The organism is Tsukamurella sp. II2bb (assembly GCF_057815145.1).
In genome coordinates, this window is record NZ_JBYPZI010000010.1 from 1 (window position 1) to 113,047 (window position 113,047).

The following is a 113,047-nucleotide window of genomic DNA, read 5'->3' on the forward strand; positions in this document are numbered from 1 at the left end:
AGGCATTCGTAGCCGACGACGCCGAGGGAGTAGACGTCGGAGGCGGCGGTGGCGTCTTCGCCGGAGGCTTGTTCGGGGGAGATGTATTGGGCGGTGCCCATGACCATGCCGGTTTTGGTGACGGGTGCGGCGTCGACGGCTTTGGCGATGCCGAAGTCGGTGATTTTCACTTGGCCGGTGGGGGTGATGAGGATGTTGCCGGGTTTGACGTCGCGGTGGACGAGGCCGGCGGTGTGGGCGACTTGGAGGGCGCGGCCGGTTTGTTCGAGGAGGTCGAGTGCTTGGGCCTGGCTGAGGTGGCCGAGGCGGCTGAGGACGGCGTTGAGGGGTTCGCCGTTGACCAGTTCCATGACGAGGTAGGCCAGGGGTGCGCCGCCGGCTTGGTCGGCGGTTTCGCCGTAGTCGTAGACGCCGGCGATGCCGGGGTGGTTGAGGGCGGCGGTGGTGCGGGCTTCGTTGCGGAAGCGGGCGAGGAATTCTTGGTCTTCGGAGAATTCGGCTTTGAGGACTTTGACTGCGACGCGGCGGTCGAGGCGGGTGTCCATGGCTTCCCAGACTTGGCCCATGCCGCCGGTGGCGATGAGCCGGAGGAGTTCGTAGCGGTCGGCGATCACGGTTCCGCGGCGCAAGGTCTGTACCTCCTGATCACGATCGTCGCTGTAGGCCCGCCCTCGCGACGGGCCGGGGTAGCGTCGCCGGGATGTTTCCGCCCACGGCGCACCCGGGCGTGCCTGGTCGAGGGGATATCGCCCCGAACGCCCGAATCGTTACGTCGTCGGATCGACGGTCGGCTCAGCTTGAGCGCAGCTTACGAAGCGGGGTGCCGTCGGAGTGTTCGGCGAGCGCGGCCCGCATCACTTCGTTGGTGTTCTGTCGGGATGACCTTCGCCTGAGTCAGTGGGACCCGACCACCCACATGAGCCCCTTCGAGCCCCGATCCCTGCAGGTAAGGACGGCGTCAGTCCGCTCCACGCGAAGCTTGGCGCCGACTTTCGTGCATTCCTTGCCTTCTGTATCCCACGTCGTGGTCGCCAGGGGCGGTGCGTCCTTGAGGACCCAGAGCCCATTCATTCCACCGCAGATCCACTTGCCGTCTGGAGAAACAGAGCCCGGGTTGCTACACGGGGTGTCCTCGTCAATCGTCTCCGTTGCGACAGTCGTCGTCGCGGTAGTGGTCCTCGTCGTGACTGGCGCCGTCGTGGTCGTCACCGCAGCCGTGGACGTTGTGGTCGTGGGTGTCACGCTGACGGTCACAGTCGGCGCCGTGGGTACCACCGTCGTAGAGCTCGCCATCGCAGCGGCTATCTCGTCCCCACCCGACCGGCTCACGTACACACCGAGTACCGTCGCCGCGACCGCCAGTACAGCCACGACCGCGGCGAGGATAGGTACCGTCCGCGACTTCCTCACAGGCGTGGCGGGTTCCACCTCTCCACGTAGCTGCGTATCCTCCGCGTTGGAATCCGACTGCGCGGGCCGAAGCTCCGTGACCGCGTCTGGTGCGATCTCTCGCTTCGGCACCGCTGGCACCACGATCGCACGGGTGTCACCGAGGTGTGCCTCGATCGCGGTCCGCAGCGCGTCACCGAACTCAGTGCAGGTCGGGTACCGATCGTCCGGGTTCTTCGCCAGGACCTTCGCGAAGACCTCGTCCAGCTGCTCGGGCAGCTGCGGTGCCACCTCGGTCACGGACGGCGGATCCTGCGTCAGGTGCGCGTTCATCAGCGAGGTGATCGACTTGCCGGTGTACGGCGGCCGCCCCGTGAGGAGGTGGAACGCGGTGCAGCCTAGGGAGTAGATGTCCGCTCGGTTGTCGACAAAGTCACCCTCGATCGCCTCTGGGCTGATGTACTGCATCGTCCCGACCGTGATCCCCGTGGAGGTCAGCGACGTCGCCTCACCCGCGGCCTTGGCGATGCCGAAGTCGGCGAGCTTCACCGCCTCCAACTCGGTCCCGTCCACGCCGAGCAGGATATTGGCGGGTTTGACGTCCCGGTGGGTGATGCGCTGCTTGCGCCACGCGTAGTCCAGCGCGGCACCGGCTCCGGTGATCAGCTCGAGGGCGACGGTGGGGTCCAGGGCGCCCTGTGCCTTGGCGAGTTCGCCTGCGTCGATGCCGTCGATGTACTCCATCGTGATCCAGAGCCGGTCCTCGAACTGGCCGCGGTCGTACAGCGTGACGATGTTCGGGTGGCTCAGCTGAGCGAGGAGATCGGCTTCCCGCAGGAACCGCGCCTTGAAGTCGTTGTTGCGCGACACGCCGGCATCGAGGAGCTTGAGCGCGTCTCGGCGCGGCAGCCGCGGGTGCTCGACCAGGAACACCTGCCCCATGCCGCCGGCACCGAGCTGGCGGACGATGCGGTAACCGGCGATCTCGGTGATGGACATGTCGGAATTGTGGCAGGTCGCCGACGCGGCTGGTCGGGGAGGGGATCACAGGTCAGAAGGTGTTTCGGCTAGGGAACGAAAGCGAACAGGTCGTGTCTGTCATCTTGCTCGAAGCCGCACCCAGCGCAGTTCCACTGCGCCAACCTCCGACTCACGCAATACGGACAACGGGGGCGGATGTGCAGCGAAGTAGGAGAGAGAACCTGGCACTCCGACGTTTCGACGAGGTTTGCCAACTCATTTTGTGCCTGCGCGGTGTCAGTCTCCAGCGTCCGTTGACCCCGTTTGAGCAGGGGCACCTCAAGTCATAGGATGCATAGAAGGAACAGCTTCGGGCAGATTGGCCTGACCTCGCATTTGGCCGAGAACATGCGCCGAACCCGACCGCATCCTCCGTGAGGCCCTCGAAGCAGTCAAGTTCAACACCAGAGCCTTCGAAGCCGAAATCGACATCGAAGAGGTCGAAGCCGAAGCAGCGCTTCCAGATCGACCCGATCGGATACCGCCGCAGAGGTCCGGCGGCTCTTGCGCGAGGGTTCGCTGGACGCGAGATCTACGTGACGCGAAGCATCCACGTTGTCGGTGGCGGATGGCCGGAGAGCGGACGGAGGCGGTACTGAAGAAGGCCTCGGCGCGGGGATCTGCGACTACATCTCATTCATTGCACCGTAGTCGCCGGAGTTCCAGGCCCGCGTGACATCCCGAAGCCGAGCTCGGTCGGCGGCGCGGCGGTGCTCGGGGCGGTGGTGCCAGTGGCACATCCAGCACGAGCACCAGTTCTGGTCTTCCTGGAACGGTTCCCAGCGGCACGCATCACCGCCGCGATCAGCCCAGCCGGGCACCAGGTCGGGCAGGTCGCACTCGCGGCCGGCGCAGCGGTGGACGGGGTGCGCGGAGACCTCACCACGCGCGATCCGGACGTGGAACGGGGCGTGGACATCGGTTCGAGACATGACGGTCCTTCGGAGTCGGGCAGCCCCGCTCGCGTCCGCGCCTGTCGCGGTGAGCGGGGCTACAGCGGCTCTCGAAGACCGCCGGCCGATGTCGATGTCATGGTGGGGACGCTACTCGTCTGCCTGGCGAGACTCGTCGTACATTTGCATAAAGTATCCGGTGCCACAGTAGGACTCCGGACCACGCCTCTCCCCATGCCCGAGGTCCCCCGCGAGCTCGAGGTGCAACAGGTCAGCTGCGCAGACGAGCGCAGCGATCGGCTTTCCTTCACGGAGGATCAGGATCCGATCGTAGGTCTCGGCAACGCGATCGACGAGGGCGCCGAGGCCACCGGCCACCTCGGCTTCGTCGACGTGGATCGTTCTGGCGATGGTCATGGCTGGGACGCTATCGCCAGGGTGCGACACGTTCTGGCCCTCACGCCGACCAGTGCGCGCGATCGCACCTGGCGTCAGGCAAACGTGGCGGCGCGGTCGATTCTGCTCGCCCGAACAGCCATCGCGAGCTCGACCGCGAGGACCAGCGCCGGAACGAGGTATGCCCAGGTGGGGACACTCGTCATCAGAAAGACGAGGAGAAGCGCGGGTACCGTGGTGGCGGTAGCGATAGTGCGGCTGATGGTCAGGCGGCAAGTATGCGGTGTCGGCGTGGGGTTAGTCCAGGTCACGGCCGAGGTCGTGGTCAAGGCTCAGCTCGTCGACCTGGGTGCCGGACTGCAGAACCAGGGCCTCGGCGCTGGTGCGAACGACGGTCCAGGTGGCGTCGGGCGGGTCGCAGAGCTCGTCGACGACGAGCTTCACTCTCGTCCTCATCCCGCATGTGTTTTGCGCGCGGTACGAAGGATCCTGATCTCGCGTAGCGGCTCCGGGATCGACTCGGCGCCGTCGGATCCGGATCTCACCTGCCGCCTCCCGTGCCCGGAGCTGCTCCTGCTCGTCGGCCGGCAGCGTCGCGACGTACTCGGCTGCGAAGGTCACGCTGCCGGGAACCCGGTCGAAGAAGCCCGGCGTCTCGGTCGGGTGCACGTCCGGGCAGTCCGCCATGCAGCAGCCGCAGCGGGTCCATTGGGCGAGCGTCGGGTCTCTTCGGGCTCCTCGCTGGCGGTGGATAGGTTCACGCAGTGCCCGTCGGGGGGAGTCGATGTGGTCGCGGCGGTCGCAGTCGCAGAGGTCAGGCATCTCGTGATCGTGGCACGAGAAACCGACAAGCGGCTACGGGATTTCGAGCGGCCGCGATCGTGACGCTGGCGATGCAGGCACGATCAACATGTGCGCCGCTGGAGTCACTCGATCTGCGCAGCGATGAAGGCGCGAGTGAACGGGTCAAACGTGAACGGCTGACCGGTGACATTGCCTCCGCTGGAGCTGGTATCGGTCAGCAGTGCCGGCCCGGGGGACAGCGCGTCCTCCCGGAGCTCCGCGGGCACCTCCCCGTTAACGTGCTTGATGAGTCCTTCACGGGTCGCGGGCTGTAGCGCGTTCCACCAAGCAGTCCGTCGTCGGGTTTCCGCCTCGATCCCGGCGACCACGGCAGGTGCCAATCGGAATCCTTCCGCGCCGCCACCGTGCGAGACGAAGTATGCATCACCAACGACCCCGCTTCGCTGGCTGAGGAGCTGCACCTGGTCGGCATCCAGGACACGGTGCGGCGCTCGGATCAGCGCGGTCTGCAGGTCGGGCGACAGTTGGTGAAACCACCCGGGAACGGATTCAGCCACAGAGTCGACGGTACCCGGCCTGCGGACGCTACCGCCACCGCAACTGTCACCTATCGGTGCAGCAGTCCCCCGCGTCAAGCTCTGCACAGGCTTGTCTCCGAGCGCCGTGATCGCCGGCCGGAGCGCGACGGCGTACGCGCTCATGGTGTTGGGGCGGACCGTGAGGGAGTCGAGGTAGGCGTCGACGGCTGACGCAGTGTCAGGCCGCTCGGCGCGGTGAACGTTCCCGCCGCTCGCTCGCCACGAACGGTTGCGTAGAAGTCGGTGGCCTCCTTGAGCGTCCGGAAGCGCTTGCGGGACTGCTGCCTTCTACCGGACGCACCCGCGGTCTCAACACGGACCTCGTAGCGGCGTCCGGACGGCAGCTCCACCACGCGGACGTAGTCGAGGATCTTGGCCGTGCACGGAAGGTAGAGCACTGCGTACGAGGTGCCACCCGAGGTCGCACGACGCGCCGATTTGGCGGGCCATCTGACACCCGATTCCCGGGCTGACGTGCCATGTCGTGTCATATCGTTGCGCTGGGAGGCTTGTACTTTCCGGGTACCGGCCTGCTTATCTCTGTCGGGATGACAGGATTTGAACCTGCGACCCTCCGCTCCCAAAGCGGATGCGCTACCAAGCTGCGCCACATCCCGTGATCGCGTGCGCGACCAGCTAGAGCGTACCCGCCGCGAGGACCCCGACTGCGCCCGCGTCGCTGTGAGCCCTCCGGCTCCGGCCCGGCTCGAACGGGCGGCCACCCTCACCGTCGCGGGAAGGTCGCGTCCTTACCGGGTAGACGCGACTTGGGCGGAGTCGACGTCGACGGTACGGAGATCCGTCGTCGCCGGCAATCGGTTTTCAGCGGTGCCGTGCAGTTCGACGAGGAGTGGTCCTGCCACGAGTCGCGGATGCTCAGACCTGACGTTCGCTAACGAATCCGTGCGCTTTGGCAAACTGATCTGATGACGAGAACACGCGGCGCGCTGTTGCTGGCCTCCCTGCTCGCCACGACGGCGCTGACCGTGGCGCTCGGCACCACGGACCCGTCGGCCCCACTCACCTACCCGAGTCGCTTCCTCATCTGGAACCTCTTCCTCGCGTGGATCCCGATGCTGTGCGCCATGGGCTTCTCAACGGTGCGCCGCCGTTGGGCGCTCGTGCCCCTCGGGTTCGCCTGGCTCGCCTTCCTGCCGAACTCGCCGTACCTCGTGACCGACCTCGTGCACCTCGGTGACGGTGAGAACATGTGGCGACACATCCTCCAGTACGGCTTCGCAGCGTGGACGGGCATCTTGCTGGGTGTGGTCTCGATGCTGCTGGTGCACCGCCGGTTACAGCGCGAGTTCGGCGCACGGTGGGGGTGGCTCACGGTCGTGCTGTCGGTGGGGCTGTGCGCGATCGGCGTGGTGATCGGTCGCTTCCAGCGCTGGAACTCCTGGGACCTCGTGACGAGGCCCGATGCCGTCGTCATCGCGACGCTCGACTGGGTGACCTCGCCGTTCTCCTACGTGCAGTCCACGGGCGTCGCAGCCGCGGTCGCGGCGTTCTTCGGACTCGCCTACCTGACCGTCTGGTCACTCACGCCGCCGGTCGCGGTCGCGACGGAGAGGACTCCGCAGCGCGCGTGAGCGGCGTACCGTCTACCTGGAGCGGCGCCAGGAGAACTCGGATGCCTCACGGTATGAGCGGGTCGCGCCCGGTCAGGAGCGCCGCGAGGACGTGCGCGTGGCTGATGTTTTCCGCTTTGGAGGCTGTTAGCAGGGTTACCGGCCCAGCATCGACACGGGCTTGCAGGCCCGCCAAGGCTGTGGCCGCGTCGGGTTCGGCGAGTTCTGCCCGGTATCGCTCGACGAACTCGGGGTACTTCGCGGGGTCGTGCTCGTACCATTTCCGCAGTTCCGTCGACGGCGAGACCGCCTTGCACCATTGCGCCAGGTCGGCGCGGTCCTTGCTGATCCCGCGCGGCCACAGCCGGTCTACGAGGATCCGCGCCCCGTCGCCCGCGGTCTCCGGCTCGTACACGCGCTTGACTATGACCGTCACCGTCGTCCTTTCCGCCGCACCGTAGCGCGCGAGCATCCGCGCGTCGCGCAGAACGCCCTCCAGCATGGCCGGCGTCAGCCGCCCGGTGAAGGTGTTGTGCTGGCTCACGTGGAAGCAGCCGAGAACGGTGAGTGCTCGGCCGTCGGGGTGGGTGACGTCGACCCGAGCGCCGTGCCCGAAGGCGGGCCGCGGTCTCGGTACCCGCCACCCGCCGTCGGCGAGGACCGCGAACAGCGACTGCCAGCCGAAGGCGCCGAGCACCACGGCCACCCGGAGGTCGGGGAGCAGCTCGAGCTCGCGGTCGAGGAAGGGGGCGCACGTCCGGCGTTCCGCCGGGGTGGGCTTGTTCGCGGGCGGTGCGCAACGCACGGGCGAGCTCATCCGGGTGCCGTGGAGTTCCATGCCGTCGTCGGCCGAGACGGCGTGTGACTGATTCGCCAGGCCGACGGCGTGGAGAGCGGCGAAGAGGACGTCGCCGCTCCGGTCGCCGGTGAACATCCGGCCGGTGCGGTTGGCGCCGTGCGCCGCGGGCGCGAGCCCGACGATGAGGATCCGCGCGTCCACCGGCCCGAACCCGGGCACCGGCCGACCCCAGTAGGTCTCGCCGGCGAAGGCCGCGCGCTTGACGCGTGCCACCTCCTCGCGCCACGCCACCAGGCGGGGACAGGCCCGGCACGAACAGATCAGGGCGTCGAGCTCGGGGACGGTCCGCGCCGTCCTCGCGGCCGACGGTGCCTCCTCCGGCACGGTCGCGCGGGGTCGCCTGGACATGGTCCGAGACTAGGCGGGAGGTGGGGATCCGTGCGCCGGATATGGACGAGGCCGGCGGCACCTGTAACGCGCCCCGGCCTCTGTTTCACTGAGCGGTTTACAGTCACGCTCACGAACTTGTTCGAAAGACTACCAGACGGCGCTCCTGTGTTCCAATCGGTTACTCCGGGGTCGGAAGGGCGTCAGAGCCGTGCGTACGTCTCGATGTCCTCCGAGAACTCGGCCGCCACGGCGGGCGATACGGTGGCTCGGGTGGCGGAGACGGCCGTCAGGTAGTCGGCGGTGCTCAGCTCCTCGGCGGGCGCGCCCGCTGAGTCGAGCGCCCGCGCCAGGGCGTCCTGCGAGGCGCGGCGGGCCGCGTACTCGATGTCGGCCGGCGTCATTCCGTCGCTCGCGGCGGTGAGTGCGGCGAGGTCGATCGCGCCGACCACGTGGTCCGGGATGTACCGGTTCCAGATCGCCGAGCGGGCGTCCGCATCCGGCAGGCCGATCGGCATGACGTAGTCGAAGCGGCCGTGCCGCAGGAAGGCGTCGTCGAGTGCGCGCACGAAGTTGGTGGCGCACACCAGGAGTCGGCCCTCCTGGTCGCGGAACTCCGCGACCTGCTTGAGCAGTTCGTTGGTCACGCCCTGGGTGGGTGACGGCGGATCGCCGCGCCGCCGCGACGCGATCTCCTCGACCTCGTCGATGAAGACCACCGCGTGCTCCAACGAGGCGATGGCCTCGAACGCCGAGCGCAGCGCGCCGGCGAGGCCGCCGGGCGAATCGGCGAGGCGCGAGGGGAAGAGCTCCACGAAGGGCCAGTCCAGGCGGGAGGCCACCGCCTTCGCGAAGGTGGTCTTCCCGGTCCCCGGCGGGCCGAAGAGCATCACCGCATGCGGCGGCATGACCCCGAAGCGTTCGGCCATGTCGGGGCGGGCGAGCGGGGTGACCAGTCGCTGCTCGAGCATCTCCTTCTCGCGCCGCATACCGCTCACGCGGTCCCACAGCTGTCGGGGGAGCAGCCGACCGCCCACCTCCTTGAGCAGGTCCAGCTCGCGCCGTTGCACGGGCATCGGCCGCTCCAGGTAGCGGACCGGATCCCGCACGACGAAGCCGTTCTTCGACAGGGCGGCCGACGCGTCGTCGTCCCCTGCCGTGAGTACGGACAACTTGCCCAGCCCGAGCGGCGCCATCCGCCGTTCGAGCGCGTCGAGGACGAGGCCCGCGACCGTCGGGTCGGTATCGGGGGCGACCTCGAAGAAGACGATCCAGCCCTGCGCGTGCGCGGCCCGGCCGACGGCCACCGCCACCACGCGATCGCCCTCCGTGGCGACCATGGCGTGGTCCTGCTGACACGAGGCGATGACCTCCGCCATCGAGTACACCGGCGGCGTTCCGCGGTGATAGGCGGCTTCCCAGAGCCGGACGATGGTGTCGAGATCGTCGTCGTGGAACTCGCGGATGTGGGCCGTCATGCAGGCAGTGTGGCACGCATCACAGATCCGCGCTCGCCGGTTCCGTGAGTGCGACCTTCCGGATCCACGCGGTCGCTGCGAGGGAGATGAGCGCAGTCGCGACCAGGTAGCCCGCCGCGGTCCAGGGCGCACCGTCGGCCCCGTGGATGAGGGCGGTCAGGATCAGGGGCGTCAGGCCCGAGGCGTAGATCCCGGAGAACTGGTACACGACGGACAGTCCGGTGTAGCGGACCTCGGTGGGGAACATGCTCGCGAAGAGGGTGCCCTGCGCGGCGTAGAACACTCCGTGGATCAGGCCGAAGACGACGACGAGCCCGACGGTGAACCACAGGATCGACGCGGTGCCGAACAGGGCGAACACCGGGAAGACGGCCAGGCCGTACAGCAGCACGCCCGTCCCGTACACCCGCGCCGGGCCGAACCGGTCCACGAGGATGCCCGCGAACGGGATCACGGCCGCCATGACCAGTGCGGCGGCGGTGACCGCGAGCAGCACGTCCACCTTCTTCATCGCGAGTGTCGCTGTGGCATAGGTGATGGCGAAGACGCCCCAGGTGTTGAACGCGCTGCCTTCGGCCCAGCGCGCCAGGCATCCCGCGACCGTCTTGCGGCGCAGACCGGGATCGGCGAGCAGTTGCCGGAGCGGTGTGCGCGTGGTGTCGAGCGTGGCGCGCGCCGTCAGGAAGGCCGGCGTCTCGTCCACCGCGAGACGCACGACGACACCTATGACCACCAGCACGATCGAGATCGCGAAGGCGATGCGCCAGCCGAACCGGAGGAACTGCTCGTCGTCGAAAACGGTTTGCAGCAGCGCGAAGACGGCCGTGCCCAGACCCAGTCCCAGTGCGAGACCGACCTGCGGGACGGCCCCGAACCGGCCCTTGCGCCCCTCGGGGGCGTGCTCGACCGCTAGGAGCACGGCCCCCGCCCACTCGCCGCCGAGGGCGAAGCCCTGAACGATGCGCAGGAGCAGCAACAGGATCGGCGCGAGAACCCCCACCTGCGCGGCAGTCGGTAGGGCGCCCATCAGCGCCGTCGCCACGCCCATGAGCAGCATCGTCAGCGCGAGCGTCTGTCGCCGCCCGATCCGATCGCCGATGTGCCCGAAGACGAGCCCGCCGATGGGCCGCATCACGAAGCCGACCGCGAAGGTCACGAAGCTGAGCATCGTGCCCACGAACGAACTCGTGTCCGGGAAGAAGAGCTTGGTGAAGACCAGCGACGCGGCGGTCGAGTAGAGGAAGAAGTCGTACCACTCCACGGTGGTGCCCAGCAGCGACGCCGCGATCACGCGCCGCAACTGGGAGCGGCTGGGGGCGGACGGTGCGGGCGCGGCGTCGACGGTGGCGGTACTCACCGACCGGAAACTATCGGCGCGGCCGGACCCTGTCACGGGTTGTACTCGCGGTGACCGCAACCGGCGTAGGGGGCGGTGGCTGCGCCGTCCAGGCGGTCAGCCCAGCAGCTTCCGGCGATCCGAGTGGAAGAAGGTGACCAGGGTGGTGATACCGCACAGGATTCCGGCCACGAGGATGACCTGCGGCCCGGTGCCGAAGGAGCCGATGACGCCGCCGACAGCGGCGCCGAGCACGAAGCCCGCGTAGACCAGCGCGTAGCCGAGCCAGTCGTAGACGGTGCCGTTGCCCGTGGCGTGACGCTCGATGCCCTGGCCGAGTTTGACGAGTGTGCCCGTGACGTACGACAGCGGTACCGAGACCTCGCCGTTCTTCGTGAACGAGGTGTTCAGCGCGCCCAGGGAGAACGTGATGATCAGGATGGGGATGAACCGCACCTCCGGCTCGGCGAACCCGTCCAGGACGAAGTCCGTCGCGGAGGCGACGAGCAGGCCCGCGGTGGTGAGCACAGTCGGCCCATGGGGATGTCCGTGCCAGAAGTACCGGCGGCAGATCGAGGCGACCACCACGCCGACCACGAAGGCCACGATCAGGGCGGTCGCGGCGAACGCGCTCGCGCCGGCGATCTGCTGCGCGTCCGAGGCCTTGAACCAGGTCAGGACCGCGCGTTCGGTGTTGCCGGTCATGAAGGTCACGAAGTAGCCGGCGGAGTGGAGGAAGGCGACGGCGCCGACCATGCCCGCGAGCCCGGCGAGAAGCCAGGACAGGCGTGCGTCGGTGCCGATGGCGGTCTCGCGGGAGACGACCGGGCGGGGCTCGTGCTGGGTGGGCTGGGGCTCCGTCGTAGGGGTCATTACCCATGGTTACCGGTTCTCCGGTTACTTTGCAGGGCTCGCGACTCGACTCACATCCCGTGCGACATGGGGGTCCGCTCACGCCGTCCGTCGCGGGAGACCGCCGTCACTCGGGTGCTGGGTCGGAGGCGAGGAAGTCCCGCTGGAAGACACCCATCAGGCGTGCATCACGGTACGAGCCGTTCGAGAAGAACTCCTCGCGGAGGAGGCCCTCCTGGACGAAGCCGATCTTCTCGTAGATGTGCGCGGCCTTCTCGTTCGCGATGTCGACGTAGAGATAGACCTTGTGGAGGTTCAGGATCCGGAAGGCGTAGTCCAGCGCTTTGCGCGTGGCGGTACCGGCGTAGCCGCGCCCCTGTGCCGCCGGGGCGACGATGATCTGGAACTCGCAGTTGCGGTGGATGAAATTGATCTCGACCAGCTCGACGAGGCCCACCGGGATGCCGTCGGTCTCGATGATGAAGCGGCGCTCCCGCTCGTCGTGGACGTGCCGTTCGTAGATGTCCTCGAGTTCGGCCAGTGCGTCGAAGGGCTCCTCGAACCAGTAGGACATCACCGCCCGGTCGTTGAACAGGCCGTGCACGAACCGCAGGTCCGTCCGCTCCATCGCGCGCAACGTCAGTTCCACCGTTCCAGGGTAGGACGATCGCGTCCCGGGGGTGCCGTGATCGCCGGCGATCCGGCGTCCGGTGGGGGAACCGGTGCCGCGTAGGGGGTAGCCGAGCGCGGTCGGCGTGCCGTGGGGGAATCGGCTTGCGGCGGGGGAGAGCTGGCGCCTGGTGGGGGATTGGGCGCCGCGTGGGGGACGGCCGAGCCCCCACGCGGCGACCGGCTTCCGGTGGGGGAGCGAACGTCAGTGCCGCGGATCGGCGCCGCGAGGGGGACGACTTCCGCGGGTGGCGGCGCTGGCTGGTTCCTCGTGCGCGACGGGGCCGGCCGGCTCCCCGGGTGCGCGACGGGGCCTCCGACTCCCGGCGCGCACGCCGCGGCGAGACCCGAACCGGCGCAGCTACGCAGCGAGCCCGATGCCCAGGAGGACCACCGCGAGCAGCGGCGCGGCCCCTTGGATCGTTGCGGCGCGCAGCTTGGTCCGATCCGAGAGGGCGAGGACGAGGGCCGCCGCGAGCATCGATCCGACGCCCACGAGCACCAGCGTCGCGCCGACCGCGCGCTGCGGACCGAAGAGCACCAGTCCCACGAACACCGCGATCGCGAGGAAGAGGTTGTAGAAGCCCTGGTTGAAGGCGAGCGGCCTGGTGATCTCCGCCGTCTCCTCGGTGGTGCCGAAGGCGGCGCGGGCGCGCGGCGAGGTCCACGCGATCGACTCCAGGTAGAAGATGAAGCAGTGCAGCAGCGCCGCCGCGACGGCGAGAACGAGTCCGGCGAGGATCATGCGCTCATCATGGCCGATCGTCGCCGGTCCGGCAGCCGCCCGGCCTGAGGTCGCCCGACACCGTCGCGTAGGATCGTCCGAGTGCCGTGGGCCCGACGTCGGTCCCGTGCTGCCCGCAGGAAGCCACACATGACGAGGTTCTCCTGCTGATACCAACCCGAGGAGAACGAGTGAAGAGCACCGTCGAGCAGCTGAGCCCGACTCGCGTCCGCCTGAGCGTCGAGGTTCCCTTCGACGAGCTCGCGCCCGATTTCGAGCGCGCCTACCAGACGCTCGCGCAGCAGGTCAACATCCCCGGCTTCCGCAAGGGCAAGGCCCCCGCGAAGCTGATCGAGGCGCGTGTCGGCCGCGACGCGGTGCTCTCGCAGGTCATCAACGACGCGCTGCCCGGCAAGTACAGCCAGGCCGTCCTGGATTCCGAGGTCAAGGCCCTGGGCCAGCCCGAGATCGACATCGAGAAGCTCGAGTACGGCGAGACCTTCTCGTTCACCGCCGAGGTCGACGTGCGCCCCGAGATCACGCTGCCCGAGTACTCGGCCATCGAGGTCGAGGTCCCGTCGCTCGAGGTCACCGACGCCGACGTCGACGAGCAGATCGAGGGGCTGCGCGCCCGCTTCGGCACGCTCAAGGGTGTCGACCGCGCCGTCGAGACCGGCGACTTCATCACCATCGACCTGTCGGCCACCGTCGACGGCAAGGACGTCGAGGACGCCAAGACCACCGGCCTCTCGCACGAGGTCGGCTCCGGCACGCTGATCGACGGTCTCGACGAGGCCGTCGTGGGCCTGAAGTCCGGCGAGTCGAAGCAGTTCACCACCACGCTGGTGGCCGGCGAGTTCGCGGGCCAGGAGGCCGAGGTCACCGTCGTCGTGGATTCCGTCAAGGAGCGCGAGCTACCCGAGCTGGACGACGAGTTCGCCCAGCTGGCGAGCGAGTTCGACACCGTCGAGGAGCTGCGCGCCGACCTGCGTGAGCGGGTCGAGCAGAACAAGAAGCTCGGCCAGGCCGCGGACATCCGCGACGCCGTCCTCGAGAAGCTGCTCGAGGCCGTCGAGGTCCCGCTGCCCGAGGCCGTCGTCAAGGAGCAGGCCGACGCCAACGTGCACGACGTCCTGCACCAGGTGGGCCACAACGAGGAGCTGCTCGAGACCGCGCTCAAGGCGCAGGGCACCACGCGCGAGGAGTTCGAGTCCCAGGCGCGCGAGTCCGCCGAGAAGCAGGTCAAGGTGCAGCTGCTGCTCGATGCGATCGCCGACGCGCAGGACGTGCAGGTCGACCAGCAGGAGCTGCAGGAGCACATCCTGTTCCAGTCGCAGCGCTACGGCGTGCAGCCGGCCGAGTTCATCCAGCAGATCCAGCAGGCCGGCCAGCTGCCCGCCCTGTTCCAGGAGGTCCGCCGCGGCAAGGGCCTGGCGGACGTGGTGCTCGAGGTGACGGTCAAGGACGCGGACGGCAACGCCGTCGACACCAAGGCGCTGTTCGACCGTGAGAACGCGGGCGAGGAGCTCGCCGAGGAGGCCGCAGCCGAGCAGGACGTGGTCGCCGAGGCCGAGGAGATCGCCGCCGAGGCCGACGAGAAGTAGGACCCCGCGGAGCGCCCCGCAGCCGGATCGGCTGCGGGGCGTTTCTGCCCTCAGCGGAGCCGGGCGTGCCGGGGGACGGTTCGGTCGGCACCGTTCGTTACTGTCGATGTCAGCAAAGAAAGGCAGGGAGCAGCGGATGAACTCCAACCCCACCATGCGGGCCGGAATTGCCGGCCTGAACCTCAATGATTCGGTGTACAGCCGTCTCCTGGAGTCGCGGATCATCTTCCTCGGCAGCGAGGTGAACGACGACATCGCGAATCAGCTCTGCGCGCAGATGCTGCTGCTGTCCGCGGAGGATCCGACCAAGGACATCAACCTCTACATCAACTCGCCCGGCGGCAGCATCTCCGCGGGCATGGCGATCTTCGACACCATGGAGTTCGTCGAGTGCGACGTCGCGACCTACGCGATGGGCATGGCGGCCTCGATGGGCGAGTTCCTTCTCGCCGCGGGCACGAAGGGCAAGCGCTACGCGCTGCCGCACGCGCGCATCATGATGCACCAGCCGTCGGCCGGCATCGGTGGCACGGCCGCCGACATCGCCATCCAGGCCGAGCTCTTCCGGAACACCAAGGTCGAGATGAATCGCCTCAATGCGCAGTTCACCGGTCAGCCGATCGAGAAGATCGAGGCCGACGCGGATCGCGACAAGTGGTTCACCGCCGAGCAGGCCCGGGACTACGGCTTCGTCGACCACGTGGTCAGCCGCGCGAGCTCCGTCAAGTAGCGAGAGGACATTTTCCATGACTGAGGGTTACCCCACCACGATGTCGGCTCAGGGCCTGCACGTCCCCGCCACCGGCCGCTACGACGTCCCGTCGTTCATCGAGCGCGCGGCGAACGGCAACGAGCGCGTCACGAACCCGTACTCCAAGCTCTTCGACGAGCGCATCATCTTCCTCAAGAACCAGATCGACGAGGTCTCGGCCAACGATGTGATGGCGCAGATCCTCGTGCTCGAGTCGCAGGACCCGGACCGGGACATCACGATCTACATCAACTCGCCCGGTGGCAGCCTCTACGACGCGCTCGGCATCTACGACACGATGCAGTACGTCCACTGTGACGTCGCGACCGTGGTGCTCGGTACCGCCGCCTCGGCCGCGGCGATCCTGCTGGCCGGCGGCACCCCGGGCAAGCGCGCCGCGCTGCCCAACTCGACGGTGCTGATCCACCAGCCGCGCACGGGCGGTTCGATGCGCGGCCAGGTCTCCGACCTCGAGATCCAGGCCGCCGAGATGGAGCGTGCGCGCAACCGCCTCGACGAGATCCTGGCGAGCCACACCGGCCAGACCGTGGAGAAGATCCGCAAGGACACCGATCGCGACAACATTCTCACGGCCGACCAGGCCAAGGAGTACGGCATCGTCGACACGGTGTTCCCGTACCGCAAGGCCTCGGCCAAGTAGGAACGACAGCAGTGCGCCGGGGGTCGCGACACGCCGCGTGAGCGGGTTCCGTGGCCCTCGGTGGCGGCTGCAGCAAGCTATTCATATCGGTCGCCGGGACAGAAGTTCGCGGGTACCGTCGTACACAGACGCCACCCGCTGAGCAACCGGGCGGGCCAGTCATCGGCAAGGGAAGTGGGCACAGGGCATGGCACGGATCGGGGACGGCGCAGACCTGTTGAAGTGCTCTTTCTGCGGGAAGAGTCAGAAGCAGGTCAAGAAGCTGATCGCGGGCCCCGGCGTGTACATCTGCGACGAGTGCATCGACCTCTGCAACGAGATCATCGAAGAGGAACTGGCCGAGACCAGTGACGTGAAGCTGGACGAGCTGCCCAAGCCCGTCGAGATCCGGGACTTCCTGGACAACTACGTCATCGGGCAGGACTCCGCCAAGCGCAACCTCGCGGTGGCCGTCTACAACCACTACAAGCGCATCCAGGCAGGCGAACGCAAGGACGCCCGCGGGGACAGCGTCGAGCTGGCGAAGTCGAACATCCTCATGCTCGGCCCCACCGGTTGCGGCAAGACCTACCTCGCGCAGACCCTGGCGAAGATGCTCAACGTCCCCTTCGCCATCGCCGACGCCACGGCCCTCACCGAGGCCGGCTACGTGGGTGAGGACGTCGAGAACATCTTGCTCAAGCTGATCCAGGCCGCGGACTACGACGTCAAGCGCGCCGAGACCGGCATCATCTACATCGACGAGGTCGACAAGATCGCCCGCAAGAGCGAGAACCCGTCGATCACCCGCGACGTCTCGGGCGAGGGCGTGCAGCAGGCCCTGCTGAAGATCCTCGAGGGGACGCAGGCCAGCGTGCCGCCGCAGGGCGGCCGCAAGCACCCGCATCAGGAGTTCATCCAGATCGACACGACGAACGTGCTGTTCATCGTGGCCGGCGCGTTCGCCGGGCTGGAGAAGGTCGTGGGGGACCGGATCGGCAAGCGCGGGCTGGGCTTCGGCAACGAGGTGCGCTCCAAGGCGGAGGTCGACACCGTCGATCACTTCGCCGACGTGCTGCCCGAGGATCTGATCAAGTTCGGCCTCATCCCCGAGTTCATCGGCCGCCTGCCCGTGATCGCCTCCGTCTCGAACCTCGACAAGGAGTCGCTGGTCTCGATCCTCTCGGAGCCGAAGAACGCGCTCGTCAAGCAGTATCAGCGCCTGTTCGAGATGGACGGCGTGGAGCTGGAGTTCGACGACGATGCGCTCGGCGCGATCGCCGACCAGGCCATCCACCGCGGCACCGGTGCCCGCGGCCTGCGCGCCATCATGGAGGAAGTGCTCAACCCCGTCATGTTCGACATCCCGTCGCGGGACGACGTGGCGAAGGTCGTCGTCACGGGGGAGACGGTGCGCGACAACGTGCTTCCGACCATCGTGCCCCGCAAGCACTCCCGCGGCGAGCGTCGCGAGAAGAGCGCGTAGGAGAGATCCTTCCGCGAAGCCCGGGCCGTCTGGTCCGGGCTTCGTCGTTCCGGCGGGCGGCGGGGCCGGGTGCCACGACTTCTCGGGTCCGATGGTGCCTCAGTCCCGCTGAGCGGCCTGGGCCTGGGCGACTGCGCCGTCGAGCACCGCGGCGAGCGTGGCGAGGCCGGTGACCGACCCCTGGGGCGCTCGGTACCAGTCCAGCGGGGCGGTCACGCCGCCGCCCCAGGTGGCGAGCCAGGTCCGGAGATCGCCGAAGGCGTGGGTGTAGGGGATGGCCCGCTCGAACAGCACCTCCCGCTCCGCGTCCGGCAGCCCGCTGACGTTCGTCGCGATCAGGTACTGGCGCATCCCGCCCAGCCCCGCCGCGAGCCGGCTTCCCGCCGCGGTGCGCTGCGGCCGCAGGAGCACCGCCGCCACCAGCCCCGTACCGAGGACGAGCGCCGCGGCGGCGTACAGCACCCCGGCGTCGAGGAACGCGCAGACCACCGTCGCGAGCGCGGCTCCCGCCGTCACGGCGATCGCGGGGACGAGCAGCGGGCCGCGGCCCGCGCGGAGCCAACCGCGTTCGACGGTGCCGGCCCGCACGTCCGCACGGACCTGCGCGAGATCGAGCGGCTGTGCGCCGCCAGTCAGCTCGGAGACCGTGGTGGTCTCGGCACCGCCCGGTAGCAGGGCCTCGACCACCGCGCGCTCTGCGGGCGTGACCGCACCGTCGAGCGGAGCGCGGCGCGAGATCTGGAAGTCGCCGCCGGACAGGGCGGCGAGCCAGAGGTATCCGCGCACCGCGAGGTCGAGCACCGTCGCGCCGACGTCGGTGGGGCGCAGCCGCCCCTCCAGAAGCGTGCCGACCTGTCCGGGGAGGACACCGTCGGGCGAGGCGAAGGCGAGTTCGCCGTCGGCGTCCGGGACCAGCAGGTCGGCCGTCGCGCCCGCGGACGCGGCCGCGGCGGCGTCCGAGCGGCGACGGACGTATCCGGAGCCGGCGAGCGCGACGGCCAGCACGACTGCCACGGACATCGCGATCAGGCCGGCCGTATCCCGTTCCGGTGCGGCGGCGGGTGTCGCGGTGAACCGAGCATCGGCGGCGACGGTGCCCGCGGGCAGCAGTGTGGTGAACACCGCGACCTTGCCCCGCGGCAGTCCGTTCTGCTGCGCGGTGACGGTGCCGGAGGCGTCCGTCTGGGTGAGCGTGCACATCCGCCGCTCGCCCACCTGCCCCAATCCGCAGAGCGGCGAATCCGGCGTGGCGGTGGGGGAGCTGAAGCGCATCGTGACCGTATCCAGGTCGACGGTGTAGCCGGCAGCGATCGGCCAGGTGAACTGTTGCAGATCAGGGCCGTTCGCGACGGTCCCGCGCACGGTGAACGTGACCCGGGTGACCCCGCCGGGGGAGGTCGCCTGCAGCGCGCCGTCGGCGACCGCGACGGTGCCGTTCTCCGCCTTCGCGTCCCCGACCGTGTAGTGCTGGGTGCGGTTGCCCTCGACCGGCACGTCGAGGGGCAGCCGCTGGGATACCGGCTTGCCCTGCGGTGCGGTGATCGTCGTGGCCACCGCGAGCGACCCGTCCGGCTTCAGGTCGAGAGTGGTCTCCACGCTGACCCCGCTCGGAGTGGCGGCGGCGGGTCCGGAGCCGGCGAACAGGACGGCGAGGGCGATCGCCGCGAGTAGTGCCGACCAGCGTGCGCATCGCCGCCGTGATTCCCCCGGGTCCCGCCTGCCCTCCCACATGCCTGGGTACAGTAATCGACATCGGGGACTGCAGGGGGAGCACAGTGGGGTATCCGCGCAATCCGGGCACGGGCAAGGGGGTGTCGGGGGTACCGCGACAGCACGTCGCGGTACCGGCGCCGCGCGCGCCCCGTCCGGCACCGATTCGCGGCGCGACGGGGCCGTACCGGGTCGCGCCGCGCCCGGCACCCGTCCCGCGCCCCGTGCAGGCCGCCCGCCCGCTCGTACCCGCCCCGCACCCGCAGTACCGGGCGGTTCCCGCTCCGCGTAGGGCCGTGCCCGCCGCACCGCCGCGGCCGGTTCCGCACCAGCAGTGGTCGATGCCCGCCGCGGCGCCCTACCCGAGACCCACGACGCCCGCCTACCCGAGGCCGGGCACGGCCGGCGCACCCGGGAACCCGCAGCCCGCGGCACCGGCCTACCCGAGGCCCGGTGCCGCCGCATCCGGGTATCCGAGGCCCGGCTCGCCGGGGCCGGCGTACCCGTCGAGCCCGGCAGCGCCTGGACCGTTCGGGTCGCAGCCCGCCTGGGCGCCCGCGCCGCCGGTCCGCAGCGGCGGCGGTGGCGCCTGGATCGGGATCGTCCTCGTGGTGGTCGTGGTGCTCGTCGCGTTGATCCTCGGCATCGCCGTGGTCACGCTGAGCCGCCCCAGCGCCGACACGGGTGCGTACGGCACGACCACGACGACGGCGGCCGCCACGGTCACCACCGGAGAGACCACGACCACGACCACGGCCACCACGACCGGCATCACCACGACCAGTGCGACCGCGGGTCCGCGCGGCTCCGGGACCCCCACGGGAACCGCCGCCCTGCAGGGCAACCCGCTCTTCGCGAACGCGACCACCGCGCTGCCCCTGCAGGCCTGCACGGCGGCGGGCTGGCCGTCGAGCACCGCGGCGGCGCAGCGCTTCTTCGCCAGCGTGACCCCGTGCCTGGAGCAGGCGTGGCGCCCCGTCGTCCAAGGCGCCGGGCTGCAGTTCCGGGCACCGTCGGTGCTGGTGCCGTCCGGGAGCCGGATCTCCTCTCCGTGCGGAGTCACCGATCTCGACACCGAGGACGTGGCGGCCTTCTACTGCTCGTCGAACGAGACCCTGTACATGCCCCCGCAGGGGCTCGACGCCGACCGCTACGGCGACCAGCCCGTGATCTACCTCGCCGTCTTCGCGCACGAGTACGGGCACCACGTCCAGATGATCAGCGGCATCCTCAGCGCCGGCAAACGACTGGAGCGGCAGTACGGCCGCAGCACCGAGAGCGGCCTCGAGGCGTCGCGACGCGTCGAGCTCGAAGCGCAGTGCTTCAGTGGCCTGTTCATCCGCTCGGTCACCGACACCGGGGGCCAGTTCACCTCCGGTGACTACCGCACCGTCTACGCGAACCAGAAGCGGGGCGACAAGCCGGGCAATCCGCGCGATCACGGCACCGACGCGCACTACCAGAACTGGTGGAACACGGGGTACCAGACCAATCGCGTCGCGCGGTGCAACACCTGGACCGCGGCCTCCGGCGACGTCTCGTGATCGCCTCCCCGCCCCGCGGAAGCGGCTCGCATGCGCTGACTAGAATCGTGGGGTGACTACAGAGCCGCTGAACGCCGCCCCGGCCGAGCCGGGAAACCGACCGGTCGACCGTCTCCCCGCCGCCTGGGAGCCCGGCGCGGTAGAGGCGGACATCTACGCGGGGTGGGTGAACGCCGGGTACTTCACCGCGGACAACACCTCGCCCAAACCCGCCTTCTCGGTGGTCCTCCCGCCCCCCAACGTGACCGGCAGCCTCCATCTCGGCCACGCCCTCGACCAGACGATCACCGATGCGCTGTGCCGCCGCAAGCGCATGCAGGGCTTCGAGGTGCTGTGGCTTCCGGGTACCGACCACGCCGGCATCGCCACCCAGTCGCTCGTCGAGAAGCAGCTGGCCGCCGAGGGCACAGACCGGCGCGAACTCGGCCGCGAGGCGTTCCTCGAGCGAGCGTGGGCCTTCAAGGAGGCCAGCCACGGCAACATCACCGGCCAGATGCGCCGCATCGGCGTGGGCGTCGACTGGTCGCGCGAGCGCTTCACCATGGACGAGGGGCTCTCGCGCGCCGTCCAGACGATCTTCAAGCAGCTCTACGACGCGGGCCTGATCTACCGGGCCGAGCGCCTCGTCAACTGGTCGCCCGTCCTGCAGACCGGCATCTCCGACCTCGAGGTCGACCACAAGGAGGTCGACGGTGAGCTCGTCTCCTTCCGGTACGGGTCCTTGAGTGACGACGAGCCGCACATCGTCTGCGCCACCACCCGGCTGGAGACGATGCTCGGCGACACCGCGATCGCCGTCCACCCCGACGACGAGCGGTACCGCCACCTGGTGGGCACCACCCTGGAGCACCCCTTCCTCGACCGTCGCATCCCCGTCGTGGCCGACGACTACGTCGACCCCGAGTTCGGCTCCGGCGCCGTGAAGATCACCCCTGCGCACGACCCCAACGACTTCGCGCTCGGCCAGCGGCACGAGCTGCCGATGCCCACGATCATGGACGAGACCGCCCACATCGTCGGCACCGGAACGCAGTTCGACGGCCTCGACCGGTTCGCCGCGCGGAAGGCGATCCGTGACGCCCTCGCCGAGCAGGGCCGCATCGTCAAGGAGGTCCGGCCGTACCGGCACAGCGTCGGCCACAGCGAGCGCTCCGGCGAGCCGATCGAGCCGCGCCTGTCGATGCAGTGGTGGGTCAAGGTCGAGCAGCTGTCCAAGGCCGCGGGCGATGCCGTGCGGGACGGCGACACCGCCATCGTCCCCGAGTCGCTGGCGCCGCGGTTCTTCGACTGGGTCGACGAGATGCACGACTGGAACATCTCCCGCCAGCTGTGGTGGGGCCACCGCATCCCCGTCTGGTACGGCCCGGCCGATGCCGACGGCAATCGCGACGTGGTCTGCTGCGGCCCGGACGACGTGCCGCCCGCCGGCTACGAGCAGGATCCGGACGTTCTCGACACCTGGTTCAGCTCGGGCCTGTTCCCGTTCTCGACGATGGGCTGGCCCGATTCCACCGCCGACCTGGCGAAGTTCTACCCGACGTCCACGCTGGTCACGGGCTACGACATCATCTTCTTCTGGGTCGCCCGGATGATGATGTTCGGCACCTTCATCGGCGAGCAGCCGGGAGCCCCCGGCAAGGTGCCCTTCCACGAGGTGCTGCTGCACGGCCTGGTCCGCGACGAGTTCGGCAAGAAGATGTCGAAGTCGAAGGGCAACGGCATCGACCCGCTGGACTGGGTCGAGGAGTACGGTGCCGACGCGCTGCGCTTCACCCTCGCCCGCGGCACCATTCCCGGCGCCGACCTCAACGTGGGTGCGGATGCGGCGGCGAGCAGCCGCAAGTTCGCCACCAAGCTGTTCAACGCCACGAAGCTGGCGCTGATGAACGACGCGCACGTCGGCGACCTGCCGGACCGCGCCGAGCTCACCGACGCCGACCGCTGGATCCTCGACCGGCTCGCCGCCGTCCAGGCCGAGGCCGACGCGGCGTTCGACGCCAACGAGCTCGGCAAGGCCTGCGAGGCGCTGTACCACTTCGCCTGGGACGAGCTGTGCGACTGGTACCTCGAGGTCGCCAAGCTGCAGCTGCAGGGCGAGGACGCCGCGGTCGCGGAGAACACCCGCCTCGTGCTGGGCCACGCCCTCGACATCGTCCTGCGGATGCTGCACCCGACGATGCCCTTCGTGACCGAGGTGCTGTGGAAGGCCCTGACCGGCGGCACTTCGCTGGTGATCGCGGACTGGCCGGCGCGCGACTGGGCGCCCGCCGAGATCCCCGCCGACGGTGTCGAATCCGCGCGCCGGTTCGCCGACCTGCAGCGCCTGGTCACCGAGATCCGCCGCTTCCGCAGCGACCAGCTGCTCAAGCCGGGCCAGCGGGTCGCCGCGCGGCTCACCGGACTCGACGAGGCCGGCCTGACGGCGCTCGCCGCCGCCGCGGCGAGCCTGTGCCGGCTCACCCCGCCGGAGGACGGCTTCGCCGCCACCGCCTCGCTCGAGGTCCGGCTGGTGGGGGGCACGGTCACCGTCGAGCTGGACACGTCCGGCACCGTCGACCTGGGGGCTGAGCGGGCGCGCCTGGAGAAGGACCTCAAGGCGGCGCAGAAGGAGCTCGACGGGACCACCGCCAAGCTCGGCAACGAGGCCTTCCTCGCCAAGGCGCCCGACGCCGTCGTCGACAAGATCCGCACGCGGCAGACCGTCGCGCAGGAGGAGGTCGAACGGTTGACGGCCCGGATCGTGCAGCTCGGCGGGGGCGCCGCGTGACGGTGCCCGCGTACGCCGCCGACCCGGACGACCTGGCCGAACTCGCCCAGGTCGAGGCGGAACTGGATCAGCGCTGGCCCGAGACGAAGATCGAGCCCTCGCTCACGCGGATCGCCGCGCTGATGCAGCTGCTCGGCTCCCCGCAGGACGCGTACCCGTCGATCCAGATCGCCGGCACCAACGGCAAGTCGTCGACGGCGCGGATGATCGACTCGCTGCTGCTGGCCTTCTCCCGCCGCACGGGCCGGATCACCAGCCCGCACCTGCAGCTCGCCACCGAGCGCATCGCGATCGACGGTGCCCCGATCACCGCGAGGCAGTACGTCGAGACCTATCGTGAGCTCGAGCCCTTCATCGAGCTGGTCGATCAGCAGTCCGAGGCCGCCGACGGCCCGCGGATGAGCAAGTTCGAGGTGCTCACCGCGATGGCCTTCGCCGCCTTCGCCGAGGCGCCCGTCGACGTGGCCGTCGTCGAGGTCGGGCTCGGGGGCACCTGGGACGCGACCAACGTGGTCACGGCGGAGGTCGCCGTCATCACCCCGATCGGCCTGGACCACGTCGAGATCCTCGGCCCCGACCTGGCGTCGATCGCGGGGGAGAAGGCGGGCATCGTCAAGCGCGCGCCCGAGCGGCTGATCCCCAAGGACACCGTGATGATCGTGGGCAAGCAGGAGCCCGCGGCGATGGACGTCCTGCTGCGCCGGGCCGTGGAGACCGACGCGGCCGTCGCGCGGGAGGGGTCCGAGTTCGCCGTGATCGAGCGCCGGGTGGCGGTGGGCGGCCAGCAGCTCACCCTGCAGGGCCTCGGCGGCGTCTACGACGACGTCTTCCTGCCGCTGCACGGCGAGCACCAGGCCAACAACGCCGCGGTGGCCCTGGCCGCCGTCGAGGCCTTCTTCGGCGCGGGCGCCGACCAGCAGCTCGACATCGATACCGTGCGCGAGGGTTTCGCGAAATCCGCCTCGCCCGGCCGGCTCGAGCGGGTCCGCAGCGCGCCGACGGTGCTCCTCGACGCCGCGCACAATCCGCACGGCGCACAGGCGCTCGCGCGGACCATCGAGACCGAGTTCGGTTTCCGCACCCTGATCGGCGTCGTGTCGGTGCTCGCGGACAAGGACGCTGTCGGCGTCCTCACCGCGCTCGAGCCCGTGCTCGACACCGTCGTCGTCACGCACAACGGCTCGCCGCGCGCGCTCGAGGTCGAGCGGCTCGCGGCGATCGCCGAGGAGATCTTCGGCGAGGACCGCGTGGTCACCTCGCCCACCATGGTCGACGCGGTGGAGACCGCCGTCGCGCTCGCCGACCAGGAATCCGACGACGAGGACGGCCCCGCGTCCGGGGTGGGCGTCCTCATCACCGGCTCGGTGGTCACCGCCGGCGTCGCGCGCTCGCTGTTCGGAAAGGAACCCCAGTGACGGGCACCCCCCCATCCACCCCCAGGTTCACTCCACCGCCCAAGGATCCGTGGAAGAGCTTCCGCGGCATCCTCTCCGGCACCCTGATCCTCGAGATGATCGTGATCCTGCTGGCGCTGCCCGTGGTGGTCCGGTTGTCGCCGGGGCTGTCCGGCCTCAAGATCGCGTACGTGCTGCTCGTCGCCGCCGCCTGCTTCGCGGGCTGCATGGTCGTGAAGAAGCCCTGGGCCATCCCCGCGTTCTGCGTCCTGCAGGTCGCCGTCATCGCGGGCTGGGTCGTGCACTGGGGGATCGGCGCGGTGGGCGTCGTCTTCGCCCTCGTGTGGGCGTACATCGTCTACATCGAGCGCGACGTGCGCAAGCGCATGGCCGAGGGGCGGCTGCCGGGGCAGGAGCCGATCACGGAGTGAGGCCGGTTACGCTGATGCCCGTGACTGAGCGGACTCTGATCCTCATCAAGCCCGACGGCGTGCGGCGCGGCCTCTCCGGGGAGATCCTGGCGCGCATCGAGCGGAAGGGCCTGACCATCGCGGCCCTCGAACTCAAGCACGTCTCGACCGAGGTGGCCGAGGGCCACTACGCCGAGCACAAGGAGAAGCCCTTCTTCGGCTCTCTGCTCGAGTTCATCACCTCCGGGCCCGTGGTGGCCGCGGTGCTGGAGGGGCCGCGCGCGATCGCGGCGTTCCGTCAGCTCGCCGGCGGGACCGACCCCGTCGAGAAGGCCGTGCCCGGCACCATCCGCGGCGACTTCGGCCTGGAGACCCAGGAGAACCTGGTGCACGGCTCCGACTCGCCCGAGTCGGCGGCGCGGGAGATCGCGCTCTGGTTTCCCGGTCTCTCCTGACCTGGCGGAACCTGTTCCAACCCCCTGATCCCACGGGCCCGCCCGCGCGAAATCGCGCGGCGCGGGCCCGATACTTTTCCGCACTGCGTGGGGCGTGTGGGATACTGGGCTCGGACGCACGTCGGCGCGCGCAACCGCGCAGCACCGACCGGCCCGGCTGGTTCCCAGAACGTCGAACCAGCGTGCGCCACGCACGAGACACGTGCAGACCTTGACAAACGTGGGGCGGTAGGAGAACTCCTTCGCCCGCACCACATGACACGCCCCCGCGTGGCCGCGACAGCATGTGATCGCGCCCGGGGGTCGGTAGGAGATATCGAGTGGCCGACAGCACGTCGCCGGAAGAACAGAACAACGAAGATCGGGAGGAGTTCCCGCAGAAGCTGCGCGTCCACGCGTTGGCGCGTCTGCTGGGGCTCACCAGCAAGGAGGTGCTCGCGCACCTCGGCGAGCTGGGCTTCGTCGCGCGCAGCGCGCATTCGAGCATCGATCGCACCGCCGCCGAGCGGGTGCGTGATCGCATCGCCGGGCCCGCGGCGGAACCGGAGGCAGAGGCCGCCGAGGCAGCGCCCGTGGAACCCGCCGAGTCGGCCCCGCCCGCGGACGCCGCTGTCGCGGATACCGCCACCGACGCCGCCGAGGCGACGGGCGAGCAGGCCGCCACCGAGGCCCCCCAGCCCGAGCAGGTGGCACCGGTCGCCGAGACGACCCCCTCGTTGTTCTCGGCCGCTGAGGTCGCCGAGCCGGTCGTCGTCGAGCAGGCGGCGCCGGCGTTCGACGCGACCGTGCCGCTGTTCCTGCAGCCCGAGCAGGTCGAGAAGCCGGCGCGCAGGGCCCGCGCACCCAAGACGCAGGACGCCGCGCCGGAGCCCGAGGTCGACGAGGCCCCCGAGGTCGCGCCGGCCGGCACCGACACCGAGGACCGGACCGGGGCCGGGAGCGACGCCGCCGAGCCGGCACCGTCGTCCGACCAGAACGGTGACGACGAGAACGGCGGCAACCGCCGCCGTCGTCGCGGCCGCCGGGGCCGGGGCCGCGGTCGCGGCGAGAACGCCGATGAGCAGGACGGTCAGGAGCAGGCGGAGGGCGACAAGGCCGACGAGGCCGCTCCGGCCGGGCAGGACGCGCCGACCGCCGCCGAGGACGAGACCACGGACGAGCAGAAGCCCGAGGAGGGCAAGGCCGACGAGGCATCGTCGGACGACGCGGACTCCGACGACGTCGAGGACGTCACCGACGGCGGTTCGCGCCGCCGGCGTCGCCGCCGCCGCCGGCGTGCCGGCGCGGGGGAGGACGGGGCGGAGGCCGAGTCCTCCGACGACCCGCCCAACACCGTCGTGCACGAGCGTGAGCCGCGGCAGCGGACGCGTCGCGACGAGGTGCGCGGCATCAGCGGCTCGACCCGCCTGGAGGCCAAGCGCCAGCGTCGCCGCGACGGCCGCGACACCGTGCGCCGCCGCCCGCCGATCCTCACCGAGTCCGAGTTCCTCGCCCGCCGCGAGGCCGTCGACCGCGTGATGGTCGTGCGCGAGCGCACCGGCGTCGGCCCGTCCGAGGGGCAGGACGGCCACACCGTGCCGCACCCGCAGGACTACACCCAGGTCGCCGTCCTCGAGGACGGCGTGCTCGTGGAGCACTTCGTCACGTCGTCGAGCTCTGCGTCGATGGTCGGCAACATCTACCTGGGCCGCGTGCAGAACGTGCTGCCCTCGATGGAGGCCGCCTTCGTCGACATCGGCCGCGGCCGCAACGGCGTGCTCTACGCAGGCGAGGTCAACTGGGACGCCGCCGGACTGGACGGCAACGCCCGCAAGATCGAGCAGGCCCTCAAGCCTGGCGACCAGGTGCTGGTGCAGGTCAGCAAGGACCCGGTGGGCCACAAGGGCGCCCGCCTCACCACGCAGATCTCGCTGGCCGGTCGCTTCCTGGTCTACGTGCCCGGCGGCGGCTCCGCCGGCATCTCGCGCAAGCTGCCCGACACGGAGCGCAAGCGACTCAAGGAGATCCTCAAGGAGATCGTCCCGGCGGACGCCGGCGTGATCATCCGTACCGCGTCCGAGGGCGTGAGCGCCGAGGAGCTCGCGGGCGACGTCGCGCGGCTGCAGGCGCAGTGGGCCGAGATCGAGGAGGCGTCCTCGCAGACGGGTGTCAAGGCGCTCTACGAGGAGCCGGACCTCCTGGTCAAGGTCGTGCGCGATCTGTTCAACGAGGACTTCAGCAAGCTCGTCATCGAGGGCGGCCGCGCCTGGGACACGGTCGAGAAGTACGTCTCCACCGTCGCGCCCGACCTGATGCCCCGCGTCGAGAAGTTCGAGAAGGCCCACGCCGACGCGCCGGACGTCTTCGCGACCTACCGCATCGACGAGCAGCTCGCCAAGGCGATGGACCGCAAGGTCTGGCTGCCCTCGGGCGGCACGCTGGTCATCGACCGGACCGAGGCCATGACGGTCGTCGACGTCAACACCGGCAAGTTCACCGGCGCCGGCGGCAACCTCGAGGAGACGGTCACCCGGAACAACCTCGAGGCGGCCGAGGAGATCGTGCGGCAGATGCGCCTGCGCGACATCGGCGGCATGATCGTCGTCGACTTCATCGACATGGTCCTCGAGTCCAACCGCGATCTGGTGCTGCGCCGCCTCACCGAGGCGCTCGGCCGCGATCGCACGCGGCACCAGGTCTCCGAGGTCACCTCGCTGGGGCTGGTTCAGATGACCCGCAAGCGGATCGGTACCGGTCTCGTCGAGGCCTTCTCCACGCCCTGCCAGGCGTGCGGGGGCCGCGGCATCATCGTCCACGACGCCCCCGTCGAGTCCTCGGGCGGCGGCGAGGACGGCGGCCGGTCCGGCGAGAAGTCGGAGGTCGCGGGGCGCAAGAAGCGCAAGCGCACCAAGTCCGACGGTGCCGCCCCGGCCCCGTCGGCCCCGCCCGTGGCCGTGAAGGAGCCCGTCGCGCACAAGGGCGAGCACCCGATGTTCCGGGCCATGGCCGCGCATCACGACGGCGACGCGCCCGTGCAGGAGACCGCGACCGAGGCCCCGGCCGAGGTGTCCGTCGTGGAGATCCCCGCCGCGGAGTCCCCGGTCGAGAACGCTCCCGTCGTGGAGGCTTCCGCCCCGACGGCCGAGGATCAGGCCGCGCCGGAGCCGGCCCCCGCGCCCGAGCCGGCGCCGGCGGTGGAGCCGGCCCCCGCGCCCGAGCCGGCGGCACCGTCGACGACGCGCCGCCGCCGGGTGGCGCGCAAGGCGCCCACGACCACGTCCGCGGCGCCGCAGACGATCGTCGTGGACCTCGCCGCTCCCGCGCCCGCCGCGCCGGTGCTCACCACCGTGGCGGTCGACGGTGCCGGCGCGTCCGTGGCGGAGCCGGCCCGCAAGCGCGCCCGTCGACGGGCCGCGGCTCGTCCTGCGGGGCCCGCTGCGGGCGGGCCCGAGAGTGGCGGTGCTGACAGGGCGGACCAGCCGGTTTGACCCTGCCGTCGGCATTCCCGTAACCTGGGAAGGTCGCTTTTCCGGCGGCGCGCTCGTGCGTGCGTGTTCCGGAGTACCCGCGTGATACGAGCCGCGCACCTGGCGCGCGCTGAACTACGAGATGTGTAAGAAGAGGTAAGCCCGAAGATGGCCACGTATGCGATCGTCAAGACCGGCGGCAAGCAGTACAAGGTCGCCGTCGGCGACCTGGTGAAGGTCGAGAAGATCGACGGTGAGGTCGGCAGCAGCGTTTCGCTGCCCGTCGCTCTGGTCGTCGACGGCGCGAATCTGACCACCGACGCCGCAGCCCTGGAGAAGATCTCCGTGACCGGTGAGGTCGTGGATCAGGTCAAGGGCCCGAAGATCCGGATCCACAAGTTCAAGAACAAGACCGGCTACCACAAGCGTCAGGGTCACCGGCAGAAGCTGACGGTCGTCAAGGTGACCGCGATCGCCTGACCGGCGAACCAGACAACGAACACCGTTTAGTACAGGAGTAGCCAGATGGCACACAAGAAGGGCGCGTCCAGCTCGCGCAACGGTCGTGATTCCAACGCCCAGCGACTGGGCGTCAAGCGGTTCGGTGGCCAGAAGGTCAGCGCCGGTGAGATCCTGGTCCGCCAGCGCGGCACCCACTTCCACCCCGGCGTCGGCGTCGGCCGCGGCGGCGACGACACCCTGTTCGCCCTCGCGGCGGGTGCGGTGGAGTTCGGCACCAAGCGTGGCCGCAAGACGGTCAACATCGTGCCGGTCGCTGCGGAGGCCTAGTCCCGCAGCACGTAGTACGAGTCTTTTCGAAGGCGGGCGAGGTCTCCACGTCGTGGGGCCCGCCCGCCTTCGGCTTTTCCGCCCGTGAGGGCACGTCGCCCGTGAGGGCCACATCGGTAGAAAGAGGTACATATGTCCAGGTTCGTCGACCGGGTGACGGTGCACGTCACGGCCGGTAACGGGGGCCACGGCTGCGCCTCGATCCACCGGGAGAAGTTCAAGCCGCTCGGCGGTCCCGACGGTGGCAACGGCGGCCGCGGCGGCTCCGTGATCCTCGAGGTCGACCCGCAGGTGCACACGCTGCTCGACTTCCACTTCCGGCCGCACCTCAAGGCCACCAACGGCAAGCCCGGCGAGGGCGGCAACCGCGAGGGCAAGTCCGGCCAGGACCTGATCCTCAAGGTGCCGGACGGCACCGTCGTCCTGGACACCGACGGCCGGATGCTGGCCGACCTCGTGGGCGCCGGGACCCGGTTCGACGCCGCCCAGGGCGGTCGCGGCGGACGCGGTAACGCGGCGCTCGTCTCGAAGGCGCGCAAGGCGCCCGGCTTCGCGCTGCTCGGCGAGGAGGGGCAGGTCCGTGACCTGGTCCTCGAGCTCAAGTCCGTCGCGGACGTCGGTCTGGTCGGCTTCCCGTCGGCGGGCAAGTCCTCGCTGGTCTCGGTGCTGTCCGCGGCGAAGCCGAAGATCGCCGACTACCCCTTCACGACGCTGGCGCCGAACCTCGGCGTGGTCTCGGCAGGGGAGACCACCTTCACCGTCGCCGACGTCCCGGGCCTGATCCCCGGCGCCTCGACGGGCCGCGGCCTCGGCCTGGACTTCCTGCGCCACCTCGAGCGCTGCGCCGTGCTCGCGCACGTCGTCGACTGCGCGACGCTCGAGCCCGGCCGCGATCCGGTGAGCGACGTCGACGCACTCGAGGCCGAGCTCGCTGCCTACCAGCCCGCTCTGGCGGCGGACACCGGCCTGGGCGAGCTGTCCGAGCGGCCCCGCATCGTCGTGCTCAACAAGGCCGACGTCCCGGACGCCGAGGAGCTCGCCGAGATGGTGCGCCCCGAGTTCGAGTCGCGCGGCTGGCCCGTCTTCGTGATCTCGGCGGTCGCGCACACCGGCCTGCGCGAGCTGACCTTCGCGCTGGCCGACCTGGTGCAGAAGTACCGCGCCGAGCGCGGCGCGCCCGTCACCCGGCGCCCCGTCATCCGGCCCATCGCGATCGACGAGTCCGGCTTCGAGGTCATCTCCGATCCCGAGCAGCCGGGCGGGTTCATCGTGCGCGGCCCGCGGCCGGAGCGGTGGATCAAGCAGACGCCGTTCGACAACGACGAGGCCGTCGGCTACCTGGCCGACCGCCTCAACCGCCTCGGCGTCGAGAAGGAACTGCTCAAGCTCGGTGCGGAGCCCGGCGCGCCGGTCACCATCGGCAACGTCTGCTTCAACTGGGAGCCCTCGCTCGGCACCATCGACGACGTGCCGGTCACCGGCCGCGGCACCGACATCCGGCTCGAGCAGAACGACCGGGTGGGCGCCGCCGAGCGGCGCCGCCAGCACGACATCCGTCGCGGTCTGGCGAGCGACGACGACGAGGACGACGAATGACGACGGTGCCCGTGCGCGGCGACCTGCTCGCGGGCGACATCCGCGGCGTCGTCGCGGGTGCCCGCAAGCTGGTCGTGAAGATCGGCAGCTCGGCGCTCACCGATCTCGAACACGGCCTCGCCTCCGACCGGCTCGACGCACTCACCGACGCGATCGTCGCGCGGCTCGACCGAGGGACCGAGGTCATCGTGGTCTCCTCCGGCGCGATCGGCGCCGGGATGGCGCCGCTCGGTCTCAAGCGCCGGCCGACGGACCTGGCCACCAAGCAGGCCGTCGCCTCCGTGGGGCAACTGCAGCTCGCGAACGCGTGGGGCGCCTCGTTCCGGCGCTACGACCGCATCGTCTCGCTCGTCCTGCTCACGGCCCACGACATCGGCCTGCGGGTGCACGCGGCGAACGCCCAGCGCACGCTGGACCGGCTCCGCACCCTCGGGGCCGTGCCGATCATCAACGAGAACGACGTGGTGGCCTCGAACGAGGTGCGCTTCGGTGACAACGACCGGCTCGCCGCGCTGGTGGCGCACCTGACCGGCGCCGATGCGCTGGTCCTGCTGTCGGACGTCGACGGGCTCTACGACGGTGACCCGCGCAAGGGCGACGCCGCGCTGATCGCCGCGGTCGACGGCCCGGAGGATCTCGACGGTGTCGTCGCCGGCTCGGGCGGGGCGCTCGGCACCGGCGGCATGGCGTCGAAGCTCTCCGCCGCGCGGCTCGCCGCGGACGCCGGCGTGCCCGTGCTCCTGACCGCTGCGGCGCTCGCCGACCGGGCGCTCGACGGTGCCGACGTGGGCACCGTCTTCCGGCCCCGGGCCGTGCGCCTCTCGGCGCGGCGGTTCTGGGTACGGCACGCGGCCGACGTGCACGGTGACGTGACGCTGGACGACGGTGCCGTCGCCGCGGTCGTGGACCGCCGCCGCTCCCTGCTCCCCGCCGGAGTGACGGCGGTGGCCGGGAGCTTCTCCGGGGGCGACGTGGTGAACCTGCGCGACCTGCGCGGCACCGTCCGGGCCCGCGGTGTGGTGGCCTACGACCACGTCGAACTCGAGATGATGCTCGGCCGCGACACCACGGACCTGCCGGAGGGCCTGCGCCGCCCCGTCGTCCACGCGGACGACCTGGTGCCCGTCCGCTAGACCTGGGCAGCGCCCTCGAGGTCGCGCCGGAGTGCCGCTTCGGAGGCCTTCACCGCCTGTACGGCGAAGGGCTCGATGAGCATCCCGAGCGCCTTCCCGGCGAGGCCGCCGGGGAGGTCGTAGGTGAACTCGACGGCGAGCTCGGTGTGATCGTCGTCGAGCGCGCGGAAGCGCCACCGGGACGTGGTGCGGAACCCGGCGATGGAGGTCAGCGTGATGAGCCGGTCCTCCTCGAACTCGGTCACCCGGACCACGGAGCCGATCTCCTTAGGGCCGATCTTCACCGCGGAGTCGTACGTCGCGCCGAGGCCGTAGTCCTTGTCGCCCTGCGGGATGAACCTGCTGATCCCGAAGAACCACTGCGGCACCGTCCGGTAGTCGGCGACGTGCGCGAAGGCGGTGCTCAGCGGCACGGCGGCGGTCGCGGTGTGGTTGATGGTGGTCATGATGCCTCCGGCCTCGACGATCGGGAACGACGAACTACTGGGCCCGGTGTCCCGGGTGATCATCGGCGACCCTACAGGCCGGACCTGGCCATTCATACAGACAGGTAGGAATTGTCCACCGCGTGGTACATTTCCAGTAGAACTGTGTCAGTCGAACAACCAGGAGGTCGTCATGGCGCTGCACATCACGCACATGGGTCGTACCCGCGGTCGCCCGTTCGAGGGCCAGGCGGAGTACGAGCAGACCCTGCGGGACCTGTCCGAGGCCTCGGTCCAGCGGAACTTCGATCCCTACGTGGACATCGACTGGGACGCCCCCGAGCTCGCCGTGCTCCCGGACGATCCGCGGTGGATCCTCGATTCCCGGTTCGATCCGATCGGTCGCACCGAGTGGTACCGGTCGCAGCCGCGCTCGAAGCAGATCGAGATGGGCATGTGGCGGCAGGCCAACGTGGCGAAGGTGGGCCTGCAGTTCGAGTCCGTCCTGATCCGCGGCATCATGCAGTACACCGCTGTGCAGCCGAACAACTCGCCGGAGTTCCGCTACGCCACGCACGAGGCGAAGGAGGAGTGTCAGCACACGCTGATGTTCCAGGAGTTCGTCAACCGCATCGGCATGGACGTGCCCGGCGGTCCGCTGTGGTTCCGGCGGCTCTCGCCCCTGATCCCGCTGGCGGCCACCACCTTCCCGATGATCTTCTACATGGGCGTCCTCGGCGGCGAGGAGCCCATCGACCACGTGCAGAAGCAGTTCCTGCGCTCCGGCATCGAGCAGCATCCGACGATGACCGCGGTGATGCAGATCCACGTGGCCGAGGAGGCGCGGCACATCTCGTTCGCGCATCAGCTGCTCGAGCACCGCATTCCCACGCGGGGCGCCTTCCCGCGTTTCCTCCTCTCGCTCGCCCTGCCGCTCGTGATGCGCTCGCTGCTCACCGCGATCGCGGTGCCGCCGCGCGAGTTCCGCAAGCGCTTCGACATCCCCCGCGAGGTCTGGAAGGAGATGTACTGGCGCTCGCCCGAGTCGCAGGCGATGAAGCGCGAGGTCTTCGGCGACGTCCGTCTCCTGGCGGAGAAGACGAAGCTGATGAACCCGGTCTCGCGCCTGCTGTGGCGCGCGCTCGGCATCGATGGTCGCGTCTCGCGCTTCCGGAGCGAGCCGGCGTACGCCGCCGGCTGATCCACGTCTCCGTCGAATCCGCCCGGAGCGGAGCTGCCGTGAGCGGTTCCGCCCCGGGCGGATTCGTCTGTTCCGGGCCGGCTGAGCGCCCCACCATGGGTGCATGAGTGATAACCCGACCTTCCCCCGGTTCACCGAGAGCGTGCGCCGCGAGCTCTACGATCGCCGCGTCGTCGTCCTCGACGGTCCGCTCGACGACGACAACGGCTCCCTCCTCGCCACCCAGATCCTCTCGCTGGCATCGGCCGGTACGGAGGACGTCGCCCTCTGGATCCACTCGCCCGGCGGCTCCGTCCCGTCGATGCTCGCGATCCGCGATGTGATGCGCCTCGTCCCGTGCGACGTCTCCACCCTGGTCCTGGGCATCGCGTACAGCGCCGGGCAGTTCCTGCTCTCCGCGGGCACGCCGGGCAAACGCCGTGCGCTGCCGCACGCCCGGGTGCTCATGCATCAGGGCTCCGCCGGGATCGGCGGCACGGCGGTCGACATCGAGCTGCAGGCGGGCGATCTGCGGCACACCCGCGACACCGTGCTCGGCCTGATCGCGGACGACACCGGCCGCCCCGTCGAGCAGATCTTCGAGGACTCCCTGCATGACCGCTGGTACACGGCCGAGCAGGCGCGGGAGTACGGCTTCATCGACGAGATCGTGGACTCCTTCGACACCGTCGTACCCGCACGCCGCCGTGCGGGATTCGACCTGGCGGGAGCGAGCCGATGAGCACCTACACGATTCCGAACGTCATCGACCGCCGCCCCAACGGTGAGCGGATCACCGATGTCTACTCGCACCTGCTCTCCGAGCGGGTGGTCTATCTGGGCACCGCAATCGACGCCGGCGTCGCGAACGCGATCGTCGCGCAGCTGCTCTTCCTCGCCTCCGACGGCGATGGAGAGATCCAGCTGTACATCAACTGCGAGGGCGGCGATCCCAGTGCCGCACTGGCGATCTACGACACGATGCGGTACGTCCGCCCGGCGATCGCCACTACCTGCGTGGGGCAGGCGGTCGCGGTGGGAGCCCTGCTCCTCGCGGGCGGCACCCCCGGCCGGCGGATGGGACTGCCGCACTCGCGGGTGGTGCTGCATCAGCCCTCGGCGCAGGGCCGCGGCACGATCCCCGATCTGATCCTGCAGGCCGACGAGGTGATCCGCGTCCGCGCGCAGATGGAGCGGGTCCTGGCCCGGCACACCGGCCGGACCCCCGAGGAACTCCGGGCCGACACCGATCACGATCGGGTCTTCACCGCCGAGGCGGCAGTCGCCTACGGCCTGATCGACGAGGTGATCGAGGAGGCGTGACGGGTCAGGCCGCCAGCGCCAGGAGCCGGGGGCCGGGGGAGACGGCGTCGGCCGGTCGCGCCGCCCCCGCCCGCGGCGCGACCACCCGCCCCGCGCTCGGCGCGACCGCCCGGGCCGCCGGCACACGGGTCGCCGTGAGATCGAGCCGCAGGACGGGCCGGGCGGTCTGCAGCCGGCGCCCCACCTCGACGGCGATCTCACCGACTCCGGTGTCCAGCGCCCCGGCGATGGCGGCCAGCATCTCGCTGGACGGGTCCTTGAGACCCCGCTCGACCTCGGAGAGGTACTGCGGCGAGATCCCGGCGCGATCGGCGGTATCGCTGAGCCGCTCGCCGCGGGCGTGCCGCAGTCGGCGCAGGTGGGCGCCCAATTCGTGCCGGAACAGTGCCTCGTCACGGATCGTCATACGGTCACGCTACGACGCCCGGGCGTCCGGCACCGTCGGATCCGCTCTGAGCAGCGCGGGCGGCGAGTGGGTACCCTCGGCGGGCATGGTGGACTTCGACCGTAGGGCGTTCCTCGTCGCGGGCACGGGTGCCGTGTTCTCGACTCTCACAGCGCTATCCGTGGGGCGGGCAGAGGCGGCACCCCACGCGGGGCGGAAGGTGGTGTACTCCTACCGCGGCCTCACGCCGCCCGCAGAACTGTTGACCAAGGTCTCGCAGGGGCGGGTGGGCGGCGTCATCTTCTTCTCGGAGAACATCTCCTCCGCGGGCCGGCTCGCCGAGGTCACGGCCGAGTTCCGTACGGCGGCGAAGGGCCCGCTGATCCTCCTCGCCGACCAGGAGGGCGGTCAGGTCAACCGCGTGCCCGGCGGTCCCGCGGCGTCCGCGAAGCAGGTGGGTGCGTCGGCCGACCCGGCGGTCGCGGCGCGGGCACAGGGAGCGGAGGCGGCCGCGGTCCTGGGCCGGGCCGGGATCAACGGCGACCTCGCGCCCGTCCTGGGCGTCCACCGGTCCGCCGGTGACTTCCTGGACAGCACGCAGCGGAGCTTCTCGTCCGACCCGAAGGTCGTCGGAGACTGCGCCGCGGCCTTCATCCGGGCCGCGCAGGGCGCCGGGGTCTCCGCGTGCGCCAAGCACTTCCCGGGGCTGGGCGCGGCCCCGGCGGGGGCGAACACGGACCTGACCCCGGTCACCGTCGACCTGCCCGCCGCGACCCTGGAGTCGGTCGACATGGCGCCGTACGCCGCCGCGATCGCGGCGGGAGTGCGGATGGTGATGCCGTCGTGGGCTGTCTATCCCGCCCTGGACGCGGCGAACCCGGCCGGCATGTCCCGGACGATCCTGCAGACCCACCTGCGCGGCCGACTCGGCTTCCGGGGCACGATCATCACCGACGCGCTGGAGGCGGGCTCCCTCGCGGCGTACGGATCCACGGGCGAGCGGGCGGTCGCGGCCGTCCGGGCCGGCGCCGACCTGCTGTGTTGCTCCGCCCGGGACGTCGCCCAGGGCGACGAGGCCGCGGAGGCGCTCGCACGCGCCGGCCTCTGATCGCGCCGGGTCCGAGTGGAGGTCGTCCGCGCACTCACTGCGCGGCGATCGCGGCCTCCAGCCGGCTGCGGGCCTCGTCCCCGGCGGGACCGGGCAGCATGTCCAGGGCCTTGCCGAGGGGCATCGACCCGGCGAGTTCGAGGAGCTGGTCCAGGGGCATGCCGCCGGCCGAATCGCCGAGCGCCGCCCGGAAGCCCGCGCCGGCCGTGGGATGGGCGGCCCACTCGGCGATCGTGGACTCCAGGTCGAGGCGGTGCACGATCACGTCACCGTCGAGCGTGACATCGGCGCTCTCGTCGATGCTGACGCTGCTCCCGCCGACCTCGATGCGGTAGGCGCCCGGCAGTACCGTCCAGGCGTCGCTCTGCACGTCCCAGTACGCGAAAGCACGGCGCGGCAGGTCGAGGGTCACCGTCGTCGCTGCGCCGGGATCGAGTGCGACCTTGCGGAAGGCGACGAGGGACCGCCGCGGGCGGAGGACCGCGCCCGGCCCACCGGCGAGGTACACCTGCACCACGTGGCTCCCGGCGCGATCGCCCGTGTTCGTGACCCGGACGGTCGCGGTCGCGGTGTCCGGACCGGTGGCTCGCAGGGCGAGGTCGTCGATGCCGAACGTGGTGTAGCCGAGGCCGTGCCCGAACGGGTACCGCGGCGCGATGTCGCGCGTGGTGTACCAGCGGTAGCCCACGAGCAGGCCCTCGCCGTAGCGCACGGTGCCGAGCTCGCCGGGGAAGTGCCCGAAGGCGGGGGTCTCCTCCAGTCGGTGCGGGATCGTCTCCGCCAGGCGGCCCGACGGTTCCGCGTCGCCGAACAGCAGGGCGGCGATCGCGGCGCCGCCGCCCTGGCCGAGCAGGAAGGTCTCGAGGATCGCGTCGACCTCGTCGTGCCAGGCCTCCAGTTCGATCACCCCGCCGCCGACCAGCACGACGACGGTGCGCGGCGCGGCGGCGGCCACGGCCCGGATCAGTTCCACCTGCCGTGGCGCGATCGCGAGGTCCGGCCGGTCGAAGCCCTCGGACTCCTCCGCCTCGGTGAGCCCGGCGAAGACCACGGCCACCCCGGATCTCACAGCGGTCGCCACGGCGTCGGCGCGCAGTGCGTCGTCATCGCCGGTCCCGTCGAGGGCGTAGCCCGCCGAGAACTCCACGGCGATGCCGAGATCGTCACCGCGCGCGGCGATCTCGTCGAGGGGTACGTCGACGCGGGTCGCGTTGATGTGGCTGGAACCACCGCCCTGGTACCGCGGCGTCCGGGCGAGCTCGCCGATCACTGCCACCGGACCCGATCCGGAATCCAGTGGGAGCACGGCGTTCTCGTTGCGCAGGAGTACGGCGGACTGCGCCGCCGCCTCCCGCGCGAGAGCGTGGTGCGCGTCGAGGTCGGGCACGGGCTCCTCGTCCGACGGTGCCCACCGCGTCAGCTCGATCACCCGCTGCGCGGCGCGGGTGACGACGGCCTCGTCGAGCCGACCCGAGCGCACCGCGTCGACGATGCGTCCGGTGCTGTTGGGGCCGTGCGGCATCTCCAGATCCAGCCCCGCACGTACCGCGGCGACCGGATCGTGCACCGCGCCCCAGTCGGAGACCACCAGACCCTCGTACCCCCACTCGTCGCGGAGCACGGTGGTGAGCAGCCAGGAGTTCTCGGAGGCGTGGACGCCGTCGATGCGGTTGTACGAGCACATGACGGTGGCGGGGGAGGCTTCCCGGACGATCCGCTCGAACGCGGGCAGGTAGATCTCGCGGACGGTGCGCGGGTCGGCGTCCACACTGATCCGCATCCGCTCGGTCTCCTGGTTGTTCAGGGCGAAGTGCTTGACCGAGGCGCCCGCGCCGCCGGCCTGCAGCCCCTGCACCTGCGCCGCGCCGAGCGCACCGGCGAGCAGCGGGTCCTCCGAGTAGTACTCGAAGTGCCTGCCGCACAGCGGATGCCGCTTGATGTTCACGCCGGGGCCGAGGACCACGGCGACGCCGAGCGCCCGGGCCTCCGCGGCGACCGCCTCGCCGATGCGCCGCGCGAGGTCGGGGTTCCAGCTCGATCCGATCGCGACGGCGGGCGGGAAGCACGTCGCGGGGGCGGAGGCGTGGAGACCGAGGTGATCGGACGCGCCCACCTGGCGGCGCACGCCGTGCGGGCCGTCGGTCAGGACGATCGACGGCACCCCCGGCGCCGTCGCCGTGGTCCAGAAGTCGGCGCCCGTGAGGAGCCGGGCCCGGTCCTCCAGCGGCAGGTCTGCGGCGGCGGGAGTCATGTCGTTCCTCTCGGTCGGGATGCGGGCCGGTGCTCGGTCAGGGCGTGCAGCGCCGTCGCGACATCGACGTCGACGGTGACATCCGCCAGGCCGTCCCCGCGGGTGCGGCCGCGGTTGACGATCACGATCGGCGTGCCGCGCTTGTGGGCGTGCCGGACGAACCGCAGGCCCGACATCACGGTGAGCGAGGTACCGAGCACGAGCAGGGCCTCGGCATCGTCGACCATGGCGAAGGCGCGGGCCACGCGCGGCTTGGGCACGGACTCGCCGAAGTAGACGATGTCGGGTTTGAGGATGCCGCCGCATGCGGGACAGTCGACCATGGTGAAGTCCGTCGTGTCCTCGACCACCACGTCGGCGTCCGGCGCCACCTCGAGCGCGCCGCGGCCGGCGATCCGCGCGACGAAGCCGGCGTTGAGCGGCTCGAGCTGCGCATGCAGACGATGCCGGCTGATGCGGTAGTCGCAGTTCAGGCAGCGCACCTGGGCGTAGTTGCCGTGCAGGTCCACCACGCCGCGCGACCCGGCCTTGAGGTGCAGCAGGTCGACGTTCTGGGTGATCACCCCGGTGACGCCCGGCAGTGCCGCAAGGGCTCGGTGGGCGGCGTTGGGCAGGGCGGCGTCCATGTGCCGCCAGCCGAGGTGATTGCGCGCCCAGTACCGTCGCCGGAACTCGGCGGAGGCGAGGAACTGCTGGAGCGTCATCGGTGTCCGACGGGGCGCTCCCGGGCTCCGGTAGTCGGGAATGCCGGACGCGGTGGAGATTCCGGCGCCGGTGAGCGCGACGATGCGCCGGCCGCGGAGCAGGGCACGGGCCCGCTCGAGCCGGTCGGCGTAGTCCGGGTCCGGCGAGGTGGCCTCCGCGGGCTCCCAGGCGGGTATCGCAGTGCGCACGCCGTCCAGGCTACCGCCGATCCGCGGCGCAGCACCGTCGGTCGGCGCCGCCGGTCAGCGTGGTCGTCCCGCCCGGGCGGGTCACAATCGCCGGCTGTGGGGCGTCCGGTCGTGCGGGCTCGCGAACGGGTCCAGCTCCGGCACCTTGTTGCGCCGCAGCCACAGCCCGAGCGCGACGAGCGGGACGAGCAGGCCTCCGATGCCCAGGATCAGGAAGTGCCAGAAGCCGTCGATGTGCGAGGTGAGCCACTCGAAGTTCTGGCCGAAGAAGCCCGTGATGAAGGTCAGCGGCAGGAAGATCGTGGCGAGCACGGTCAACTGCTCCATGGTGGTGTTCTGGCGCACGGCCGAATTCGCCTGCTGCACCGAGACCACGGCGATGTTGGCCTGCAGGATGGTGCCCAGCAGGTCGCGCTGTGCGGAGACCTCCTCGTTGACCAGTTGCAGGCGGTCGTACACGTCCCGCAGGTACGGCGCGAGCCGGTCCTCGAGCAGTCCCTTGCCCACTGCGTTGACCACCGCGAGCAGGGGATGCGCGGCGCGGTAGAAGTTCGTGACCTCGCGGCGGAGGAGGTAGATCCGTTCGGTGGGGGCCACCGAACCGGAGAAGACCGTGGACTCGATCTGCTCGATGTCGTGCTCGAGCCCCGCGACGACGGGTTCGTAGCCGTTGACCACCTGGTCCAGGATCGCCCAGAGCACGGCGTCCGTGCCGAGCGCGAGCAGCTCGGGCTTCTGCTCGAGCCGGGCGCGCGCCTGATGCAGTTCGCTCGCGACGCCCTGCCGCACGGTGATGACGAAGTTCGCACCGACGAAGACGCTGATCTCCCCGAAATCGACCTCCTCGCGCGCGTCGTCGTAGCGAGCGGTGCGCAGGATGACGAGCTTGACCGACGACTCGAAGTCCTCGACCTTGGGGCGCAGGTGATAGTCCTGCGCGTCCTCCACCGCGAGCTCGTGCAGGTCGAAGGCCTGCCGGACCGATTCCATCTCGTCGGCGGTCGGTTCGAACAGGCCGAGCCAGACGAAGCCGTCGCCGGCGCACAAGCGAGCGGCGGCGAGCGGCGGGAGGGCGGCCTCCGACTGCCGGGCACCGTCGACGTAGTGCGCGCAATCCACGATCACGGTTGGATTCAACCGCACCGGCGCCTCGCGTGCGGGCGTACCGGCAGGGTCGGCCGGGCCGGTACGGACACCGGGGTCGTTCCGTGACGAATCGCGCATCCGTGGTCGACGGTGCCCATCACCCCTTGCAGATTCATTTTCGTGCACCGAAGTAAGGTTCGGCGGGTGACCACCGAGACCTCGCAGGCACCGTCGATCGCGGCGCGGCTGGACCGCCTTCCCATGACGCGGCTGCACTTCGCCGCCGTCGGGGTGATCGGGCTGGGGCTGTTCTTCGATCAGTACGAGAACTTCCTCGCCGCGACGATCGCGACGGTGCTGAGGAAGGACTTCGCTCTCGACCCCGACCAGCTCAAGGTGCTGCTGGCCTCCGCCTTCATCGGCCAGTTCATCGGGGCGCTGTTCATGGGGAGGCTCGCGGACCGGTACGGCCGGCGCACGGCGTTCATGCTCAACCTGGCGCTGTACTCCGCGATGTCGCTCGCCGGCGCGTTCAGCCCGAACGCCGCCTTCCTCGTCGTCACGCGGTTCATCGCCGGCATCGGGATCGGCGGCGAATTCGCTCTCGCTGATTCCTATCTCTCGGACATCCTGCCGAAGAACGTTCGCGGCACGTACATCTCGCTGGCCTACACGGTCTCCTTCCTCGGGGTCCCGGTGGTGGGCTTCGCGGCGCGCTGGCTGACCCCGCAGGTCTTCGAGGTGGGAGGCGTCGAGGTCCAGGGCTGGCGCCTGCTGTTCATGCTCGGGGCGGTCGGTTCGCTCCTGGTCTGGCTGGTCCGACGGGGCCTGCCCGAGTCGCCCCGCTGGCTGGAGGCGCAGGGGCGGTCCGACGAGGCCGACGCCCTCGTCCGCAGGCTGGAAGCGCAGGCGGTCGCGGAGGGCAAGGTGCTGGTCGAACCCGATGCCTCGCTCCGGCCGGTCGCATCCCGGTCGATCACGATCCGCGCGCTGTTCCGGCCGCCGTACCGCCGGCGCACCGTGATGCTGTGGATCGTCTCCGCGCTGGAGGTCGTCGGTTACTACGGGTTCGGCACGATCGCGCCGCTGGTCCTGCTGGCCAAGGGCTACTCGGTCCAGACCTCGTTGCTGTTCGTCGCGCTGTCCTACATCGGCTACCCGCTGGGCGCGGCGCTGGCCCTCCCGGTCGTCGAGCGGGTCGAGCGGCGCTACCTCGTGATCGGTGCGGCGGGACTGATGGCCGTCTTCGGCGTGTGGTTCGGCTTCGCCTCGAGCCCGCTGCAGATCGTACTGGCCGGCTTCCTCTACACGCTGGCCTCGAACCTGTTCTCGAACGCCTATCACGTCTACCTCGCGGACTCGTACCCCACGGCCATCCGGGGGACCGCCGCGGGCGCCGCGTACTCGCTCTCCAAGCTGGTGACCGCATTTCTTCCGTTCGTTCTGCTTCCGATTCTCGACGAGCGTGGAAGCGTGTGGGTGTTCGCGGTGGTCGCGGCGGCGATGCTCGCGCTGATGGTCACGGTGGCCGTGCTCGGCCACCGGAGCACGGGCCGCTCCGCCGACGAGGTCTAGGCCGTGACCGGTCGGAAGGGACGATCATGAGTGGATCGAGTGCTGCGGCACCCGTCTCGTCGCGGGCGGAGACCCGCCGGGCGATCTGGAACACGCTGCGCGGCAGTTCCGGAAACCTCGTTGAATGGTATGACGTCTATGTTTACACCGTCTTCGCGACGTACTTCGAGAGCCAGTTCTTCGACAAGGCCGATAAGAACTCCACCGTGTACGTCTACGCGATCTTCGCGGTGACCTTCGTGATGCGCCCCGTGGGCTCGTGGTTCTTCGGCCGGTACGCCGACCGCAAGGGCCGGCGAGCGGCGTTGACCATGAGCGTCACGCTGATGGCCGCGTGCTCCTTCGTGATCGCCGTCGTGCCCGGCCGGGAGACCATCGGCGTCGCGGCGGCGGTCGTCCTCATCCTGTGTCGCCTCGTCCAGGGCTTCGCCACCGGCGGCGAGTACGGCACGTCCGCCACGTACATGTCGGAGGCCGCGACCCGCGAACGACGGGGTTTCTTCTCGTCCTTCCAGTACGTGACGCTGGTCGGTGGCCACGTGCTGGCCCAGTTCATGCTGCTCGTACTTCTGGGGATCTTCTCCAAGGCCCAGGTGTCCGACTTCGGCTGGCGCATCGCGTTCTTCGTCGGCGGCATCGCCGCGATCATCGTCTTCTGGCTCCGCCGCACCATGGACGAGTCGCTGTCCGAGGAACAGCTGGCGGCCGTCCGCGAGGGCGCGGACACGTCGTCGGGGACGATGCGCGAGCTCCTCACCGGCTACTGGCGGCAGCTACTGCTGTGCTTCCTCATCACCATGGGCGGCACGCTGGCGTTCTACGTCTACAGCGTCAACGCCCCGGCGATCGTCAAGTCCGCGTACACCGACCACGCCCTGACCGCGACGTGGGTGAACCTCATCGGCCTGATCTTCCTCATGCTCATCCAGCCGATCGGCGGAATGATCAGCGACCGGGTGGGCCGCAAACCCATGCTCGTCTTCTTCGGTGTGGGTGGTGTCCTCTACACCTACTTCCTCATCACCTACCTCCCGAACCTCCACGTGGCGGTCGCCTCGCTCGCGATGGTCTGTTTCGGCTACGTGATCATCACCGGATACACCTCGATCAACGCCCTCGTGAAGGCGGAGCTCTTCCCCTCGCACATCCGTGCCCTCGGCGTGGGTATCGGCTACGCGCTGGCCAATTCGATCTTCGGCGGCACCGCGCCGCTGATCTACGAGGCCGCCAAGAAGTCCGGCCACGTGTCGTGGTTCATCGCCTACGTCACGATCACCATCGCGATCTCGCTGGTCGTCTACATCGTCTTCCTGCGCAACAAGTCCGAGACCTTCCTCGACCGGGAGCGCGGCAGCGCCTTCGTGGTCGACGGTGCGCGATAGCGCTCCAGCCCGGCGGCTTCCATGCCGCGAAGTCGTGCACGATCATTCCGCTGCGGATGCCGAGATCCAGTTGCCGAACTCGACGGCGAGGTGCCACTGATGCTGTCGGAGGAGACGGGCCGGCACGAGGGCCGGGAACTCGACGGTCAGCAGAGCGTCGAGCGCGCCGTCGCGGTCGCGCAGCTGGTGCCGCACGCCGCCGATGCAGGTCCCGTCGTCCAGGAGGGCGAGGCCGGCGATCTGGATCGGGTACGCCGGGTCGGCGGCGGTGTTCAGGCGGTCGGTGCGGGTGTAGTCGACCAGGAACCGGGAAGCGGTGGGGGCGCCGCCGGTGGTCTCGACCACCTCCTGCCGACCGCCGGGCAGGCCGCGGAGCAGGTAGTGGTCCGGGCAGGCGGCCAGCATCTCGGCCTCGCGATTCGACGCGGTCAGGTCGTCGAACCATGCGGCGAACCGTTCGGCGGAGACGCCCGGCGCCTGCAGGCGGGTCACCGCGGTGGCCGATCGACCACGGCTGGCCGCGAGGGTGGCGCGGGTGGTGAGCTCCGAGACCGCGAGCTCGCGCCGGAGCAGGGCGTACACGCCGGCGTGCCCGAGCCGCGTCTTGACCGCCGTGAGCCTCTCCCGCTGCACGGCGATCGGGGCGCGCCGTACGTTCTCGAGCCGCTCGCCGGGTAGTAGCTCGGTCAGTGCACGGGCGCCGAGCCCCGATGCCAGCCTGCGGAACACGACGCGGAGGCGACGCTCCTCCCAGGCCCGCACCTGCCCCGGCGCGACGAGACGGTCGTCGATGTAGGTCCTGATACCGCTGCGGTCGGTCATGGGAAGCCAACTGTCCGTCGAGTCTTGACACGTGATCGTTGTCACCCCATTCTCATCTCTTAACGCTATAAATACAAGCGTTAAGAGAGGGGGGTCACGATGACGGGTGTCAACCCGAGCAGGCGGCGGTTCCTCGCCGGCGCAGCGGGCGCGGGCATCGCGGCGGCAGTGGCGACGCGCGGCGCGAGCCGGGTGTTCGCCGAACCCACCCCGCAGTCGGCGCTACGGACGCGGCTCGCGGGTGTTCCGGTCTCGCAGGCGAGCGTCCAGGCGTGGGAGCGCCGCCGCGTGCCGATCGCCGCCGCGCGCCTGCTGCGGGACTATCCGGGCGTCGCCGCGGGGGAGCTGCGCGCACTCGTGGACCGCGGCACCGTCGCTCCACCGGATCTCCCGGCGGCGCGCGCCGCCCTCGCTCGCACACGCGATCAGCTCGGGGTGGACCGCATCCGCGACATGCTCGCGCCGGAGACGGCGATCGCGGGTGCCGCGACGCTGGCCGCCAAGGCCGTGCCCGGCGGGCGATGGGCGGTCGCGGACACCGAGATCAGCGCGCCGCGGGGCACCGCGGAGGGGATGGCGGAGTGGTTCGCGCGCGAGCGGACGACCGATGATCGATCGACGTGGACGAGTGCGTGCCCCGACCACTACGTCATCGTCACCGGCCGTGACGGGCGGCAGGAGGTGATCGAGGTGACCGGCGGGGCAGTGCTACCGGTGCGGTTCTTCGTCGATTACGCGGACGTCGCCGCGGTTCCGATCCCACGTGACCCGTCGTATCCGCTCGAGATCGCCGGCACGGCGTTCCTGGCGACGGGGGAGATGATCGGCGGCGTGCGCCACCAGTTCCGCGATCTCCCGGGCGGCGGATTCCGCAGCCGGCTCCGTGTCGCCTTCCCAGCGGCCGTTCCGGGCCTGTACATCACCGAGCACCAGTGGCACCTCGCCGTGGAGTTCGGCAACTGGGTCGACGCCTACCTCGCCTCGGCATGACCGCCACGGTCGCGTAGAACTGGGGTATGGACCAGGACGAGGCGCCCCGCCGGCGCACGGGCGGGAGGTCGGCGCGTATCCGGGAGGCGGTGCTCGGCGCGGCACTCGAGCAGGTCGCCGAGTACGGCTTCGAGGGCCTGCGCATCGCCGAGGTCGCGACCCGGGCCGGCGTCGCGGAAACCACCGTCTACCGGCGATGGGCCACACCGACCGCGCTCGTCGCGGACGCGGTCACCGAGCTCGCGGCGCAGGGCAATCCCGCCCCGGACACCGGTGACCTCCGCGCGGATCTCCTTCAGGTCGCGCGACAGATCGCCTCGCTTCTCGCACGGCCCGGGGTGGCGCGGCTCGTGGGAACCACCCTCGCGATGTCGCACGACGCAGAGGTCGACGCAGCGCGGATCCGGTTCTGGGATGCGCGGTTCGCGGGTATCGCGCCCGTGATCGAGCGAGCGGTCGTCCGCGGCGAACTTCCCGAGGGGGTCGTCGCGCGCGACGTGATCGAGGCCGCGGCGGCGCCGATCTACTTCCGTGTCCTGGTCGGTGGCGCGCCGCCGGACGACGCGTTCCTCACCCGGTGCGTCGACGACGCACTGGTCCTGATCGCGGCCAGGGCGTCCCGCGGAACCTGACGATCAGCGCCAGCGGGCGAGCAACTCGTTCGATCGCTCGGTGAGCACCATCTGCCAGATCGGGCCGAAGCTGATCCGGCCCGCGCCGGCGGCGGCCAGAGCGGCCAGATCGTCGGTCGCGGGATTCGCGATCGCGTTCACCGGAAGCGGCAGAGCGTCCGCGAGGTGGCGGAGCGTGGCCATGTCGTGGAAGGCGACGGGGTAGAGCGAATCTGCGCCCGCGTCGGCGCACAACTGCATCCGCGCGATGGCGCGCTCGACGCGATCCTCCGCCTCACCCACCTGGTTCTTGAAGATGTCCGTGCGCGCGTTGATGACGACGTGCACACCCGACGCATCCGCGGCGGCGCGGAGCGCCGCGACGAGGTCCGCGTGCTCCTGGGCGTCGCGGAACCGACCGCCCTCGCCGTGGACGGTGTCCTCGATGTTCAGGCCCACCGCCCCGGCTTGCAGCAGGCTCTCGATGATCCGCTCCGCGGACTGGCCGTAGCCGGACTCGATGTCGACGGACACGGGGACCTCGACCGCCGCGGTGATCTGGGCGACCCGGGTCATCGCCTCCTCGAAGGACATTCCCTCGCCGTCGGGCCGGCCGATCGAATCGGCCATGGGGTGCGAGCCGACGGTGAGCGCGGAGAACCCCGCCGCGACCGCGGTGCTCGCGGACCAGGCGTCCCAGGTGGTCGGTAGGACGACGGGGTCGCCCTTGCGGTGCAGCGACAGGAGCATGGTGGCCTTATCGGCGAGTGAGGTCATACCTCCAGTCTCCTCCATGCCCGCACGATTTCGCCGCCCATCGCGCAACAACACCGCATCCCCGGTCCCCACCCGATTGAACACCGTTATGGAGGCCGTGACCTGCGGTTTTCTCTCCATAACGGTGTTCAATTCGGGTCAATCGACGGCGACCAGGGGGTAGACACCGTTCTCGTCGTGCACCTCGGTGCCGACGACGGGCGGGTTGAAGACGCACAGCATACGCATCCGGGTCCGGGTGGTCACGGTGTGGCGTTCGTGGCCGTCCAGGAGGTACATCGTGCCGGGCGCGAGTGGATACTCGACGCCGGTCTCCCGGTCGAGGAGCGTGCCCTCGCCCTCCACGAGCCAGACCGCTTCGACGTGGTTGGCGTAGTGGAATTCGTTGACGGTGCCGGGCTCGATGACGGTCTCGTGGAAGGAGAAACCGACCTTGTCGCCGCCGAGCACGATGCGCTTGCTGCGCCAGTGGCCCGCGGCGACGTCGCGCTCGGTACCGGTGATCTCTTCGGTGGTGCGGACGATCATCTAGGACAGCACCTTTCGGGTCGCGGTGGCCAAGATGTCCAGGCCGAGGTCGAGGTCGGAGTCGGTGATGGTCAGCGGCGGCAGCAGCTTGACCACCTCGTCGGAGGGACCGGAGGTCTCGGCGAGGAGGCCCTGCTCGTACGCGGCGGCGCAGACCTCGCCCGCCTTGTCGGCGTCGGCGAAGACCAGGCCCTGCACCATGCCGCGGCCGCGGTGGCTGAGTTGCTCCGGGAACTCGGCGCACAGGTCATCGAAGCGCTTCTCGATGTGGGCGCCCTTGCGCAGGGTCTCCTTCTCCAGAGCGTCGTCCGACCAGAATTCGTCGATCGCGTGCTTGGCGGTGACGAACGCCGGGTTGTTCCCGCGGAAGGTGCCGTTGTGCTCGCCCGGACCCCACACATCCAGCTCGGGCTTCATCAGGGTGAGCGCCATCGGAAGGCCGTAGCCGCCGATCGACTTCGACAGCGTCACGATGTCCGGGGTGATCCCGGCGACCTCGAAGGAGAAGAACGGACCGGTACGGCCGCAACCCATCTGGACGTCGTCGACGATGAGCAGCATGTCATGTCGCTCGCACAGATCGGCCAGCGCGCGCAGCCACTCGGGCCGTGCGACGTTCACGCCGCCCTCGCCCTGGACGGTTTCGACGATGACGCCGGCGGGCTTGTTCAGACCACTGCCGGAGTCGGCGAGGACGGCTTCGAACCACTGGAAGTCCGGTGCGGCGCCGTCGAAGTAGTTGTCGAAGGGCATCGGCGTGGCGTGGACGAGCGGGATACCGGCACCGCCGCGCTTCATCGAGTTGCCGGTCACCGACAGCGCGCCGAGGGTCATGCCGTGGAAGGCGTTGGTGAAGTTGATGATCGACTCACGGCCCTTCACCTTGCGGGCGAGCTTCAGTGCCGCCTCGACGGTGTTCGTGCCGGTCGGTCCCGGGAACTGCACCTTGTAGTCGAGGCCGCGCGGGCGCAGGATCTTGTCCTCGAAGGCCTGCAGGAACTCGCCCTTGGCCACGGTCGACATGTCCAGCGAGTGGGTGATGTGGCCCTCGGAGATGTACTCGACCAGTGCCTGCTTGAGCTTGGGGTGGTTGTGGCCGTAGTTGAGTGCGCCTGCGCCGGCGAAGAAGTCGAGGTAGCGGCGGCCGTCGCGATCGATGAGCCAGGATCCCTCTGCCCGATCGAAGACGGCGGGCCAACCGCGCGAGTAGCTGCGGACCTGCGACTCGCGGGTGCTGAAGATCGTGGGCTGCTCGAAATCGGTAGTGCTGGTGTGATCGTCGGTCAGGATTGCCATGGTGATCCTCCTAGTGGGCCGTGCAGCGGCCCGCGGTCAGGCGGGGTCGATGGTGTACAGCTGCTCGGGATCGTGTGGTTCGGATTGGTTGGGGGAGATGTGGTGCGACGCGAAGAGTTCGCTCACCGCGAGGGTGGAACCGCGCTTCTTCGCCACTGCGCCGAAGAGCTGCTGGGACGCGGTGTTGTCCGCGGTGATCGTGGTCTCCAGGCGTGAAACGCCCTCCACCGCAAGACGGTCCAACAGATCGATGAGCATGCGTGAGGCGATGCCGTGGCCGCGGTGTGCGGCGTCCACCGCCACCTGCCACACGAACAGGGTGTCCGGGCGGTCCGGCCGGCGGTAGCCCGTGACGAAACCCGCTACGGCGCCGTCGCGTTCGGCGACGATCGATGAGGCGGCGAAGTCGCGGCACAGCAGCGTGTACGCATACGTCGAATTGAGATCGAGAACCTCGGTGTCGCGGGCGATCTCCCAGAGCCGAACTCCGTCGTCGATCGACGGGTGCCGGGTGGAAACCCCCGTTTTTGCGGGGGCTGTGGGGTCGCTCTTGTGAGACGGGCTCATCGCTTTCGACGCTAACAACCGGCATTGCGGAAGTCACCCGCGCTCGGAAATCGGTCAGCGGCGGACCGGAGTATCCCCAGCGAGTCGGGTCAATGTGAGATGAGTCACATCACGGCTGCGGAGGGGCGAGCCGTGCGAGCGATCCGACCTCCAGTGCGGCCCACAGCGCACCGTCGGGGCCGAGGGTGATGCCGTGCGGCTCCGAGCCGGGCACGGGCAGCTCGTACCTGCGGATTCGCCCCTCAGTGTCGGCCGAGCCTAGGGCATTGCCTGCCCACTCGGTGAACCACATGCGACCGTCGGAACCGGCGCAGACGCCGTGCGGGCGGGCCGTGGCGTCGGGCAGCGGGTGGTGCGTGACGGCACCGTCGGGCGTGATCCGGCCGATCCGCCCCGCCCCGATCTCGACGAACCAGAGGGCTCCGTCGGGCCCGGAGGCGATGCCGACGGGCGCGCAGCCGGGGGAGTCCAGGGCGACGACGGAGACGGACCCGGCGGTGTCGATGCGGCCGATCGCATCGGCCTGGTTGAGCGGGAACCACAGCGCGCCGTCGGGGCCGGCGGCGATCGCGGAGGGGAAGGCGCCGGGGATCGGCAGCTCGAACCCCGTGACCTCGCCCGCCGTGGTGACCCTGCCGATCCGGTCAGTGGCGGTCGCGGTGAACCACAGCGCGCCGTCGGGCCCGGCGGCGAGGCCGAAAGGGCCGCACCCGGGCGGCAGGTCGATGTGCGAGACCTCGCCGTCGACGGTGATCCGGCCGAGGCGGTGGGCGCGGTACTCGGTGAACCACAGCGCGCCGTCGGGCCCGGTCGTGATGACCGTGGGGCCGGTGTCCGGGCCGACGGGGTACCGCACCGTCTCCCCGGTGGTGACGTCGTACCGACCGATCTCCCCGCTCCCGACGAGCGTGAACCACAGGCCGCCATCCGGGCCGGTGGTCAGGGCGTACGGGCCGGCGCCGGGAACGTCGTGGACGGTGATCGTCATCGGGCGGCCTCTCGTGCGGCGAGGAAGGTGTCGACCTCGGCGGCCGTCGGGGCCGCAGCGGCCCCGGGAGCGGTGGCGGTGAGCGCGCCCGCCGCGTTGGCGCGGCGCAGGCGTTCGGCGGGTGGCAGGTCCCAGTGCGCCGCGAGCGCCCCGGCGAACGCGTCCCCGGCGCCGGTGGTGTCCACAACGTCGACCGCGAATCCCGGGGCGACGACGGTGCCGTCCGGTCCGGTCGCGCGGGCACCGTCGCTTCCGAGCGTGGTGACGACGTACGGCACGCGCCCCACGACCTCCACGAGCGCCTTCTCCTCGTCGCGGTTGACGATCACCCCGTCGAGGAGTTCCACGAGCTCGTCGGGGAGTTCCTGCACGGGGGAGGGATTGAGCAGGACGACGGTGCCGGCCGCCCGCGCTGCGCGGGCGGCGTCGAGGACCGCCGAGAGCGGGATCTCCAGCTGGAGCAGCACGACATCCGCACCGGCGATCGCCCGCCGCACGCCCTCGTCCACGGTGACCGAGCCGTTCGCACCCGGCACCACCACGATGTGGTTCTCGCCCGAGGCATCCACGGTGACGTTCGCGAAGCCGGTGCTGCCCGCGACCCGCGCGACGCGCGTGACGTCCACACCCGCCGCGGCGAGCGAATCGAGCACCGTCTCGGCCGCGTCGTCCTCGCCCACCGCGCCGGCGAAGACCGCCGAGGCGCCGGCCCGGGCGGCCGCGCGGGCCTGGTTCGCGCCCTTTCCGCCCTGGCCGAAGGTCACGGAGACGCCGGTCACCGTCTCGCCCGGCCGCGGGAAGCGCTCGCACACCGTGATCGCGTCCAGATTGACGCTGCCCACCACCACTACCGACGTCATGACCGCACCCTACGGCCCACGGCAGCCGTAGGCTCGGGCCATGACCATGATTCGTCCGTTCCTCATGTTCCAGGGCGGCGTCGCCGCGGAGGCGATCGACCTGTACGTCACCGTTTTCGACGGTGCGGTGCTCGCCTCGGTGCCGCACGCGGATCCGCAGCACGGCATCCAGCTCGCGGAGCTGGTGATCAAGGGCGAGCACGTGCTGATCAGCGACAGCTCCGTCGATCATGCCTTCGATTTCACCCCGTCGACCTCGCTGTTCGTCGAGTGCGACGACCGCGAGGAGCTGGAACGCCTGACCGCGGCCCTCGGCGCGGGCGGGACGACGTACATGCCGCTCGGCGAGTACGGCTTCTCCCAGGCCTTCGCGTGGGTGGGGGACAGGTTCGGCGTGTCCTGGCAGCTCAACCTCGCGTGACGGCCCGCGCGACGGTGCCGGGGCTCGCGTCACGCTGAGCGCAAGCCTGGGCGGACGGACGCCCGCGCCCTATCGTCGGGCCCCATGAGCCGTCAGATCCGTTTCAACGCCTTCGACATGAACTGCGTCGCCCACCAGTCCCCGGGTCTGTGGCGGCATCCGAAGGACCAGTCGCACCGCTACAAGGAGCTGAGCTACTGGACGGATCTGGCGAAACTGCTGGAGCGCGGCACGTTCGACGGCATCTTCATCGCCGACGTCCTGGGGATCTACGACGCGTACAAGGGCAACGGGGACGCCGCGATCAGGCACGCCGCCCAGGTCCCGGTCTCCGATCCGATCCTGCTGGCCTCGGCCATCGCGGGCGCCACCGAGCACCTCGGCATCGGGATCACCGCGGGCACCGGCTTCGAGCACCCGTTCCCGTTCGCGCGGCGGCTGACCACGCTCGATCACCTCACCAACGGGCGGATCGGCTGGAACGTGGTGACGGGGTACCTGCCGTCCGCGGCGAAGAACATGGGTCAGCTCGACCAGTTGCAGCACGACGAGCGCTACGACCACGCCGACGAGTACCTCGAGGTGCTCTACAAGCTGTGGGAGGGCTCGTGGGAGGACGACGCGGTGATCCGCGACCGCGAAACGGGCGTCTTCACCGACCCGGCGAAGGTCCATCCGATCGGCCATCACGGCAAGTACTTCGACGTACCGGGCATCCACGTCGGGGAGCCCTCGCCACAGCGCAGCCCGGTCATCTACCAGGCCGGAGCATCGCCGCGCGGGCTGAAGTTCGCCACCGAGAACGCGGAGGCGATCTTCGTCGCAGCCCCCACCAAGGCGATCCTCAAGAACCTGGTCCGCACGATCCGCGAGGGGCTCGTGGCCAACGGCCGGGATCCCTACTCGGCGAAGGTGTACACGCTCCTCACGATCGTCACGGACGAAACGGAGGCCAAGGCGCAGGCCAAGCTCGAGGAATACCACCGCTACGCGAGCGTCGAGGGCTCACTGGTCTTCATGTCCGGGTGGATGGGCGTGGACCTGGGCGCCTACGACCCGAGCGATCCGGTCGGCGACGTGAAGTCCAACGCCATCATCTCGGCGGTCTCCAACTTCCAGCAGGCCGACCCCTCCGGCAGGGAGTGGACGGTCGAGGACATCGGCAAATGGGGCCGCATCGGAGGCATGGGGCCGGTGCTCGTCGGCTCGGCCGAGCGCATCGCCGACGAGCTGCAGGAGTGGGTCGAGGAGACCGACGTCGACGGCTTCAACCTGGCGTACGCCATCACGCCGGGCACCTTCGAGGACATCGTCGAGTTCGTCGTCCCCGAGCTGCGCCGCCGCGGCGTCTACCCCGAAGCCTACGTCCCCGGCACCCTGCGCCACAAGCTGTTCGGGCAGGGCGACCGGCTGCCCGCCGATCACCCCGCCCAGCGCTACCGCTACGCGGGCGCCAACTCCTTGGTGTAGAGGGCGTCGCCCTTCGCGTCCTTCAACCGCACCGTCAGGGTGCGTGTCCCGCCGTCGATGCTCACGTGGCCGAAGTGCTGGAAGCCCTCGGCAGGAGAGGCGTTCGGCTTGTCCGGGGCGTGCACGAACTCGTACTGCGCACCGAAGGTTCCGTCGAGCGGGCTCTGCGGGAACGCGCCGGCGTTGAGCGGCCCGGAGACGAACTCCCAGAACGGCGAGAAGTCCTGGAACGCAGCCCTGTCCGGGTGGTACGAGATCGCCGCGGTGTAGTGCACGTCCGCCGTCAGGTAGACGACGTTCTTCACGTCCTTGGTGCGGGAGAGGATGCGGGAGAGGGCGATCTCGCGGCCGAGCGGCGCGCCGCCGTCGCCCTGGGCGACCGCCTCCATCGACTTCGGGCCGTCCTTCGGATCCGAGAGGGAATCGGGGACCACGATGCTGAGCGGCAGGTCGTTCGCGACCACCTTCCACACCGCTGTCGACGAGGTGAGGCCGTCGATGAGCCATTGCGTCTGCTTCTCGCCGAGGATTCCGCCGTCGTCGGAGGTCTTCCAGGCGTTCGGGTTCGGGTCCTTGTAGCTGCGCATGTCGAGCACGAAGACGTCCAGCAGCGGACCGTAGGAGATCTTCCGGTACACGCGGCCGTCGGCTGCCTCCGTGGGCTGCACCGGCTGCCACTCGCGCCACGCCCGGTAGGCGAAGTCCGCCAGCTTGTTCACGTCGGTCTCGGTGTAACCCTTGCGGTTCTGGCCGGCGAGGCTCTCGCCCGGGAACCAGTTGTTGATCACCTCGTGGTCGTCCCACTGGACCAGCTGCGGGACGTTCGCCGCGAACCGGCGGTAGTGCTCGTCGGTGAGGTTGTAGGCGTAGTTGCCGCGGAAGTCCGCGAGAGTCTGCGCCACATGGTCCTTCGCCGCGGCGGTCACGCTGCGGTAGACGCCGCCGTCGTTCTGCTTCTGCGATTCCGGCACGGGGTTGTCGGCGTAGATCGCATCGCCCGAATGCACGAAGAAGTCCGGCCGCACGTCCGCGATGGCGCCCATGATCGCCATGCCGCCGTCACGGTTGATGCCCCAGCCCTGGCCCACCACGTCGCCCGACCAGGCGAAGCTCACGTTCCCGTGCGCCGACGGGGCCGTGCGGAAGGTGCCGGCCACGGGCTCGGACGTCGCGCCGTTCTCGTCTTCCAGGGTGACGCGGTAGTGCACGCTCTGGCCGGGTTCGAGACCGGTGATGCGGAACCGGCCGGCACCGTCGGAGTTCGGATCGAGCAGCGGTCCCACGAACCGGCGCGGGTTGCCGAAGGACTCCGAGGACGCGGTCTCGACGATCATCCGCGCGGGGGTGTCCGAGCGCGCCCAGATCAGCGCACCGTCGGGACGCGGATCGCCCGAGGCGACGCCGTGCGTCAGGGTGGGGCGGGCGCGGACGACGCCGGGGGAGGAGGCGGCGGGACCGTCGGACGACGTACCGCAGGCGGACAGCAGGGAGCCGGCCGGGATGAGCAGGGCGCCTACGGTTCCGGCCTTCAGCAGGGATCGGCGGGGAAGCGGGACATCACTGAGGGGCATTGCCGAGACGATGCCGCAGACGGGTTCCGGCCCGGCGAACACGGGGTTACCAGCGCGGATGTCAACAGATGTCCACCTGGTGAACCGGTGAGGGTGGATCGACCCTTCGATTCTGTTAACGTCGAAGCTGCGGTAATCACACGTCCGGTGGGCCCGCTCGTCTAGCCACAGGCAGCCCGGTCCGCACGGTGACCAACGCCAGGGGCTGATCTCATGCCTGATAACTCAACATCGCCTTCCGTGGATTCCCCGTTGTCCGTCACCGGACTCCAGGAGACCGAACAGCAGCGGAAGAAGACGCTGCACAAGGCCATCGGGGCCTCCGCGATGGGAAACTTCACCGAGTGGTTCGACTACGGCGTCTACGCCGCCACCACCGTCTATCTCACGCACGCGTTCTTCCCGGGCACCCTCGGAACGTTGGGGACCCTGCTCGGTTTCGCGGTCTCCTTCGCGCTCCGCCCGCTCGGCGGTTTCATCTGGGGCCCGCTCGGAGATCGCCTCGGCCGCAAGGTGGTTCTGGCCACGACGATCCTGCTGATGGCGGCCTCGACGGCCCTGATCGGCGTGTTGCCGACGCACGCCCAGGTGGGTGTTCTCGCGCCGGTCCTGCTGATCGCACTGCGCGTGGTCCAGGGCTTCTCCACCGGCGGCGAGTACGGCGGCGCGGCCACCTTCATGGCGGAGTACTCGCCGGACGGTAAGCGCGGACGCTACGGAAGCTTCCTCGAATTCGGCACGATGTGTGGATTCGCAGGCGGCACCGCGATAGTCCTGCTGCTGCAGCAGCTGCTCACCCGCGAGGACATGTACTCGTGGGGTTGGCGCCTCCCGTTCTTCATCGCGATCCCGCTGGGCTTCGTGGGCTGGTACCTGCGGCACCAGCTCGACGACACCCCGGTGTTCGAGGAGATGGCCGACGAGCAGGAGCATCAGGGCTCCGCGTGGGACCGTTTCGTCTCGCTGCTGCGGGATTACAAGCGGCCCATCGCCATCATGTTCGGCCTGGTGATCGCGCTCAACATCGCCAACTACACGCTGATCGCGTACATGCCGACCTATCTGCACGGGTCGATCGGCATGAGCGAGTCGGACTCGTCGACGCTGCTGCTCATCGGCCAGGTGCTGATGGCGCTGTGCATTCCGTTCTTCGGTGCGCTCTCCGATCGCACGGGCCGCAAACCCATGTGGTGGTTCTCGCTGATCGGCCTCCTCGTGATGGCGTGGCCCATGTTCTGGCTCATGGGCCAGGGATTCGGTTGGGCGATCCTCGGATTCGTGGTTCTCGGTCTGCTGTACATCCCGCAGCTGTCCACCATCACGGCGACCTTCCCGGCCATGTTCCCCACCCAGGTCCGGTACGCGGGGTTCGCGATTTCCTACAACGTCGCGACCGCGGCGTTCGGCGGCACCGCCCCGCTGGTCAACGACGCGGTGGTGGAGAACACCGGCTGGCTGCAGTTCCCGGCGTTCTACATGATGGCCGCCTGCGTGATCGGCCTGATCGCACTGCCCTTCCTGCAGGAGACCAAGGGATGCTCGATCCGCGGTACCGAGGTCCCGGGTCCGGACACCGACGCGACGCGGCTCGCACAGATCGAGGAGGCCCGGCTCGCGCAGGAGAGCTGAGCGGGTGCCGGTGACTACAGTGGTGCGGTGACCAGGATCATCGCCGGGGCGGCTCGCGGGCGCAGGCTCGCGGTGCCGCCCCGCGGCACTCGGCCCACGTCGGATCGCGTCCGGGAGGCGCTGTTCAGCGCACTGCAGGCGCGCCTCGATTTCGACGAGCTCGCCGTCCTCGACCTGTACGCGGGGTCGGGGGCGCTCGGCCTCGAGGCCCTCTCGCGCGGGGCGGAGCGAGCGGTGCTCGTGGACGCGGACGCCAAGGCCGTCGCCGTGATCAACCAGAACGCGCGCACCATCGGCCTGCCGGGGGCGGCCGCGCACCGTCGGGCGGCCAGGGCCTTCCTGGACCTGCCGGCGCAACCCTACGACCTCGTCTTCCTCGACCCGCCGTACGACCTCCCCTCCGCGACCGTCGACGGTGACGTGGCGGCACTGACCGGCGGATGGCTGGCGCCGGGGGCGCACGTGGTGGTCGAGCGCTCGGCCCGGACGGCGCCCACGACGTGGCCCGAGGGATTCGAGCTCGACGTCTCCCGTGACTACGGGGAGACGCGCGTGGAGATCGCCGTCTGGCAGGATGACCGGGCATGAGCAAGGCGTGCTGCCCCGGATCGTTCGACCCGATGACCAACGGCCACTTGGACATCTTCCGCCGCGCTGCGCGGATCTTCGACGAGCTGGTGATCACCGTGGTGGTCAACCCCAACAAGCAGGGCGTGTTCTCGATCGACGAGCGGATCGCGCTCATCGAGGAGAACGTCGCGGACCTGCCCGGGGTCACCGTCGACCGGTGGACCGGCCTGCTCGTGGACTACGCCCAGCAGAACGGCGTGGCGTGCATCCTCAAGGGCCTGCGCAACTCGACCGACTTCGACTACGAGCTGCCGATGGCCGGCATGAACATGCACCTCACGGGCGTCGAGACGGCCTTCCTCACCACCGCTCCGGAGTTCTCCTACGTCTCGAGCTCGCTGGTCAAGGAGGTCGCGAAGCTGGGCGGCGACGTCTCGAGCCTGATCCCGCCGAACGTGCAGGCCGCTCTCGCCGGCAAACTCGCGTAGCTGTCGACACGCGGCGCGGGCGTTACGGCGAAACACCGGTCCCACGCGTCACAATGGGTGTATGTACCGCGTATTCGAAGCACTGGACGAGCTGGGCGCCATCCTGGAGGAGGCGCGCAGCGTCCCCATGACCGCCGGGTGCCTCGTGCCCCGCGGCGACGTGCTCGAGCTCCTCGACGACATCCGCGACGCCTTCCCGGCCGACCTCGACGACGCGCAGGACGTGCTCGATCAGAAGGACCGGCTGATCAGCGAGGCACGGTCCCACTACGACACGACGGTGACGCAGGCCAATTCGGAGGCCGACGCCACCCTGAGTCGCTCCCGCGCCGAGGCGGACCGTCTGCTCGCGGACGCCAAGGCCCAGGCCGACCGCATGGTCGCCGAGGCGCATCAGCACGCCACCGGGCTCGTCGCCGAGGCCCGCGCCGAGGACGAGCGGATCCGTCGTGGCGCGCAGCGCGAGTACGAGGCCGTGACCGGCCGCGCCCGCGCCGAGGCGGAGCGCCTCGTGGCCGACGGTAATGCTGCGTACCAGCGGTCCGTGGCCGAGGGCATCGCCGAGCAGGAGCGCCTCGTCGCCGAGACCGAGGTCGTGGCGGCCGCCAAGGCCGAGTCGGATCGGATCATCGACGCGGCGCACGCCGAGTCGGACCGACTGCGCGGGGAGTGCGACGTCTACGTCGACACCAAGCTCTCGCAGTTCGAGGAGGTTCTGGGCGCCACCATGCGGTCGGTGAACCGCGGCCGGCAGCAGCTGCGCACGGCCGCCGGCGTGCACGATTACAGCGATCACGGCGCCGCCGACAGCTACCTCGAGGAGTTCGCCGAGTCGCGGGTCGACGCGCGGTAGGCGGCTTGACGTACAATCGGGTGTTTGGCTTGATCTGACGAGTTTCCCGAGGATTGTTGTGAACGAACCCAATGCCGCCGTGCGCCAGCCGGCCGGTAAGCCGTACGTACTCGACGTCCGCGCCTTCGGGCGACGGCCGGGCACCTCAGCCCAGGTGCACCGCACGGTGGCCGCGCCCGAGCGCATCGGCGTCGACCTGATCGGCATCGAGTCCGGCGAGGAGGTCGACCTCGATCTGCAGGTGCAGGCGGTGTCGGAGGGCGTCCTCGTGACCGGCACCGTGAGCGCCAACACCGCCGGCCAGTGCGCCCGGTGCCTGGACTCGCTCTCGGGGGCGCTCAACGTCTACCTGACGGAGTTGTACGCCTACCCGGACAGCGAGACCGCGCGCACCACGGACGACGATGAGATGTATCGCATCGACGACGACATGATCGACCTCGAGCAGGCGATCATCGACGCGGTCGGCATGGAGCTGGCCCTCGATCCGACGTGCTCCGACGACTGCCCGGGTCTGTGCCAGGGCTGCGGCGAGAAGCTGTCCGATCTGCCCTCCGATCACCACCACGAGCAGATCGATCCCCGCTGGGCCGGGCTCGCGAAGTTCGCCACCGAGGGCGAGGCCGACCAGAAGTGAGCAAGCGCCTCCCCGCGCCGCCCGCCTCGGACCGCGCCCCGCTGCTGGAAGCCCTGGGCGTCGGGCTCGACGAGGATCTCCTCACGCTTGCGCTCACGCACCGTTCGTACGCCTACGAGGCCGGCGGGCTGCCGACCAACGAGCGGCTCGAGTTCCTGGGCGACAGCGTCCTCGGCATCTCCGTGACCGAGTGGCTCTACACCACCCATCCCGACAAGTCCGAGGGCGAGCTGGCGAAGATCCGCGCCAGCGTGGTCAACATGCACGCCCTCGCGCGGGTCGCCCGCGGGCTGGGGGAGGGTGGCCTCGGTGCGCACCTGTACCTCGGGCGCGGCGAGGAGCTCACCGGCGGCCGCGACAAGGACTCGATCCTCGCGGACGGCATGGAGGCGCTGCTGGGTGCGGTGCACATCGAGCACGGCATCGACACCGCCCGCGAGGTGGTCCTGCGGCTGTTCCTGCCCCTGCTGACGGCGTCGTCGTCCATGGGCGCGGGCCTCGACTGGAAGACCTCCCTGCAGGAGCTCACCGCGGAGCGGGATCTCGGTGCGCCGGCCTACCGCATCACGTCGACGGGGCCCGACCACGACAAGGAGTTCACCGCCGTCGCGGTCGTGGACTCCAGCGATCTCGGCGAGGGCGTGGGGCGCACCAAGAAGGAGGCCGAGCAGAGGGCGGCCGCGGCCGCATGGAAGAGCTTGGGCGAGAACGGATCCGATTCGCCCACCCAGGGAGTCGGTGACGGCGGCGACGCCGAGCGGGCACCCGAGTCGGCCTGATGCCCGAGCTGCCCGAGGTCGAGGTCGTCCGGCGCGGCCTGCTCGACCACGTGGTGGGCCGGGGCATCACGTCGGTGGAGGTGCTGCACCCGCGGGCCGCGCGTCGGCATGCGGCGGGCGAGGCCGACCTCATCGGTCAGATCACCGGCGCCAGTGTGGAATCGGCGGAGCGGCGCGGCAAGTTCCTGTGGCTGCCTCTCGCTCGGGGCGGTGCCTCCGCCGATGCCGCGGTCGTCGTGCACCTGGGGATGAGCGGGCAGATGCTGGTCGATGGTGGTGCCGCCAGTGGTCGCAGCCCGGGCGACGACCGGCACCTGCGCATCCGGGCCGCGCTGTCCGACGGTGCCGTGCTCCGGTTCGTCGACCAGCGCACGTTCGGCGGCTGGGCAGTGGACCCGCTCGTCGAGGTCGCCGGCACGCTCGTGCCCGCGTCCGTTGCGCACATCGCGCGAGATCCCCTGGATCCGCTGTTCGACCGCGATGCCGTGGTGGCGCGGATGAAGCGCAAGGACACTGAGATCAAGCGGGTGCTGCTGGATCAGACCGTGATCTCGGGGGTCGGGAACATCTATGCCGACGAGGCCCTGTGGCGCTCCGGCGTCCACGGCCGCCGCCGTGCCTCCGCGCTCACGAAGCCAGCGCTCGGCCGGCTGATCGACAACGCAACTGACGTGATGCGGCAGGCCCTCGAGCAGGGCGGCACCAGCTTCGATTCGCTGTACGTCAACGTCAACGGGCAGTCCGGTTACTTCTCCCGCAGCCTCGACGCCTACGGGCGGGACGGTGAGCCGTGCCGGCGGTGCGGCACGATCATGCGCCGCGAGTCCTTCATGAACCGCTCCTCGCACTTCTGCCCGGTGTGCCAGCGCAGTCCTCGGATTCGCTGATCACGCCGGATCCGGTGTTGGAGGCATAGCTCCTCGCAGAACCCGTGCGCTCTGCGCATGCCTCGTGAAGTGTCAGGTCAGCGTGTTCTCCAGCAAGGGCCATGCGCCGGGCGCATGTCGTGGACGCCGTCGGGTCACCGATCTCCGGCGCACCGGCGGCGTTTCGCGACTGCATCAATATTTCATGAAAGTAAACAAAATCGTAATTGGTAGCTCACCGCCGCGCGTACGTCGGTGTATCTAGTTAGCATCGCTATGCAGATGTTTCGGGAGGGGCGCCCTCGACGTGCGTGGTGTGTGAACGTCGAGGGCGGGTGGCCGACCGTGTCGCGAGTCCAGCGTCGTCGTCCCTATCGCTGGGCACCGTCGTGGCGGAGAGGACATCTGTTCCGGGTCGGCGCCTGTCGGTCCGTCCAAGTGACCCGTTCCATCCGACTGAAGGTGAGAAGATGCCACAGATCCCCACGTCCGATATCGATGCCGCGAAACGCCGTCTCATCACGCCGACCAACCTTGCTGAGCTGGGGATAACCGACGATGTCGTCGCCTCGGTGCTCAACTTGGACGGCCTCAAGTTCAACTTCCTCCGCGACGGCAAGTCCGTGACGGTCGCCCCCGAAGGGCTGTCGATCAACGAGACCACCTTCGGTAACTACTCCGGGCCGACGGCCGCGGACCGAGGGTGGAACGCCTACATGAATCTCGGAGCGCCGCTCGTCGAGGAGCGGGCCGACATCATCCAGCCGCCGGCCGACGTGCTCTCCGCACGGGCCTACGAGAACCGCTCTGCGGCGTCGGTTCGGTCCTTCGAGGACTCGATTGAATTCACGATCTCGAATACGTTCCGGTGGCACCTGGAGGGCGAGGTCGACCTGACTCTGCATGACGAGGTGACCTCGGAGGAGTCGTCGGCGCTCGAGCAGAGCGTGGAGAAGAGCCTGGCTCAGCTGATGTCGAGCACGTTCATCGCGCACGACCACAAGGACAACATCGGAACCCAGGTCGACACCAAGGTGCAGGTCGAGGTCACCGACACCGCGGGTGCCAAGACCACCGGAACATCGACGGGATCGCGAACTCTTGCCACCGAAATCCTCTTGCGCATGATGGGATTCATCGAGGGTGAGATCACGACCTCGTGGACATCGCGGTCGAGCGTATCCGGCGACATCGGTCCGGGGACCCGCGTGGAGACGATGGCGACCCAGCGTCGCCAGATCCAGCAGTACGTCTACGAACTGCCGATCAACTTCGGTGGGTTCGTGGCGCTGCAGTACCCTGAACCCGTTCCCGTGCAGCAGAAGCCGCCGCAGTCCACCCCGCCGGACACTGCCACCGTGATCGCCCAGGACATCCGCAGCCTCAACCTCGTTCCGGCCGAGGGCTACCGCCCCAAGGGGGTGGCGGAGACCGTTTCATCGCTGGACGTCGATCACGTCATCTTCGCCGACGAGGCGATCGGCAACCGTAGCCAGTCGTTCGCGCGTCCGCGCCAGCACTACGCGTAGACCGCCGGGCCGATTCATACATCACTCGCAGACATCACCTGCAGAAACGGAGACAGAGCATGGTTTTCGAGAACATCTTCGACCTCGCCAAGTCCGCATCGAGTTCCGCCCGGTCGACGCAGACGGGCATCGTCGGGTACCTGCCCGCATCGCCGACCGAGGCGGCGACCGTAGCGCCGCACGATCCCGCACAGCCGGCTCCGGACAGCTGGGTGCGTGATCCGAAGATCGTGCGCGAGACCGCACCCGAACTGGCCGACCTCTTCGGCTTCGTCTCGTCCGTGAGCGAGGCGCTCACGTCGGCGGCCGACAAGCAGGGGCCCGTGGCCAACGACCCCACCTCGACGACCGGCGCGGCCGAATCGATCATGGGGCAGGGGCAGGAAGCGACCCGCAAGGCCACCGACGACCTGCCGCAGCCGACGATCAACCACCCGTCGCCGCCTCCGAAGGTGGACACGCCGCATCCTGACGGCGCGTGACCTGCACCGTGCGAACACGTCGAATCCGCGCCGGCCGGGCCCCGGCGGCCCGCCGGCGCGGATTCGACCCACCACGGTCGGCGGCCAGCAACCCTTCGATCAACAGTCGAATGCCCTGCAGGACGACCGGAGTCAGTTGATGATCTCGCCGCGGTCGGTGGGCGCCTTCGAGATCAGGGTGTCGCGCCACATCTGCAGCGCCTCGGGCGTCAGGCGGGTCCAGTCGTGGATCTCGGCGACGATCCGCAGGGGAGCGGTGCTGCGGTAGGAGCGGGTGGGGTTGCCGGGAAACCTCTTGTCGGTGACGTTCGGGTCGTCCTCGAAGTCACCGGTGGGCTCGACCTCGTAGACGTGCGGGGAGGCACCGTCGGACTTGAGTTCGGAGGCGAGCTCCGCAGCGAGCCCGGCACCGTCGCGCAGGGCCGTGAAGTAGATGTGGTTCATGACCACGTCGGGGCGGTAGTTGGAGGTGAAGCCCGGTGTGAGCAGATCTCCGGTGCGGAGTTCGGCGGTGGTGCCGTGGAAGAACGGTCCGGTTTCCGATGCGGCGCTCATGGGCCCAGATTACCGGCCCGGCGGGCGGACGAGTCGCCACAGCAGGTGGCCGGCGCTGAGCGCGACGACGCCCAGCATCACCCAGATTCCGACGCCGAGTACACGATTGCCGCCCGGGCCCACGATCGCACCGACGACGGAGACCGCGAGGAGGAGCAGTACGCCTGTACCGACCACGAGCAGGAAGCGTTGCAGGAGCGCGTCGAGCCCTGGCCTGTTCTCCGGCGTGAGCCAGTAGGCACGTGCGGATGGCGGCAGATTGATCAGTCGGTCGGGGATGGCGGATGTGCACGCCGCGAGCACTCCGAGCAGGGCCGCGACGGCGCCCGCAGAAGCGGTGAGTGTCGCGATCGCCGTGCCGCGCGGTTTCCAGGAGTCAGCCGTGCCGCTGCCGTCCCAGTGGACGGGGAACGGGTCGGGGCCGGATGCGGCCGCCCACGCCAGGGAGGCGACGCACAGAACGAGCGCGCCGACGAAGATCCACCAGCGAGGCCGCATGGGGTCGATCTTACCGGTGCGAACGACTCCTACCGGAGTCGTACCGATTGCCTCGCGCAGTGACGGAGCGCTGCGGCGGATGGGCGAGAACCCAGATCAGGTAGCCGACCGAACCCACGCCGGCGAGGATGAACAGGACCAGCAGCGTCGCCTTGGCGGCGGTCTCGCCGACGTCGATGATCGTCACGCCGATCGTCGCGGCGCGCTGGAGCAGCACGAGCCCACCCAGCCAGAGCAGATAGCCCGAGGCGATGGCGTCGAAGCGTGGCCGGTGCGCAGGATCGAGCCAGTAGTCGCGGCGCGGCGTGCGGATGAGCGAGGCGGGGATCCGCGGCATGACCAGCGCGAGCGCCGCGAAGAGCGCCGCGATCCCTGCGGCGATGGCGGCGTGCGCGACGATCGCGTCGGTCCGCGCGCCCCAGGTCAGCGGCCGTCCGGACAGGTCGAAGTGCGTCGGGAAGGGGTCCGGGCCGGACACCGCCGCCCAGACCGATGCCGCCGCGTAGGCGATGACCGTCCCGAGGAACGACAACCATCGCGCGCGCATACCGTCGAATCTACCGTTCGGGTGGCCGACGGGGCGTCCGGACGCCGTCCGGAGTGGGCGCCGGCGGCGGACCCGGCTGCCGTAGATTGGACGGTATGGCCGATACGAACGCGCAGGCACCGTCCACCGAACTCTGGGTCGAGCGCACCGGCGTGCGTCGCTACACCGGCCGCAGTTCGCGGGGCGCGGAGGTGCTGGTGGGTTCGGTGGACGTGGAGGGCGTCTTCACCCCCGGTGAGCTCCTGAAGATCGCGCTCGCAGCCTGCAGCGGGATGTCCACCGACCACGTGCTCGCGCGCCGCCTCGGTGACGACTACGACGCGACCGTGCGCGTCTCCGGCGACGCGGACCGGGAGAACGAGGTCTATCCCGAGCTCAACGAGATCCTCGAGTTGGACCTCTCGGAGCTCGACGAGGCCGGGCGGGAGCGCCTCATCACCGTGGCCCGGCGCGCCGTCGACCAGGTGTGCACCGTCGGGCGCACGCTCAAGGCGGGCACCGTCGTCAATCTCGAGATCACCTCGGAGTAGTCCCGTGCCCGAGGAGCAGACCCGGATGACGGCGTGGGTGCACGGGTACGTCCAGGGCGTCGGGTTCCGGTACTGGACGAAGACTCAGGCCCTGGAACTGGGGCTCCTGGGATACGCTGCCAACCAGCCCGATGGGCGCGTCCGCGTCGTGGTCGAGGGCGCACGGTCCGCATGCGAGACTTTGCTCCGACGCCTGTGGTCGGGGGAGACTCCGGGCAGGGTCGATCTGGTCGTGGAACTGTTCGGGCCCGCACGAGGTGGGCTCCCGTCGTTCGAGGAGAGGTGAGGCATGCAGCCGCCCGTTCCTGAGAACCGTCCGGTGGGCGAGGTCCCCGGGCCGGAGTCGAACCACATGCCGCCCGTCCCCGGGTTGCATCCGCAGCTGAACCCGCCCGGCACCGTCGAACCATCGCGGCGTCCGGGACGGATCCGGCAGCAGGACGAGAACACCAGCGCCCGCCCGGAGACGGTGGCGGAGGCCCGGGCCCGGCAGCGGGCGCAGCGCCAGCGGGCCGAGGACGAGCAGCGCCAGGCCGCGGAGGCCGCTGCCGCGGCGGCGAAGAAGAGCCGGCGGCGCAAGCAGATGATCGGTGCCGGCGTCGGCGTCGGTGTCGTGGGCGCGATCGCGCTGCTGTACGTGGCGATCCCGGACAACGACGGTGCGCGCAACGTCAGCACGCAGACCGCGTACTGCACCACGGGCAACGAGCAGGTGGTCTCCGACGACTACTGCTCGCGCGGCACCTACAACCCGGTGACCGGCTTCATCCTCCTCAACGGCATGAGCTACCGGTACAACTACGGCGGCACCGTCAGCAACGGCCACATCACCGGCGGCAGCTTCGATCGCCCGCCCAACACCGCTTTCCGCACCTCGTCGGGCACCGCAGTGGATCCGGGCAAGACCACGTCCTTCGGTTCCAACGGCCAGACCAACGCGGCAGGCAAGGCCGCGCCGCCCGCCGCCGGATCGGGCGGCAAGGGCACGGGCAGCGGGTCGGGAAACACGAACGCGGGCAGCAACAGCGGCTCGAGCGGCAAGAACATCGACCGTGGCGGGCTCGGTACCTCCAGCAAGGGGGGCGGCTCCAAGGGCGGCTCCGGATCGAGCGGGTCGTAGATGCGGCGCATGCGGGGAACGCCCCGCGCGGGTTGGCAGAGCACCGTCGAATCGCAGGGGCTGGTGTTCGGCACCCCTGCGCGCGACGGAGCCGGCGACAGCCGGAACTACTGGGACGAGTCCGTCTTCTACGAGTTCGACATGGACGAGGTGCTCTCCCTCGAGGCGCAGGTCGAGGTTCTGCACTCGATGTGCCTCAAGGCCGTCGAGAACGTGATCCTCACGGAGCGCTACCGCGACTTCGGGATTCCCGAATGGGCCTGGGGTCCGATCGAGGAGTCGTGGAAGCGGCAGGACCCGCACGTCTACGGCCGCTTCGACCTGCGCTACGACGGTCGGCGCCCCGCGAAACTGTTGGAGTACAACGCCGATACGCCCACCTCGCTGCTCGAAGCGGCCGTGGTCCAGTGGTACTGGTTCCAGGACACCGCGCCCGACAAGCGCTCCTGGGACGACGGCGGCTACGACCAGTGGAACTCGCTGCACGAGTCGCTGGTCGCACGCTGGGGCGAAGTCCGGAACCTGATCCCGCCGTCGGAGCTGCACTTCACCTGGTCCGGCGCGGACGCGACGGGCGAGGACCACGTGACCACCGGCTACCTGCAGGAGACGGCCGCCGAGGCCGGCTTCGACACCGTCGGCCTGCCCATCGAGGACATCGGCTGGGACCACGACCTGAAGACCTTCGTCGACCTCGAGGACGCCCCGATCCACTCGGTGTTCAAGCTCTACCCGTGGGAGTGGATCCTCGAGGACGACTTCGGTAGGCGGGTCGTCGAATCCCTCCCCGCGACCACCTGGATCGAACCGCTGTGGAAGGCGATCCTGTCCAACAAGGCGATCCTCGCGGTGCTCTGGGAGATGTACCCCGACCACCCGAATCTGTTGCCCGCCTACATCGACAGCCCCGGCTTCCTCACCGAGTACGTGAAGAAGCCCAAGCTCGGCCGGGAGGGCGCGAACCTCACGATCGTGGACGGGGGCCGGGAGACGGCCACCGGCGGCGTCTACGGCGCCGAGGGCTACGTGTACCAGATGTTCGACCCGCTGCCCGAGTTCGACGGCTATCGCCCCGTGATCGGCGCCTGGGTCGTCGGCGACGAGGCCGCCGGCATCGGCATCCGCGAGACCTCCGGCCTCATCACCGACGACGGTGCCGCCTTCATCCCGCACCGCATCACTCCGAAAGGCACGACCGCATCATGAACACGACCCTCCTCGCCGCTGCAGACGTGGGCACCCTGGGCAAGGGCGTCGGCGCGATCGCCCTGTACGCCCTCGTCGGCCTGGTCCTGATGGTCGCCGGCTTCTACGCCGTGGATCTCTCGACGCCCGGTAAGCTGCGCGATCTGGTGAAGGCGGGCAAGCCCAACGCCACGTACATCACGGCGGCCGGGATGCTCTCGATGGCCTTCATCATCGTCGTCGCGATCTACGCGAACTACACCGGCGGTGGCGACCTGTGGGCGGGCCTGGTCTACTCGCTGGTCTACGGCATCGTCGGGATCGTCGTGCAGATCGTGTGCGTGCGGGTCCTCGACCTGGTCACGGGCGTCGACATGGACGAGCTCATGTACTCCGAACACTTCCTGCCCCAGGCCCGCGTCATCGCCGCCTCGCACGTCGCGCTCGGCCTGATCGTGGCGATGGCAGTGCTCTGACGGCCGCGTCGTGAGACCGCACCGCGTCACCCTCGCCGACGTCGCGCGCGAGGCGGGCGTCTCGGTGACGACGGTGTCCTTCGTGCTGTCCGGCCGGGAGGGCGTGCGGATCACCGAGGCCACCGCCGACCGCGTGCGGGCCGCGAGCGAGCGGCTCGGGTACCGGCCCGACCTCGCCGCCCGGAGCCTGCGGGCGCAGTCGACGATGACGCTCGGGCTCGTCTCCGACACGATCGGCTCCGAGCCCTACGCCGGCTACATGGTGCGGGGGGCCATCGAAGAGGCGTCGGCGACGTCGCGGATGGTGATCCTCGCGGAGACCGAGGACTACTCCTCCGACGGTGCGGACCTCGTGGAGGCGATGTTGGACCGTCGGGTGGACGGGCTCATGTACGGCGCGATGTACACCCGCGAGGTCGTGCCGCCCGCGCGTCTGAGCACGGTCCCGCACGTCTTCCTCAACTGCCTGCCGGACGAGCTCACGGGGCCGGCGGTGATCCCCGAGGAGCTGATCGCGGGGCGGACCGCCGCCGCCGCGATCCTCGCGGCGGGGCACCGCGACGGAATCCACCACGTCGGCGGCCGGCAGATCTCCGCGCTGCATCCCGACGGCATCTACGCGGGTCATCGGCGGTTGCGGGGGATCGAGGAGGAGCTCGCGACGGCCGGTGTCGAACTCGCGAGCGTCATCGAGTGCGAGTGGATCCCGGAGGAGGGCTACCGGGTGGTGTCCGGGCTGCTGCGGTCGACGCGCCCCTCGGCGCTGATCTGCGCGAACGACCGTACGGCCTTCGGGGCGTACCAGGCCCTCACTGACGCCGGACTGTCTGTGCCGCAGGATGTTTCAGTGATCGCCTTCGACGATTCCCAGCTGGCCGGTTGGATGCGTCCTGGGCTGACATCGGTCGCCCTGCCCCACCGCGAGATGGGTGCCCGCGCGGTCGACCTGCTGGTCGCTGGCGATCTGGCCCCTGTCGTCCACGAGGTGCCGATGGAGCTCGTGGAGCGGGGTTCGATCGCGCTCCGCTGAGCCGCCGCCGTCGTCCGCGGGAGTGAGAAGGATGCCGGGGCCGGCGCGAGCTAGCTGATAAATCGTTTCACTAAATCGTTTAACCCCTTGTCAGCGTGCGTTCACCGATGTAGTCTTCGTCACATTCAGGCGACGGCGGTCGGCTGTATCACAGCGAGAGTTTGGAACACCCACATGGCATCGTTCACCCAGGCCTTGAAGAACAGGGCCTACCTACATTCTTCGGTCACCTTCCTACTGTTCTTCGGCTCCTGGGGCATCTGGTGGTCGTTCTTCTCCCCGTGGCTCCTCAAGAGCCCGGAGGAGGGCGGCCTCGGCCTCACCGGCGCTGAGCAGGGCACGGTGTACTCCACCAACTCGATCGCCGCACTGATCGTGATGTTCGTGTACGGCACGGTGCAGGACAAGCTCGGGCTCAAACGGCACCTGGTGATCCTCGCCTCGGTGGCGATGGCCCTGATCGGCCCGTTCTTCATCTTCGTCTACGAGCCGCTGCTCAAGAGCTCTTTCATGGTGGGCGTGGTCGTCGGCGCCATCTACCTCTCCTTCGGCTTCCTCGCCGCCGCGGGCCTGCTCGAGGCCGTCAGTGAGCGCACGAGCCGTCGATTCGGCTTCGAGTACGGTCAGGCCCGCATGTGGGGCTCCTTCGGCTACGCGATCGTCGCCCTGGTGGCCGGTTTCCTGTTCTCGATCGACCCGCACCTGAACTTCATGGTCGGCTCCGCCTTCGGTATCGCCTGCCTGCTGGTCCAGATCTTCTGGAAGGACGAGACCCCGGCCGAGGCGGCGATGCACGTCGAGCCGAGCACGCCGTCCCTGAGCGAGATGGTCGCGCTGCTGAAGATGGGCCGGCTGTGGAAGGTCATCCTGATCGTCCTGTGCACCTGGACCTTCTACACCGTCTACGACCAGCAGATGTTCCCCGACTTCTACACCCACCTCTTCGGCGATGTGAAGCAGGGCGAGCAGGTGTACGGCGTGCTCAACTCGGTCCAGGTGTTCCTGGAGGCCGCCATGATGGGCGTCGTCCCGATCATCATGCGCAAGGTGGGTGTGCGGAACGTCCTGCTGCTCGGCTTCACCGTGATGACGCTGCGCATCCTGGGCACCGCGATCTTCAGCGACCCGATCATGGTCTCGATCGTCAAGATGTTCCACGCCCTCGAGGTGCCGCTGTGCATCCTCGGCGTCTTCCGCTACTTCACGCTGCACTTCAACTCGAAGCTGTCCGCCACGCTGTACATGGTGGGCTTCCAGATCGCCTCGCAGGTGGGCGTGGTCATCCTCTCGCCGCCGCTGGGCGCGCTGCGTGACGCCATGGGCTACCAGACCACGTTCTTCATCATCTCCGGCATCGTCGCGGTCGCCAGCACCGTCGGCTACCTCATCCTGAAGAAGGACGACGAAGAGGTCGACGGCGATCCGTTCTACCGGGACGGCCAGGAGCCCCTCGACACCGCGAAGGCCGGCGCATGACGGGCAGGGACATGACAGGAGTGACCATGGAAGCCGAGCTGGCGCGCGCCGAGGCCGCAGTGGCCGCACTGGCCGCGGGACGTGGGGACCGGTGGTACCCGCTGACCCACATCGCCGCGAACGCCGGCTGGATCAACGACCCGAACGGCCTGTGCTACTTCGGCGGTCGCTACCACGTGTACTTCCAGCACCATCCGTACAGCGCGAAGTGGGGCCCGATGCACTGGGGCCACGTCTCCAGCGCGGACCTGGTCACCTGGCGGCACGAGCCGATCGCGCTGGCGCCCAGCCTCGGGGAGGACCGCGACGGCGTCTTCTCCGGGTCGGCGATCGTCGACGGCGACGACCTGGTCGTCTTCTACACCGGCCATCGCTGGCGCAACGGCGTGAACGAGGACGAGGGCAACCTCCAGGTCCAGTGCGTCGCGCGGTCCACGGACGCGATCACCTTCGTCAAGGAGGGCGTGGTCGTCACCGGTCCGCCGGAGCTGCCGCACTTCCGGGATCCGAAGGTCTGGCGCATGGGCGAGACCTGGTACATGGTCTTCGGCGTGTGCTCGGCCGACGAGCGCGGCGAGGTCTGGCTCTACACCTCCACCGACGGTGCCGCGTGGGAGTTCGACCGCGTCGTCTTCCGCGATCCGGACCCGAACGCCTTCATGCTCGAGTGCCCGGACATGTTCCCCCTCGGCGACAAGTGGGTCATCGTGTACTGCCCGATGGGTCCGAAGCCGCAGGGCTACGGCCTGCGCAACGGGCACAACGCCGGCTACGTGGTGGGGGACTGGGCTCCCGGCCAGGACTTCGTCCAGCTCACCGACTACCGGCCCGCGGACTGGGGCGGCAACTACTACGCGCCGCAGAGCTTCACCGCACCGGACGGACGGCGCATCGCCTTCGGCTGGATGGGCGGGTTCGATCACCCGATCGTCTCGCAGCGCGACTCGTGGTGCGGCCAGCTCACCGTGGCGCGGGAGCTCACGCTCGCCGATGACCTCCGGGTGCGCTCGATGCCGGTGGCCGAGTTCGCTCAGCTGCGCACGGCCACCGTCGACCTCGGGGACGTGACGATCGGGCGCGACGAGGAGCTGACGCTCCTTCCCGACCTCGATGCCGCCGACATCGAACTCACCGTCTCACTGTCCGACGGTGACGCGGAGCGCGTCGGCCTGGTGCTGCGCACCAACACCGGCAACGAGATCCTCATCGCCTATGACGATCTCGCGCAGCGCGTGCTGATCGACCGCCGGCGCGCCGGATACGGGGAGCGCGGCTACCGGGCGGCGCCGTTCGACGGTGACGTGCTGCAGCTGCGCGTGATCGTGGACCGGGGATCGGTCGAGGTCTTCGTCGGTGACGGCTCGGAGTGCGTGAGCTCGCTGGTCTTCCTCGGCGAGGGCGTGCGCTCGGCGATCCTGTTCGCCGAATCGGGTACCGCGCGGTTCACGCGGGCCACCGCCCATCGGCTCCGGTCCATCTGGGAGAACTGAGCGCACCGCCCGGCGTCGCGCCCCGAGCGTGGGTGCGACGCCGGGCGCGGTCGTTTGGCGGTCAGCCGTTCAACCGGGCCGTCCGCATGTCACGTTCCGCGATGATCCGGCGACGGCGCCGTGCGGTGAGCAGATCGGACGTCCCCAGATTGCTCCCGTCGAGCGGGTCGACCCCGTTCGCCCGGAGGAAGGGCACCGCGCGTTGTGAGATACCGCCCTTGACGTCGAACTCCGCGAGCAGCTCCTGCACGGTGTACTTCGCCCCCGACGTCCCGGCGGAGTCGTTGGCGCGTGTGATCACCCAGGCGATCGCGGCGGCGGCCCGGGCGGGCGAGCACCGGCGGCGGAAGATGTCGGGATCATGCCGCGCGGTGCGCTCCAGGAACAGGCGCATCGCCGACCGGTGCTCGATGTCGAAGAGCCGGACGGCAACGTCGTCGCACCGTCGGGCCACGTCTGCGACGGTCTCGCGGACATCGTCCGGGATGCCGGCCCAGTCGATCTCGTGGTCGGGGAGAGGCGCGTCGGTCAAGGTCAGGAGCGCCGGCCTGCCCCCGACGCTGCGGTCCAGGACCTCGAGCATGAGAACGTCGATCGAGGCCATCGCCTCGCGCATCGCCGCCTCGCGCCGCGTCTCGACCGGGCCGGTGCCGTGCTCGGTCTCGTAGTCGAGGTCGTCGATGCGCCGCCCGATGAGCGAGTCCATGACCTCGGTGGGATCCCGCCCGTCCGCCAGCGCGGCACTGAGATAAGCGCCGAGCGGATCATTGTCGCCGGTCTCACCGTTGACGGCGGCGAGGAACTCGGGCTCGTACTGGTCGACGGCCCCGAGCGTGGCGTTGGTCGACTCCTCGGAGATGCCCTTCTCGCGGTGGCAGAAGCGGATGAAGGCGCGAATGAGCGCCGGGTACCGTTTCATGGTTGCCGCGTTGTCGAGTACTTTGCGCGGCAACGTGTCCGCGAGCAGGATCTCGACGACGACGGGGCTCCAGCGCGTCGGGTCGTCGCCGTGCACCCAGCAGAGCGTCTCGGCCATCGTTCGCGTGTTGCGGAACCGCAGTTTCTTCGCCTCGGGGGACTGGCTGAACCTCTGGACCAACCGTTCGATAGCGGCATCGTCCCAGTCGTCGAGGACGGTGTCGTGTCCGCCCTCGGGAAGCAGGCGGATCAGCCACTCGAGCCACGGACGGGTCTGCGGCCAGGTCTCGGAATCGGGAATGCCCAGGACCATGTCGGTGCGCTCCAGCGCATCGACGAGCCGCGCGCGGGCAGTGGCAGGATCGAGGGGTCCGACGGTCAGGTCGTCGCCGGCGTAGCGGCGCGTCGTCGCCGCGAATTCTGCGAGGTCTCCTGGGAAGGGGAACGCGTCCTTCACTGCGGAGCCGAGGTTGTGATCGATGAATGCGACGATGCTGAGCGGCGGCGCGCCGGGGATGCGCACGCCGATCGTGACGTTCTCCCCGTCGCCGAGCTCTTCGACCGAGTTCAGCACCCCCGTCACGGTCGTTTCCGGCAGCCCCGTGGCCCACGGCGGGACCGGTTGACGCCGAGTCGCCAGCTCGGCGTCGATGGTGTCGCGGGTCGTGTCATCGTCGATCAGCTCCCGGACCACGCGGAGCGCGGCCGTCGTCTCGCGTAAGGGCACGCCGATGAAGCTCTCGACCAGCATGGTCAGGGTGGGCGTCGACGGTTTCGCTTGCCAGGGGAACTGCGCGGGCCGCGTCGCCGCGATCAGGGCGCTGATCGTCATGAGGAAGTCGATCGGGTCACCGGTGCGCAGCGCCGGCCTGAGCATCTGGATCAGCGGCTGGTTTTCCGGGACGTTCTGATCGCGGGCGGAAACGCTGTGGAGGTGGCGGTTCGCCCGAGGCGCGTTCTTCCGGCGGTTGCTCATCGTTCGCCAGCGTATTGGCTCGGCCCCGCTCGCGCCCGCGCAACATGCCCGACCGGGCCGAGTAAGGTTGACAGCCGTGTATCTCAAGTCGCTGACGCTGAAGGGCTTCAAGTCCTTCGCTTCGGCGACGACTCTGCGCCTCGAACCGGGTATCACCTGCGTCGTCGGGCCCAACGGTTCGGGGAAGTCGAACATCCTCGACGCGCTGCGCTGGGTGATGGGGGAGCAGGGGGCCAAGGGGCTCCGCGGCGGCAAGATGGAGGACGTCATCTTCGCCGGCACCTCCGGCCGCGCGCCGCTGGGCCGCGCCGAGGTCACGCTCACCATCGACAACTCCGACGGTGCCCTGCCCATCGACTACTCCGAGGTCTCCATCACGCGGCGCATGTTCCGCGACGGCGCCGGTGAGTACGAGATCAACGGCACCAAGTGCCGCCTGATGGACGTGCAGGAGCTGCTCTCGGATTCCGGCATCGGCCGGGAGATGCACGTCATCGTCGGGCAGGGGCAGCTGGCGGCGATCCTCGAGTCCAAGCCCGAGGAGCGTCGCGCCTTCATCGAGGAGGCGGCCGGAGTCCTCAAGCATCGTCGCCGCAAGGAGAAGGCGGTCCGCAAGCTCGACTCGATGCAGGCCAACCTGGCCCGCCTCACGGACCTGACGACGGAGCTGCGCCGCCAGCTCAAGCCGCTGGGCCGCCAGGCTGAGGTGGCCCGTCGGGCGCAGACCATCCAGGCCGATCTCCGGGACGCCAAGCTCCGGCTGGCGGCCGACGACCTGGTGCGGCGTCGGGCCGAGCTGGCCGAGCAGAGCGGCAACGAGGCGGCAGTGCGCGAGGAGCAGAATCTCGTCGCAGAACAGCTGGACGAGGCGAACGCGCTGGTCGCATCGCACTCCGAGGCGGTGGCCGCCCTCGACCCGGCGGTGAAGGCCGCGGGCGAGGGCTGGTTCTCGCTGTCCGCGCTCGCCGAGCGGGTCTCCTCGACCGAGCGCATCGCGTCCGAGCGCGCCCGGCTGCTGTCCGAGCCCGTCCAGCACGCCCCGGGCCGCGACCCCGACGAGCTGGAGGCCGAGGCCGAGCGCGTCGCCGAGGAGGAGGCCGAGCTCATGGAGGCTCTCGAGGAGGCCGCCATGATCCTCGAAGAGGCCACCGACGAGCTCGCCACGCGGGAGGAGGCGGCCCGCGAGGCGGAGAAGGCGCACATGGCCGCGGTCGCGGCCATCGCGGACCGTCGGGAGGGGCTCGCGCGCCTGGCCGGCCAGGTTGAGACCCTGCGGACTCGCGCCGAGTCGGTGGAGGCGGAGTCGGGGCGGTTGACGGCGGCCATCGCGGAGGCCGTGGAGCGGGCCGAGGCCGCCGAGGCCGAGTTCGAGCAGGTGCAGGGGCAGATCGCCGAACTGGACGCCTCGGAGGCGTCGCTCGACGAGCACCACGAGCGCAGCGTCGCCGCCTACAACGCCGCAAGCGCGCGGGTGGACGAGCTGCGCGCCGCGGAGCGGGAGGCCGAGCAGAAGGTCGCCTCGCTGGTCGCGCGGATCGAGGCGTTGTCGATGAACCTCGACCGGGGCGACGGTGCCGCCTGGGTCGTCGAGCACGTGGACGGGGTGTCTGCCGCGGTGGCGGCGCGATTGTCCATCCGCGCCGGCTACGAGAAGGCCATAGCGGTTGCATTGGGCCCGGTGGTCGAGGCGGTCGCGGCGGGCTCCCGGGATCTCGCCGTTTCGGCCATCTCCACGCTGCGCGAGGCCGACGGTGGGCGGGCGTCCGTCGTCGTCGAGGGCGTCACGCCCGGCTCGTTCCCTACAGGACCGCTGCCCGACGGTGCCGTCTGGGCCGTGGACTGCGTGGAGGCACCGTCGGAACTGGAAGGCGCGGTGACGACGGCGCTGGCCGGGTGCGTGCTCGTCCCGTCCGTGCCGGACGCCGTGGCGGTGGTCGCGTCGCGGCCGGAGCTGCGGGCCGTGACGTCCGACGGTGACGTCATCTCGCACGCGGTGGTGACCGGCGGGTCCGCGGCGCGGCAGTCGACGCTGGAGGTCCAGAAGGCGATCGACGCGGCGGAGGCGACGCTGGGGGAGACGCGGCGGTCGGTGGAGTCGGTATCGGCGGCGCTGGCGGGGGCCGTGGAGGAGTTGGCGTCGCGGCGCGAGGTGACGGAGTCGGCGCTGGCGGCGCTGCACGAGTCGGACGCGCAGCTGGGCGCGATCTACGAGCAGCTGGCCCGGCTGGGACAGGCGGCGCGGAGTGCGCGCGACGAGGCCGAGCGGCTAGTGGCGCAGCGTTCGCGGATCGAGTCCTCCCGCGACGAGACCCGCGCCGCGCTGGTGGAGCACGAGGAGCGGCTGCGGCTGGCCGAATCGCTGCCCTCCGAGTCCGTCTCGGTGGGGACGGACGAGCGGGACGTGGCGGCTGCGGCGCTGGCAGTGGCTCGTTCGGTCGAGATGGAGGCCCGGCTCGCTCGGCGGACGGCCGAGGAGCGTGCGGCCGGAGTCCGGGGCAAGGCCGAGGGGCTTCGACGGGCCGCCGCGGCTGAGCGGGCCGCGCGGGAGCGGGCCGAGGCGGCGGCTGCTGCGCGGTTGTCGGCGGCTGCGGTGGCGGCGTCCGTGGCGGAGGGTGCCGCGCTGGTGACGTCACGGTTAGGGCGCGCGGTGACTCGTGCCGCAGCGCACCGGGACTCGTTGGAGGCGACACGCGCTGAGCGTGCCGGGGCGCTGGACGTGGCGCGGCAGGAGAGTTCGTCGCTGGCCGCACGGTTGGCCCAGCTGACGGATGCGGTGCACCGCGACGAGGTGGCGCGGGCGCAGGCGGCGCTGCGGATCGAGCAGCTCGAAGAGCAGGTGGTGGCGTCGTTCGGGATGGCGCCGGACGATCTGGTGGCTGAGTACGGGCCCGATGTTCCGTTGCCTCCGTCGGCGTTGGAGCTTTCCGAGTATGAGGCGGCGCGGGAGCGCGGGGAGACGGTGGTGCGGCCGGTCGGTCTGCCGTTCGAGCGAGCGGCGCAGGAGCGGCGGCTGAAGCTCGCGGAGAAAGATCTGGCGACGTTGGGGCGGGTGAACCCGCTGGCGCTCGAGGAGTTCGCGGCGCTGGAGGAGCGCTACACCTTCCTCTCGACGCAGCTCGAGGACGTGAAGTCGGCCCGCGAGGATCTGCTGAGCGTGGTCGACGAGGTGGACGCGCAGATCCTGCAGCTGTTCACCGAGGCGTGGGTGGACGTGGAGCGCGAGTTCGTCGAGGTGTTCAAGACGCTGTTCCCGGGTGGCGAGGGGCGCTTGATCCTGACTGAGCCTGCCGACATGCTGACCACCGGTATCGACGTGGAGGCCCGGCCCCCGGGCAAGAAGGTCAAGCGGCTCTCGCTGCTCTCCGGTGGCGAGAAGTCCCTGACCGCAGTCGCGATGCTGGTCGCCATCTTCCGCGCGCGGCCGTCCCCGTTCTATGTGATGGACGAGGTCGAAGCGGCGCTGGACGACACCAACCTGCGCCGCCTGATCTCCCTGTTCGAGCAACTGCGCGACAAGTCCCAGCTGATCGTCATCACACACCAAAAGCCGACGATGGAGGTCGCCGACGCGCTCTACGGCGTGTCGATGCGCGGGGATGGGATCACGCAGGTGATCTCCCAGCGGATTCGTGGGCAGGAGCTGGGGGCGCTACCCGCGTAGCTACTCGACTGAATTCACTCCGTTCGACGTGCCGCCCAACACCATTTTGAGGGTCGTCTGCGACACTTATTTTGTCGATATCCTAGCCTTTGCATAGAGATCGGATTGTACTCGCCGTGAGCGGACATCGTCCTTTCGCAGAGACCTGTTACTCGTGATCGACTTGAAGTGATCTTGCACGATGCGTATCGATTTTTCGACCGCGGAGTCGACCCCTTTCTTCCAGGTGTCAGAACGCGCGTCTCTGTCGAGCGCGGAGATCAGGCTCTGCTTGTTTCGAGGATCTTCGTCGCTATCATAGACCGCCATAAGTGAAGGTATGACTTGTACGGCAGTCATCATCGCGATATGGTATCGGGCGGCACGAATGGATTGAATCCTCCCGTCTTTGACCGTCCTGCGAAAATGGCTGTCAATACGATACATGATCCAAGCTGCGAAGTAGTAGACAGCGACAGGGTGGTTGGCCCAGACAAACGAGTCTGAGCTATAGAGCTCATTTGGAGATCCAATCGACTTGGAAGACTCTCCGAACACGCATGCTGATACTGCCCGATCGAGCTCTGGAGTTGCGACAACCCGAAGCTGGGGGACGTCTAGGTCATCGACGTCAATTCCATTCTGGCGGGCGTAGCGCAGTCCATCCGGTCCTGATTGTGCAAAGAAGGTTTCAACGTCTTTCGCCGCTTGCAAGGAGCTCTGGATTTCCGCAGCGCCGATCGACGACTGCAAGTTCGTAGCAACCGTTACCCGAGACAGGATATCCCGGCTCTTTGTTGCTATGAGTTTCATGGGAATCCACAGCTCTTGAAGTCGTTGCTGCACCTGATCAGGCGGAAGCGTGTCAGTTAGGTGTTTCTCCCAGCGTACGAGTTGATGACTGGTTTGCCCGCCATTCACTATTTGGTATCCGGACGCAGTGAAGCGGTGGGAAACATTAGTCAATTCCCGGGCTATGACGGTCAGGCCATTATTTAGAAAGGGAAATATATTCGTTTGGCCGGTTTCGAGCGTATGAAATATGTCCCTGTTCACAGGGTTGCTGTCGCCCTGATAGCGGCGCACGTTATCTGCGAATATGCCGGGGCGAACACCCTGTTCTGTTCTGAGAAGATTGAGAAGTTCTGCTGCTGCGATTATTCCGATGTGAGCCTGTTCAACCCCGGGTGACTCTGGAATCTCCTGACGGTTCGGAAAGCGAAATCCCACCCCCTGGGGGCCGCGGCGTTCAAGTTCTTGGGATTGAATGTCGCGATGTCCATGATAAGTGCAATCAATGCCATCTTGATATATATCAAAATCTCTAATCCGGGAAATTGCTGCGGCGATTTGAGAGTTGTTGGAGCTATTCTGATTGCGGTACTCTCCCGCGGTGGTTACGTAGGCCAGTGTAGCTTGTACGCGTGGTGTATTGAAGCGAGTGATATTGTCGAGTACTGCGTTTAGCGCTTCCGATGTCGGACGTAGGGACGTCGGGACTTCGGCAGTCTCGCGAGCTGCCGCATTGGTAATTACTTCAACACCGTGAAGAAACTTTGCAACCAGCTTGGTGTCGTACTTCTCTCCCGTTTTGCACTGGATATAGATCGCATGAATCGAGTTTTCCTCGCCCTCGTTGAGCAGTTCGATAACGGCCTCGGGCTCGGTGACTATCGCACCATTGACGATTATGGCGGCGATGTCCACTCCTGCATCGTCACCCCCTCCGGTCACGACGTAATCGAGGAGAGAGACGTCCCCTTTTATGTAGCGGTATAGGTACGTGTATGCAACATACCTCTCGAAGAGGTCGCCGTCGCTCAATTCGTATCCGAACTGAGCGCCGAATGAGCGCATCTTTCGCTCTGTGAGGATATGCATCCTGAGGCCTTCCTGTAGCTCTTGCTATGCAAGGTTACCGGACGGAGTCGGTTATAGAAGCGCTATCCAGTATTTGAATACCAATGATGATCGATGATGCAACTCCGAACCTTCAATGGGTGGCCGGATGTGGGTGTGCGTCGCTCTATGGTGTTCGACATGGTGAATCTGCATGGCCGACGTGATGGCGCATCTTACTGTCTGAGGGCAATGATGTGGGAGAACAATTCTGACAGATCAAATAATTGATCTGTCAGTCTGATCCAGTCGCGGTTTCTCTTCGCGCGGGCAGTGCTTCCTAGTATTTCCTCCGGTGAGATATGGTTCTTAGCCTGCCACTCGGCGAAGGGTGATTGCACCTCCATGAGCATCTTCTTATTTACATGGTACACGCGGTCGACTAGAGGGTCGTTGGTGAGGTGATGAAGGATATTCTGTTGGAACTCGTTTACGACGAACGCAATCTGAAGGTCAGGTCTCCGTTTCCGGTAGAAGTATGACTCGTGGAGGTATGTGCCGATTCTCTCCTTGCGGAGTGTCCATTTCGTGGAAATTAGTAGCCGGAAGTCGCGTGGCGTGAATAAGACTAGATCAGGTCTCGAATGGTAGCCTACCGGAGCGAACTCAAATCCCTGCAACGTGCGCAGGTCGGGTGTGCGGCTCGGGCTGCTGTCGCAGAGCTTCTCGATGATTATTTGTAGGACGGTCTCGAACGAGGTGCCGGTCATGTTAGGGTCGCGCATATCGCTCGGCGCATGACCTTGTCGTACACGTTCGAGGTTGTATGCCTTTCCGATGTGGTTAACCACCTGAAAAGGGTCGCACTGGTTACTTTCTATTAGCTCTTCGGCTAGGTAGTTTGCCGCTCGCTCCGACATTGCCTTTCCGGAAGCCTTCTTTAGCTCGCTGGATTCGACTAGGTGAAAATAGTGCTTACCGGCGATCTTCTGGTGCCACATCGAAATTGCATAGACATATCGCCAGGCTGTCGTTGGAGTGAGCGGTCCAAGTATCGGGGGTAGCGTCTCTTCGATGAGACCAATTGTTGTGTCGCGATACCATCCTTTGGGAATGGAGAAATTCGGGGCCACAAATCTTCCTCTCGGTCGGGTGACCGGAATCTACGTCGCGCTTTGCGGCGATCCTAACTGATCCTGGCTCGCAGTTGTCTTTCAGCGAAAGAGAGATGCCGTGCGTGGTCTGCTTGACCCCGAAAAGCACGCCACTCTCCGAGCTTGTAAATGGCATGCCCGCTGCGCGATCCAGTGAGGATCTCGAAGTCTCGGCTGAGGAAATAGATTCGACGCTCGATTTCTTCATCGGCCATCGTTCCACCAAGGTCGCGGCGCAGGCCAGCGATGGAGACGAAGCCAGCTCGTTCTCTGAGCGCCTTGTAGACCTCGTCGTGGAACTCCGGAGCGGTGCGTTCTGTGGGAGCGTTCGCCTCGCCTTCCTTGCGCAGGGCTGTGGCGATGGACTCGCCGACTGAGCGTGCAACGGGCGGAGGGAAGGCGTTGCCGATCTGTCGGTAGATCGCAGTCTTCTTGCCGCGAGCGGGGCCGAAGTCCCAGTAGTACTCTTCGGATTGCTTGTGGTCCCAACCTTGGAGGCGCGCGATCATGGCGTTGGTCAACTTGGGCACGTGAGATGCCGGGGTGTCGCTGGTAGGAGCGTCATTCGCGACGCCGAACCCGTCGACGCTTAGTTGCATCCAGGCTCGTTTCGCCCGGGTGGGACCGAGATCTGGGCCGCCGTGCTTCTTCGAGCCGCCTACAATTGTGGGCGCGATTCTGTTAGCCTTCTTTGCCCAGGCGGACGCGCCGCGCCAACCGTTGGAAGCCATGAGCGGCTTTAGCGCTTCGCCTACTGTTGGCGCGGGAGCGGTTGGATCGGGCCACGAAAAATACGGTGCAAATTCTTCCTTTAGTGCAACCAGAATGAATCTGGGCCGGAGCTGCGGAACACCGAAATCGCGTGCTTCCAGAAGGCGCCAGTCGGCCTTGTATCCGAGTTCAGTGAGTCGGTCGAGGACTGCCTGGCGGTAGCCAGCGAAGCGGGGCATGGAGAGGCCGCGAACGTTCTCGAGCAGGATCGCGTCGGGATGCATACGCCCGGCTGCTTCGATCGCCCAGGCGAACAAGTCACGCTCGTCCTCCGCTCCCTTCTGCTGTCCGGCGATCGAGAACGGAGGACATGGCACGCCGCCGGCAAGGAGGCTGACGCCTCGGTACTCCTCGGGCGACCAGACGGACTCGTCGGCAACGTCCCCGGTGACTACCTTCGGCTGTTCCAAGCCCTCATCGTCTGCTAGACGTCGAAGGTTCCGGGCAAGGGTTGCTGCTGCGTCGTCGTCGAGTTCGACTGCAAGCACGTGACGGAATCCTGCGAGGTGCAGGCCCAGGCTCTGCCCGCCTGCACCTGCGCATATCTCGACCACCGTGAGGTCATCGTGGTGTTGCTCGCTCATGATGCTGATATCTTGCCACTCGCGCCTGACAAGTTTGGGATGAGCGTGCGGATGTCCGGTGTGTCTACCTCCGCTGGGATCGCTCGCCGTACCACTCGGTGGGGAAGGGCTTGGCGTGAGCAGGATCGACGGGCATCAAGGCTAGGTCTCCGCCGTCCTTCCCGACAGCGACTGGTCCGCTCCAATCTGGGTCTGCCGGCGCGACGTACGCCGAGACGTACTCCGTGCGCCGTGGCACTGGGAGCGCAAGTTGTCGGGCTGCGCGGGCTTGCCACTCGTACGCACCGCTCAAAACCACGATTCCCTCGGGCGCGAGAGGATCGCGGGCGCCGCCCTGTCCTCCGCGTAGGCGTCGCGTTGGGTCAAGCTGCGTGGCTGCGGTGCAGACAGCGGCGCGGCTCACGATCTTGCCCGGTGCCCGGCGGAACAGCTCACAAATTCGCGCGGTGCCGCCTTTTGGGGCAAAAATTGCCTCGATATCTTTGTTTGGAAGATGGAGGAAAACGTTGGGTGGGAGGTCGGCGTCGTTGCAGAGCCAGTGAATATGGGTTCGGCCCTCCGCGGACAGCGTTCGTTTGGCGTCGCGATTCGTTCCTAAGCCCAGCCACTCTTCGCGAGCTCTGACCATTCCAATTGAGAAGGTGGAATCCACGTCGCTGGCAGTTATTACCATGCATAGCCGACCGACTGCCTCGGGTGGGAGCATCCATCCGCCGCTTCTCTGGCTATACTTCGCGTCGACCTCATGACCAGCGATTTGGTAGTCGAGCTTGTTGCCGTCTGCGAATTTGAATTCGCGCTGCAGGTTGATCTCGATGAGTGTGCCGAAATGGGTCTTCTCGGTCTTGAATAGCTGGTCCCAGCGGTAGCGTGTCGTTCGGACCCCATCGTAGAGTTGGTCAAATGTATCGCGCAACACCTGCGCGGTTCGTTCTCCCTCGGGGTCCAGGTGCCGTAGCTCGGCAACTACGTCGTTGAGGTCAGGATCATCCAGTTCCACACCGAGAGGGTAGCCCGGCGCTCTCCGTCAGCCTACGGCTTCCGTGTGGTTTCGGTGGTGGGCACACTCGACTGAACGGAGCGCTGTATGTCACCGACGACTGCGCTCACGTCCTCGTGCTCCCAGTAGCGAAGAACGCGCCAGCCTGCACTTTGGAGCTGCTTGGTGGTATCGGCGTCTCGGGCAATGTTCCCCGCGATCTTGTCGGGCCAGTAGTCGGCGTTGTGATTGAAACTTGACCGGCCGTGCTCGGGGCAGCCGTGCCAGAAGCACCCGTCAATGAACACCGCGACCCGCGCGCGGGTGAAGACGATGTCGGCTCGTCGTCGCAGGGCCGGTTCAGGGGCGATCCCGACTCGGTAGCGGAGGCCAAGGGCATGTAGCGCGCTGCGGATACGGAGTTCGGGCTTGGTGTCACGTGACCGGTTGGCTTGCATGTTGCGGCGCCTTCCGGGGCTTGAAGCCCACGATTCTGGCGGCGACTGTTGTGGCACAGGTCCAGGTTACAAGTCGTTTCTGCGAAGTCTGTCCAGCGACGAACAGAGAGGTGGGGGCACCGTCGGGCGTGGGGACGTAACGTAGGGGCCGAGTGTGAACCACCATGAGGAAGAGGGAAGACCGGGCGATGACCAGCAACGATGCTAAGGCGAACATCGGAGTCGTGGGGATGGCGGTGATGGGCTCGAACCTGGCCCGCAACCTGGCGTCCAGGGAGGGCAACACGGTGGCGATCTACAACCGCTCGCCCGAGAAGACCCGCGAGGTCGCCAAGAACCATCCCGAGGCGAACTTCGTGGCGTCCGAGACCATCGACGACTTCGTCGCCAGCCTCGCCAAGCCGCGCACCGCGATCATCATGGTGCAGGCGGGCGCGGGCACGGACGCGGTGATCGACCAGCTCAAGGAGCGGTTCGAGCCGGGCGACATTATAGTCGACGGCGGCAACGCGAACTTCCACGACACGATCGCGCGTGAGGCGCGCATCGCACCGTCGGGCATCCACTTCGTCGGCGCCGGCATCTCCGGCGGCGAGGAGGGGGCACTGAAGGGCCCGTCGATCATGCCCGGCGGCACCCCGGAGTCCTACGAGACGCTGGGCCCGATCCTCGCGTCGATCGCCGCGGTCGCGGAGGGGGAGCCGTGCGTGACCCACGTGGGCACCGACGGCGCCGGCCACTTCGTCAAGATGATCCACAACGGCATCGAGTACGCCGATATGGAGCTCATCGGCGAGGCCTACGACCTGCTACGCAACGTCGCCGGCTACACGCCCGCGCAGATCTCGGACATCTTCAAGACCTGGAACGAGGGGCCGCTCAACAGCTACCTCATCGAGATCACGATCGACATCCTCAAGCACGTCGACGCGGAGACCGGCAAGCCCTTCGTCGACATCGTCACCGACCAGGCCGGCAGCAAGGGCACCGGCGTCTGGACCGTGCAGACCGCCCTCGACCTGGGCGTGCCGGTCGGCGGCGTCGCGGAGGCCGTCTTCGCTCGCGCCGTCTCCTCCAAGCGCAACCAGCGCGACGCCGTCCAGGCCCTGGGCATCGCCCGCCCGAGCGCCCCGCAGGTGGACGAGAGCTTTGTCGACGACGTCGCGAAGGCCCTCTACGCCTCCAAGATGGTGGCCTACGCCCAGGGTTTCGACGCGATCATCGCCGGCGCCGAGAAGTACGGCTGGAACATCGACAAGGGCGCCGTCGCCAAGATCTGGCGCGGCGGCTGCATCATCCGGGCCCAGTTCCTCAACGTCCTCGCCGACGCCTACGAGACCAATCCGAATCTCGCCACGCTCCTGGAGGCCCCGTACTTCGCGCAGGCCATCCGCGACGGCGAGGCCGCGTGGCGCCGCGTCGTCATCACCGCCACCCAGGCCGCCGTGCCGATCCCGGGCTTCGCGACGGCGCTGAGCTACTTCGACTCGCTCAACGTCGACCGTCTGCCCGCCGCGCTCGTCCAGGGCCAGCGCGACTTCTTCGGCGCCCACACCTACAAGCGCGTCGACAAGCCGGGCACCTTCCACACCCTGTGGTCCGGCGACCGCAGCGAGGTCCAGACGGACTGATCATCCACCTCGCCGCGAGGGGCGTGACCGAACCGGTCGCGCCCCTCGCGCGTCCGCGGGTACAGTCAGGGCAGTGCTTCTCGCGAAGCCACCCGAGCCGTCCGGCGCCCGCGTCGCCACCGACGGCGCATGAGGGCAAGGTCCATCGGATCCGCGAACCGAATCGCTCACCCATCTGCGGTGGCGCTGGACGCGGGGCTCAGCCACCGGACGGACGGTGAACCCATGACTGCGAACTCTGCCCTCAAGCGCACCGCTCGTGCCTACGCACAACTCCACGGCATCGCCTACCGCACCGCGCTGACCCTTGTGCGGCAGCAGGGCCGCGATGACTTCCCGCTGCTCGCGACCCGAGTACTCATCGAGGCGATCGAAGGTTGCGGCATCCGCCACTGGGCGGGTGTCGATGCCTGGGACGGCTGGTCCCGGGCCACAATTACCGACCTCGGCGGCGAGAGTTTCGTGCTCACCATCGAGACGGTGACGCCGGCGCTGCGAGAATTCCTCCATCGGAACCCCGCCGCCGGTCCGCTGGACATCGACAGCTATCTCGCCGACGAATTCGTGCAGGAAGGTCTGTTCGGCATGGTCATCTATCGGCCCGGCGTTGGTCGCGGCCCCCGGACCGCGCACACGCGGAGCTAGGCCAGCACCCGCCGGATCGCCTCGCAGATCGCGTCGACGAGGGCGTCGTCGGGGCCGGGGCCGAGGGCACCGTCGGAGCGTAGGCCGATGACGGACTCAACGAGCCGGAAGGGGAGGAGGGTCCGCGGGTCGTCGGCATCGCCGACGGTGCCGCCTGCCAGCGTCCGGTAGTGCGCGGCCAGCTCCGCCCGGTCGGCGCGGAACTCGGCGAACTCGTCGGCCGCCAGCTCGGGCAGGTGATACAGCGCGCCCAGGTTGTAGCGGGCCGCCACCAACTGGCCGGCATCCGCGCGGGCCAACTGGAGCAACCGGTCGAGCGGGTCGCCGTCGGTCGAGACCACGGAGCGGGCGAGCGCGAGCGGTGCCTGCACCGTCGCCTCCAGCAGCGCGGTCAGGATCTCGCCCTTGGTGGGGAAGTAGTGGTACAGCGAGGCCTGACGGATGCCCACCGCCTCGGCGATCTGCCTGGTCGACGTGGCCGCGTAGCCGCGCTGGGTGAACAGTTCGGCCGCGGCGTCGAGGATCTCGTCGATCGTCGTCGCCCCGGGCCGGCGCGGATCGTTGGACCGCGGACGCCCGCGTCTACCTGCGGTTTCCGCGCCGTCGTTCTCCTCCATCACAGCGGCCAGGCTACCCGCCACGAAACATGTTCGTAGCGCCGGTTTTCCCAGTCGCAACCGCGGGGCAATCGGGACGACCCGGGAGAGGAGTTTTCTATCAACTGACAGATAGAGCTCCGACCGGGAAGCCGCCCATGACAACCACTCAAGCCCGACACCATGATTCGGACGATCTGGCCCAGCTCGGCTACCAGCCGCAGTTGCGCCGCTCGCTCGGGACGTTCGCGTCGTTCGCCGCCGGGTTCTCGTTCGTATCCATCCTCACCACCATCTTCCAGCTGTTCGGCCTCGGCTACTCGCTCGGTGGTGCGGCCTTCTTCTGGACCTGGCCGATCGTCTACCTCGGCCAGTTCCTCGTGGCGCTGTGCTTCGCCGAGATGGCCGCCCGCTACCCGATCTCCGGCGCGATCTACCAGTGGTCGCGGCGCCTCGGCGGCGAGGTGGTCGGCTGGTTCGGCGGCTGGTTCATGATCCTCGCGCAGATCGTCACGGCCGCCGCCGCCGCGATCGCCCTGCAGGTGGTTCTCCCCACCGTCTGGTCGGGATTCCAGATCATCGGCGACGACGCCTCCCTCACCAGCCCCAGCGGCGCCGCCAACGCCGTTCTGCTCGGCACCGTGCTCCTCGTTGTCACCACCACGATCAACTGCATCGGCGTGCACTGGATGAGCCGGATCAACGCCATCGGCGTCACCTGCGAACTCGTCGGCGTGGCCGCCGTGATCGGCGCCCTCGCCATGCACGCCCGGCGCGGCCCGGACGTCGTCTTCGACACCACCCACGTGACATCGTCGGGATCCGGCGGCTACCTCGGCGCCTTCATCGTCTCGGGCCTCATGGCCGCCTATGTGATGGTGGGCTTCGGCTCGGCCGGCGAGCTCGCGGAGGAGACCGTCAACCCGCGGCGGGTCGCGCCGCGCACCATCCGATTCGCGCTCACCGCCTCGGCGGTCGGCGGCGGCCTCATGCTGATCACCGCCCTCATGGCCGCACCGACGCTGGGGGAGGAGCTCGCCGCCGGCGGCCTGCCCTACGTCCTCCAGTCGGTCCTGGGCTCGTTCTGGGGCAAGGTCCTCCTGGTCGACGTGGCCGTGGCCGTCTTCATCTGCACCCTCGCGATCCAGACCGCGTGCAGCCGCCTCATCTTCTCGATGGCACGCGACCACCGGCTCCCGTTCTCGGAGCAGCTCTCCCGCGTGAACCCGCGCACCCAGGCGCCCGTCGCGCCGTCGGTGCTCATCGGAGTGCTGTGCGTCGCGGTCCTGCTGGTGAACGTGGGCAACCCCGCGATCTTCGCGACCCTCGCCAGCGTCTGCATCGTCCTGATCTACCTCGCCTACCTGTCGGTGACGGTGCCCATGCTCTACCAGCGCCTCCGCGGGTGGCCGCACGGTGCGCAGGTCCGCGACGCCGACGGGAAGCCGGTCTTCAGCCTCGGTCGCTGGGGCCTGCCGATCAACGTGGCCGCCGTGCTGTACGGCGGGGCGATGGTGGTCAACCTCGCCTGGCCGCGGGCTGAGATCTACGACCCTGCAGGCCAATCCCCGCTGCTGCAGTGGGCCGGCCCGATCACCGTCGCGGTGGCCGTCATCGCGGGCATCGCCTGCTTCCCCCACCGCGCGCACCCCCGCCCCGTCACCCCCGTCCTCCCGAACCTCTCCGCTCCGAAAGGCATCTGACGTGACCGCCATCGCCGAGACCACCGCCACCACCCAGGGCGCCCGCGACCACGCCCGCGCCCAGGCCGACACCCGCGTCGAGGGCATGCCGACGGTGCCCGCGACCGCCTGGCCCGACCCGCCCGCCGGGGTCCGCGCCGACGAGCTCACCTGGGCGGAGACCGTTCCGGGAGGCCGCTACACGAGCAAGGTGCTGGCCCGCGGCACCCGCCTCCGCCTGACCGACGTCACCGGTACCGCCTGCGCGAACATCCTCCTCTGGCGCGCCGACGCACCCTGGGAGCGGCTCAACGTGGCCGACACCGTCAAGGTGCCCTGGCAGGCCTACCTCGGTGCGGGGCACCCGCTGCTCTCCGACCAGGGGCGCGTGCTCGCTACCGTCGTCGCCGACGGCTCCGGTCACCACGACGCCCTGTGCGGCACCACGACGCTCGCCACCAACACCGCCAAATACGGAGCGGGCGAAGCGCATTCTGCCAGCCCGGCGGGTCGCGAGCTGCTCGTTCTTGCCGCCGCCAAGCACGGGCTCGCGCCCACCGATGTGGCCCCGTCGGTCTCGTTCTTCCACGGCGTCGCCGTGACCGCCGACGGTGCCCTCGCCTCCACCGGCAGTGCGGGCCCGGGGAAGGCGGTGGAGCTGGTGCTGCATCTGCCGTGCGTCGTCGCCGTCGCGAACACCGCCCACCCGCTCGACCCGTCGCCGACCTTCGACACGGGCCTGCTCGAGGTGCTGGCCTGGCGCGCCGACCACGACCTGGCCGACCTGATCACTGACTCCGACACCGAACCCGAATACCAGCGCGCCGTGGCGAACTCCGAGGACGCCCACCGCGCCGCGCACTGATCGCCCACCGCAGAACTGAGGACTGAACATGATCGCCACCGTCACCCCGCGGGCGCCCTGGTCAGGCATCGTCCCCGCCGGCCACACCCTCACTATGACCGACCTGCACGGCAACCAGGCCGTGGACACCCTCTTCTACGGCGCGCACGACCACGGCATCCGGTACAGCGCGCAGCAGACGATCCTCGGCCAGGGCAACATCTTCCTGGGCACGGGAACCGTGATCCGCGACCAGGAATCGCGCCCGATGATGACCATCGTCGACGACGAGGTCGGGCACCACGACACCCTCGGCGGCGCCTGCTCGCAGGAGTCCAACACGCTCCGCTACGGCCACCACACCAAGCACCAGCACGCCTGCGTCGAGAACTTCCTCATCGAGGGCAGCCGGCACGGCCTGGGCAAGCGGGACCTGGTGGGCAACGTCAACTTCTACATGTACGTCCCCGTCGATCCCGACGGCACGCTCGGCATCGTCGACGGGCTCTCCGCCCCGGGGAAGAAGGTGGTGCTGCGCGCCGAGATCGACACCCTGGTCCTGATCTCCAACTGCCCGCAGATCAACAACCCGTGCAACGGCTTCGACCCCACCGCCGTCGAACTCGAGATCTCGGAGGCCGCAGCATGAGCACCCTCACCGTCGTCCGCCCCGGCCCCATGACCACCGTCCAGGACTGGCCCGGCCGCGCCGGCTATTGGTCGATCGGGGTGCCGCCGTCCGGACCCATGGACGACCTCTCCTTCCGGCTCGCCAACCTCGCCGTCGGCAACGACGAGGGCGCACCGGGATTCGAGTGCACCCTCGGCGGGCTCGCCGTCACCGTCGACGAGGCCACCACCGTCGCGATCACCGGCGCCCCCGTCACGGTCACCGTCGACGGGACGCCCGTCCCCGCCTGGGCGCCGGTCGAGCTCCTGCCGGGCCAGCAGCTCGCCGTCGGCGGGACCGGCTCGCTCGGTATGCGGGTCTACCTCGCCGTGCGCGGCGGCGTGGTGGTGCCCGACTACCTGGGCAGCGCCGCCACATTCACGCTGGGCAGGTTCGGCGGCCACGACGGCCGGATCCTCGCCGCCGGTGACGAACTGCCGATCGGCCCCGAGCCCGCGGTGCCGCCGCGCCGCATCCTCGACGACGAGGTGCCCGCGTTCACCACCCAGTGGCAGCTGGCAGTCACGGTCGGTCCGCATTCCGCACCCGAGTACTTCACCGACGCCGACATCGCGACCCTCTACGAGACCGCGTACGAGGTGCACTTCAACTCGGACCGCACCGGTGTCCGGCTCATCGGCCCCAAACCCGAGTGGGCGCGCGCCGACGGCGGAGAGGCCGGCTTGCACCCGTCGAACATCCACGACAACGCGTACTCCGTGGGCGCGCTGGACTTCACCGGCGACACCCCGATCCTGCTCGGCCCCGACGGACCGAGCCTGGGCGGCTTCGTCTGCCCCGTTACCGTCACCGCCGCCGACCGGTGGAAGCTGGGGCAGCTCCGTCCCGGCGACGGCGTGCGTTTCGTCCCCGTCCGCGCCGCCGCCGCGGCCTCGCCCGGGGACTTCGGTACCGCCCGCCGCGCGAACCTGCCCGTCGTGCTATCCGCCGGTGGCGACCCCGACGACGGCGTCCTCGCCCGGTCGACGACCGCGGACGGCGAGACCACCGTGACCTACCGCCGCTCCGGGGACGACAACATCCTGGTCGAATACGGCGCCATGACCCTGGACCTGGAGTCGCGGGCGCGCGTTCACGCCCTGGAGCAGCGGCTGCGTGCCGAATCACCGCGCGGCCTGGTCGATCTCACCGCAGGTGTGCGCAGCCTGCAGGTGAAGTTCGACCCCACCGCGCTGCGCCAGCCCGCCGTCCTGGACTGGATCCGGGAGGCGGAGTCGCAGCTGCCCGCCGCCGACGACATGATCGTGCCGAGCCGCACCGTCTCGCTGCCGCTGTCCTGGGACGACCCGAGCACCCGCGAGGCGATCGAGCGGTACGTCCTCGGCGTGCGCGGCGATGCGCCCTGGTGCCCGTGGAACATCGAGTTCATCCGCCGCATGAACGGCCTCGGCTCGGTCGAGGACGTGCACCGGATCGTCTTCGACGCCTCCTATCTCGTGCTCGGCCTCGGCGACGTGTACCTCGGTGCGCCCGTGGCGGTTCCGCTGGACCCGCGGCATCGTCTGGTGACCACCAAGTACAACCCTGCGCGAACCTGGACGCCCGAGAACGCGGTCGGCATCGGCGGTGCCTACCTGTGCATCTACGGCATGGAGGGCCCCGGCGGGTACCAGTTCGTCGGCCGCACCACGCAGGTGTGGAACCACCGCCACCCGCACGCCGCCGGCGGCTTCGAACCCGAACATCCTTGGCTGCTGCGGCACTTCGACCGGATCAGCTGGTACCCCGTCAGCACCGAGGAGCTCGCGGACCTGCGCGCCGACACCGCCGCCGGCCGCGGCACCGTCGACATCACGCCCGGGTCCTTCTCCCTCTCGGCGCACCGCGCCTTCCTGGCGCGCGAGGCCGACGACATCGCCCGGGTGCGGTCGGCGATGGAGATCGCCCGCGACGAGGAACGCGGCCGCTGGGCGGCCGCCGGCGAATTCACGAGGAGCGCAGCATGACCCGCATCGCCGACACCTACCGGCGCATCGCCGCCGACGACCGGCCCGAGATCTTCCTCGCCCTGCGCCCCGAGGCCGAGGTCGCCGCCGAGTACGCGGAGTCCCTCGCCGCGGGCGGGCCGCTCGCCGGAATCGTCCTGGCGGTCAAGGACAACGTGGACGTGGCCGGCCTGCCCACCACCGCCGCGTGCCCCGGTTACGCCTACGTGCCCGAGGCGGACGCCGCCGCCGTGGCGGCCCTGCGCGCCGCGGGCGCGGTGGTGATCGGCAAGACGAACCTCGATCAGTTCGCCACCGGCCTCGTCGGCACCCGCAGCCCCTACGGCGCGGTGCGGGACTCCCGACGGCCCGACCATGTCTCCGGCGGGTCGAGCTCCGGCTCGGCCGTCGCCGTGGCCCTCGACTACGCCGACATCGCGATCGGCACCGACACCGCGGGATCGGGTCGCGTGCCCGCCGGCCTGCAGGGCATCGTCGGGATCAAGCCCACGATCGGCACCGTCAGCACCGACGGGGTGGTGCCCGCCTGCGCGTCCTACGACTGCGTCACCGTCTTCGCCCGCGACGTCGCCACCGCGAACCGCGCCATGGCGGTCATGGGCACCACCGGCACCCGCGGGTGGGCCGCCGACACCCCGTTCGCCGCCGCGCCGGACGCGACACTCGCGGTTCCGGCGGAGCTTCCGGCCCTGCCCGGTGCCTGGCGCGAGGCCTTCGACGGTGCCGTCGCCCGCGCCGAGGCGGCCGGACTGCGGGTCAAACCCGTCGACATCTCCGAGCTCCTCGCCGCGGCGAAGCTGCTCTACGACGGTGCCCTCGTCGCCGAGCGGTACAGCGCCGTCGGGGAGTTCATCACCGCCGCCGGCGACGACGCCGGACTGGACCCCACGGTGGCCGCCATCGTCCGGGCCGCGGGGGAGTTGCCCGCGCACCGTCTGGCCTCCGACCAGGCGGACCTGCGCGCCATCGCCGCGCGGGCCGCCGCGCTGTTCGACGGCTTCGCCGGCCTGATGGTGCCCACCGCACCGCGGCACCCCACGCTCGCCGAGGTCGCCGCCGACCCGGTCGGGGTGAACGCGGAGCTGGGCACGTACACGAACTTCTGCAACCTCCTCGACCTGTGCGGCGTCGCGGTGCCCGCGGGCGAGACCGCCGATGGAGCGCAGTTCGGGATCACGGTGCTGGCTCCCGCGGGCCACGACGGGGTCGCGCTCGACCTGGCCGGCCGCATCACCGGCGCGCCGCCGGTGCCGCCGTGGACCCTCGGTCCCGCCGGCGCGGTCGAGCTGGCCGTCTTCGGAGCGCACTTGCGGGGGCAGCCGCTCGAGCACGAACTGACCTCGCTCGGGGCCTACTGGGCGGGGGAGATCCGGACCGTGCCGGAGTACCGGCTGGTGGAACTCGCGACGGTGCCGCCGAAGCCGGGCCTGGTGCACGACGACGGGGACGGCCGCGCGATCCGCGGCGAGCTCTGGCGGCTCGCACCCGCGGCACTGGGGACCTTCCTCACCCGATTGCCGGCGCCGATGACCCTCGGCTCCGTGCTGCTCGACGACGGCCGCGCGGTGGTGGGCTTCGGCTGCCAGGCCTCGGCAGTGGCCGACGCCCGCGAACTCGACGTGGAGTACTGGCTCGACCGCCGTACCGGATGACCTGTCCGACAAGGGCTTCGGTTGTCCGTCCGACTTCCGCGCGTTTTGCGCGTTCTGTTCTTTACCAATATTTTCTGTTCCGGTAAGACGTCGTAGGTGCGGCGTTAGTCTGGCGTTCTCATCAGCTCGACGAGGAGGTCGGATTCGTGGACGGCTCGGACGACGCGGGGCAGGCGAAAGCCCCACCGGGGCAAAGGAACATCATCGCCCTGGCGATCTATGCGATCATCGCCGCCGTGGTGGTCTCCACCGCGGTGTACTACTCCTTCCAGCGTGGCGGGCTCTCCGCCGATATCCGCAACAAGGCCACGCTGATCGCGCCCGCCGGCGCGGGCGGCGGTTGGGACCTCGTCATGCGCGAGGCGCAGGCGATCATGCGGGACAAGAAGATCGCCACGAACGTTCAGGTGGTGAACGTACCGGGGGCCGCCGGCACCATCGGGCTGGCGCGGCTGCACTCGATGGAGGGCCGCGGCGATGTCGTGATGGTCGGTGGCACAGGCCTCGTCGCCGGCGTCCAACAGACGAAGTCCGCGGTGAAGATCACCGATGTCACCCCCATCGCGCGGCTCTTCGAGGAGTACGACCTCCTCGTGGTTCCCGCGGATTCCCCGTACAAGAGTGTCGCGGACCTCGTGGCCGCGTGGAAGCAGAACCCGAAGGCGATCGCGTTCACCGGCGGCGGCAGCTTCGACCAGCTGGTGATGGCGCAGTTCGCCAAGGCCGCGGGCATCAACCCGGCGCAGACCACCTACATCCCCAAGGCGGGCGGCGGTGAGGTGGCGCAGGCACTGGTCACCCACACCGCTGCGGCGGCGTTCTCCGGCTACGCCGATCTCATCGACCAGGTCCAGTCGGGTCGGCTCCGCGCCCTCGCCATCGCCTCGAAGGAACCGGTCCCCGGGGTGGACACGCCCACGCTGGTGCAGTCGGGATTCGATGTGACGCTGGCCAACTGGCGCGCACTGTGGACGCCCCCGGGTACGAGTGAAGCCGATGCGAAGACCATCCGTGACGTCTTCCACGAGGTGGTGCAGACGCCCGAGTGGAAGGACGCCGAGAAGAACAACAAGTGGACGCCCGCCTGGCTCGAGGGACCCGAACTGGCCACCTTCATCACCGAGCAGGACCGCGTGATCGCAGAACTGTACAAGGAGCTGGGCAAATGACCACGCACGGAAACGCCACCGCGGCGGCGGCACCGTCGGGCATCGGCAGCGGGCGCGGCGCACTGATCGTTCCCGCCATCCTCGCCGTGGCGAGCACCCTCGTGGTGATCGGCAACGTCACGATGACCGTTCAGTCCAAAGACAGTCCGGGCCCCACCTTCTTCCCGTGGGTCCTCGCCGTCGTGGGCTACGCCCTCGCGGTCGGGCTTGCTGTGCACTACCTGCGCGAGCCCGACGAGCTCGCCCGGGAGGAGAGGACCCACCGCACCTACACCGACTGGGTGTCGGCGGGCTGGATCATCGGCGGACTGCTCGCGTTCGCGGTGCTGCTGCCCGTGCTCGGCTGGATCCTCGCCGCGGCGCTGCTGTTCTGGTGCGTGACCCGCGCCTTCGACAGCGGGCGTCCGCTGTTCGACATCTCGGTGGGTCTGCTCCTGTCGAGTCTCGTCTTCCTCATCTTCGGCGTCCTGCTGGATGTGCCGCTCCCGTCCGGAATTCTGGGAGGTCTGTGAACCATGGAGCAATTCGGACTTCTACTGAGCGGGTTCGGCGGTGCGTTGTCGCCGACGAACCTGATGTGGGTGGTGATCGGCTGCCTCCTCGGCACTGCCGTCGGCGTCCTCCCCGGCCTCGGCTCGTCGATGGCGGTGGCGCTGCTGCTCCCGATGACCTTCGCGCTCGACCCCACCGCCGCGTTCATCCTGTTCTCCGGTGTGTACTTCGGCGGCCTGTTCGGTGACTCCACGATGGCGATCCTGATGAACACGCCCGGGCAGGCGTCGTCGATCGCGTCGACCTTCGAGGGCCATCAGATGGCGAAGGCGGGCCGAGCGCCCCAGGCGCTGGCCACCGCGGCGATCGGCGCGTTCATCGGCGGCACCATAGCTTCGATCCTCGTGGTCTTCCTGGCGCCGTTCATGGCGGAGGTCTCCACCAAGTTCGGCCCTGCCGAGTACTTCGCGCTCTCGCTCCTGGCCTTCGGCGCCATCTCGTCGGTGGTCTCCGAGTCCGTCCTCAAGGGCCTGACCTCGCTGGTGCTGGGCCTGATGTTCGCGACGGTCGGCATCGACGAGATCTCAGGCACGGAACGCTTCACGTTCGGCTCCTCGAACCTCTTCGACGGCATCTCCCTGGTGATCGTGGCCGTCGGCATGCTCGCCCTGGGTGAGATCCTGATGGTCGCCGGCCGCTTCCGCCGGGACACCAAACCCGCCGCCCTCGGCGCCAAGGCCGGCCGCGCCTGGCTGTCCAAGGCGGAGTTCGTCGAGGCCCTGCCGGCGTGGGGGCGCGGCACCGCGATCGGCCTGCCCTTCGGCGTCATCCCCGTCGGCGGCTCGGAGGTTCCCACCTTCCTCGCCTACGACGTGGAGCGTCGCCTCGACCGGCGCCGCAAGTTCCCGATGTTCGGCAAGGGCGCGATCCGCGGCCTGGCCGCGCCCGAGGCGGCCGGCAACTCGACCACCGGCATGGCGATGGGCGCGCTCCTGTCGCTCGGCCTGCCGGTGTCGGCGACCGCCGCCATCATGCTCGCCGCGTTCCGGCAGTACGGCCTGCAGCCCGGGCCGCTACTGTTCGACAACTCGCCGGACCTGGTGTGGGCGCTGCTCGCCAGCTTCTTCCTCGCCATGGTGGTGCTGCTGATCATCAACCTGCCGTTCGCGCAGCTGTGGGCGAAGTTGCTGCTCATTCCGGCGCCGTACCTGTACGGCAGCATCGTGGTCTTCTGCGGGCTCGGCATCTACGCCACCGCCCCGTCGATGTTCGACCTGCTGCTGTTCCTCGCGATCGGCCTGCTGGCCTTCGCCTTCAAGCGGTACGACGTGCCGATCGCCCCGCTGCTCATCGGCATGGTCCTCGGGCCGCTCGCCGAGACCAGCATGCGCGACGCCCTGCTCTCGTCCAACGGGAACTACGCGGTGTTCGTCCACTCGCCGATCGCGATCGCCCTGTACAGCCTCCTGATCCTCGTGCTCCTGCTCAAGGCGCGCCAGATCGTCCGCTCCCGTACCCAGAAGGATGTGTGATTCCATGACCGTTCTCGTCGCCCACTCGACCACCCCGGAGAGTGCCGCCGCGCTCGACGCCGCCTACGCGGAAGCGGAGCGCAGGCAGGAGCCGCTCGTCGTCTTCGTCCTCGACGGTGCCGACCCCGATGTCGCGGCCGGCACGGCCCGCGGCCTCGACGTCGCGATCCAACACCCGAAGGAGTTCGAGAAGGACCCGGTGGGCGGGGTGGTCGACGCCGCGACCGCGCTCAACGCCTCGGTGCTCGTGATCGGGATCAAGCACCGCACGGCGACCGGCAAGCTGCTGTTCGGCTCGTCTGCGCAGCGGATCCTGCTCGACGCCACCTGCCCGGTGCTGGCGGTGAAGGTCGAGCAGGGCTGATACTGCCGCGCGGGACGGCGGGCACGCCCGTACCGGTCGAGTTGGGCCCAACGCTTTCGCCGTCCCGTCCGAGCGCGGTACCCTGTTGGAAATGATGTTCGATAGACGGTGCGCCGTCCGACGAAGGGAATTCCGATGGCGGTACAGGCCCTCTTCCTGAAGGCGGGCTCCGCGCTCGTGACCGGCCTCGTCGGCGCCGCGGCGTACGACGCGACCAAGCGGGCGCTGGCCAAGGCGCCGCTCCGCGAGGGGGCCGTCGCCGCGACCGCGCTGGGACTCAAGGGAAGCCGTAAGGCCGAGGAGGTCGCCGAGAACGTGCGGCTGAACGCCGCGGACATCCTGGCCGAGGCCAAGGAGCGCATCGGCGAGGAATCGACCCCGCCGGCGACCGCCGTGGCGCACGATCACGACCACTGATGACCAGTCTGTCCGAGCCGGCGGGCAGGATCGTCTCCCGCGCCGCGGGGCGCGTCCGTCTGGTTCTCGACGATCTCGTCGGGGCGTCCCCGCAGCGATGCATCGCCGTCGAGGATGCCGTGCTCGCGATCCCGGGGGTGCGGGCGGCGCACGCCTACAGCCGCACCGGCTCGCTGGTGGTCTGGCACCGCAGTGACGTCGATCCGGCGCAGCTCACCGCCGCGGCTGCGGAGGGACTCGTCGCCGATACCGCGCTCGTCGTCCGCCACACCCCGCACGCGGCGGACGTGACGAACGCTGACCTGGTCCGGATGGGCCTGGGAGCGGCCGCGTTGGTGCTGCTCGGCGTTCGACGGTACGCCTTCCGCAGGCCGCCGCTTCTCGGCCCGGGAACGCGCACCGCGGCCACGGCGATCACCATCTTCACCGGCTATCCCTTCCTGCGCGGGGCGCTGCGTTCGCTGCGCGGCGGCCGGGCCGGAACCGATGCGCTGGTCTCCGCGGCCACGATCGCGAGCCTGCTCCTCCGCGAGAACGTCGTCGCGCTGACCGTGCTGTGGCTGCTCAACATCGGCGAGTTCCTGCAGGACCTCACGCTGCGCCGCACCCGTCGCGCGATCTCGGACCTGCTGCGGGGGAACACCGACACGGCCTGGTTGCGCCTCGACGGTGCCGAGGTGCAGGTGCCGATCGATACGCTCGCGGTCGGCGATCTGGTCATCGTGCACGACCACGTGGCGGTGCCGGTGGACGGGCTCGTCGTCGAGGGGCTCGCCGTCGTCGACCAGGCGGCGCTGACGGGGGAGACCCTTCCCGTCACCGTCGAACCCGGTGCGACCGTGCACGCCGGCGCGGTCGTCGTCTCCGGACGGCTCGTCGTGCGTGCCACGGCCGTCGGCGCCGACACGGCGATCGGCCGCATCATCCGGCGAGTCGAGGAGGCGGAGCGGGATCGGGCGCCGATCCAGACCGTGGGCGACAACTTCTCCCGCCGATTCGTCCCCGCATCCTTCCTCCTGTCCGGGGCCACACTGCTGCTCACCCGCGACCTGCGCCGGGCGATGACGATGCTGCTCATCGCGTGCCCGTGCGCCGTGGGACTGTCGACCCCCACCGCGATCAGCGGAGCGATCGGCAACGGTGCGCGCCGCGGGATCCTCATCAAGGGCGGCTCGCACCTGGAGGCCGCCGGTTCGGTCACGGCGGTGGTCTTCGACAAGACCGGCACGCTCACCACCGGCCGCCCGGTGGTGACGAACGTCGTCTCCTTCCGCGAGGACTGGACCCCGGAGCAGGTGCTCGCGCACGCGGCCAGCTCCGAGATCCACTCCCGGCATCCGTTGGCGGAGGCGGTCATCCGTTCCACGGAGGAACGGCACATCGAGATCCCGAGCCACGCCGAGTGCGAGGTGATCGTCGGACTGGGCATGCGAACGCAGGCCGCGGACGGCCGGGTGCTCCTGCTCGGCAGCCCGGCGCTCCTCGAGCAGCACGGCGTCGCCGTGGACGCCGACGCCGAGCGGTGGGTCCACCGGCTCCGCGCCGAGTGCGAGACGCCGCTGCTCCTCGCGGTCGACGGTGCGCTGACCGGTCTCGTCAGCCTGCGCGACGAGGTCCGTCCCGAGGCCGCCGAGACCCTGGACGCCGTCGCCGCCGCGGGGATCGGCACCGTCGTCATGCTCACGGGCGACCATCCGGCGACGGCCGCCGCCATCGCCGCCGAACTCGGGATCACCGACTGGCGCGCCGAGGTGATGCCCGAGGACAAGCTGGCCACCGTCCGGGCCCTGCAGGCGCAGGGCCACGTGGTCGCGATGGTCGGTGACGGGGTCAACGACGCGCCGGCGCTCGCCGCGGCGGACGTGGGGATCGCGATGGGGCTCGCGGGCACCGACGTGGCGGTGGAGACCGCCGACGTGGCGCTCGCCGGAGACGATCTGCGCAACGTCCTCGACGTCGTCGATCTCGGCCGCCGGGCCGTCGACGTGATCCGGCAGAACTACGGCATGGCCATCGCGGTCAACTCGGTCGGGCTGCTCGTCGGTGCCGGGGGCGCGCTCTCGCCCGTCCTGGCCGCGATCCTGCACAACGCGTCGTCCGTCGCGGTGGTGCTCAACAGCTCCCGGCTGATCCGGTACCGGCTCGCGCAGCCGGACCGCCAGGGTGCACGGCGCAGCGGGGAACGTTAACTTCGTGTTTCCAGGCTGTTGCGCCTGACGAACCGGCTTGACTGCCGCCGGGGCAAGCGATTTGAGTTACCTCTCATGCATCTGTTGCCCCGCGAGCAGGACAAACTGCTCATCGTGGTGGCCGCGGACCTGGCGCGCCGCCGCCAGGCCCGTGGTCTCAAGCTGAACCACCCCGAGGCCGTCGCCGTCATCACCTACGAGCTGGTGGAGGGCGCCCGCGACGGGCGCACCGTGGCAGATCTCATGGCCTACGGCGCCACCATCCTCACCCGCGACGACGTCATGGAGGGCGTGCCGGAGATGATCCACGACGTCCAGGTCGAGGCCACCTTTCCGGACGGGACCAAGCTCGTCACCGTCCACCACCCGATCCGATAGGCGCGAGAGATGATCCCCGGAGAACTCCGCCTCGCCGCCGCGCCGATCCGGTGCAACGACGAACGGCCCACGCGCACGGTCCGCGTCGTGAACACGGGCGACCGCCCCGTCCAGGTGGGCTCGCACTTCCACTTCGCCGAGGTCAACCCTGCCCTCGACTTCGACCGGACGAAGGCCCACGGGCACCGTCTGGACATTCCGTCCGGGACCGCCGTCCGGTTCGAGCCCGGCGACGGGAAGACGGTGCGCCTGGTCGCCCTGGCGGGGACCCGTGAGGTGCACGGGCTCGCGAACCGCGTCAACGGCCCGCTCGACCGGAACGGAACCACGTCATGAGCTTCGAACTGAGCCGCCGCGAGTACTCGGACCTGTACGGCCCGACGGTCGGCGATGCCGTGCGCCTCGCCGACACGGAGCTCTTCGCCGTGGTCGAGAAGGACTACACGGTGTACGGGGAGGAGGTGGTCTTCGGCGGCGGCAAGGTGATCCGGGACGGCATGGGCGAGAACGGCGTGCTCACCCGCGAGCACGACATCCCCGACACCGTCATCACCAACGCCCTGATCATCGACCACACCGGCATCGTCAAAGCCGATGTGGCGCTGCGCGACGGGCACATCCTGAAGATCGGCAAGGCGGGCAACCCGCAGATCGCCGACGGGGTGACCATCACCATCGGCGCCGCCACCGAGATCATCGCCGGGGAGGGGTGCATCCTCACCGCGGGTGGCATCGACACGCACATCCACTTCATCAGTGCTCAGCAGATCGACACCGCGCTCAACTCCGGGGTCACCACCATGATCGGCGGCGGCACCGGCCCCGCCTCCGGCACCAACGCGACCACCGTGACGCCCGGGCCCTGGCACATCGCCCGCATGCTGCAGGCGCTCGATGGCGTGCCGATGAACATCGGCCTCCTCGGCAAGGGGCACGGGGGCGCGACGGAGCCACTGGCCGAACAGATCCGGGCCGGCGCCATCGGTCTCAAGGTGCACGAGGACTGGGGCTCGACCACCGCCTCCATCGACAACTCCCTGCGCGTGGCCGACGAGTACGACGTGCAGGTCGCCATCCACACGGACACCCTCAACGAGTGCGGCTTCCTCGAGGACACGGTGGCCGCCATCGACGGCCGCGTGATCCACACCTTTCACACCGAGGGCGCCGGCGGTGGTCATGCGCCCGACATCATCGCCATTGCGGGTCACCCGAACGTGTTGCCCGCGTCGACGAATCCGACGCTGCCGTTCACCCGCAACACCATCGTCGAGCACCTCGACATGCTCATGGTGTGCCACCATCTCAACGCAGACATCCCCGAGGACGTGGCCTTCGCCGACTCGCGGATCCGTCCCGAGACGATCGCGGCCGAGGGCGTGCTGCACGACATGGGCATCATCTCCATCACGTCGTCGGACTCCCAGGCCATGGGCCGCGTCGGCGAGGTGATCACCCGCACTTGGCAGCTCGCCGACACCATGAAGCGGCAGCGCGGGCCGCTCGACGACGATGCGGAGCGGTTCTCGGGCACCGGCGACAACGCCCGGATCAAGCGGTACATCGCGAAGTACACGATCAATCCGGCTCTCGCGCAAGGCATCGCCGAATACGTCGGCAGCGTCGAGGAGGGCAAGTTCGCCGACCTCGTGCTGTGGAACCCCGCCTTCTTCGGGGTCAAACCGGACCTCGTGATCAAGGGCGGCCAGATCGCCACCGCCCTCATGGGCGACGCCAACGCCTCCATCCCGACGCCGCAGCCCCGCACCATGCGGCCGCAGTTCGGAGCGATGGGCACGGCGGTGCACGATGCGGCGATCACCTTCCTCTCCGCCGCCGCCGTCGAATCCGGCGTGGCGGCCGATCTCGGCCTGCGCAAACGCACGCTGCCCGTCCGCGGGATCCGCACGCTCCGCAAGAGCGACCTGCCGCACAACGGCGCGACGCCGGACATCACCGTCGACCCCGAGACCTACGTCGTGGCCGTCGACGGGACCCCGGTCCGCTCCGAACCCGCGGAGTCCTTGCCCATGACTCAGCGCTACTTCCTGTTCTGAAAGGCGAGACGTGATCATCGAGACCATCACCGGCAACCTCGCCGACCTGGCACCGTCCGACCTCGACGGCGTGCACGTCGAGCGCGTGCCACTCGCGGGCGCCGACCTGGTCAAGCGGATCCAACGGGTCCGCACCGACCACGACCGCGAGATCGGGCTGCGCCTCGCCGCGCCCGCGGGACCCGACGGCGACCTGCGCGACGGAGACATCCTGCACCGCGACGAGGACAACATCATCGCCGTGCAGGTGCTCGCCACCGACGTCCTGGTGATCGCGCCACGCAGCATCACCGAGATGGGCCGCACCGCACACGGACTCGGCAACCGGCACCTGCAGGCACAGTTCTTCGACGCCGATTCCGAGTACGGCGCGGAGGTGATGGTGGTGCAGTACGACCACACGGTCGAGGACTACCTCGCGCACCACGGCGTGCCCTTCGCGCGGCAGGACCGCGTGCTGCCCACGCCCTTCCGGCACGCGGGGCACACGCACTGATGACGTGCGTGCCGACCTCCCCGTCGTACCTGCTGCCGCTCCTGCAACTGAGCGACTCCGCCCTCCCGACGGGGGCTTTCAGCCACTCCTTCGGGATGGAGGCCTACCTCGCCGACGGCACGATCGCTGACGAGACGACCTTCGCGGACTGGCTGCACGCCTACGTCTCCCGCCAGCTCGCCTACACGGACGGCCTCGCGATCCGGATGGCCTACGACGCTCTGCGTCTCGGCGACCTCGAGGCCGTCTGGACGCTCGACCGCCTCCTCGCGGCCCTCACCCTGCCCGAACAGGTGCGTACCGCCGCGGCCACGATCGGGCGGCGGACCGCGGACGTCGGCACCGTCGTGGCCCCCGAGTCGTCCCTCGCCGACTACCGCGCAGAGCTCGATGCGGGCCGCTGCCACGGGCATCCGGCCGTCGCCTTCGCCTTGTTCGCGCACGCGGTGGGCGCACCGCCCGCCGCCGCGATCGAGGCGCACCTCTTCGCCGCCGTCACCTCGCTCACGCAGAACGCGGTGCGCGCCATACCGATCGGCCAGACAGCAGGCCAGCGGGTGCAGCGTGCGATGCACGACGTGGTGGCCGAGGCCGTCGCGACCGTGATGACCCTGACCCACCACGACCTGGGCGCCGCATCCCCTGGGCTGGAGATCGCCCAGATGCGGCACCGGCGCCAGCGGGCGCGAATGTTCATGAGCTAGGAGGAGTTCCCATGACCACGATCCGGATCGGCGTCGGCGGCCCCGTCGGGGCGGGCAAGACGCAGCTGGTGGAGCGGATCACCCGGCACCTCGCCGACGAGGTGTCGATGGCCGCGATCACCAACGACATCTACACCACCGAGGACGCGAAGATCCTGGCGCGCAACAGCGTCCTGCCCGGCGACCGCATCGTCGGGATCGAGACCGGCGGCTGCCCGCACACCGCCATCCGCGAGGACACGTCGATGAACGAGGCCGCCGTCGCGCGGCTCGTCGCCCTGCACCCCGACCTGCAGATCGTCTTCATCGAGAGCGGCGGCGACAACCTCTCGGCGACCTTCAGCCCCGAACTGGTGGACTTCTCGATCTATCTCATCGACGTGGCGCAGGGTGAGGAGATCCCGCGCAAAGCCGGCCAGGGCATGATCAAGTCGGACCTGTTCGTGATCAACAAGACCGACCTCGCGCCGTATGTGGGTGCCGACCTGTCCGTGATGGCCGCGGATTCGAAGGTCTTCCGCGGTGAGAAGCCGTTCTGCATGACGAACCTCAAGACCGATGAGGGCCTGGACGGCGTGCTCGAGTGGATCCGGCGCGACGTCCTCATGCTCGACCTCGCGTGAACGGTGCCATCGAGCCCGCGCTCACCGGCGAACTCGCCCTGACCCTCGCGCCGCGAGGTCGGCGCACCGTCGCCGTGGCCCAGCGGCACGCGGGCACGCTGCAGACCCTGCGGCCGATGTACCTCGACGACTCCGGCCAGGTCACCTACCACGTGGTCAACCCCGGAGGAGGGTGCCTGCGCGGCGACACGTACGCCATCGACATCGACCTGGAGGCCGGCGCCCACGTGCTGGTGACGACGCAGTCGGCGACGAAGGTCTACCGGACGCCCGACGGCGCCGCCGCGCAGCACATGCGGATTCGTCTCGGCGCCGGTGCCGTCCTCGAGTACGTGCCCGATGCGCTGATCCTCTACCGCGAGGCCACCTACCGGCAGACCTGCACCGTCGATCTGGACGAATCGGCGTCGCTCGTTCTCGCCGAGATCGTCACCCCCGGCTGGTCGCCCGACGGGGCGCGATTCCGCTACGACGAGTTGCGGATGCGCACCGAGATCCACCGCGGCGGTGCGCTGCTCGCCGTCGACAACCTGCTCATCGAGCCGGGCAGGGCGGATCCGTCCGGCATCGGCTTCCTCGACGGGCACACGCACGTCGGTTCGCTCACCGCCGTCGACCCGCGGATCGACGAGGCACTGCTCGACGAGGTGCACGCGCTGACCGAGACCGCCGGCACCGTCCGAAGTGGGCTGACCGCACTCGCCGGGCCGGGATTCGTCCTGCGCTGCCTCGGTGACGACACGGCCGAGCTGGCGGGCCTGCTCGACACGATCACCGCGCTGCTCCGTTCCCGGTGGACGGGACAGGCGCCCATGAACCTGCGAAAGTACTGAGGGTGGAATCCATGACCGACGCGAGCAACGCGCACCGTCTGCGCACGGCCTGGGCCGCCCTCGGGCCCGGAGACCGGCGATCACTGTTCGGCATGTCCGCGACCGTGATCGCGCTGCACGTCATCGGTTTCGGCGCCCTCGTCCTGCTGATCGCGCCCGGCCACTACCGGATCGGCAACGGCGGCGAGTTCACCATCGGCATCGGCCTGTTGGCCTACACCTTCGGGCTGCGGCACGCCTTCGACGCCGATCACATCGCCGCGATCGACAACACCACGCGCAAGCTGCTGGCCGACCGGGAGGGGCTGATGGCTGCAGGGGAGCGCAACCCGCGTAGGCCGCTCTCGGTGGGGTTCTGGTTCTCGCTCGGGCACTCGACCGTCGTCTTCGGTCTTGCAGCGCTGCTCGCGTTCGGCGTCCGTGCCCTCGCCGGCCCCGTCGAGGACGAGAACTCGACGATGCAGACCGTGCTCGGCTTCATCGGTACCTCCGTCTCCGGGGTCTTCCTGTGGATCCTCGGCATCATCAACCTGGTGGTGCTCATCGGCATCGTGAAGGTCTTCCGGGACATGCGCTCCGGGCGCTACGACGAGGCGGAGCTCGAGGGCCGGCTGAACGAGCGCGGCTTCATGAGCCGCCTGCTGCGCGGCGTCTCCGGCTCGGTCCGTAAGCCCTGGCACATCTACCCGATCGGGGTGCTGTTCGGCCTCGGCTTCGACACCGCGACCGAGGTGGGCCTGCTCGTCCTCGCGGGCGGCATGGCCGCGTTCACCCTGCCCTTCTACTGCATCCTCGTGCTGCCGGTGCTGTTCGCGGCGGGGATGTCGCTGCTGGACACCATCGACGGCGTCTTCATGAACGCCGCCTACGGCTGGGCCTTCGCCAAGCCGGTCCGCAAGGTCTACTACAACATCACCATCACTTCGCTCTCCGTCGCCGTCGCCTTGGCGATCGGCACCGTCGAACTGCTCGGCGTGTTGGCCGAGCGGGCGCACGTCGAGTCCGGGCCGCTCGCCTGGGTCGCGTCGATCGACCTGGACTACGCGGGCTTCGTCATCGTCGGGCTGTTCGTCGCGGTCTGGGCTGCGGCGCTATTGATCTGGCGGTTCGGCCGGATCGAGGATCGCTGGACCGCCCGCTGAGTTAGCCTCTCTCGGGTGAGCGGAATCGAGGTCAGGCCGGCGAGTGTCTTCGAGGACGTGGCGACGGTGCTGGGCCCCAAGAAGCAGACCTCCAGCAACTGCTTCTGCCTCTCCTACCGCATCGGCTCGAAGGAGAACCAGGCGCTGCGGGGGCCGGAGCGCTTCGAGCGGGTCAAGGGGCTGTGTGCGGAGGATCCGCCGCCCGGCGTCCTCGCCTACGACGGTGCCGAACCCGTCGGCTGGGCGGCGATCCATCCGCGCTCGGACACGAGCTTCGCGACCAACCGGCGGATCCCACAGGTGGACGATCACGAGGACCCGTGGTCACTGTGGTGCGTGCGGGTGCGGCCCGGCCACCGCAAGCAGGGGATCAGTCACGAGTTGGTCGCCGGCGCCGTCGAGTTCGCGCGGGCGAACGGTGCCTCCGTGATCGAGGCGTACCCCGTCGATAACCGGGGCGCGAAGGTCGACCTGACGATGGCCTACGTCGGCACCCGCGCGCTCTTCGAGCGCGCGGGATTCGAGTACGTCATGGACACCACGTCGGTGCTGAACGGCTTCACGCGGGTGCTGATGCGGTACCGGATCGCCGCGTAGCAGTCAGCGCCAGCCGAGGGCGGGTGCCACGTCTTTGACCAGGGATTCGAGCAGGCGGGTGTTGTACTCCACGCCCAGCTGATTCGGCACCGTCACCAGCAGGGTGTCGGCCTCGGCGATGGCCTCGTCGTCGCGGAGCTGCTCGACGAGTTCGTCCGGCTCCCCGGCGTAGGTGCGGCCGAAGACGGCGCGGAAGTCGTCGATGACACCGAACTGGTCGTCGCCGGAGCGCTCGTGGCCGAAGTAGGCGCGGCTCTCGTCGTCGATGATCGGCATGATGCTGCGGCTCACCGAGACCCGCGGCGCGTGATCGTGCCCCGCCTCGGCCCACGCCTCGCGGAACTTCCGGATCTGCGTCGCCTGCTGCACGTGGAAGGGCTCGCCCGACTCGTCGGTCTTGAGCGTCGAGCTCATCAGGTTCATGCCGAGCTTCGCGGCCCACTCCGCGGTCGCGTCGGACGCGGCGCCCCACCAGATCCGGTTCCGGAGCGTCGGGGAGTGCGGCTCCACTCGGAGCAGCCCCGGCGGGTTGGGGAACATCGGGCGCGGGTTCGGCTGGGCGAAGCCGCCGCCCTCGAGCACTTTGAGCAGGACCTCGGTGTGCTCGCGGCCCATCTCGGCGTCGGTCCTACCCTCGGCCGGCTGGTAGCCGAAGTACTTGTAGCCCTCGATCACCTGCTCGGGCGATCCGCGGCTCACGCCGAGCTGCAGCCGCTCGCCGGCGATGAGGTCGGCGGCGCCGGCGTCTTCGGCCATGTACAGCGGATTCTCGTACCGCATATCGATGACGCCGGTGCCGATCTCGATCCGCGAGGTCCTTGCGCCGACCGCGGCGAGCAACGGGAAGGGCGAGCCCAGCTGCCGGGCGAAGTGGTGCACGCGGAAGTAGGCGCCGTCGGCGCCCACCTCCTCCGCGGCCACGGCGAGATCGATCGACTGGTGCAGGACGTCGGCCGCGGTGCGGGTGCGGGAGCCGGGCGAATCCGACCAGTGGCCGAAGGACAGGAAGCCGATCTTCTTCATGGCCGCTACAACTCCGGACCACGGTCCGAATATTCCGCGGACCGGAGGGCCGGGGAGCGGTGCCGGGGCAGGGTGAGGCCGGCGACGGGCTCGTCGCCGAGCAGGTGCGATTCGACGAGGCCTGGGACGTCATCGACGGTGACCCGCCCGTACCAGGCATCGTCGGGCTGCACGGTGACCACGGGCGCGTGATTGCAGGGGAACTGGCAGCCGGTGACGGTGACCAGCGCGTCGTCGTCGCCGAGGCCGGCGCGTCGCAGTTCGGCGTCGAAGGCCGCAGCCAGCGCTGACCCACCGAGCGCCGAACAGCGCGGCCCGCGGCAGATCAGCACCTGATGCCGGTGCCGCGGCACGTCCTCCCACGCCGCTGAGTGCAGTGGGGCCGCGTCCGCCGTCATAGGCGGCCCGCCCGCGGCGATCGCGGCGGCGAGCAGGCCAGGGTCGGGTGCGTCGAGCAGTTGCGGGGAGAGCCGGATGGTCGGCGCACCGTCGTAGCCCCGGAGCCAGTGCGCGGCGACCCGGCGCAACCAGGACCGCTTCGGGCCGGGCTGCGCCCATCCCGCGCCGATGAGCAGGACGTCCGAGGCGCCGCGGTCGGCCACCGCGGTCAGGACGTCGACCAACGCGGGGTCGTGGACCTGCAGGAACGCGGGCTCCGCGGCGGCCTCGCGGGCCAGCGCGGTGAGCTCGTCCGGGGCGACGCCCGCGGACATGCCGACGAGGATCGCCGTCACGGGAGCGACCGGATGCCGTCGGCGACGCGACGGGCACCGTCGAGCAGCCGGACGCCGGACGTGGTCTCCGAGAACGGGACGACGACGAAGCGGTTCTCGCGGACGGCGCGCAGCTGGCTCAGCGCCGGATCCCTGCGTGCCTGGTCGATCCGCTCCTGCGCGGGATTGCCGATCGCGTCCGCGACCACGATGACGTCCGGATTCGAACCGACCACGTTCTCCAGCGAGACGTCGGCCCAGTTACCGGGCAGGTGCGCGAAGACGTTCACGCCGCCGACGGACTCGATCACCAGCTGCGGGGTGCCCTTGCCGGCGCCGACGAACAGGTTGGCGCTGCCGTAGTCCCACCAGAAGATCCGTTGCCCCTTGGCCGCGTCCTTCAGCATGGGGCTGCGCAGTTCCGCCTTCTGCTCCGCGATCAGCTTCCGCGCCGCGGCGTCGGTCCCGAAGGCCGTGCCCGCGGCGGTGAGCTCGTCCCAGATCAGGTCCCACGAGGCGCGGTCGGGCTTGCGCGCGCAGCCCGCAGGGGCGAGCAGGGTGGCGATGCCCTGCCCCTGCAGCTTCGCGCGATCGCCGGCGTTCTTCTCGCTGAACGCGGAGTTGTACGAGGCGTAGACCAGGTCCGGCCGTACCGAGAGCATCTTCTCCTGCGTCGGGTACTTCGCGGCCAGCACCGGGATCTTCGCGTACTCGGCCTGGAAGCGCGGCGCGACCGCATCGTCGAGGTAGGCGGTGCCCGCCATCCGCCCGGCCGCGCCGAGCGCGAGCGCCACCTCGGTCGCGCCCTGGTTCAGGGTGACGATGCGCCGCGGCTCGGCCCTCACCTCGGAGGCGAAATCACAGGTGGTGACGGTGACGGGGAAGTGCCCGGAGGCGCTCGGCGCCGCCGGGTCCGACGGTGCCGAGCTACAGCCGGTGAGGAGGAGGGTGGCGCCGATCGGCAGGGCGAGGGACCGGAGGAGGGCACTGGGCCGCATGGTGGGGCTCGATTCGTCGGCCTCCCGTGCGCGGGGTCGGCGGTGGACACATCCGAGCCGGCCGGTATCGGACTCGAGGCTCGTGCCTCACACCGTTGCGCGCCAGTCCCGGATTCCCACCGGGTTCCCAGAACCGCCTCGACGGTGACGGTATCAGGTGGGATCAGGTGAGCGTGTCGACGCGATCGCGGAGGAACTGCGCCAGACGGTCCGTGGTCTTGTCGTCGAAGCCGATCTCCTCGCATCGGTCGATGTACGCCGGTGCGCCCGCGACGAGTGCATCGAGCATTCGGTCGACCGCCCGGCGACGCAGGCCGAGACGTTCACCACCGTCGAGGAAGTGTTGTCGGGTGAGCCGGTTGTTGCGCCCGTAGAAGGTGAGCGCCATGGGGTCTCGCCAGCGCAGGTACGGCTGGGTGCAGAGCAGATCGTATGCGGGAGTGGGCTGCCACATACCCGACGGTGCGTGGATGGACAGGTTCTTCCCGTGCAGATCCCCGTTGCCGATCAACCAGGAGAAGGCGACCGTCCGCAGGAGTTCGAGGAGCGCCGCGGGGCGGGAGCCGCCGCCGCGCTCGCAGGTCTCGGCGAGCTGCGCGAGGACGGATTCCGTCTTCACCCGGTACTTCGACGCGGGGTAGACGTCCATGACCTGGCAGGCATCCTCCTGGGCGATCCGGGTCGCGCCGGAGCGGTCGAAGCGCTCGACGAGGAGGCCCGTGGTGCCCTGAGCGTCCGAGATCAAGCGGGTTCGCGCGGTGCGAATCCCCAGCGAGGCCGCCATCGACATGAAGAAGTGTTCGTTCTCGATGAGCCGCGGGAATCGTTCCGGCGGAGCCAACTTGAGGATCGCCGCGCCGGAGCGCGTTTTCGCGGGCGTCGACCACAGCGCCGAACTCACCTTGGGCTGGACGCCCGCCAACGCGATCGGATCAGCGGCGAAGGAGGTCGACATCGTCGCGAAGACCCCGCGGAGGTCCTCGGCATCGTCGGGATCGACCATCGGCTGGACGGACGACGGCGGCGTGCCCGAGGGCGTGACCCGGACGTTGCCGATGGTGTCGGAACCGACCGCGAGGAGCAGGGTGAACTGGTCGTCGGCGGAGGTCTTCGCCGCGTTCATCACGACTCCCAACCGAACGCCCTCGGGGAGGAGGCCGGCGAGAAAGGCGGGGACGGTCCCCGCGGTCGTCCGGTAGGTCAGGGTGGTTCGGGGAAGTGTCCACGCGATGGCGCCCGACCGGCCGACGGGCTCGGTCACGGGGTAGGCGAGGGTCACCAGGTCGCGACGATCGCGGCGCAGTGTCGCGACGATCGTGTCGTCGACGTAGACGTCCGCGGCATCGATCGCGCGCAGGTCCGGGACCGCGATCATCGGTCCGCGCCGGTCGTGGTCAGGCGGACGTCGAGGCCGAGGGCGTCCAGGATGTCGAGGAACGCGGACAGCGAGACGGAGGTGCGGCCGTACTCCAGGGCTTGGACGGTGGACCGCGAGACGCCGGCGAGATCGGCCAAGGTCTGCTGGGTGAGGCCAAGCGCGACCCGGCGCGCAGCGAGCTCGGCCGCTATGCCTGAAGATTCAGGCATAGCGGCTCGGGTTCCCGGTTCGGTACGGCGCGGACGAGGCATGGCGCTCCTATGCGTTCAAAACTGAGCATAGGGCTGCGCACCGCCGCTGGGCAAGCATCGCCGGGCTTCTATGCGTAGGATTTCATGCATAGAAGCCCAGACATCGCCGCGCCGCCCCGGGCCCGGAGCACGCGTCACACGGTGGTGTAGCCGCCGTCGATCACGATGTTCTCGCCGGTGATCATCGCGGCGGAGTCCGACGCGAGGAAGCCGATGAGGTCCGCCACCTCGCCGGGGAGCGCGAAGCGCCCGACCGGGATCGCGCTACGGGCGCGATCGCCCTTCTCGCCCGCCCACGCGGCCTTGCCCAGGGGCGTCTCCACGACGGTGGGGGAGACGGCGTTCACGGTGACGCCGTGCGGCGCCCACTCGAGCGAGAGCGTCCGCGTCATGCCCAGGATCGCCGCCTTGCTGGCGCTGTACGCCACGTGCTGGTCGAGTCCTACCAGCGCCGCCTGCGAGGCGAGGTTGATGATGCGCCCGTACCCGGCCTCGACCATCAGCCGGCCCGCGGCCTGCGCCATGAAGAACGAGGCGTTGAGGTTGATCTCGATGGTGGCGAGCCAGCGATCGGCGGGCACGTCCACGGCGGGGTCGAGCAGGGCGACGCCCGCCGAGTTCACCAGGACGTCCGGCCTGCCCACCACGCCGACGGCCTCGTCGATCACGGCCGCGGCGGCCGCGGGATCGCGCAGGTCGCGGGAGATCCCGTGGTGCGCGGCATCGGAGCTCGGGAGTTCCCCCATCAGCTCCGAGACGCGGTCCGAGACGTCCACGCCGACCACCCGCGCGCCGCGAGCGGCGAAGTGGTCGGCCACGGTGTAGCCGATGCCGCTCGCGGCGCCGGTCACCACGACCACCTTGGATGCGAATGCGTCGTCCATGGGGATCAGCACTCGTATCCGGAGATCGCGGCGACCTTCTCGGCGGACGGGCTCGAGGTGTCGAAGCGGTAGTCGAGCCACTCGCCCACAAGGCGTTTCGCCAGTTCGACGCCCACGACCCGCTGCCCCAGGCAGAGGACCTGGGCGTTGTTCGACAGCACGCTGCGTTCGACGGAGAAACTGTCGTGCGCGGTGACGGCGCGGATGCCGTGCACCTTGTTGGCGGCGATGGCGACACCGAGGCCGGTGCCGCAGACGAGCAGGGCACGGTCGGCGGCACCGTCGGCCACCTGACGCGCCGCGGACACCGCGACGTGCGGGTAGGGGGTGTGCCCGTCGGCGTCGACGCCGACGTCGGCGACGACCTCGGCCCGGGGATCGTCCTGCAACAGCTGCTTGAGGATCTCCTTGTAGTCGTAGCCGGCGTCGTCGCTGCCGACCACCACGCGCAGGGGTTGATCTGCCATGTTCGGTTCCTTTCCGGTCAGGATGCTTCAGTCGTGTGGTCGCCGAGCGCGGTGACGATCAGCCCGAAGGAGGTCGCTCCCGGGTCGGGAGTGCCGACGCTGCGCTCGGCCAGCGGCCGGGCGCGCCCCCGCTTCGGCGTCAGCGCCGCCGTCGCCGCACCGGCCTCGGTCGCGATCCGCGCGGCCTCGGCCCAGGCCCGGGCGAGGGGATCGCCCTCCTCGACGCCGGCGGCGAGCGCATCGGCGAACGGCAGGAGCGCGTCGACGAGGGTCTTGTCGCCGAGGGAGGCACCGCCGAGCTCGGTCATCGCGTCGGCGAAGGCCCGCACCGCGGCGACGGCGTCGGCCGGGGAGAAGGACTCGGCACCGTCGGACAGGGACGCACCGGCGGCCTCGAGGCCCGCGCCCCAGAGGATTCCGGACGTCCCGCCGGCCTTCGCCGCCCACTGGCGGCCGGCGCGCCGCAGGATGCGGGCGGGGCCGGCGCCCTCGAGACCGTCCGTCGCGGCGACGGCCGCGTCGATGCCGCGCCGCATGCCGCGGCCGTGGTCACCGTCACCGGCGATGGCGTCCAGGTCGCCCAGGCGCTGCTCGTGCTCGGCGATGGTCGCCGCGACCGTGCGCAGCCCGGCGAGCACGGTTGCGCCGAGCGACGCCGCGGCCGGCGAAGCGGTCTCGTTCTCGTCCTGCTGATCTGCCTCGGCGCCCGCCTCGGCCGGGGTGAGGCCCTCGATCCGGGCCGGGTCCTTGCGGTACGCGGGCGTGTACGCGGGCGCTTGCCAGAGCTCCTCGAGCTCCTCGTCCAGCCACATCAGCGTGAGCGAGACGCCGCCCATGTCGAGGCTGGTCACCAGCTCGCCGACCTCGACCCCGACCGGGGTGACGCCCGCGTCGCGGAGCAGTCGCGACACGGCGTTCCAGAGGATGAAGAGCTCTTCGTACTTGGTGGTGCCCAGGCCGTTGACGATGACCGCGGCCCGGCCCGAGGCACCGTCGGGCCGCTCGGCGAGGAGGCCGTCCACGAGGAGGCGGGCCAGCTCGTCGGCCGCCACCAGCGGCGCGTCCCGCACGCCGGGCTCGCCGTGGATGCCCAGCCCGACGCCCATCTGGCCGTCGGGCACCCGGAACAGGGGCGTGTCGGCGCCCGGCATCGTGCACCCGGAGAACGCCGTTCCGTAGGAGCGGGTGCGGTCGTTGGCCGATCGCGCGGCGCGCTCGACGTCATCGAGGCTCGCGCCGGCCGCGGCCGCCGCGCCCGCCACCTTGAAGACCGTGAAGTCGCCGGCGATGCCGCGCCGCAGGTCCGGGTCGGGGGCCGAGGCGATGTCGTCGGTCACCAGCACGATGCGGGTGTCGATGCCCTCGCGGCGCAGCTGCGCGGCCGCGATCCCGAAGTTCATCACGTCGCCGGCGTAGTTGCCGAACATGAGGACCACGCCCATGCCCTGGTCGGCGGCCTTCGCC

The 113,047-nt window shown here is 69.5% G+C and carries 109 protein-coding genes, 1 tRNA gene, 1 pseudogene and 1 riboswitch (1 of these 112 cut by a window edge); of the genes and pseudogenes, 65 read left to right on the forward strand and 46 right to left on the reverse strand.

Annotated elements, in window-relative coordinates:
* The 7 genes from AC21LY_RS19740 to AC21LY_RS19770 all read right to left on the reverse strand — a co-directional run.
* Window positions 1-566: serine/threonine-protein kinase (locus tag AC21LY_RS19740; RefSeq protein ID WP_489048454.1), on the reverse strand; the 566-nt coding region annotated here is incomplete at its 3' end.
* 328 nt (window positions 567-894) lie between these two features.
* The gene (locus tag AC21LY_RS19745) at window positions 895-2,388 is read right to left on the reverse strand and encodes a serine/threonine protein kinase (protein WP_489048271.1); all 1,494 of its coding nucleotides are present in this window, start codon (window positions 2,386-2,388) and stop codon (window positions 895-897) included.
* A gap of 647 nt (window positions 2,389-3,035) precedes the next feature.
* Window positions 3,036-3,341, reverse strand: coding sequence for a hypothetical protein (locus tag AC21LY_RS19750; protein ID WP_489048272.1), 306 nt, complete (start codon window positions 3,339-3,341; stop codon window positions 3,036-3,038).
* Window positions 3,342-3,452: 111 nt separating this feature from the next.
* Window positions 3,453-3,719, reverse strand: a complete 267-nt coding sequence (locus AC21LY_RS19755; RefSeq protein ID WP_489048273.1) for a hypothetical protein — start codon at window positions 3,717-3,719, stop codon at window positions 3,453-3,455.
* A 276-nt stretch (window positions 3,720-3,995) separates the two neighbouring features.
* Window positions 3,996-4,154, reverse strand: a complete 159-nt coding sequence (locus tag AC21LY_RS19760; RefSeq protein WP_489048274.1) for a cyclic-phosphate processing receiver domain-containing protein — start codon at window positions 4,152-4,154, stop codon at window positions 3,996-3,998.
* A gap of 470 nt (window positions 4,155-4,624) precedes the next feature.
* Window positions 4,625-5,059, reverse strand: a complete 435-nt coding sequence (locus tag AC21LY_RS19765; protein ID WP_489048275.1) for a hypothetical protein — start codon at window positions 5,057-5,059, stop codon at window positions 4,625-4,627.
* A gap of 564 nt (window positions 5,060-5,623) precedes the next feature.
* Window positions 5,624-5,697, reverse strand: a tRNA-Pro gene (locus AC21LY_RS19770).
* Between the two features lie 309 nt (window positions 5,698-6,006).
* Here AC21LY_RS19770 and AC21LY_RS19775 point away from each other — a divergent pair.
* Complete coding sequence (locus AC21LY_RS19775) at window positions 6,007-6,672, forward strand: DUF1361 domain-containing protein (RefSeq protein WP_489048276.1); 666 nt, start codon at window positions 6,007-6,009, stop codon at window positions 6,670-6,672.
* A 46-nt stretch (window positions 6,673-6,718) separates the two neighbouring features.
* On the opposite strand, the gene AC21LY_RS19780 is transcribed toward AC21LY_RS19775, so the two are convergent.
* From AC21LY_RS19780 to AC21LY_RS19810, 7 genes and pseudogenes are all read right to left on the reverse strand, one after another.
* Complete coding sequence (locus AC21LY_RS19780) at window positions 6,719-7,123, reverse strand: DUF488 domain-containing protein (protein ID WP_489048455.1); 405 nt, start codon at window positions 7,121-7,123, stop codon at window positions 6,719-6,721.
* Window positions 7,115-7,858 (reverse strand): annotated as a pseudogene (locus AC21LY_RS19785) (uracil-DNA glycosylase); the annotation flags it as partial. The gene AC21LY_RS19780 and the pseudogene AC21LY_RS19785, both read right to left, overlap by 9 nt.
* Window positions 7,859-8,040: 182 nt before the next feature.
* The gene (locus AC21LY_RS19790; protein WP_489048277.1) at window positions 8,041-9,315 is read right to left on the reverse strand and encodes an ATP-binding protein; all 1,275 of its coding nucleotides are present in this window, start codon (window positions 9,313-9,315) and stop codon (window positions 8,041-8,043) included.
* A gap of 19 nt (window positions 9,316-9,334) precedes the next feature.
* Entirely contained in the window at window positions 9,335-10,672 is a 1,338-nt protein-coding gene (locus AC21LY_RS19795) for an MFS transporter (protein WP_489048278.1), read from the reverse strand.
* A 96-nt stretch (window positions 10,673-10,768) separates the two neighbouring features.
* Entirely contained in the window at window positions 10,769-11,524 is a 756-nt protein-coding gene (locus tag AC21LY_RS19800) for a YoaK family protein (protein ID WP_489048279.1), read from the reverse strand.
* A gap of 106 nt (window positions 11,525-11,630) precedes the next feature.
* Window positions 11,631-12,152, reverse strand: a complete 522-nt coding sequence (speG, locus tag AC21LY_RS19805) for a spermidine N1-acetyltransferase (protein ID WP_489048280.1) — start codon at window positions 12,150-12,152, stop codon at window positions 11,631-11,633.
* 381 nt (window positions 12,153-12,533) lie between these two features.
* Window positions 12,534-12,917, reverse strand: a complete 384-nt coding sequence (locus AC21LY_RS19810; protein ID WP_489048281.1) for a DUF1304 domain-containing protein — start codon at window positions 12,915-12,917, stop codon at window positions 12,534-12,536.
* A gap of 170 nt (window positions 12,918-13,087) precedes the next feature.
* Here AC21LY_RS19810 and tig point away from each other — a divergent pair, with 170 nt between their 5' ends.
* The 4 genes from tig to clpX all read left to right on the forward strand — a co-directional run bounded on the left by tig (window position 13,088) and on the right by clpX (window position 17,377).
* On the forward strand, window positions 13,088-14,500 hold the full coding sequence (gene tig / locus AC21LY_RS19815) for a trigger factor (RefSeq protein WP_489048282.1): 1,413 nt from the start codon (window positions 13,088-13,090) through the stop codon (window positions 14,498-14,500).
* A 136-nt stretch (window positions 14,501-14,636) separates the two neighbouring features.
* Window positions 14,637-15,230, forward strand: coding sequence for an ATP-dependent Clp protease proteolytic subunit (locus AC21LY_RS19820; protein ID WP_068535762.1), 594 nt, complete (start codon window positions 14,637-14,639; stop codon window positions 15,228-15,230).
* 16 nt (window positions 15,231-15,246) lie between these two features.
* On the forward strand, window positions 15,247-15,912 hold the full coding sequence (locus AC21LY_RS19825) for an ATP-dependent Clp protease proteolytic subunit (RefSeq protein ID WP_146488972.1): 666 nt from the start codon (window positions 15,247-15,249) through the stop codon (window positions 15,910-15,912).
* A gap of 187 nt (window positions 15,913-16,099) precedes the next feature.
* Window positions 16,100-17,377 carry an ATP-dependent Clp protease ATP-binding subunit ClpX gene (gene clpX, locus AC21LY_RS19830; RefSeq protein ID WP_489048283.1) on the forward strand — a complete coding sequence of 426 codons (1,278 nt, stop codon included), beginning with the start codon at window positions 16,100-16,102 and terminating at the stop codon, window positions 17,375-17,377.
* Between the two features lie 99 nt (window positions 17,378-17,476).
* Here the strand turns inward: clpX and AC21LY_RS19835 are convergent, their stop codons facing one another.
* Window positions 17,477-19,108 (reverse strand): DUF2207 family protein, encoded by a 1,632-nt coding sequence (locus AC21LY_RS19835; RefSeq protein WP_489048284.1) that lies wholly within the window; start codon window positions 19,106-19,108, stop codon window positions 17,477-17,479.
* A gap of 44 nt (window positions 19,109-19,152) precedes the next feature.
* Between AC21LY_RS19835 and AC21LY_RS19840 the strand changes: the two genes are divergently transcribed.
* The 10 genes from AC21LY_RS19840 to proB all read left to right on the forward strand — a co-directional run bounded on the left by AC21LY_RS19840 (window position 19,153) and on the right by proB (window position 32,621).
* On the forward strand, window positions 19,153-20,631 hold the full coding sequence (locus AC21LY_RS19840; RefSeq protein WP_489048285.1) for a neutral zinc metallopeptidase: 1,479 nt from the start codon (window positions 19,153-19,155) through the stop codon (window positions 20,629-20,631).
* 52 nt (window positions 20,632-20,683) lie between these two features.
* Window positions 20,684-23,398 carry a valine--tRNA ligase gene (locus tag AC21LY_RS19845; protein WP_489048286.1) on the forward strand — a complete coding sequence of 905 codons (2,715 nt, stop codon included), beginning with the start codon at window positions 20,684-20,686 and terminating at the stop codon, window positions 23,396-23,398.
* Window positions 23,395-24,813: a bifunctional tetrahydrofolate synthase/dihydrofolate synthase gene (gene folC, locus AC21LY_RS19850; protein ID WP_489048287.1), complete on the forward strand. Its 1,419-nt coding sequence runs from the start codon at window positions 23,395-23,397 to the stop codon at window positions 24,811-24,813. The genes AC21LY_RS19845 and folC overlap by 4 nt, the downstream gene beginning before the upstream one ends.
* The gene (locus tag AC21LY_RS19855; protein ID WP_489048288.1) at window positions 24,810-25,223 is read left to right on the forward strand and encodes a DUF4233 domain-containing protein; all 414 of its coding nucleotides are present in this window, start codon (window positions 24,810-24,812) and stop codon (window positions 25,221-25,223) included. The genes folC and AC21LY_RS19855 overlap by 4 nt, the downstream gene beginning before the upstream one ends.
* Before the next feature lie 20 nt (window positions 25,224-25,243).
* Window positions 25,244-25,657 (forward strand): nucleoside-diphosphate kinase, encoded by a 414-nt coding sequence (ndk, locus tag AC21LY_RS19860; RefSeq protein ID WP_489048289.1) that lies wholly within the window; start codon window positions 25,244-25,246, stop codon window positions 25,655-25,657.
* A 320-nt stretch (window positions 25,658-25,977) separates the two neighbouring features.
* Window positions 25,978-29,124: a translation initiation factor IF-2 N-terminal domain-containing protein gene (locus AC21LY_RS19865; protein ID WP_489048290.1), complete on the forward strand. Its 3,147-nt coding sequence runs from the start codon at window positions 25,978-25,980 to the stop codon at window positions 29,122-29,124.
* Window positions 29,125-29,271: 147 nt separating this feature from the next.
* On the forward strand, window positions 29,272-29,583 hold the full coding sequence (gene rplU / locus AC21LY_RS19870) for a 50S ribosomal protein L21 (protein ID WP_068524798.1): 312 nt from the start codon (window positions 29,272-29,274) through the stop codon (window positions 29,581-29,583).
* 45 nt (window positions 29,584-29,628) lie between these two features.
* Window positions 29,629-29,892 (forward strand): 50S ribosomal protein L27, encoded by a 264-nt coding sequence (gene rpmA / locus AC21LY_RS19875; protein ID WP_146433193.1) that lies wholly within the window; start codon window positions 29,629-29,631, stop codon window positions 29,890-29,892.
* Window positions 29,893-30,024: 132 nt separating this feature from the next.
* On the forward strand, window positions 30,025-31,488 hold the full coding sequence (gene obgE / locus AC21LY_RS19880; protein WP_489048291.1) for a GTPase ObgE: 1,464 nt from the start codon (window positions 30,025-30,027) through the stop codon (window positions 31,486-31,488).
* Window positions 31,485-32,621, forward strand: coding sequence for a glutamate 5-kinase (gene proB, locus AC21LY_RS19885; protein WP_489048292.1), 1,137 nt, complete (start codon window positions 31,485-31,487; stop codon window positions 32,619-32,621). The genes obgE and proB overlap by 4 nt, the downstream gene beginning before the upstream one ends.
* On the opposite strand, the gene AC21LY_RS19890 is transcribed toward proB, so the two are convergent.
* Window positions 32,618-33,067, reverse strand: a complete 450-nt coding sequence (locus AC21LY_RS19890) for an SRPBCC family protein (RefSeq protein ID WP_489048456.1) — start codon at window positions 33,065-33,067, stop codon at window positions 32,618-32,620. The two genes, proB and AC21LY_RS19890, sit on opposite strands and share 4 nt — an antisense overlap.
* A 172-nt stretch (window positions 33,068-33,239) precedes the next feature.
* Between AC21LY_RS19890 and AC21LY_RS19895 the strand changes: the two genes are divergently transcribed.
* The 3 genes from AC21LY_RS19895 to AC21LY_RS19905 all read left to right on the forward strand — a co-directional run bounded on the left by AC21LY_RS19895 (window position 33,240) and on the right by AC21LY_RS19905 (window position 35,549).
* The gene (locus AC21LY_RS19895; RefSeq protein ID WP_489048293.1) at window positions 33,240-34,247 is read left to right on the forward strand and encodes an AurF N-oxygenase family protein; all 1,008 of its coding nucleotides are present in this window, start codon (window positions 33,240-33,242) and stop codon (window positions 34,245-34,247) included.
* A gap of 103 nt (window positions 34,248-34,350) precedes the next feature.
* Window positions 34,351-34,968, forward strand: coding sequence for a ClpP family protease (locus tag AC21LY_RS19900; RefSeq protein WP_489048294.1), 618 nt, complete (start codon window positions 34,351-34,353; stop codon window positions 34,966-34,968).
* Window positions 34,965-35,549, forward strand: coding sequence for a ClpP family protease (locus AC21LY_RS19905; protein ID WP_489048295.1), 585 nt, complete (start codon window positions 34,965-34,967; stop codon window positions 35,547-35,549). The genes AC21LY_RS19900 and AC21LY_RS19905 overlap by 4 nt, the downstream gene beginning before the upstream one ends.
* 4 nt (window positions 35,550-35,553) lie before the next feature.
* Here the strand turns inward: AC21LY_RS19905 and AC21LY_RS19910 are convergent, their stop codons facing one another.
* Window positions 35,554-35,955 (reverse strand): helix-turn-helix domain-containing protein, encoded by a 402-nt coding sequence (locus tag AC21LY_RS19910; protein ID WP_489048296.1) that lies wholly within the window; start codon window positions 35,953-35,955, stop codon window positions 35,554-35,556.
* Window positions 35,956-36,040: 85 nt separating this feature from the next.
* Here AC21LY_RS19910 and AC21LY_RS19915 point away from each other — a divergent pair, with 85 nt between their 5' ends.
* The gene (locus AC21LY_RS19915) at window positions 36,041-37,042 is read left to right on the forward strand and encodes a glycoside hydrolase family 3 N-terminal domain-containing protein (RefSeq protein WP_489048297.1); all 1,002 of its coding nucleotides are present in this window, start codon (window positions 36,041-36,043) and stop codon (window positions 37,040-37,042) included.
* 34 nt (window positions 37,043-37,076) lie between these two features.
* Here the strand turns inward: AC21LY_RS19915 and AC21LY_RS19920 are convergent, their stop codons facing one another.
* From AC21LY_RS19920 to AC21LY_RS19930, 3 genes are all read right to left on the reverse strand, one after another.
* Complete coding sequence (locus AC21LY_RS19920) at window positions 37,077-39,293, reverse strand: glycoside hydrolase family 3 C-terminal domain-containing protein (RefSeq protein ID WP_489048298.1); 2,217 nt, start codon at window positions 39,291-39,293, stop codon at window positions 37,077-37,079.
* Window positions 39,290-40,186 (reverse strand): Sir2 family NAD-dependent protein deacetylase, encoded by an 897-nt coding sequence (locus tag AC21LY_RS19925; protein ID WP_489048299.1) that lies wholly within the window; start codon window positions 40,184-40,186, stop codon window positions 39,290-39,292. Before AC21LY_RS19925 ends, AC21LY_RS19920 begins: the two co-directional genes overlap by 4 nt.
* Before the next feature lie 81 nt (window positions 40,187-40,267).
* Window positions 40,268-41,311 carry a magnesium and cobalt transport protein CorA gene (locus tag AC21LY_RS19930; RefSeq protein ID WP_489048300.1) on the reverse strand — a complete coding sequence of 348 codons (1,044 nt, stop codon included), beginning with the start codon at window positions 41,309-41,311 and terminating at the stop codon, window positions 40,268-40,270.
* A 165-nt stretch (window positions 41,312-41,476) separates the two neighbouring features.
* Here AC21LY_RS19930 and AC21LY_RS19935 point away from each other — a divergent pair, with 165 nt between their 5' ends.
* Together AC21LY_RS19935 and AC21LY_RS19940 are read left to right on the forward strand one after the other, a co-directional pair.
* A complete protein-coding gene (locus AC21LY_RS19935; protein WP_489048301.1) occupies window positions 41,477-42,847 on the forward strand; it encodes an MFS transporter in 1,371 nt (456 codons plus the stop codon).
* Between the two features lie 26 nt (window positions 42,848-42,873).
* Window positions 42,874-44,229 carry an MFS transporter gene (locus AC21LY_RS19940; RefSeq protein WP_489048302.1) on the forward strand — a complete coding sequence of 452 codons (1,356 nt, stop codon included), beginning with the start codon at window positions 42,874-42,876 and terminating at the stop codon, window positions 44,227-44,229.
* A gap of 42 nt (window positions 44,230-44,271) precedes the next feature.
* Here the strand turns inward: AC21LY_RS19940 and AC21LY_RS19945 are convergent, their stop codons facing one another.
* Entirely contained in the window at window positions 44,272-45,051 is a 780-nt protein-coding gene (locus tag AC21LY_RS19945; RefSeq protein ID WP_489048303.1) for a hypothetical protein, read from the reverse strand.
* 99 nt (window positions 45,052-45,150) lie between these two features.
* On the opposite strand from AC21LY_RS19945, the gene AC21LY_RS19950 reads away from it, so the two are divergent.
* Both AC21LY_RS19950 and AC21LY_RS19955 read left to right on the forward strand, forming a co-directional pair.
* Window positions 45,151-46,041, forward strand: a complete 891-nt coding sequence (locus AC21LY_RS19950) for a hypothetical protein (RefSeq protein WP_489048304.1) — start codon at window positions 45,151-45,153, stop codon at window positions 46,039-46,041.
* Between the two features lie 26 nt (window positions 46,042-46,067).
* Window positions 46,068-46,673 (forward strand): TetR-like C-terminal domain-containing protein, encoded by a 606-nt coding sequence (locus AC21LY_RS19955; protein ID WP_489048305.1) that lies wholly within the window; start codon window positions 46,068-46,070, stop codon window positions 46,671-46,673.
* Between the two features lie 3 nt (window positions 46,674-46,676).
* Here AC21LY_RS19955 and AC21LY_RS19960 read toward each other — a convergent pair whose 3' ends face one another.
* From AC21LY_RS19960 to AC21LY_RS19985, 6 genes are all read right to left on the reverse strand, one after another.
* Window positions 46,677-47,429, reverse strand: coding sequence for an isocitrate lyase/PEP mutase family protein (locus tag AC21LY_RS19960; RefSeq protein ID WP_489048306.1), 753 nt, complete (start codon window positions 47,427-47,429; stop codon window positions 46,677-46,679).
* 138 nt (window positions 47,430-47,567) lie between these two features.
* On the reverse strand, window positions 47,568-47,957 hold the full coding sequence (locus tag AC21LY_RS19965; RefSeq protein WP_489048307.1) for an ectoine synthase: 390 nt from the start codon (window positions 47,955-47,957) through the stop codon (window positions 47,568-47,570).
* Entirely contained in the window at window positions 47,958-49,253 is a 1,296-nt protein-coding gene (gene ectB, locus AC21LY_RS19970) for a diaminobutyrate--2-oxoglutarate transaminase (protein ID WP_489048308.1), read from the reverse strand.
* 36 nt (window positions 49,254-49,289) lie between these two features.
* Window positions 49,290-49,820 carry a diaminobutyrate acetyltransferase gene (gene ectA, locus AC21LY_RS19975; protein ID WP_489048309.1) on the reverse strand — a complete coding sequence of 177 codons (531 nt, stop codon included), beginning with the start codon at window positions 49,818-49,820 and terminating at the stop codon, window positions 49,290-49,292.
* A 109-nt stretch (window positions 49,821-49,929) separates the two neighbouring features.
* On the reverse strand, window positions 49,930-50,808 hold the full coding sequence (locus AC21LY_RS19980) for a Vgb family protein (RefSeq protein ID WP_489048310.1): 879 nt from the start codon (window positions 50,806-50,808) through the stop codon (window positions 49,930-49,932).
* Complete coding sequence (locus AC21LY_RS19985) at window positions 50,805-51,668, reverse strand: PfkB family carbohydrate kinase (protein WP_489048311.1); 864 nt, start codon at window positions 51,666-51,668, stop codon at window positions 50,805-50,807. Before AC21LY_RS19985 ends, AC21LY_RS19980 begins: the two co-directional genes overlap by 4 nt.
* A gap of 40 nt (window positions 51,669-51,708) precedes the next feature.
* Between AC21LY_RS19985 and AC21LY_RS19990 the strand changes: the two genes are divergently transcribed.
* Window positions 51,709-52,089, forward strand: a complete 381-nt coding sequence (locus tag AC21LY_RS19990; RefSeq protein ID WP_489048312.1) for a VOC family protein — start codon at window positions 51,709-51,711, stop codon at window positions 52,087-52,089.
* 84 nt (window positions 52,090-52,173) lie between these two features.
* Complete coding sequence (locus AC21LY_RS19995; RefSeq protein WP_489048313.1) at window positions 52,174-53,559, forward strand: LLM class flavin-dependent oxidoreductase; 1,386 nt, start codon at window positions 52,174-52,176, stop codon at window positions 53,557-53,559.
* Here the strand turns inward: AC21LY_RS19995 and AC21LY_RS20000 are convergent.
* On the reverse strand, window positions 53,532-55,130 hold the full coding sequence (locus tag AC21LY_RS20000; RefSeq protein WP_489048314.1) for an alkaline phosphatase D family protein: 1,599 nt from the start codon (window positions 55,128-55,130) through the stop codon (window positions 53,532-53,534). The two genes, AC21LY_RS19995 and AC21LY_RS20000, sit on opposite strands and share 28 nt — an antisense overlap.
* Window positions 55,131-55,343: 213 nt before the next feature.
* Here AC21LY_RS20000 and AC21LY_RS20005 point away from each other — a divergent pair, with 213 nt between their 5' ends.
* The 9 genes from AC21LY_RS20005 (at window position 55,344) to AC21LY_RS20045 (ending at window position 62,963) form a co-directional block, all read left to right on the forward strand.
* Window positions 55,344-56,759, forward strand: a complete 1,416-nt coding sequence (locus AC21LY_RS20005; RefSeq protein WP_489048315.1) for an MFS transporter — start codon at window positions 55,344-55,346, stop codon at window positions 56,757-56,759.
* A gap of 27 nt (window positions 56,760-56,786) precedes the next feature.
* Window positions 56,787-57,347: a 16S rRNA (guanine(966)-N(2))-methyltransferase RsmD gene (gene rsmD, locus AC21LY_RS20010; RefSeq protein WP_489048316.1), complete on the forward strand. Its 561-nt coding sequence runs from the start codon at window positions 56,787-56,789 to the stop codon at window positions 57,345-57,347.
* Complete coding sequence (gene coaD, locus AC21LY_RS20015; protein WP_489048317.1) at window positions 57,344-57,817, forward strand: pantetheine-phosphate adenylyltransferase; 474 nt, start codon at window positions 57,344-57,346, stop codon at window positions 57,815-57,817. The genes rsmD and coaD overlap by 4 nt, the downstream gene beginning before the upstream one ends.
* A gap of 61 nt (window positions 57,818-57,878) precedes the next feature.
* Window positions 57,879-58,670 carry a DivIVA domain-containing protein gene (locus AC21LY_RS20020; RefSeq protein ID WP_489048318.1) on the forward strand — a complete coding sequence of 264 codons (792 nt, stop codon included), beginning with the start codon at window positions 57,879-57,881 and terminating at the stop codon, window positions 58,668-58,670.
* 58 nt (window positions 58,671-58,728) lie between these two features.
* Window positions 58,729-59,307, forward strand: coding sequence for a YceD family protein (locus AC21LY_RS20025; protein WP_489048319.1), 579 nt, complete (start codon window positions 58,729-58,731; stop codon window positions 59,305-59,307).
* Window positions 59,304-60,086 carry a ribonuclease III gene (gene rnc / locus AC21LY_RS20030; RefSeq protein ID WP_489048320.1) on the forward strand — a complete coding sequence of 261 codons (783 nt, stop codon included), beginning with the start codon at window positions 59,304-59,306 and terminating at the stop codon, window positions 60,084-60,086. Before AC21LY_RS20025 ends, rnc begins: the two co-directional genes overlap by 4 nt.
* A complete protein-coding gene (gene mutM / locus AC21LY_RS20035; protein WP_489048321.1) occupies window positions 60,086-60,973 on the forward strand; it encodes a bifunctional DNA-formamidopyrimidine glycosylase/DNA-(apurinic or apyrimidinic site) lyase in 888 nt (295 codons plus the stop codon). The genes rnc and mutM overlap by 1 nt, the downstream gene beginning before the upstream one ends.
* Window positions 60,974-61,422: 449 nt before the next feature.
* Window positions 61,423-62,481, forward strand: a complete 1,059-nt coding sequence (locus tag AC21LY_RS20040; RefSeq protein ID WP_489048322.1) for a hypothetical protein — start codon at window positions 61,423-61,425, stop codon at window positions 62,479-62,481.
* A gap of 59 nt (window positions 62,482-62,540) precedes the next feature.
* The gene (locus AC21LY_RS20045) at window positions 62,541-62,963 is read left to right on the forward strand and encodes a hypothetical protein (protein ID WP_489048323.1); all 423 of its coding nucleotides are present in this window, start codon (window positions 62,541-62,543) and stop codon (window positions 62,961-62,963) included.
* A 132-nt stretch (window positions 62,964-63,095) separates the two neighbouring features.
* Here AC21LY_RS20045 and arr read toward each other — a convergent pair whose 3' ends face one another.
* The 3 genes from arr to AC21LY_RS20060 are packed head-to-tail and all read right to left on the reverse strand — an operon-like array spanning window position 63,096 to window position 64,563.
* Complete coding sequence (gene arr, locus AC21LY_RS20050) at window positions 63,096-63,518, reverse strand: NAD(+)--rifampin ADP-ribosyltransferase (RefSeq protein ID WP_489048324.1); 423 nt, start codon at window positions 63,516-63,518, stop codon at window positions 63,096-63,098.
* A gap of 9 nt (window positions 63,519-63,527) precedes the next feature.
* Complete coding sequence (locus tag AC21LY_RS20055) at window positions 63,528-64,016, reverse strand: DUF1648 domain-containing protein (protein WP_489048325.1); 489 nt, start codon at window positions 64,014-64,016, stop codon at window positions 63,528-63,530.
* 10 nt (window positions 64,017-64,026) lie between these two features.
* Window positions 64,027-64,563, reverse strand: coding sequence for a hypothetical protein (locus tag AC21LY_RS20060; protein WP_489048326.1), 537 nt, complete (start codon window positions 64,561-64,563; stop codon window positions 64,027-64,029).
* A 95-nt stretch (window positions 64,564-64,658) separates the two neighbouring features.
* Here AC21LY_RS20060 and AC21LY_RS20065 point away from each other — a divergent pair, with 95 nt between their 5' ends.
* The 8 genes from AC21LY_RS20065 to AC21LY_RS20100 all read left to right on the forward strand — a co-directional run bounded on the left by AC21LY_RS20065 (window position 64,659) and on the right by AC21LY_RS20100 (window position 71,870).
* Entirely contained in the window at window positions 64,659-65,093 is a 435-nt protein-coding gene (locus AC21LY_RS20065) for an OsmC family protein (protein WP_489048327.1), read from the forward strand.
* A gap of 4 nt (window positions 65,094-65,097) precedes the next feature.
* Window positions 65,098-65,379 carry an acylphosphatase gene (locus AC21LY_RS20070; protein ID WP_489048328.1) on the forward strand — a complete coding sequence of 94 codons (282 nt, stop codon included), beginning with the start codon at window positions 65,098-65,100 and terminating at the stop codon, window positions 65,377-65,379.
* 3 nt (window positions 65,380-65,382) lie between these two features.
* Complete coding sequence (locus AC21LY_RS20075; protein WP_489048329.1) at window positions 65,383-66,213, forward strand: hypothetical protein; 831 nt, start codon at window positions 65,383-65,385, stop codon at window positions 66,211-66,213.
* Window positions 66,214-67,419 carry a glutathionylspermidine synthase family protein gene (locus AC21LY_RS20080; protein WP_489048330.1) on the forward strand — a complete coding sequence of 402 codons (1,206 nt, stop codon included), beginning with the start codon at window positions 66,214-66,216 and terminating at the stop codon, window positions 67,417-67,419.
* A complete protein-coding gene (locus tag AC21LY_RS20085; RefSeq protein ID WP_489048331.1) occupies window positions 67,416-67,874 on the forward strand; it encodes a DUF350 domain-containing protein in 459 nt (152 codons plus the stop codon). The genes AC21LY_RS20080 and AC21LY_RS20085 overlap by 4 nt, the downstream gene beginning before the upstream one ends.
* A 10-nt stretch (window positions 67,875-67,884) precedes the next feature.
* On the forward strand, window positions 67,885-68,904 hold the full coding sequence (locus AC21LY_RS20090; RefSeq protein ID WP_489048332.1) for a LacI family DNA-binding transcriptional regulator: 1,020 nt from the start codon (window positions 67,885-67,887) through the stop codon (window positions 68,902-68,904).
* A gap of 174 nt (window positions 68,905-69,078) precedes the next feature.
* On the forward strand, window positions 69,079-70,380 hold the full coding sequence (locus AC21LY_RS20095; RefSeq protein WP_489048333.1) for an MFS transporter: 1,302 nt from the start codon (window positions 69,079-69,081) through the stop codon (window positions 70,378-70,380).
* A gap of 11 nt (window positions 70,381-70,391) precedes the next feature.
* Window positions 70,392-71,870, forward strand: a complete 1,479-nt coding sequence (locus AC21LY_RS20100; RefSeq protein WP_489048334.1) for a glycoside hydrolase family 32 protein — start codon at window positions 70,392-70,394, stop codon at window positions 71,868-71,870.
* 61 nt (window positions 71,871-71,931) lie between these two features.
* On the opposite strand, the gene AC21LY_RS20105 is transcribed toward AC21LY_RS20100, so the two are convergent.
* The gene (locus tag AC21LY_RS20105; RefSeq protein WP_489048335.1) at window positions 71,932-73,764 is read right to left on the reverse strand and encodes a hypothetical protein; all 1,833 of its coding nucleotides are present in this window, start codon (window positions 73,762-73,764) and stop codon (window positions 71,932-71,934) included.
* Window positions 73,765-73,840: 76 nt separating this feature from the next.
* On the opposite strand from AC21LY_RS20105, the gene smc reads away from it, so the two are divergent.
* Entirely contained in the window at window positions 73,841-77,425 is a 3,585-nt protein-coding gene (gene smc, locus AC21LY_RS20110) for a chromosome segregation protein SMC (RefSeq protein ID WP_489048336.1), read from the forward strand.
* A gap of 66 nt (window positions 77,426-77,491) precedes the next feature.
* Here the strand turns inward: smc and AC21LY_RS20115 are convergent, their stop codons facing one another.
* From AC21LY_RS20115 to AC21LY_RS20135, 5 genes are all read right to left on the reverse strand, one after another.
* Window positions 77,492-79,111 carry an AIPR family protein gene (locus AC21LY_RS20115; RefSeq protein WP_489048337.1) on the reverse strand — a complete coding sequence of 540 codons (1,620 nt, stop codon included), beginning with the start codon at window positions 79,109-79,111 and terminating at the stop codon, window positions 77,492-77,494.
* Between the two features lie 368 nt (window positions 79,112-79,479).
* Window positions 79,480-80,376, reverse strand: coding sequence for a hypothetical protein (locus tag AC21LY_RS20120; RefSeq protein ID WP_489048338.1), 897 nt, complete (start codon window positions 80,374-80,376; stop codon window positions 79,480-79,482).
* 53 nt (window positions 80,377-80,429) lie between these two features.
* On the reverse strand, window positions 80,430-81,752 hold the full coding sequence (locus tag AC21LY_RS20125; RefSeq protein WP_489048339.1) for a DNA cytosine methyltransferase: 1,323 nt from the start codon (window positions 81,750-81,752) through the stop codon (window positions 80,430-80,432).
* A 64-nt stretch (window positions 81,753-81,816) separates the two neighbouring features.
* Entirely contained in the window at window positions 81,817-82,752 is a 936-nt protein-coding gene (locus AC21LY_RS20130; RefSeq protein ID WP_489048340.1) for a NaeI family type II restriction endonuclease, read from the reverse strand.
* Between the two features lie 32 nt (window positions 82,753-82,784).
* Window positions 82,785-83,246 (reverse strand): very short patch repair endonuclease, encoded by a 462-nt coding sequence (locus AC21LY_RS20135; RefSeq protein WP_489048341.1) that lies wholly within the window; start codon window positions 83,244-83,246, stop codon window positions 82,785-82,787.
* A gap of 107 nt (window positions 83,247-83,353) precedes the next feature.
* Between AC21LY_RS20135 and gndA the strand changes: the two genes are divergently transcribed.
* Entirely contained in the window at window positions 83,354-84,820 is a 1,467-nt protein-coding gene (gndA, locus tag AC21LY_RS20140) for an NADP-dependent phosphogluconate dehydrogenase (RefSeq protein WP_489048342.1), read from the forward strand.
* Window positions 84,821-85,000: 180 nt separating this feature from the next.
* Window positions 85,001-85,465 carry a hypothetical protein gene (locus AC21LY_RS20145; RefSeq protein ID WP_489048343.1) on the forward strand — a complete coding sequence of 155 codons (465 nt, stop codon included), beginning with the start codon at window positions 85,001-85,003 and terminating at the stop codon, window positions 85,463-85,465.
* On the opposite strand, the gene AC21LY_RS20150 is transcribed toward AC21LY_RS20145, so the two are convergent.
* A complete protein-coding gene (locus AC21LY_RS20150) occupies window positions 85,462-86,082 on the reverse strand; it encodes a TetR/AcrR family transcriptional regulator (RefSeq protein ID WP_489048457.1) in 621 nt (206 codons plus the stop codon). The genes AC21LY_RS20145 and AC21LY_RS20150 overlap by 4 nt on opposite strands.
* A 137-nt stretch (window positions 86,083-86,219) precedes the next feature.
* On the opposite strand from AC21LY_RS20150, the gene AC21LY_RS20155 reads away from it, so the two are divergent.
* From AC21LY_RS20155 to AC21LY_RS20250, 20 genes are all read left to right on the forward strand, one after another.
* On the forward strand, window positions 86,220-87,764 hold the full coding sequence (locus tag AC21LY_RS20155) for an amino acid permease (protein WP_489048344.1): 1,545 nt from the start codon (window positions 86,220-86,222) through the stop codon (window positions 87,762-87,764).
* A 1-nt stretch (window position 87,765) separates the two neighbouring features.
* Entirely contained in the window at window positions 87,766-88,608 is an 843-nt protein-coding gene (locus tag AC21LY_RS20160) for an urea amidolyase associated protein UAAP1 (protein ID WP_489048345.1), read from the forward strand.
* 28 nt (window positions 88,609-88,636) lie between these two features.
* Window positions 88,637-89,236, forward strand: a complete 600-nt coding sequence (locus tag AC21LY_RS20165) for an urea amidolyase associated protein UAAP2 (RefSeq protein ID WP_489048346.1) — start codon at window positions 88,637-88,639, stop codon at window positions 89,234-89,236.
* Window positions 89,233-91,224 (forward strand): 5-oxoprolinase/urea amidolyase family protein, encoded by a 1,992-nt coding sequence (locus AC21LY_RS20170; protein WP_489048347.1) that lies wholly within the window; start codon window positions 89,233-89,235, stop codon window positions 91,222-91,224. Before AC21LY_RS20165 ends, AC21LY_RS20170 begins: the two co-directional genes overlap by 4 nt.
* Complete coding sequence (gene atzF, locus AC21LY_RS20175) at window positions 91,221-92,876, forward strand: allophanate hydrolase (protein ID WP_489048348.1); 1,656 nt, start codon at window positions 91,221-91,223, stop codon at window positions 92,874-92,876. The genes AC21LY_RS20170 and atzF overlap by 4 nt, the downstream gene beginning before the upstream one ends.
* Before the next feature lie 146 nt (window positions 92,877-93,022).
* Window positions 93,023-94,045 (forward strand): Bug family tripartite tricarboxylate transporter substrate binding protein, encoded by a 1,023-nt coding sequence (locus AC21LY_RS20180; RefSeq protein WP_489048349.1) that lies wholly within the window; start codon window positions 93,023-93,025, stop codon window positions 94,043-94,045.
* Window positions 94,042-94,557: a tripartite tricarboxylate transporter TctB family protein gene (locus AC21LY_RS20185; protein ID WP_489048350.1), complete on the forward strand. Its 516-nt coding sequence runs from the start codon at window positions 94,042-94,044 to the stop codon at window positions 94,555-94,557. Before AC21LY_RS20180 ends, AC21LY_RS20185 begins: the two co-directional genes overlap by 4 nt.
* Window positions 94,558-94,560: 3 nt before the next feature.
* Entirely contained in the window at window positions 94,561-96,069 is a 1,509-nt protein-coding gene (locus AC21LY_RS20190; RefSeq protein WP_489048351.1) for a tripartite tricarboxylate transporter permease, read from the forward strand.
* A gap of 4 nt (window positions 96,070-96,073) precedes the next feature.
* Window positions 96,074-96,433 carry a universal stress protein gene (locus AC21LY_RS20195; protein WP_489048352.1) on the forward strand — a complete coding sequence of 120 codons (360 nt, stop codon included), beginning with the start codon at window positions 96,074-96,076 and terminating at the stop codon, window positions 96,431-96,433.
* Between the two features lie 135 nt (window positions 96,434-96,568).
* Window positions 96,569-96,850, forward strand: coding sequence for a DUF1490 family protein (locus tag AC21LY_RS20200; RefSeq protein ID WP_489048353.1), 282 nt, complete (start codon window positions 96,569-96,571; stop codon window positions 96,848-96,850).
* Window positions 96,850-99,039, forward strand: coding sequence for a heavy metal translocating P-type ATPase (locus tag AC21LY_RS20205; RefSeq protein WP_489048354.1), 2,190 nt, complete (start codon window positions 96,850-96,852; stop codon window positions 99,037-99,039). The genes AC21LY_RS20200 and AC21LY_RS20205 overlap by 1 nt, the downstream gene beginning before the upstream one ends.
* 75 nt (window positions 99,040-99,114) lie before the next feature.
* The gene (locus AC21LY_RS20210) at window positions 99,115-99,417 is read left to right on the forward strand and encodes an urease subunit gamma (RefSeq protein WP_489048355.1); all 303 of its coding nucleotides are present in this window, start codon (window positions 99,115-99,117) and stop codon (window positions 99,415-99,417) included.
* Between the two features lie 9 nt (window positions 99,418-99,426).
* Entirely contained in the window at window positions 99,427-99,753 is a 327-nt protein-coding gene (locus AC21LY_RS20215; RefSeq protein WP_489048356.1) for an urease subunit beta, read from the forward strand.
* Window positions 99,750-101,474, forward strand: a complete 1,725-nt coding sequence (gene ureC, locus AC21LY_RS20220) for an urease subunit alpha (protein ID WP_489048357.1) — start codon at window positions 99,750-99,752, stop codon at window positions 101,472-101,474. Before AC21LY_RS20215 ends, ureC begins: the two co-directional genes overlap by 4 nt.
* Window positions 101,475-101,484: 10 nt before the next feature.
* The gene (gene ureE / locus AC21LY_RS20225; RefSeq protein ID WP_489048358.1) at window positions 101,485-101,970 is read left to right on the forward strand and encodes an urease accessory protein UreE; all 486 of its coding nucleotides are present in this window, start codon (window positions 101,485-101,487) and stop codon (window positions 101,968-101,970) included.
* Entirely contained in the window at window positions 101,970-102,674 is a 705-nt protein-coding gene (locus tag AC21LY_RS20230; protein WP_489048359.1) for an urease accessory protein UreF, read from the forward strand. The genes ureE and AC21LY_RS20230 overlap by 1 nt, the downstream gene beginning before the upstream one ends.
* A gap of 11 nt (window positions 102,675-102,685) precedes the next feature.
* A complete protein-coding gene (gene ureG, locus AC21LY_RS20235) occupies window positions 102,686-103,297 on the forward strand; it encodes an urease accessory protein UreG (protein WP_489048360.1) in 612 nt (203 codons plus the stop codon).
* The gene (locus tag AC21LY_RS20240; RefSeq protein WP_489048361.1) at window positions 103,294-104,130 is read left to right on the forward strand and encodes an urease accessory protein UreD; all 837 of its coding nucleotides are present in this window, start codon (window positions 103,294-103,296) and stop codon (window positions 104,128-104,130) included. The genes ureG and AC21LY_RS20240 overlap by 4 nt, the downstream gene beginning before the upstream one ends.
* Before the next feature lie 11 nt (window positions 104,131-104,141).
* Window positions 104,142-105,272 carry a Nickel transporter NicT gene (nicT, locus tag AC21LY_RS20245; RefSeq protein WP_489048362.1) on the forward strand — a complete coding sequence of 377 codons (1,131 nt, stop codon included), beginning with the start codon at window positions 104,142-104,144 and terminating at the stop codon, window positions 105,270-105,272.
* A 15-nt stretch (window positions 105,273-105,287) separates the two neighbouring features.
* Complete coding sequence (locus AC21LY_RS20250) at window positions 105,288-105,869, forward strand: GNAT family N-acetyltransferase (protein WP_489048363.1); 582 nt, start codon at window positions 105,288-105,290, stop codon at window positions 105,867-105,869.
* 3 nt (window positions 105,870-105,872) lie between these two features.
* Here AC21LY_RS20250 and AC21LY_RS20255 read toward each other — a convergent pair whose 3' ends face one another.
* The 8 genes from AC21LY_RS20255 to AC21LY_RS20290 form a co-directional block, all read right to left on the reverse strand.
* Window positions 105,873-106,892, reverse strand: a complete 1,020-nt coding sequence (locus AC21LY_RS20255) for an LLM class flavin-dependent oxidoreductase (protein WP_489048364.1) — start codon at window positions 106,890-106,892, stop codon at window positions 105,873-105,875.
* Between the two features lie 5 nt (window positions 106,893-106,897).
* Window positions 106,898-107,626, reverse strand: a complete 729-nt coding sequence (locus AC21LY_RS20260) for a (2Fe-2S) ferredoxin domain-containing protein (RefSeq protein ID WP_489048365.1) — start codon at window positions 107,624-107,626, stop codon at window positions 106,898-106,900.
* Window positions 107,623-108,603 (reverse strand): ABC transporter substrate-binding protein, encoded by a 981-nt coding sequence (locus tag AC21LY_RS20265; RefSeq protein WP_489048366.1) that lies wholly within the window; start codon window positions 108,601-108,603, stop codon window positions 107,623-107,625. The genes AC21LY_RS20260 and AC21LY_RS20265 overlap by 4 nt, the downstream gene beginning before the upstream one ends.
* A 42-nt stretch (window positions 108,604-108,645) precedes the next feature.
* A riboswitch (cobalamin riboswitch) is annotated at window positions 108,646-108,756 on the reverse strand.
* Window positions 108,757-108,766: 10 nt separating this feature from the next.
* Window positions 108,767-109,978, reverse strand: coding sequence for a type II toxin-antitoxin system HipA family toxin (locus tag AC21LY_RS20270; protein WP_489048367.1), 1,212 nt, complete (start codon window positions 109,976-109,978; stop codon window positions 108,767-108,769).
* Window positions 109,975-110,190, reverse strand: a complete 216-nt coding sequence (locus AC21LY_RS20275) for a helix-turn-helix transcriptional regulator (RefSeq protein ID WP_489048368.1) — start codon at window positions 110,188-110,190, stop codon at window positions 109,975-109,977. Before AC21LY_RS20275 ends, AC21LY_RS20270 begins: the two co-directional genes overlap by 4 nt.
* Before the next feature lie 176 nt (window positions 110,191-110,366).
* Entirely contained in the window at window positions 110,367-111,116 is a 750-nt protein-coding gene (locus tag AC21LY_RS20280) for a GolD/DthD family dehydrogenase (protein ID WP_489048369.1), read from the reverse strand.
* 5 nt (window positions 111,117-111,121) lie between these two features.
* Window positions 111,122-111,583: a ribose-5-phosphate isomerase gene (locus AC21LY_RS20285; protein WP_489048370.1), complete on the reverse strand. Its 462-nt coding sequence runs from the start codon at window positions 111,581-111,583 to the stop codon at window positions 111,122-111,124.
* A 17-nt stretch (window positions 111,584-111,600) separates the two neighbouring features.
* Window positions 111,601-113,047, reverse strand: the 3' portion of a protein-coding gene (locus tag AC21LY_RS20290; RefSeq protein WP_489048371.1) for a dihydroxyacetone kinase family protein. It continues 260 nt past the right edge of the window; only the last 1,447 of its 1,707 coding nucleotides appear in the window; its start codon lies off the right edge, out of view — the gene reads right to left on this strand; its stop codon occupies window positions 111,601-111,603.

Coding starts and splice junctions, on each gene's coding strand:
- AC21LY_RS20185 (WP_489048350.1), top strand. CDS start 94,042: ATGACCACGCACGGAAACGCCACCGCGGCGGCGGCACCGTCGGGCATC.
- AC21LY_RS19825 (WP_146488972.1), top strand. CDS start 15,247: ATGACTGAGGGTTACCCCACCACGATGTCGGCTCAGGGCCTGCACGTC.
- AC21LY_RS19755 (WP_489048273.1), bottom strand. CDS start 3,719: ATGACCATCGCCAGAACGATCCACGTCGACGAAGCCGAGGTGGCCGGT.
- AC21LY_RS20000 (WP_489048314.1), bottom strand. CDS start 55,130: ATGCCCCTCAGTGATGTCCCGCTTCCCCGCCGATCCCTGCTGAAGGCC.
- AC21LY_RS20040 (WP_489048322.1), top strand. CDS start 61,423: ATGCCACAGATCCCCACGTCCGATATCGATGCCGCGAAACGCCGTCTC.
- clpX (WP_489048283.1), top strand. CDS start 16,100: ATGGCACGGATCGGGGACGGCGCAGACCTGTTGAAGTGCTCTTTCTGC.
- AC21LY_RS19980 (WP_489048310.1), bottom strand. CDS start 50,808: ATGACGATCACCGTCCACGACGTTCCCGGCGCCGGCCCGTACGCCCTG.
- proB (WP_489048292.1), top strand. CDS start 31,485: ATGACGACGGTGCCCGTGCGCGGCGACCTGCTCGCGGGCGACATCCGC.
- AC21LY_RS20210 (WP_489048355.1), top strand. CDS start 99,115: ATGCATCTGTTGCCCCGCGAGCAGGACAAACTGCTCATCGTGGTGGCC.
- gndA (WP_489048342.1), top strand. CDS start 83,354: ATGAGGAAGAGGGAAGACCGGGCGATGACCAGCAACGATGCTAAGGCG.
- AC21LY_RS19760 (WP_489048274.1), bottom strand. CDS start 4,154: ATGAGGACGAGAGTGAAGCTCGTCGTCGACGAGCTCTGCGACCCGCCC.
- AC21LY_RS20095 (WP_489048333.1), top strand. CDS start 69,079: ATGGCATCGTTCACCCAGGCCTTGAAGAACAGGGCCTACCTACATTCT.
- AC21LY_RS20085 (WP_489048331.1), top strand. CDS start 67,416: ATGAACACGACCCTCCTCGCCGCTGCAGACGTGGGCACCCTGGGCAAG.
- AC21LY_RS20100 (WP_489048334.1), top strand. CDS start 70,392: ATGACAGGAGTGACCATGGAAGCCGAGCTGGCGCGCGCCGAGGCCGCA.
- AC21LY_RS19920 (WP_489048298.1), bottom strand. CDS start 39,293: ATGACTCCCGCCGCCGCAGACCTGCCGCTGGAGGACCGGGCCCGGCTC.
- AC21LY_RS20195 (WP_489048352.1), top strand. CDS start 96,074: ATGACCGTTCTCGTCGCCCACTCGACCACCCCGGAGAGTGCCGCCGCG.
- obgE (WP_489048291.1), top strand. CDS start 30,025: ATGTCCAGGTTCGTCGACCGGGTGACGGTGCACGTCACGGCCGGTAAC.
- arr (WP_489048324.1), bottom strand. CDS start 63,518: ATGAGCGCCGCATCGGAAACCGGACCGTTCTTCCACGGCACCACCGCC.
- AC21LY_RS20105 (WP_489048335.1), bottom strand. CDS start 73,764: ATGAGCAACCGCCGGAAGAACGCGCCTCGGGCGAACCGCCACCTCCAC.
- ureG (WP_489048360.1), top strand. CDS start 102,686: ATGACCACGATCCGGATCGGCGTCGGCGGCCCCGTCGGGGCGGGCAAG.
- AC21LY_RS19985 (WP_489048311.1), bottom strand. CDS start 51,668: ATGACGTCGGTAGTGGTGGTGGGCAGCGTCAATCTGGACGCGATCACG.
- ectB (WP_489048308.1), bottom strand. CDS start 49,253: ATGGCAATCCTGACCGACGATCACACCAGCACTACCGATTTCGAGCAG.
- AC21LY_RS19800 (WP_489048279.1), bottom strand. CDS start 11,524: ATGACCCCTACGACGGAGCCCCAGCCCACCCAGCACGAGCCCCGCCCG.
- AC21LY_RS20005 (WP_489048315.1), top strand. CDS start 55,344: ATGCCTGATAACTCAACATCGCCTTCCGTGGATTCCCCGTTGTCCGTC.
- AC21LY_RS20020 (WP_489048318.1), top strand. CDS start 57,879: ATGTACCGCGTATTCGAAGCACTGGACGAGCTGGGCGCCATCCTGGAG.
- AC21LY_RS20265 (WP_489048366.1), bottom strand. CDS start 108,603: ATGCGGCCCAGTGCCCTCCTCCGGTCCCTCGCCCTGCCGATCGGCGCC.
- AC21LY_RS20215 (WP_489048356.1), top strand. CDS start 99,427: ATGATCCCCGGAGAACTCCGCCTCGCCGCCGCGCCGATCCGGTGCAAC.
- AC21LY_RS19820 (WP_068535762.1), top strand. CDS start 14,637: ATGAACTCCAACCCCACCATGCGGGCCGGAATTGCCGGCCTGAACCTC.
- AC21LY_RS20280 (WP_489048369.1), bottom strand. CDS start 111,116: ATGGACGACGCATTCGCATCCAAGGTGGTCGTGGTGACCGGCGCCGCG.
- AC21LY_RS19775 (WP_489048276.1), top strand. CDS start 6,007: ATGACGAGAACACGCGGCGCGCTGTTGCTGGCCTCCCTGCTCGCCACG.
- AC21LY_RS20125 (WP_489048339.1), bottom strand. CDS start 81,752: ATGAGCGAGCAACACCACGATGACCTCACGGTGGTCGAGATATGCGCA.
- AC21LY_RS20255 (WP_489048364.1), bottom strand. CDS start 106,892: ATGAAGAAGATCGGCTTCCTGTCCTTCGGCCACTGGTCGGATTCGCCC.
- AC21LY_RS19810 (WP_489048281.1), bottom strand. CDS start 12,917: ATGATCCTCGCCGGACTCGTTCTCGCCGTCGCGGCGGCGCTGCTGCAC.
- AC21LY_RS20165 (WP_489048346.1), top strand. CDS start 88,637: ATGATCGCCACCGTCACCCCGCGGGCGCCCTGGTCAGGCATCGTCCCC.
- AC21LY_RS20270 (WP_489048367.1), bottom strand. CDS start 109,978: ATGATCGCGGTCCCGGACCTGCGCGCGATCGATGCCGCGGACGTCTAC.
- AC21LY_RS19905 (WP_489048295.1), top strand. CDS start 34,965: ATGAGCACCTACACGATTCCGAACGTCATCGACCGCCGCCCCAACGGT.
- AC21LY_RS19940 (WP_489048302.1), top strand. CDS start 42,874: ATGAGTGGATCGAGTGCTGCGGCACCCGTCTCGTCGCGGGCGGAGACC.
- rplU (WP_068524798.1), top strand. CDS start 29,272: ATGGCCACGTATGCGATCGTCAAGACCGGCGGCAAGCAGTACAAGGTC.
- AC21LY_RS20155 (WP_489048344.1), top strand. CDS start 86,220: ATGACAACCACTCAAGCCCGACACCATGATTCGGACGATCTGGCCCAG.
- AC21LY_RS20150 (WP_489048457.1), bottom strand. CDS start 86,082: ATGGAGGAGAACGACGGCGCGGAAACCGCAGGTAGACGCGGGCGTCCG.
- nicT (WP_489048362.1), top strand. CDS start 104,142: ATGACCGACGCGAGCAACGCGCACCGTCTGCGCACGGCCTGGGCCGCC.
- AC21LY_RS19995 (WP_489048313.1), top strand. CDS start 52,174: ATGAGCCGTCAGATCCGTTTCAACGCCTTCGACATGAACTGCGTCGCC.
- AC21LY_RS19955 (WP_489048305.1), top strand. CDS start 46,068: ATGGACCAGGACGAGGCGCCCCGCCGGCGCACGGGCGGGAGGTCGGCG.
- atzF (WP_489048348.1), top strand. CDS start 91,221: ATGACCCGCATCGCCGACACCTACCGGCGCATCGCCGCCGACGACCGG.
- AC21LY_RS19750 (WP_489048272.1), bottom strand. CDS start 3,341: ATGTCTCGAACCGATGTCCACGCCCCGTTCCACGTCCGGATCGCGCGT.
- AC21LY_RS19915 (WP_489048297.1), top strand. CDS start 36,041: ATGGTGGACTTCGACCGTAGGGCGTTCCTCGTCGCGGGCACGGGTGCC.
- AC21LY_RS20200 (WP_489048353.1), top strand. CDS start 96,569: ATGGCGGTACAGGCCCTCTTCCTGAAGGCGGGCTCCGCGCTCGTGACC.
- AC21LY_RS20205 (WP_489048354.1), top strand. CDS start 96,850: ATGACCAGTCTGTCCGAGCCGGCGGGCAGGATCGTCTCCCGCGCCGCG.
- AC21LY_RS19895 (WP_489048293.1), top strand. CDS start 33,240: ATGGCGCTGCACATCACGCACATGGGTCGTACCCGCGGTCGCCCGTTC.
- AC21LY_RS19950 (WP_489048304.1), top strand. CDS start 45,151: ATGACGGGTGTCAACCCGAGCAGGCGGCGGTTCCTCGCCGGCGCAGCG.
- AC21LY_RS19780 (WP_489048455.1), bottom strand. CDS start 7,123: ATGCTCGCGCGCTACGGTGCGGCGGAAAGGACGACGGTGACGGTCATA.
- AC21LY_RS20045 (WP_489048323.1), top strand. CDS start 62,541: ATGGTTTTCGAGAACATCTTCGACCTCGCCAAGTCCGCATCGAGTTCC.
- AC21LY_RS20190 (WP_489048351.1), top strand. CDS start 94,561: ATGGAGCAATTCGGACTTCTACTGAGCGGGTTCGGCGGTGCGTTGTCG.
- AC21LY_RS20170 (WP_489048347.1), top strand. CDS start 89,233: ATGAGCACCCTCACCGTCGTCCGCCCCGGCCCCATGACCACCGTCCAG.
- AC21LY_RS19890 (WP_489048456.1), bottom strand. CDS start 33,067: ATGACCACCATCAACCACACCGCGACCGCCGCCGTGCCGCTGAGCACC.
- AC21LY_RS20055 (WP_489048325.1), bottom strand. CDS start 64,016: ATGCGGCCTCGCTGGTGGATCTTCGTCGGCGCGCTCGTTCTGTGCGTC.
- AC21LY_RS20285 (WP_489048370.1), bottom strand. CDS start 111,583: ATGGCAGATCAACCCCTGCGCGTGGTGGTCGGCAGCGACGACGCCGGC.
- ureC (WP_489048357.1), top strand. CDS start 99,750: ATGAGCTTCGAACTGAGCCGCCGCGAGTACTCGGACCTGTACGGCCCG.
- AC21LY_RS19745 (WP_489048271.1), bottom strand. CDS start 2,388: ATGTCCATCACCGAGATCGCCGGTTACCGCATCGTCCGCCAGCTCGGT.
- AC21LY_RS20075 (WP_489048329.1), top strand. CDS start 65,383: ATGCAGCCGCCCGTTCCTGAGAACCGTCCGGTGGGCGAGGTCCCCGGG.
- AC21LY_RS19965 (WP_489048307.1), bottom strand. CDS start 47,957: ATGATCGTCCGCACCACCGAAGAGATCACCGGTACCGAGCGCGACGTC.
- AC21LY_RS19790 (WP_489048277.1), bottom strand. CDS start 9,315: ATGACGGCCCACATCCGCGAGTTCCACGACGACGATCTCGACACCATC.
- AC21LY_RS20230 (WP_489048359.1), top strand. CDS start 101,970: ATGACGTGCGTGCCGACCTCCCCGTCGTACCTGCTGCCGCTCCTGCAA.
- rpmA (WP_146433193.1), top strand. CDS start 29,629: ATGGCACACAAGAAGGGCGCGTCCAGCTCGCGCAACGGTCGTGATTCC.
- AC21LY_RS19960 (WP_489048306.1), bottom strand. CDS start 47,429: ATGACCTCACTCGCCGATAAGGCCACCATGCTCCTGTCGCTGCACCGC.
- mutM (WP_489048321.1), top strand. CDS start 60,086: ATGCCCGAGCTGCCCGAGGTCGAGGTCGTCCGGCGCGGCCTGCTCGAC.
- AC21LY_RS19990 (WP_489048312.1), top strand. CDS start 51,709: ATGACCATGATTCGTCCGTTCCTCATGTTCCAGGGCGGCGTCGCCGCG.
- AC21LY_RS19835 (WP_489048284.1), bottom strand. CDS start 19,108: ATGTGGGAGGGCAGGCGGGACCCGGGGGAATCACGGCGGCGATGCGCA.
- AC21LY_RS20065 (WP_489048327.1), top strand. CDS start 64,659: ATGGCCGATACGAACGCGCAGGCACCGTCCACCGAACTCTGGGTCGAG.
- AC21LY_RS20080 (WP_489048330.1), top strand. CDS start 66,214: ATGCGGCGCATGCGGGGAACGCCCCGCGCGGGTTGGCAGAGCACCGTC.
- AC21LY_RS20060 (WP_489048326.1), bottom strand. CDS start 64,563: ATGCGCGCGCGATGGTTGTCGTTCCTCGGGACGGTCATCGCCTACGCG.
- AC21LY_RS19910 (WP_489048296.1), bottom strand. CDS start 35,955: ATGACGATCCGTGACGAGGCACTGTTCCGGCACGAATTGGGCGCCCAC.
- AC21LY_RS20275 (WP_489048368.1), bottom strand. CDS start 110,190: ATGCCTGAATCTTCAGGCATAGCGGCCGAGCTCGCTGCGCGCCGGGTC.
- coaD (WP_489048317.1), top strand. CDS start 57,344: ATGAGCAAGGCGTGCTGCCCCGGATCGTTCGACCCGATGACCAACGGC.
- ectA (WP_489048309.1), bottom strand. CDS start 49,820: ATGAGCCCGTCTCACAAGAGCGACCCCACAGCCCCCGCAAAAACGGGG.
- AC21LY_RS19945 (WP_489048303.1), bottom strand. CDS start 45,051: ATGACCGACCGCAGCGGTATCAGGACCTACATCGACGACCGTCTCGTC.
- AC21LY_RS19900 (WP_489048294.1), top strand. CDS start 34,351: ATGAGTGATAACCCGACCTTCCCCCGGTTCACCGAGAGCGTGCGCCGC.